The following is a 110,483-nucleotide window of genomic DNA, read 5'->3' as shown; positions in this document are numbered from 1 at the left end:
ACAGAAAATCAGTTGGCCAGTTCCGGCCACACCGGCCGGGTGCCCTTCTTCTGCGCCTGCAGGATGGCCTTGCACAGCGGGCACAGGCGCCGATCGCGGAATATCGACGGGGCCACCCCGGACCAACGCGGCTGGGCCGGCAACAGGGTGCCGCACAACGTGCGGTCGGCCGAGCCCCCCAGCTCCAGCTGGCGGGCGATCAGGTGCACACGAATTTCCTGGCACGCGAACAGATCGAGCTGCTCATCGGGCTCGATAAGTTGGTACGCAAACAGGGACCAGGCAGGACGCGGCATTGGGGGCTCCAGATCGGGGGGCGCCACATTAGCCGAAACGCGGTTGCTAGAAAAGCGTCAAAGCAGCGGTTTTAGCTGCGGCCAGACATTTTCCAGCAACTTGCCCTGGGCATTCACCGCCGGATGGATGCCATCGGCCTGCATCAGCGCCGGCACCCCACCCACCCCTTCGAGGAAAAACGGCACCAACGCCACCTGCTTCTGCGTGGCCAGGTCGCCATACACCCGGGCGAAGGCAGTGGTGTAGCGCACGCCGTAATTGGGCGGCAGTTGCATGCCCAGCAACAGCACCTTGGCACCGGCGGCGCGGGCGCCATCGATCATTGCTGACAGGTTTTGTTGCAATTGCGCCGGCGGGTGCCCCTGCAGGCCATCGTTGCCGCCCAATTCCAGAATCACCACCTGTGGCTTGTGCGCCGCCAGCAGCGCCGGCAGTCGCGCCTGGCCGCCCGCCGAGGTGTCGCCAGAGATGGAGGCGTTCACCACCTCATCCTTGAAACCCTCGTGCTCAAGCCGTTGTCGCAACAAGGACACCCACCCTTTGCTGGTATCCAGGCCCAAACCGGCGCTGATACTATCGCCCACGACCAGCACGGTACCCGCCGCTGCGTTCTGCGCCAGCACCATCAGCGCCAGGCCAGCACTCAACCACAACATTCGCATCGGATTCTCCATGGGCATCAGCATCCTCAAAGCTCAGAACCTTAGCAAAGTGGTTCCCAGCGCGGAAGGCGACCTGACCATCCTGCACGAACTGTCACTGGATTTGCACAAGGGCGACAGCCTGGCCATCGTCGGCGCCTCGGGCTCGGGCAAGTCGACGCTGCTGGGCCTGCTGGCCGGCCTCGACCTGCCCAGCGGCGGCAACGTTACCCTGGCCGGCCGCGACCTCAGCCAGTTGGACGAAGACCAGCGCGCGCGGGTGCGCGCCGAGCACGTGGGCTTCGTGTTCCAGTCGTTCCAACTGCTGGACAGCCTCAACGCCCTGGAAAACGTGATGCTGCCGCTGGAACTCGATGGCCGCCACGACGCCCGCGACACCGCCCGCGGCCTGCTGGAGCGGGTGGGCCTGGGCCAGCGCCTGAGCCATTCGCCGCGGCAGTTGTCCGGCGGCGAGCAGCAACGCGTGGCCATCGCCCGCGCGTTTGCCGCCGAGCCCGACGTGCTGTTCGCCGACGAACCCACCGGCAACCTCGACAGCCACACCGGCGAGCGCATCAGCGACCTGCTGTTCGAACTGAACAAGGAACGCGGCACCACCCTGGTGCTGGTCACCCACGACGAACGCCTGGCGCACCGCTGCCGGCGCCTGATCCGTCTTGATGCCGGCCGCCTGGTCGGCCCCCTGGAGCCTTGACCCGATGGCTGGATTGCCACTCACGCGCCTGCTCACCCTGTCCGTTCGCCAACTGCTGCGCGATGCCCGCGCCGGTGAACTGCGGGTGCTGTTCTTCGCCCTGCTGGTGGCCGTGGCCGCCAGCACCGCCATCGGCTATTTCGGCGCACGCCTGAACGCGGCCATGCTGCTGCGCGCCACAGAGTTCCTCGGCGCCGACCTGGTGCTGCAAGGCACCACGCCGCCACGCCCCGAGCAGCTTCGGCTGGGCCGCGAGCAGGGGCTGGAGCATGCGCGGGTGGTGGAGTTCGCCAGCGTGGTGGCCACCGACAACGGCATCCAGCTGTCGAGCATCAAGGCGGTGGACGACAACTACCCGCTGCGCGGTGAGCTGAAAAGCGCCGCCCAGCCCTACGGCGAGGAAAGCGCGGGCGGCCGGCCGGGCCCGGGCGAGGCCTGGGTGGAATCACGGCTGCTGGCGGCGCTGAACCTGAAGATCGGCGACAGCATCGACGTCGGCAACAAGACCCTGCGCCTGGCGCGGGTGCTGACCTACGAGCCCGATCGCGCCGGCAACTTCTACAGCCTGACCCCACGGGTGATGATCAACGAGGCTGACCTGGCCGCCACCGGGGTGATCCAACCCGGCAGCCGGGTGACCTTCCGTGACCTTTGGCGCGGCAAGCCCATCGCCCTGGCCGCCTACGCGCAGACCGTGCACGCGGGCCTGGCGCCCAACCAGCGCATCCAGGATGCCCGCGACGGCAACCAGCAGATCGGCAGTGCCCTGAGCAAGGCCGAGCGCTACCTGAACATGGCCAGCCTGGTGGCGGTGCTGCTCTCCGGGGTGGCCGTGGCGCTGTCGGCCAGCCGCTTCGCCAGCCGCCGCTTCGACGCCAGCGCCCTGCTGCGCTGCCTGGGCCTGTCGCGGCGCGAAGTGCTGCTGTCGTTCTGCATTCAACTCACTGTGCTGGGCCTGCTGGCCTGCGTCAGCGGCGCGCTGGTGGGCTGGTTGGCCCAGCTGGGCCTGTTCAAGCTGCTGCAGGGCCTGCTGCCCAGCGCCATCCCCAGTGGCGGCGCCCTGCCCGCCCTGGCCGGCATCGGCACCGGGCTGGTAGCGCTGGCCGGTTTCGCCCTGCCGCCACTGGCGGCGCTGGGCCGCGTGCCGCCGCTGCGGGTGTTGCGCCGCGACCTGCTGCCGGTGCCCGCCAGCACCTGGCTGGTGTACGGCCTGGCCATCCTGGCGCTGGGTCTGATCATGTGGCGCCTGAGCCTGGACCTGCTGCTGACGTTCGCCCTGCTCGCCGGTGGCTTGCTGGCGGCGCTGGTGCTGGGCGGCGTGCTGCTGCTGGCGCTGCAAAGCCTGCGGCGCCTGCTGGCAGGCGCGCCGCTGCCGTGGCGCTTGGGGCTGGGCCAGCTGCTGCGCCACCCACTGGCCGCTGCCGGGCAGTCCCTGGCCTTCGGCCTGATCTTGCTGTCCATGGCGCTGATCGCCCTGCTACGCGGCGAACTGCTGGACACCTGGCAGAACCAGCTGCCGAAAAACGCGCCCAACTTTTTCGCCCTGAACATCCTGCCCAGCGACAAGGACAACTTCGCCCAGCGCCTGGCCAGCTACTCGGCCAGGTCGGCGCCGCTGTTCCCGGTCATCCCCGGGCGCCTGACCGCGGTCAACGGCGAGCCGGTGCGCCAGTTGGTGACCCGCGATTCGCGCGGCGACCAGGCCACCGAGCGCGACCTGAGCCTGACCTGGTCGGCGGAGGTGCCCACCGGCAACAGCCTCACCGCCGGCCAGTGGTGGGGCCCCGTGCCCGACACCGAGCACCCCGGCGTCTCGGTGGAAGCCAAGCTGGCCGACAGCCTCAAGCTGAAGCTGGGCGACACCCTGACCTTCAACATCGGCGGCAGCGAGCGCCAGGCCCGGGTCACCAGCCTGCGCGAGGTGCACTGGGACAGTTTCCAGCCCAACTTCTACATGATCTTCCAGCCCGGCACCCTCACGGACCTGCCCACCACCTACCTCACCAGCTTCTACCTGGCCCCCGGCCACGACCAGCAGGTGGTGGAGCTGGCGCGGGCATTCCCGGCGGTGACCTTGCTGCAGGTGGAAGCGCTGCTGGAGCAGCTGCGCAGCATCCTCGCCCAGGTGACCCTGGCGGTGGAGTACGTGCTGCTGTTCGTGCTGGCGGCGGGCATGGCGGTGCTGTTCTCCGGCCTGCAGGCCACGCTGGACGAACGCATCCGTCAAGGCGCCCTGCTTCGCGCCCTGGGCGCCGAACGCCGGCTGCTGGTCAAGGCGCGGCGCATCGAGTTCGGCCTGCTCGGCGCTGCCAGCGGCCTGCTGGCCGCCCTGGGCACCGAGCTGATCAGCCTGGCGCTGTACCGCCTGGCATTCAACCTGGAGTGGCACCTGCACCCCTGGCTGCTGGTGCTGCCGTTGGTGGGCGCCCTGTTGATCGGCGGCGCCGGCGTGTTCGGCACCCGCCGCGCCTTGAACGCCAGCCCGCTGGCGGTGCTGCGCGACAGCTGATTGCGTGTGCACGGTTGCACGGTTGCACGGATGGTTTTTTGGAACTAGATTCCAGAAACCATCCTGCAGCCAAAAACAACAATCAGGAACACACGCATGCCAACTCCCCTCCGGGTCGCCCTCATCGGCGCCGGCGCCATGGGCCGTCAACACGCCCACTACCTGCAGCAATTGCCCGAGACCCAACTGGTGGCCGTCGCCGACCCGTTCACCCGCCAGCTGGCCGATGACTTCGACGTGCCCAGCTACCCCCACCACCAGGTGCTGCTCGACAGCGTCCGGCCCGATGCGGTGATCATCGCCAACCCCAACGACCTGCACGTGCCCACGGCCATCGACTGCCTGGACGCCGGCGTCGCCACGCTGCTGGAGAAGCCGGTGGCCTGTTCCCTGGAGCAGGCGCGGCTGCTGGTCGCCGCCGAGCGGCGCACCGGCGTGCCGCTGCTGATCGGCCATCACCGCCGTCACAACCCGATTATCAGCCGTGCCCGGCAGATCATCGAATCTGGCGCGCTGGGGCGGCTGACCACGGTGACCGGGCTGTGGCAGACGCGCAAGGACGACGCCTACTTCGACGTCGGCTGGCGCCGCGAGCCCGGCGCCGGGGTGCTGCTGATCAACCTGATCCACGACCTCGACCTGATGCGCTACCTGTGCGGCGAGGTCAGCGAGGTGCAGGCCATCACCAGCCACCTGGCCCGCGACCTGCCGGTGGAAGACAGCGCGGCGCTGCTGCTGCAGTTCGCCAACGGCGCGCTGGGCACCCTCACCGGCTCCGACGCCACCGCCGCGCCCTGGGGCTGGGACCAGAACGCCGGCGAGAACCCGGCGGTGTTCGCCCAGCAACCCGAGCAGCCCTGCCTGCTGCTGGCCGGCACCGAAGGCTCGCTGAACCTGCCGCAACTCAAGCTGTGGCAGTACGGCGACGCCCGGGGCTGGCACTCACCGCTGCTGTGCCGGCAAGAGCAGGCCGACAACAGCCTGGCCATGCACAACCAGCTGCGCCACCTGGTACAGGTAGCCCGCCGCGCCTGTGCGCCACTGGTCACGGCCGCCGACGCCGCGCGCACCCTGGCCCTGGTGCAAGCCGCGCAACGGGCCGCCACTGAGGGCCGAACCATGGCGCCGGCGACGCTGTAGCGATAACCCCGGCAAGCAGGCAGAATGGCATTCCAACCCTCAATGCCATTCCCGGGATACCTCATGAGCAACGCACTGGAGCGCGGCCTCTGCGCGCTGGAACTGCTGGCCGGCAAGGCCGCCGGCCTGCCCCTGCAACAGATCTCCGAAGGCCTGGGCATCGCCCCCAGCGCCACGCACCGCATGCTCACCTGCCTGGTGGAGCAAGGCTATGTGCGCCAGGACCCGCAGCACGGCAACTACATTCTGGCGCTGAAGGTCATCTCCCTGGCCCTCAAGCACCTGGCCCATGCCAGCGTGGTGGACCTTGCACGGCCGATCCTCGAGCGGCTGGCCGGCGAATCCGGCGAGCTGGTGCGCCTGGGCATCGTCGACGGCGAACACCTGGTGTGGGTGGCCAAGGCCCAGGGCACCCGCAGCGGCCTGCGCTACGACCCGGACGCCGGCGCCGAAGCCAAGCTGGGCTGCACCGCTTCGGGGCTGGCATGGCTGAGCTGCCTGAGCGACGAGCAAGCGCTGGAACTGGTGTACCGCCAAGGCCTGCCGAAGCCGGGCGAATACGGCCCCAACGCACCGACCACCGTCGAGGCCCTGCTGAACAACCTGCACCAGGCCCGCGCCGACGGCTACGCCTGCGTCAACGAGAGCTTCGAAGCCGGCGCCGCCGCCATTGCCACCGCCCTGTACCACCCCGGCCAGAGCACGCCTTCAGGCGTGATCAGCATCGCCGGCCCCAGCGTGCGCCTGAGCGCCGAGCGCATGCAGGCGCTGGTGCCAGCGCTGCTGGCGGCGGCCAAGGACCTGGCGCAGACCGAGCTGGGCAGCGTGCCGAAGTTTTCCACCATGACCGCGACATGAAGAACAGATAAATGACATCTAATTAATATTTGGAATTACATTCCACTACTGCTATTTTCACTCCCGAGCCTCACCCAACAATAAAAAAATCGGGAGTATCGTCATGCCTCATTCCGCTCGCGTGGATGTCAGCACCTTCCTCGACGCCCGCCCCATGGGCGCGCGTCAGTGGCTGGTGGTGTTGCTGGGTTTCATCGTGCTGGCCTTCGATGGCTTCGACACCACCGCCATCGGCTTCGTCGCCCCGGCGCTGGTGGATGACTGGGGCATCGCCCGCCACGACCTGGGCCCGGTGATGATGAGCAGCCTGCTGGGCCTGGCCATCGGCGCCATGGTTGCCGGGCCCATGGCCGACCGCCTGGGGCGGCGCAAGGTCATCATCGGGTCGGTGTTCTTCTTCGGCGTGTGGAGCCTGGCTTCGGCGTTCGCCACCGACATCACCAGCCTCACCCTGCTGCGCTTCCTCACCGGCCTGGGCCTGGGCGCCTCCATGCCCAACACCGCCACCCTGGTGGCCGAGTACGGGCCCAAGCGCAGCCGCTCGCACATGGTCACCGGCATCTACTGCGGCTTCACCATCGGCGCCACCCTGGGTGGCATCGGCAGCGAGGCGCTGATCGAACACTTCGGCTGGCCCTCGGTGATGGTCGCCGGTGGCGTGCTGCCCATCGCCTTCGCCCTGCTGTTGCTGGCCTGCCTGCCTGAGTCGATCAACTTCCTGGTGCACCGCCCCGAGCTCAAGCAGCGCCTGCTGCAGGCCGTGGCCAAGGTGGCGCCAGGCCTGGCCAACGCTGACACGCTGTTCTACAGCTCGGAAGAAAAGGTCCAGGACAAGGGTTCGGTGGGCGCACTGTTCGCACCGCGCTACCGGCTGGGCACCTGCATGATCTGGGTGACGCTGTTCATGGGCCTGCTGACCATGTACCTGCTGTCCAGCTGGCTGCCGCTGATCAGCCGCGACGCCGGCCTGAGCCTGTCCCAGGCGGCGCTGATCGGCTCGCTGCTGCAAGCCGGTGGCGTGCTGGGCAACTTCACCATTGGCATGAAAATGGACCGCTTCGACCACCACAAGGTGGTGGGCCTGACCCTGCTGGGCGGCGGTATCAGCGCGGTGCTGATTGCCCTGCAGCAGCCGACCATTCAGGTGCTGTGCCCGCTGATCGTGCTGCTGGGCTACTTCATCAACGGCGTCAACACCGGCAGCTACGCCCTCGCCACCCAGTTCTACCCCACGCAGATTCGCGCCACCGGCGTCAGCTGGGCCACTGGCATGGGCCGTTTCGGCGCCATCAGCGGCGCTGGCGTGGGCGCGCTGATGCTGGCGGCCGACTGGCACTTCAACCAGGTGTTCCTGTTCCTCACCCTGCCCGCTGCCCTGGGCATCGTGGCGCTGACCATCAAATACCGTCACCAGCGACGCCAGCCCACCCTGGCGGCGTCGGCCTGATACCTACCTTGCGCACCTTCGGGTGCGCTTTTTTCTTCGTCTACAGGAGAACGCCATGCGCCCTGCCTTTGCCCTTGCCCAACTGACCGCCCTGCACTGCAACCCGCCGCAGATGATCGACCTCGCCGCCAGCGCCGGCTATGACCACGCCGGCTTGCGCCTGCTGCCGGTAGCGCCGGGGGCCGTGGCCTACGCGTTGATGGATGACCCTGCGCTGTTGCGTGAAACCCTGGCGCGCATGGCCGATACCGGCGTCAGCGTGTTTGACCTGGAGCTGATCCGCCTGAACGCCGACTTTGACCCGGCCACCTTCGAGGCGTTTTTCGAGGTGGGCGCGCGGCTGGGCGCCAAGGCGGTGCTGGTGGCGGGGGACGACCCGGAGCCGGCGCGACTGGTGGCCAACTACGCGCGGCTGTGCGACGCCATGCAGCCCTACGGCCTGACCGCAGACCTGGAGTTCATGCCCTGGACCGCGGTGCCCGACCTGGACACCGCGTTGCAGATCGTCAACCAGGCCGACCGCGCCAACGCCGGCATCCTGGTGGACAGCCTGCACTTCGACCGCTCCGCCAGCCGCCTCGATCAGCTGGCCAGCATCCCCGCTCAATGGCTGCACTACGCGCAACTCTGCGACGGCCCGGCCGAGCGCCCCAGCACCACCGAGGCGCTGATCCACGCCGCGCGCTGCGAGCGGCTGCTGCCTGGAGAAGGCGGTATCGACTTGAAGGCCATCTGGCAACAGCTGCCGGCGCAGTTGCCGGTCAGCGTTGAAATCCCCAATGACCGGCGCGTCGCACAGATGGGCGTACACGCGTGGGCAAAGGCCGCCTTGCAGGCGGCCCAGGCAACCTTGATTACGCCCCCGTAGCAGCAACTGTCTTGAATCTGCGTTGCCTGCATCGCGACTAAAGTCGGCTCCTACGCCATCTGTGGTAGGAGCCGGCCTTGGCCGCGATGCAGGCGACGCGATAGACGAGGTACACGGGGCCCCGTAGCAGCGGCCGTAGGCCGCGTCCGCAGGCGCCGCGCATTGGCGGTCAGACCGCGCAGAGACCGGACGCAGCCTGGCGGCAGCTGCTACGGCGCAAGCCTACTGTGTCTGCCATTGCGTCCCATAGCGCAGCATGGCATTGAGCCGAACAAGCAGTACCCTCATGCAAGCCACGAGCGCCGCTTTGCCGCACTTGCCCTTCGCTCGCAACCCTTCGTAGCGCGCCTTGAAGGACGCGTCATAACGCAGCACGATCCAGCACGCCATGTACAAGACCCGTCTGAAGGCAAGCGAGAAATCTACGGAGGGCGCGGCGCAACTGAGCCAGAACATGGGCATCGATAGGGTCGGTCTTGGCATGCTTGCCAATCGCCTCGGCGAACGCCCTGGCCCGACGTGGATTGACCCGAACGACGCTAAAATCAACCAGCGCCGTCAGGACCCCGCGCTCATAACCACCGGTCGCCTCGAGCAAAACCTTGCGCACCTCATAACCGCCCAACTTTTCGATAAGTCGGGCGTCACCATTTGAGTCATTGGGAACACTGAAACTGATGTCTTGCAGATGAATCCAAACTGCCAGAGACGCTTTGCTGACATCGATACCGATCCAGGAAATCATGGCAAAAACCTCTTACACTCAAGGATGAGTGCGCTCTGGCGGAGCCCACGCTTGTGATGTTCGAGGTCTGCTCGTTCAACTGTTCGGGCTTAAAGCCAGAGTGGGGAGGTGAATGGCGTTTCTGCTGCTACCCGTGCTTGGGAGCACTCCGGCCGAACAACCTGCCATTCACCGCTCTCATTCGATTCTATTCCTTCTGAAAGACACAAGCGGCCGTAGGCCGCGTCCCAGGCACCGCGCGGGGCAGGACGCGGCCTGCGGCCGCTGCTACGGGGCAGCGGCAGGCTCTGTCGCGCGGCGCTGTTGGCTGGCCTGCCCCTTGGCCCGCACGGCCGCATGCTCGGCCGCCAGCAAGGCAAACGTCAGCCCCGGCCCCAGGGTAATACCCGGCCCGGGGTACGTGCCGCCCATCACCGAATGCATGTCATTGCCCACCGCGTACAGGCCTCCGATGGCCTGGTCATGGCTGTCCAGCACGCACGCCTGGGCATCGGTGGCAAACCCGGTGGCGGCGCCGATGTCGCCTGGGTACAGGCGCACGGCGTAGAACGGCGCGGTGCCGATGCGCCCCAGGTTCGGGTTCGGTGCATTGCTCGCATCGCCATTGGCGCGCTGGTAGTCCGTGGTACCACGCTGGTAGTCCAGGTCCACGCCCGTCACCGCATACTCGTTCATGCGCTTGACGCTGTCCTGCAGGCCTTGGGCATCGATGTCCAGTTGCCGCGCCAGCTCCGCCAGGCTGGCACCCTGGGTCAGGTAGCCGTCATCCAGGAACGGCTGCAGGCCCTTGCCACCGGGCCGCACCATGCCCAGGCCGTACTTGCGCAGCCCCTCGGCGTCGGTGATCAGGTAACCCGGCGCCACCCCGGCGTCCTGCAGGCCGATGCCAAACAGGTGATAGGACGTCGACTCGTTGAGGAAACGCCGCCCCTGCTGGTTGACCGTGAGCATGCCCGGCTTGCCGCGGTCGAGGATGAAGTGCGGGAACACCGCCTGGCTGCCATCGGCGCGCTGGCGGATCGACACCGGTGCCCAGAAGGCATGGCTCAGCCCCGGCTCGCCGTAACGGCCGCCCGCCTCCTGCACCACGTCATGGGCCTGGCCGGTGTGCCCCGGCGCGCCCGGGCACCAGCGGGCGTCGATGCCCGGCAGCAGCGCCTTGCGCCGCTCCGGGTGGCGATTGAAGCCGCCCGTGGCCAGTATCACCCCACCGCGCACCTGCACCCGGCGCTTCACCCCGCGCTGGGACAGTTCAATGGCCTCGACGCCATCGGCGCCCTTGACGATGCGGTCCATCTGGCAGTCGGTGAGCACCGGCACGCCCTTCTCGTCCAGGGAATACAACAGGCTGGCCACCAGCGCGTTGCCCATCACCAGGCGCGTGCCGCGCGGATGCTTGAGGCGGTCCATGGCCTGGCGTAGCAGCAGCCTGGCGCTATGCTTGAACGAGGCCAGCGAGCGGCTCAGGTTGAGCAGGTGGCCCACGTCGTCACGGTCCACCATCATGCCGCCCAGCACGGTGAACTCGGGGATCGGCGGGCGCACCAGGCGGAAGCGTTCGCCCAATTTGCGCCCGTCGAACGCCAGGGGTTCCAGCGCCCGGCCCTTCAACGTAGAGCCGGCGAGGTCGGAAATGTAGTCAGGGTGGAACGGCCGGGCGCGATAGCGCACCGCCGAACCAGCTTCGATTTTCGCCACCGCGCGCGGGCCGTTGGCCAGGAACGCCCGGCGCAACGCCGGGTTGGAACGCGCGCCCACCGCCAGGTCCAGGTAGCCGCTGGCTTTCTCCAGGCTGTCGTCGTGCACGCCCACCGAGGCGGCGTGGTGGCTGTTGGGAACCCAGGTGGTGCCGGCGGAAAACGCCGTGGTACCGCCCACGTACTCGCTGCGTTCCACCAGCAGCACCTTGGCCCCCTCGATGGCGCCAAACAACGCCGCCGACATGCCGGCGCCACCCGCCCCCACCACGACGATGTCGAAGCTCTCGCCTTCCTCAATGTCCACCAGGTGCTTTCTCATTGTTATGTCCTCGCGCAGCAAATCTATTTATTGGAATTACATTCCATAAATTAATTTAATTACCACAAAGCCGCAAGCACAAGCCCCGCACGCCGTGCTGGTAGACTGCCCGCCGGCCAGTCAAGGAGCTTTAAATGAGTCGCTATCGCCCACCCCGCAGCCACGGCACCGCGCTGATCACCCCCGAGGGCGAGGCACGCATGCGGGCGGAATTGCATGAGTTGTGGCACGTGCGCCGGCCCCAGGTGACCCAGTCGGTGAGCGAGGCGGCGGCCCAGGGTGACCGCTCCGAGAACGCCGAATACACCTATGGCAAGAAGATGCTGCGCGAGATCGACAGCCGCGTGCGCTTCCTGACCAAGCGCCTGGAAAACCTCAAGGTGGTGAGCGAGCGCCCCAGCGACCCGAACAAGGTGTACTTCGGCGCCTGGGTCACCGTGGAAAACGAACAGGGCGACACGTCGCGCTACCGCATCGTCGGCCCCGACGAGCTGGACCTCAAGCTCAACCTGATCAGCATCGACTCGCCCCTGGCCCGTGCCCTGCTGGGCAAGGCGCTGGACGCCGAGGTGCGGGTGCACACCCCCACCGGCGAGCAGCTGGTGTATATCGTCGAGATTGATTACCCCTGAGCCAGGGCGACTTTTCCTGCGCGGCACGCGTCTTCGCCTGATCGGCAAGGGTGCGCCCGGCGCCTAGGATGGTGGGCTCCCCCCCTCGCCAAGGAAGGCCCACCATGAAAGTCAAGAACCAGGACAACCTGCACGCCTGGATGAGCAACAACGCGGTTATCGGCAACCTGCGCATCGACCAGTTGATATTGCCCGGCAGCCACGATTCGGGCAGCCATAAACGGCAACGGCCACAGTTGCAGTTACCCCACGAGATCACCCAGGACCTGCCACCCATCGAACAGGTCCGCAACGGTATCCGCTCGCTGGACCTGCGCGTGCGCTTTTGCAGACAGTTCGCCGCTGGCGACCCGCGCCGCTTCCAGCTGACGCACATGAACTCGGTAGGACGAAGCCTGGAGGAGGATTTGATCACGCCTCTCCTGGCTTATTACGACGAAGCCGATACCCAGCGCGAAATCATCATTCTCGACCTCCACCAACTCAAGGACTTCACCCCTGCGGCGCACGAAGAGCTTCAGCAGGTACTGGCAGCTCGCCTGGGCCATCGCTGCCTGCCCTATGACGCCATCGGCAAGAAACTGGTGTACCTGTGGCTGGAAAATCCCGGCAAGACGCTGGTACTGGCCTACCGGGGCCCGGCGTGGAACGCCCTGATCTGGAAACCGGTGAACCAGCGCTGGAGCGAGAGCAACACCCTGCCCACCCACCAACTGAAGAACTTCATGGACAAAGTGGCCAGGGAGCACAAGCCCGACGAGGAACTGCGCTCGATCCAGTGCGCCAGGTACGCCCTGCCACTGTTCCTGCCCGACGACTTCAGCGACAAGATCGACCTGTGGTTCCACTCCGAAGACGAGCAGAGCTACATCCAGCAGTTCTACATCATCAACACCGATTGGAGCCTGCGCAGCCGCATCGTCGCCAACTGCATCCACGCCAGTGTAGTGAAGGCCCTGAGCCGTTGACGCTCAGCGCAGGGTAACCAGCCCCTGGCGCGCCACGCGGGTCAGGTGGCCGATGACTTCGGCGGCGTGCTCGGCGGCCGGTGACTGCACCACGGCCAGGTCGAAGCGGTTGTTGGCGAGGTTGGCCAGGGACTGGCTGGGGTCGATGAACTGGATCAGGAAGGCGCTGGCCTTGCCCGCACGGCGTGGCCAACCATCGAGGTAGCGCAGCAGGGTCGGCTGGTGCTGGCCGACCAGCAGGATTCGGGGGTTGCGCGGCGCGCTGCTGGCTGGCAGTGGCGTCAGGCAGACGATAGGACGGGGGCAACTCATGGTGGTGTCTTCCAAGCCTCGCAGGTCCCGCTGGGCTGCGGTGGGAGGCGACACCGAACCAGCGTTTTAGCGGTATTTCGGAAACTCCCGTGATGGAAGTATTCCTGCGCCCCGCAAGTAGCTGTGTTAAATCGGCGCTTGAATGCCATCGTAGTAAAACGATGGCACCGGTGTCAACGAGACGAAGGCAGATCAACGCCCCGGCGGGTTCTCGCCCAGTGGCACCACCGCCACGGTGAGCCGCGAGATGCAGTTGAGCTTGCCGCGCTCGTCGCTCAGGCGAATGTCCCACACGTGGGTGGTGCGGCCGATGTGCACCGCCCGCGCCACGCCGGTCACGCGGCCACTGCGCACGCCGCGCACGTGGTTGGCGTTCACCTCCAGCCCCACACAGTAATGGGTGCTGGGGTCGATGCACAGGTAGCTGGCCATGGAACCCAGGGTTTCCGCCAGCACCACCGAGGCGCCGCCGTGCAGCAGGCCGTAGGGCTGGTGGGTGCGATGGTCGACCGCCATGCTGGCGGTCAGGGAGTCGTCATCCACGGCTTCGAAGCGGATGTCGAGCACCTCGCCGATGGTGTTCTTCTGCGCCTCGTTGAACTGCTCGAGGTTGGGTTGCGTGCGCCATAGGCTCATGGGATTCGTCCTTTTCCGGAATATTCAAGGCCGGCGCGCGTCGCTGGAACAGCGAGGCGGCCGCAATCGACCGCCCCACTATCTGGCAGCCCCGGCGCGGCGTGCAAGCGCCAGCGCCGTTGCAGGCTGGCATTTGGCCGTTCCGCCGCCGGCTCAGGCGTGGTGCACGGCCTGCACGCTCATCAGCCCGGCCAGCGGCCAGTCGCCTTCGAGCACCGCCAGGCTGGCGGTGTTCATGCCGCGTGGCTGCTGCAGGTGGCCGTTTTCCAGCAGGCCCACCAGGGCGCCCACCAGCGGCTGGTGGCTGACCAGCAGCACGCTGTCCAGGCCCAGGCGGTCCAGCTGGCCGATGACCTCCTGGGGGTCGCTTTCAGGGGTCAGCCAAGGCACGGTGACGATGGGCTGCTCCAGCGCCAGCGCCTCGTGGACGATGGTGGCGGTCTGCTGGGCACGCACGTAAGGGCTGGCGTACACCGCGGCCAGCGGCTGGCCCAGCAGGTGCGCAGCGCTGCGCAGCACTTCTTCGCGGCCGTAGTCGGTGAGTTCGCGCAGGCTGTCGCGGGCGGCCTGGCCCTGGGCCTCGCCGTGGCGCAGGATCCACAGCTTCACAGCTTGGGCTCTTCGTCGCGGGCCGGGTGCGGCGCAGGCGGCACGCTGTGCGGGGCCTCGCCTTCGGGTGCGCGTGGCGCCGGCCAATCAGCGAACGGCCAGGGCTTCTGTTCGGTGTGGAAGCTGCCGAACCGGCCGATCTGCGCCATGAACTGGCTGAGGCTGTCGCCGAAGTTCATCAGGCTCAGGTTCGGCGAGCCGTACACCAGCCGATAGACCAGCTGGATCAGCACCACGGCGCCCAGCAGCAGCTGGGCCACCTGCCACACCAGCACGTACAGCACCATCCACAGCACCCGCAGCAGGATCGATTCCTGACTGGGCTTGAGAGGCGAATCACTCATGTCCTTGCTCCTGCAAAATCAGTTGAAACCACTGGTGGAAATGAAGTCGACGTCGGTCTTGGGCTCGGCGCGCATCAACAGTTCGATGACCTGGGCCAGGGTACGCCCTTCGAACAGAATGGCGTGCAGCCCGGCTACCAGCGGCATGTACACCTTCAGCTCCTGGGCCTTGGCCTTGAGCACCTTGAGGGTGTTGACGCCCTCTGCCACCTCGCCCAGGCGGTTGACCGCCTCGTCCAGGCTCAGGCCCTGGCCCAGGGCGAAGCCCACCTGGTAGTTGCGGCTCTTGGGCGAGGAGCAGGTGACGATCAGGTCGCCCACCCCGGCCAGGCCCAGGAAGGTCATGGGGTTGGCGCCCTGGCTCACGGCGAAGCGGGTCATCTCCGCCAGGGCGCGGGTAATCAGCATGCTCTTGGTGTTCTCGCCCATGCCCAGCGCCACCGCCATGCCGGCGATGATGGCGTAGACGTTCTTCAGCGCCCCGCCCAGCTCCACGCCGAAGCGGTCGGCACTGGCGTAGACCCTGAACGTGGGCCCGTGCAGCGCGGCCTGCACCTGTTCGCAGAGGTTCTCGTCCTCGCTGGCCACCACGGTGGCGGTCAGGGCGTGCTCGGCCACCTCGCGCGCAAGGTTGGGGCCCGACAGCACGCCGATGCGGGCGTCTGGGGCGATGTCGCCAAGGATCTCGCTCATCAGCTTGAACGTCTGGGCCTCGATACCCTTGGTCAGGCTGACCAGCATGCGCCCGGCCAGCAGCTGCGCATGGGGCGCCAGCACGCTGCGCAGGGCGCTGGACGGCAGGGCCACGAAGATCAGGTCGCTGCCACCCAGGGTGGCGAGCAGGTCGGTGACCGGCTCGACGCCGGCGTGGATCTTGATGCCCTTGAGGTAGCGCGGATTCTCGCGCTGGGTGCGGATCGCCTCGGCTTGCTCGGGATCGCGCATCCACTGGCGTACCGCGTGGCCGTTCTCGGCCAGCAGGTTCGCCACGGCGGTCCCGAAGCTTCCGCCCCCCAGCACTGCAACAGGCTGCTGTTCAGTCATATCCAATCCATCAAAACCATAAAAAGTGGCGACGCCCGCATTATACGGAGCGCACGCGCCGCGGCCAGCCCCGCAGGCCAAAGCCTTGCGCGAAAGCGTAGCCGCACGTGTCGATGCCGTACACATGACTGGAAATGTCGCCCAAGGCGGTTAAAATGCGCGGCTGTTCGACTTTGCCAAGGCCGCACCGTGCGAGATTGCACCCGATGAAATGGCGTCCCAGCTGGGACATCCACAGCCGCACCCAGGTGATCTGCCTGGGCCCCGCCCTGGTGCTGACCCTGCTGCTCACCGGTTTCTTCACCTTCGTGCGCATCCAGGACCTGCGCGAGGAAATGACCCGCACCGGCCAACTGATCGCCAACCAGCTGGCGCCGGCCGCCGAGTTCGGCGTGATCAGCCACAACACCACGGTGCTCGACAGCCTGCTGCGCGCCACCCTGGAGATCCCCCACGTGCGCTTCCTGGAGGTACAGGACAGCAACGACCATGTGCTGCTGTACGTCGAGCAGCCCGACGGCGTGCTGGCGCACAGCGCCAAGGTGCAGGTGTTCCAGGCCAGCATCCGCCTGCAGCGCGCCGCCCTGGCCGGCGACCTGCACCACGGCAACCTGCTGCGCGTGGGCCAGCCCGACTGCGTGGGCCGGGTGATCGTCGGCATGTCCAACGACGCCTTCAACCAGCGCCAGCAGGAGATCCTGCTCAAGGCCGCGGTGCTGGCGCTGGTGGCCCTGCTGTTCAGTTTCCTGCTGGCCCGGCGCCTGGCCCTGAGCCTGGCCCGGCCGATCAGCGAGATGGGCCTGGCGGTGAAGGCCATCCAGGAAGGCGACTTCAAGGCGCCGCTGCCCATTGTCGACGACACCGAGTTGGGCAACCTGGCCCAGCACATCAACAACCTTGCCAAGGGCCTGGACCAGGCCGGGCGCGAACAGCAGCAGGCCATCGAGCAACTGATCAGCACCCGCGAACAGGCCGAGCGCGCCAACAGCGCCAAGTCCGACTTCCTGGCCATGATGAGCCATGAACTGCGCACGCCCATGAACGGTGTGCTGGGCATGCTGCAGCTGCTGGAAACCACGGTGATGACCGACGAGCAGATCGAGTACGCGGCCCTGGCCACCCAGTCCACCGAACACCTGCTGAAGGTGATCAACGACATTCTCGACTTCTCGCGCATCGAACGCGCCGCGCTGGAACTGGAGCACATCCCCTTCAACCTCGGCGAGCTGGTGGCCAGCTGCGCCCACACCTTCCAGCACACCGCGCAGAAAAGCGGCCTGGCGCTGCACCTGAGCCTGGCCCAGGGCTTCGACGCCCTGCAGGTGGAGGGCGACCCCACGCGCATCCGCCAGATCCTGGTGAACCTGATTGGCAATGCCATCAAGTTCACCGACGTCGGCAGCGTGCACATCGACGCCCAGTGGCAGGTGCTCGACCACCAGTTGATCTGGCTGACCTGCACCGTGCGCGACACCGGCATCGGCATCAGCGCCGAGCGCCTGGAAAGTATGTTCGTGGCCTTCCAGCAGGCCGACAGCAGCATCTCGCGCCGCTACGGCGGCACCGGCCTGGGCCTGCCCATCGCGCGTACCCTGGCCGAGCGCATGGGTGGCACCCTGCTGGCCGAAAGCGAGGAAGGCCGCGGCTCGCTGTTCACCCTGGAAATCCCCCTGGCGCTGAGCCAGCGCGCCGCCACGCCACTGCGCGAAGCGCGGCTGGGCGACGAGGCGCAGAACCTGGGCAAGCGCGTGCTGCTGGTGGAAGACAACCCGGTCAACCAGACCGTGATCGAGGCCATGCTGCGCAGCCTGGGCTTCGTGGTGAGCGTGGTCGGCGACGGCGCCCAGGCCATCCACGAGGTCACCCACCAGCCGTTCGATGCGGTGCTGATGGACTGCCGCCTGCCCATCGTCGATGGCTACGAAGCCACCCGGCGCATCCGCCAACTGCCCGAGCACGCGCACTTGCCCATCATCGCCCTGACCGCCAACGCCCTGCTGGGCGACCGCGAGGCCTGCCTGACCGCCGGCATGAATGACTATCTGGCAAAACCTTTCAAACGTACCGATCTGGAGCAGGTACTGAGGCGCTGGCTGGCAGCTTAAATGCGCCCCCAGGGCAGCCGGGGCTGGCGCTAAATGCTAAAGTGCGGCAGTCTTAGACGTTATGTCAGGCAAAATGAACCGCCTGGATAAAAAATTTCAGTGCACAGGTGTACTTCTTTGTCCCTGGCGCTGTGACTTTCACTACAACGCAATAGTCTATGTGTAGGCTGCCCTGCCAAAGGCGCATTCGCTTTGGCACGGCCGGGAGAATTTGCCCCACTGCCACACGGGACTATTGAGGAGCTCGCATGACCAAACAACACGCCTTTACTCGGGAAGAACTACTGAGCTGCAGCCGCGGCGAGATGTTCGGCCCAGGTAACGCGCAACTGCCCGCCGGTAACATGCTGATGGTGGATCGCATTACCCATATCAGCAGCGAAGGTGGCAAGTACGGCAAAGGTGAATTGGTCGCCGAGCTGGATATCAACCCGGACCTGTGGTTCTTCGCCTGCCACTTCGAAGGTGACCCGGTGATGCCGGGCTGCCTGGGCCTCGACGCCATGTGGCAGCTGGTCGGTTTCTTCCTGGGCTGGCAAGGCCTGCCGGGCCGCGGCCGTGCGCTGGGCTCGGGCGAAGTGAAGTTCTTCGGCCAGGTACTGCCGACCGCCAAGAAGGTCACCTACAACATCCAGATCAAGCGCGTCCTCAAGGGCAAGCTGAACCTGGCCATCGCCGACGGTTCCGTCAGCGTTGACGGCAAAGAGATCTACACCGCCGAAGGCCTTCGGGTCGGCGTGTTCACATCCACCGAAAATTTCTAAGGGTTATCCGCATGCGCCGCGTCGTTATCACTGGTCTGGGCATTGTTTCCTGCTTGGGCAATGACAAAGACACCGTCACCGCAAACCTGCGTGCAAACCGCCCTGGCATCCGCTTCAACCCGGAATATGCCGAAATGGGTCTGCGCAGCCAGGTTTCCGGCTCCATCGACCTCAACCTCGAAGAACTGATCGACCGCAAGGTGTTCCGTTTCGTGGGTCACGCCGCTGCCTACGCCTACCTGGCCATGGCCGACGCGATCAAGGATTCGGGCCTGACCGAAGAGATGGTCTCCAACCCGCGTACCGGCCTGATCGCAGGTTCGGGCGGCGCGTCGACCCTCAACCAGATGGAAGCGCTGGACATCCTGCGCGAGAAAGGCGTGAAGCGCGTTGGTCCATACCGCGTGACCCGCACCATGAGCAGCACGGTCTCCGCTTGCCTGGCCACGCCATTCAAGATCAAGGGCCTGAACTACTCCATCGCTTCTGCCTGCGCCACCAGTGCCCACTGCATCGGTACCGCCATGGAACAGATCCAGATGGGCAAGCAGGACATCGTCTTCGCCGGTGGCGGTGAAGAAGAACACTGGAGCCAGTCGTTCCTGTTCGACGCCATGGGCGCCCTGTCCAGCAAGCGCAACGACACCCCGGAAAAGGCTTCGCGCGCCTACGACAACGACCGTGATGGCTTCGTCATCGCCGGCGGTGGCGGCATGGTAGTGGTCGAGGAGCTGGAACACGCCCTGGCCCGTGGCGCCAAGATCTACGCGGAAATCGTCGGCTACGGCGCTACTTCCGACGGCTACGACATGGTGGCCCCGAGCGGCGAAGGCGCGATCCGCTGCATGCAGCAGGCGCTGTCCACCGTCGACACCCCGATCGACTACCTGAACACCCACGGCACCTCGACCCCGGTCGGCGACGTCGCGGAAATGAAAGGTGTGCGCGAAGTGTTCGGCGACAAGGCCCCGGCCATCAGCTCCACCAAGAGCCTGTCGGGTCACTCCCTGGGCGCCGCCGGCGTTCACGAAGCGATCTACTGCATGCTGATGATGGAAGGCAACTTCATTGCCGGTTCCGCCAACATCGACGAGCTGGACCCAGCCGTTGCCGACATGCCGATCCTGCGCGAGACTCAAGAAAACGCCAAGATCGACACCGTCATGAGCAACAGCTTCGGCTTCGGTGGCACCAACGCCACGCTGGTGCTCAAGCGCTGGCAGGGCAAGTAAGGGCTCACCCCCTTGCTGAAAAAGAACGGCACCTTCGGGTGCCGTTTTTTTTATGCCCTGAATTGTCTTGTGGGAGCTGGCTTGCCAGCGAGCTTTTCGGGCCTCAACAGCTCGCTGGCAAGCCAGCTCCCACAGCCATTCCCTTAATTACAGGAGCGCCGCCAGAGCACAAACGTACCAGCACTTCCAGGCCACACGGTCTACAGTAGGGCGATCATGCCCAAGGACCGCCCCATGCCCATCACCCTCAACACCGAGTCCGTCGACAGCTTCCGCCACAGCCTGCAGATCGACGACCACGCCCTGTTCACCGACCTGCCCAAGGCCCTGGGCGGCGACGATTCGGCGCCCTCCCCCCACGACTATTTCGACGCTGCCCTGGGCGCCTGCAAGGCGCTGACGCTGAAGTACTACGCGCAGAAAAAAGGCATCCCACTGACCGGCGTGTCGGTGGACGTGCAGCGCGATGACAGCCATGAGTTGAAGGGCCACTATGCAATCAACGTCGTGCTGACCCTCAAGGGCGTGCTCACCGCCGAGCAGCGCGCCGAACTGCACCGCGTGGCCGACCGCTGCCCCGTGCACAAGCTGATGACCAGCACCGAGATCGCCATCACCACCACCCTGGCCGAAGGCGCCTTCAGCCAGTAACGGAGCCCGTCATGCCGCACCTGGTGATTCGCCCACCCGCCGAAGACGTCGAAGGCCAGCCCATCCTGCGCCCGCTGCCCTCGCGGCAGTGCCGCGCGGTGGGCCCCTTCGTGTTTTTCGACCACATGCTCGCCACCACCTATGCTCCCGGCGCTGGCGTGAACATCCGCCAGCACCCGCACATCGGCCTGTCCACCCTGACCTACCTGCTCGAAGGCGAGCTGCTGCACAAGGACAGCCTGGGCAGCGACCAGCGGGTGAAGCCCGGCGAGGTCAGCTGGATGACCGCCGGCAAGGCCATCGCCCACGTGGAGCGCACGCCGGACGACCTGCGCGCCCGCGGTTCGCGCCTGCATGGCCTGCAGGTGTGGCTGGCGTCGCCTGTGAGCGCCGAACAGGGTGAAAGCCACTACAGCCATCACCCCGCGGGCGAACTGCCCGTGAGCGACGCCCTGGGCGCTCGCATCAGGATGATTGCCGGCGAAGGCTTCTGCCTGGTCGCACCGGTGCCGGTGCTTTCTCCTACGCTGTACGCTGAAGTGCACATGGTGGCAGGCAGCACGCTGCTGCTGCCTGACGAACATCAGGAGCGGGCGCTGTATGTGCTGGAGGGTGAGGTAGAACTGGAGGACGAGGCGGTGCAGCCGCTGACACTGCTGGTGCTGGAAGCCGGCGAGCAGCCGACGCTGGTGGCACAGACCGATTGCCACCTGGTGCTGATCGGTGGCGCCCCGCTGGACGGGCCGCGGCGCATGAACTGGAACTTCGTCGCCAGCGACGTGGCGCTGATTGACCAGGCGCGGGCGAAATGGGCAGCCGGCGATTGGCCGACGGTGCCGGGCGAAACCGAACGGATCGAATTACCGCGATAATCAGTGTGGGAGCTGGCTTGCCAGCGAGCTTTTGAGGCCCAAAAGCTCGCTGGCAAGCCAGCTCCCACAAATGCATCAGCGATGCATTCGAATCAGACCGCTGGCTTGAAAACTTCTTCCAGCAGGTTGTGCATGGCCTTGAAGGCACGGTCAGCCACAACCTTGTTGTACATCTGCACGCCCGGGTTGTTGGCTTCCACGTCGGTGAACGAGTGGTAGGCGCCACCGTAGCTGGTCAGCTGCCAATCCACGCCCGCGGCGTTCATTTCTTCTTCGAAGGCAGGCAGCTGCTCTTTCGGTACCAGCGGGTCGCTGGCGCCGTGCAGCACCAGCACCTTGCCCAGGATGTTCTTGCCATCGGCCGGGTTCGGCGTGTCCAGGGTACCGTGGAACGACACCGCAGCCTTCAGCGGCGCGCCGGTGCGGGCCAGCTCCAGGGAGCAGCAGCCACCGAAGCAGAAGCCGAAGGTGGCCAGCTGGTCCTTGTCCACGGCAGCAACGGCCTGGCCCTGCAGCTGCTCGAAGGCCACCTGCATGCGCTTGCGCAGTTCGGCGCGGTCGGTCTTGAGCGGCATCATCGCCGCCAGGCATTCCTCGTTGCCTTTCGGGCGCACGGCCTGGCCGTACAGGTCAGCCAGCAGTACCACATAACCCTGGGCCGCGACGGATTGCGCGATGCGCTCGGCGCCTTCGCTGATGCCTACCCAGTTCGGCGCCATCAACAGGCCCGGACGCGGGGATACCACCGCATCGTCATACACCAGGCGGCTTTCATATGGCTTGCCATCGATCTGATAGACAACGGATTGAACGGTAACAGTCATGAGATTTCCCCGATACAAAGAGAGTGGGACTTAAACGCAAAAACCCGCCGAAGCGGGTTTTTGCTGCAACAGTTTAAACGGACAGTTCGACCAGCAGCTTGTTCAGGCGGCGCACGTAGGCGGCCGGGTCCTTGAGGCTGTCGCCGGCGGCCAGGGCCGCCTGGTCGAAGAGGATGTGCGAGAAGTCGGCGAAACGGTCTTCGCTCTGCTCGTGATCCAGCTTCTCGATCAGCGGGTGGCTTGGGTTGAACTCGAAGATCGGCTTCGACTCAGGCACCTTCTGGCCGCTGGCTTCCAGGATCTGGCGCATCTGCAGGCCCAGGTCCTGCTCACCGATGGCCAGGATGGCTGGCGAATCGGTCAGGCGGTGCGACACGCGCACTTCGCTGACGCTGTCACCCAGGGCGGCTTTCAGGCGCTCGATCAGGCCTTCCTTGTCCTTGGCCACTTCTTCCTGGGCTTTCTTGTCTTCTTCCGAATCCAGCTTGCCCAGGTCCAGGTCGCCACGGGCCACGTCGACGAAGCCCTTGCCGTCGAAGTCGGTCAGGTAGCTCATCAGCCACTCGTCGATACGGTCGGTCAGCAGCAGCACTTCGATGCCTTTCTTGCGGAAGACTTCCAGGTGCGGGCTGTTCTTGACCTGCGCGTAGCTCTCGCCGGTGAGGAAGTAGATCTTGTCCTGGCCTTCCTTGGCGCGCGCCAGGTAGTCGGCCAGGGACACGGTCTGCTCGCCGCTGTCGTCGTGGGTGGACGCGAAGCGCAGCAGGCCGGCGATCTTTTCCTTGTTGGCGAAGTCTTCGGCCGGGCCTTCCTTGATGACCTGGCCGAAGTTCTTCCAGAAGCCCTTGTACTGCTCAGGCTCGTTCTTGGCCAGCTTCTCCAGCATGTCCAGCACGCGCTTGGTCAGCGCGGTCTTCATGGAGTCGATGATCGGGTCTTTCTGCAGGATTTCCCGCGACACGTTCAGCGACAGGTCGTTGGAGTCGACCACGCCCTTGATGAAGCGCAGGTACAGCGGCAGGAACGACTCGGCCTGGTCCATCACGAACACGCGCTGCACGTACAGCTTCAGGCCGCGTGGGGCTTCGCGCTGGTACAGGTCGAACGGCGCGCGGGCCGGCACGTACAGCAGCGAGTTGTATTCCAGCTTGCCTTCGACCTTGTTATGGCTCCAGCTCAGCGGGTTCTCGTGGTCGTGGGCGATGTGCTTGTAGAACTCCTGGTATTCCTCGTCCTTCACCTCGGTGCGCGGACGGGTCCACAGGGCGCTGGCGCGGTTGACGGTTTCCCATTCGGCGGCAGGCTGTTCCTCACCTTCGGCAGCGGCCTGTTCTTTCGGCAGCTCGATCGGCAGGGCGATGTGGTCGGAGTACTTCTTGATGATGTTGCGCAGGCGCCAGCCATCGGCGAACTCGGACTCGGCTGGCTTGAGGTGCAGGACGATGCGGGTGCCGCGGTCGGCCTTGTCGATGGTCGCGACCTCGAACTCGCCTTCGCCCTTGGACGACCAGTGCACGCCTTCGCTGGCGGCAGTACCGGCGCGACGGCTGTACACGTCGACCTGGTCGGCAACGATGAACGCGGAGTAGAAGCCCACGCCGAATTGGCCGATCAGGTGCGAATCTTTCTTCTGGTCGCCGGTGAGGTTCTTCATGAAGTCGGCGGTGCCGGACTTGGCGATGGTACCCAGGTGGGTGATCACGTCGTCACGGTTCATGCCGATGCCGTTGTCTTCGAGGGTGACGGTGTTGGCCGCCTTGTCGAAGCTCACGCGGATTTTCAGCTCGGCGCCGCCTTCCAGCAGGTCGGGCTTGGACAGCGCTTCGAAGCGCAGTTTGTCGACAGCGTCGGATGCGTTGGAGATCAATTCGCGAAGGAAAATTTCCTTGTTGGAATACAGCGAATGGATCATGAGGTGCAGCAGCTGCTTCACCTCGGTCTGGAAGCCCAGGGTTTCTTTTTGAGTTTCCACACTCATGGTCATCAAACTCCAATCAGATGGCACAGGCCGCGGGCTCAAGCGCATTTGCGGCGGGATGACAATCAGATGGGGGCAGCCCCGGTGATTTCAAGGGGCAGGACTTTCATCAATCTTGAAATGCGCCCGCGCGGTGGCGATGGGCTCGGCCGGGTCGGCCTGCCAGGCAGTGATGGCCACGTTGGTAACGCGCCGCCCCTGGCGCCACAACTGGCAGCGCGCGAAGGTGTCGCGGAACAGCCCGGCGCGCAGGTAATCAATGGAAAAGTCGATGATCTTCGGCACCTGCCCGGTCTCGGTGAACAGGATCAGCTGCAGCGCCGCCGCCAGTTCCATGAAGCCGGCGATCACGCCGCCGTGAATCGCCGGCAACAACGGGTTACCAATATTGCCGCGGTTGGCCGGCAAGATGAACAGCACGCCCTCCTCCTCGCGCCGGCACTGGATGCCGATCAGCGTCGCGTAGGGAATCAACGCCAGCAGCGGCGCGTAGTCATTGTCGGCGTGGGCCACGCGCAGCCGTTCGCGCAGGGCATGGTCGATCATGGCTGGCCTCCCAGGGCACCGGCGAAGGCGGCGCTGCCCTTCACGCCCTTGCCCAGGCGCATGAAGGTGCCCACCACCTGGGCGATCGGTTCATCGGCGCTGTCCTGGTAGGCAAAGCCCCTGGTGAAGATCACATCGCGCGTCACCCGGTAGCACTGGGCATGGCCGTAGATGGCCTTGTGCGCCTGGGCGGGGTGAATGTAGTCGATGCGCAGGTCCAAGGTCGGGCACACCTCGAACTGCGGCAGCACGCACAGGGTGGCAATGCCGCACGTGGTGTCCATCAGGGTTGTCACCGCACCGCCATGGATAACCCCCGTCTGCGGGTTGCCGACAATGGCCGGCGAATAAGGCAGCACCAAGGTGACGCCCTGCTGATCAATGGCACTGATACTCAGGCCAATGATCTGGCAATGCGGCAACGCACTGATGAACCGCCGGGCTTGCTGTAACAACGGTGAATCGGTCATGGCTGAGGCCTTGGTTATTGTTTTTCGAAACAGCACACCGTGAACAAAAAGTCTATATGGATCCAACACTTATATATCGTGCACTGCCACGGAACTTAAGTTGCCGGGCCGCGTTCGAAGGGAAAGTAGATATCTTCAATAAGGAGAAACACCCCATGCGTAAAACTTTAGCTTATGCCCTGATGCTGGCCGCTTCCCTGGGCCTGGCTGCTTGCGATAAAAAATCCGAGGACAAAGCCCAGGATGCGCAGCAACACGCCGAACAAGCACAACAGAAGATGGACGACGCTCAGGATAAAATGAACGACGCCGCTAAAGAAAACGCCGAAGCTGCCAAATCCAACGACGAAGCCAACCAGGAACGCGCCAAGGAGAACTCCGACGGTGCTTCCAACGTGCAGACTCCAGCGCCTCAGGCCACTACCCCGAGCGAACCTGCCAAGAACTGATTGGCGGTTGACGCATACAATAAAGCCCGGCCGATTGCCGGGCTTTTTTGTTTCCGGACATTGAACTTTATTGCAGCGTGGATAACACCCAATAACGATAAACCGGCGTCAGCATCAACAACAATGAACACACCACCCCCACCATCCATACCAGCGAACGCAACGACGCCCTGTCGTTGAGGTACAGGTACAGGTAAATAACCCGCGTAATGATGAAGACGATGGCCAGCAGGTCGACGAACCAGCCCTGCGTCTGGGTGGTGTGCGCCATCAGCACGCCTACCGCAAACAGAATGAAGGCTTCGAAGCTGTTCTGGTGCGCCGCCACCGCCCGCGCGCCCAGGCCGGTGAGGCGCGCCTGCTGGGCGCGGGGGTTGTGGTTGTCGTAGCCGCCCTGCTCTTTCATGGCCTTGGCCACGGGGATACGGGCGATGTAGATCAACAGCGCGGCAATGAAAATGCACCAGAACGGGATGCTCATGGGGGTGTTCCTCGTTGGGGTTCGCCCAAGGGGTATAGCACGCCCCCCGTATCCGCGTAGCCGCACTGTCTTGTGGGAGCTGGCTTGCCAGCGAGCTTTTATGGCCCCAACAGCTCGCTGGCAAGCCAGCTCCCACAGGATGTAGCTGCCGAAGGCTGCGTCCGCGACCACCACCGTTTCCTCGTCGATCGCGTCGCCTGCATCGCGGCCAAGGCCGGCTCCTACCACGTACGGCGTAGGAGCCGACTTTAGTCGCGATGCAGACGACGCCGCTTCAAGACAGTTGCTGCTACGGGTGTTTTTCGGCCAGGCATAAAAAATGCCCTGCATCCGTCGATGCAGGGCATTTCGATATTGCCTTGGCGGCTTGTGGCCGCCGGCAAAGGTTTGCTACCGGGTGTCAGGCAACCGCTTCGCGGGCTTTGCCCATCACGCGGTCGTAGGCCACGGCAGCCACCAGGGTGACCACCGAAGGTACCAGCCACGCCAGGCCCTGGTCGCTCAGCGGCAGGTTGGCCAGGGAGGCCGGCAGCCATTCGGTGAAACCGGCGCCCTTGAGGGCATCAACCAGGCCGAACAGCAGCGACACACCCATCACCGGCGCGAACACGCGAGTCGGCGAGCTGAAGAACTCCTTGCAGAAGCTCAACGCCACCAGCGCGATGCACGGCGGGTAGATGGCGGTCAGCACCGGGATCGAGAAGGCAATCAGCTTGGTCAGGCCCAGGTTCGACACCAGCAGCGAGAAGCCGGCCAGCAGCACCACCAGGGTCTTGTACGACAGCGGCAGGCACTTGCTGAAGTACTCGGCACAGGCGCAGGTCAGGCCCACGGCAGTCACCAGGCACGCCAGGGAGATCAGCACGGCAAGGAAACCGCTGCCCAGGGAGCCGAAGGTGTGCTGCACGTAGGCGTGCAGGACCATGGCGCCGTTGGTGGCGTCGGCCGCGATGATGTGGCTGCCTTCACCCAGGCGGAACAGGCTGACGTACACCAGCGCCAGGCCGACACCGGCGATCAGGCCGGCGATGATGGCGTAGCGGGTGATCAGCTTCGGCGACTCGACGCCGCGCGAGCGGATGGCGTTGACGATGACGATGCCGAAGACCAGGGCACCCAGGGTGTCCATGGTCAGGTAGCCGTTGATGAAGCCATTGGAGAACGGCGCGGCCTGGTAGGCCGGTTGCGCGTCACCCACGGGGCCGGCAGGCAGCATGAACGCGGCAATGCCGAGCGCGGCCAGGGCGATGATTTTCAGCGGTGCCAGGAAGCGGCCCACGGTATCGAGCAGCTTGCCAGGGTACATCGACACCGCCAGCACCACGATGAAGTACACCAGGCTGTAGCAGAACAGCGCGGTCGGGCTGTCGCCGGTCAGGGGCGCCAGGCCCACTTCGAACGACACGGTGGCCGTACGTGGGGTGGCGAACAGCGGGCCCACGGCCAGGTACGCGACAGCCGCCAGCAGGCCGCCGGCGACCTTGCCGATGGGGCTGCTGAGCGCGTCCATGCCGCCGCCGACTTTCGCCAGGGCGACCACGGTCACCACGGGCAGGCCCACGGCGGTGATCAGGAAGCCAAAGGCCGCCATCCACGCGTGAGGGCCGGCCTGCAGGCCGACGATCGGTGGGAAGATGATGTTGCCAGCACCTACGAACAACGCGAACGTCATGAAACCAAGTGCCAGGATGTCCTGGCCTTTCAACACTTTCATTAAGGAATCCACACTACTGAATCGGAATTTAGAGAGGGATCTCCCATGGGTCAGGGAAATGCGGCCAGGCTGGATAAGCCAAGGCCCTTACAGCGTGCGGCTACCCCTTTTGGGGGCAAATCGCAGAGATGGCGGCTAGCGTATCGGATTCGGGCGATAAACGCACTGTTATTGCACGTACTGTCCGATGAACGCGCGGTAATGTCGCACGGGGGACATTTTTTGCCGATTTCGTCAGGCGAAACGTTTCACCTTTCCACCTCCGAAAACGACAAAGGCCACCCGTAGGTGGCCTTTGTTGGCTCAGCTAATCAACGAAGGCTCAGGCCTTCTTGATTTCCCAGCCAGTCAGCTCGGCCAGGGCCTTGCCGATGTCAGCCAGCGAACGCACGGTTTTCACGCCGGCGTCTTGCAGGGCAGCGAACTTCTCGTCTGCAGTGCCCTTGCCGCCGGAGATGATTGCGCCTGCGTGGCCCATGCGCTTGCCTGGAGGGGCAGTCACACCAGCGATGTAGGACACGACCGGCTTGGTCACGTTGGCCTTGATGTAGGCAGCCGCTTCTTCTTCAGCCGAACCGCCGATCTCGCCGATCATCACGATCGCCTCGGTCTTCGGGTCTTCCTGGAACAGCTTCAGGATGTCGATGAAGTTGGAGCCCGGGATCGGGTCACCGCCGATGCCGACGCAGGTCGACTGGCCGAAGCCGGCGTCGGTGGTCTGCTTCACGGCTTCGTAGGTCAGGGTGCCGGAACGCGACACGATGCCTACCTTGCCTGGCAAGTGGATGTGACCTGGCATGATGCCGATCTTGCACTCGCCCGGAGTGATGACGCCTGGGCAGTTCGGGCCGATCAGGGTAACACCCAGCTCGTCGCACTTGACCTTGGCATCCAGCATGTCCAGGGTAGGAATGCCTTCGGTGATGCAGATGATCAGCTTGATGCCGCCGAACGCCGCTTCAAGGATGGAGTCCTTGCAGAACGGAGCCGGTACGTAGATCACGCTGGCGGTGGCGCCGGTGGCTTTTACAGCCTCGGCAACGGTGTTGAACACTGGCAGGTTCAGGTGGGTGGTACCACCCTTGCCTGGGGTCACGCCGCCAACCATCTTGGTGCCGTAGGCGATGGCTTGTTCGGAGTGGAAAGTACCCTGCGAGCCGGTGAAGCCCTGGCAGATGACTTTGGTATCTTTATTGATCAGGACGCTCATTACTTGCCCTCCGCAGCTTTAACGACTTGTTGAGCAGCGTCGGTCAGGCTGGTGGCAGCGATGATGTTCAGACCGCTTTCTGCCAGTACTTTGGCGCCCAGGTCAGCGTTGTTGCCTTCAAGGCGCACAACGACCGGGATTTTCACGCCGACTTCTTTCACGGCGCCGATGATGCCTTCGGCAATCATGTCGCAGCGAACGATGCCGCCGAAGATGTTGACCAGTACTGCGGCGACGTTGGAGTCGGACAGAATGATCTTGAACGCTTCGGTCACGCGCTCTTTGGTAGCGCCGCCGCCCACGTCCAGGAAGTTGGCAGGCTTGCCGCCGTGCAGGTTGACGATGTCCATGGTACCCATGGCCAGGCCGGCACCGTTGACCATGCAGCCGATGTTGCCTTCCAGTGCCACGTAGTTCAGTTCGAACTTGGCAGCGTGGGCTTCACGGGCGTCGTCTTGCGACGGGTCATGGAACGTCTTCAGCTTGGGCTGACGGTACATGGCGTTGGCGTCGATGTTGATCTTGGCATCGAGGCAGTGCAGGTCGCCGTCGGCCTTGATCACCAGCGGGTTGACTTCCAGCAGGGCCAGGTCGTGGTCCTGGAACAGCTTGGCCAGGCCAACGAAGATCTTGGCGAACTGGGCAACCTGCTTGCCTTCCAGACCCAGCTGGAACGCCAGGTCGCGACCCTGGAACGGCTGTGCGCCGACCAGTGGGTCGATGGTAGCTTTCAGAATCTTTTCAGGAGTGTCGTGAGCGATCTTCTCGATGTCCACGCCACCTTCGGTGGAAGCCATGAACACGATACGACGGCTGGAGCGGTCGACTACTGCGCCCAGATACAGCTCTTTGGCGATATCGGTGCAGGATTCAACCAGGATCTTGGTAACAGGCTGGCCATTGGCGTCAGTCTGGTAAGTCACCAGGCGCTTGCCCAGCCACTGCTGTGCGAAGGCCTTGGCGTCTTCTTTGCTGCGAACCAGCTTTACGCCGCCCGCTTTACCGCGACCACCCGCGTGGACCTGAGCCTTGACGACCCATTCAGTCCCGCCGATTTTTTCGCAAGCTGCTGCAGCTTCTTCCGGGGTGTCTACCGCGTAACCCTTGGATACTGGCAGGCCGTATTCAGCGAACAGCTGCTTACCCTGATACTCGTGAAGATTCATGCTTATTACCGTCTTCGTTAGGTACTGCGCTTCGGCGCTGCGCTCTCTGTGGAGTGCCGCGCCACCTGTGACTGCTGCTCGCAGGCTTTCAAGGATGCGTGGTCCCTGTTGGCCTGCGGGGTGAGTCCGACGAACTTTCCGCGGTGAGTCGTGCACGCAAGACTCACGACGGGCGGCCCGTCGTGGTTTCTTATTGTTTCACTTAACGCTTTTTACGGTTGGCAACGTGGATGGCACCGCCATTCACGGCCAGCGCTGCTTCATGCAGTGCTTCGGACAGGGTCGGGTGGGAGAAAACCATCATCCCGAGGTCTTCGGCGCTAGTGCCGAATTCCATGCCGATCGCGCCCTGCTGAACCAGTTCTGCGGCGCTTGGGCCAATTACATGGACACCCAGCACGCGGTCAGTCTTGGCATCAGCGATAACTTTTACAAAACCGCCGGTATCGTTTGCTGCCATGGCACGGCCACTGGCGGCGAACGGGAAGGTGCCCACGTTAACTTCAACGCCTTCAGCCTTCAAGGCCTGTTCGGTTTTACCGACCCATGCAATTTCCGGGTGGGTGTAGATAACCGATGGGATCAGGTCGTAGTTCATCTGGGTCTTGTGGCCCTTGATGCGCTCGACGACCATGATGCCCTCTTCCGAGGCCTTGTGGGCCAGCATCATGCCACGCACCACGTCACCGATGGCGTAGACGCCAGGCACGCTGGTGGTGCAGTGATCGTCGACGAAGATGAAGCCGCGCTCGTCGATGTTCACGCCGCTGTCGGCGGCCAGCAGGTCGGTGGTCACTGGGCGACGGCCCACGGCAACGATCAGCTTGTCGAAGGTGATGTTCTGTTCGCCGTTGGCGTCGGTGTAGGTGACCACGACTTCTTCGCCGTTGACCTTGGAGCCGGTGACGCGCGCGCCCAGCTTGATGTCCAGGCCTTGCTTGGTCAGCGTCTTGTAGGCTTCTTTCGAGACGGCGGTGTCAGCGGCCATCAGGAAGGTGTCCAGGGCTTCCAGCACGGTCACCTGGGCGCCGAGGCGCGACCATACCGAACCCAGCTCCAGGCCGATGACGCCAGCGCCGATCACGCCCAGGCGTTTTGGCACGGCCTGGAATTCCAGGGCGCCGGTGGAGTCGACGATGACCTTGTTGTCGACCGGAGCCGGCGGAATGTCGATCGGACGCGAACCGGAGGCCAGGATGACGTTCTCGGCTTCGATGACTTCGGTGGTGCCGTCAGGCTTGGTGACTTCGACTTTCTTGCCAGCCAGCAGCTTGCCGTGGCCCTGGATCGAAGTGACGCCGTTGGCCTTGAACAGGGTGGCAACGCCGGAGGTCAGGCCCTTGACGATGTTGGCCTTGCGGCCGACCATCGCTGGCACGTCCATGGTCACGCCGCTGTGGCTGATACCGTGGATGGCGAAACCGTCCTGGGCTTCGTGGAATTTCCAGGAGCTGTCCAGCAGCGCCTTGGAAGGAATGCAGCCGACGTTCAGGCAGGTACCGCCCAGGGCCAGTTTGCCTTCCTTGTCGGTGTACTTCTCGATGCAGGCAGTCGAAAGACCGAGCTGTGCTGCCTTGATGGCGGCCACGTAGCCGCCAGGGCCCGCACCAATCACTACCACGTCGAATTTCTGAGTCATAAATAGCTTCCTATTAGCTTCAAGCTTCAAGCCGCAAGCTGCAGGCCAGAGCCCCGCCGCGGACGGCTTGAGGCTCGTAGCTTACAGCTTTCGGCTGCTTTGTCAGATGTCCAGCAGCAGACGAGCCGGATCTTCGAGCAGGTTCTTGATGGTCACCAGGAAGGTAACGGCTTCTTTACCGTCGATCAGGCGGTGATCGTAGGACAGCGCCAGGTACATCATCGGACGGATCACGACCTGACCGTTGACGGCCATCGGGCGCTGGATGATGTTGTGCATGCCCAGGATAGCGGCCTGTGGCGGGTTGACGATCGGGGTCGACATCATCGAACCGAAGGTACCGCCGTTGGTGATGGTGAAGGTACCACCAGTCATTTCTTCCATCGACAGCTTGCCGTCGCGCGCCTTCTTGCCGAAGGTGGCGATGCCGCCTTCGATTTCGGCCAGGCTCATCAGCTCGGCGTTGCGCAGTACTGGCACGACCAGGCCGCGGTCGCTGGACACGGCAACGCCGACGTCAGCGTAGCCGTGGTAGACGATGTCGGCGCCGTCGATCGAGGCGTTGACCGCAGGGAAGCGCTTCAGCGCTTCGGTGGCAGCCTTGACGAAGAACGACATGAAGCCCAGGCGCACGCCGTTGTGGGACTTCTCGAACAGGTCCTTGTACTTCGAACGCAGGGCCATGACCTCAGTCATGTCGACTTCGTTGAAAGTGGTCAGCATGGCCATGTTCGACTGGGCTTCGACCAGGCGCTCGGCAACCTTGGCGCGCAGGCGGGTCATCGGCACGCGTTTTTCAACGCGGTCACCGGCGGCCAGCACAGGGGCGGCAGCAGCGGCAGCGGCAGGCTTGGCAGCCGGGGCGGCAGCAGGTGCGGACTTCTTGGCTTCGATGGCAGCAACCACGTCTTCCTTGGTCACGCGGCCGTCCTTGCCAGTGCCCTTGATGCTGCTCAGGGCAATGCCGTTTTCTTCGGCCAGCTTGCGCGCAGCCGGCGCGCCGATGGCGTCTTCGTCGCCAGCGGCGGCAGCAGCAGGTGCAGCAGCGGCAGCAGCGGCAGCGGCAGGCGCGGCAGCTGGAGCGGCGGCAGCGGCGCCGCCTTCAACGATGGAGCCCAGGACTTCGTCGGACAGGACGGTTTCGCCCTCGCCCTTGACGATGGCGCCCAGGACGCCGTCAGCGGTGGCGAGTACTTCCAGCACTACTTTGTCGGTCTCGATGTCGACAATCAGCTCGTCGCGCTTGACGGCTTCGCCCGGTTGCTTGTGCCAGGTGGCAACGGTGCCATCGGCAACCGATTCCGGGAAAGTAGGGGCTTTGATCTCGATAGCCATTATCAGTGGTTCCTTAAATTCGGTTTCTTGTGCGCGATGGCATCAAACGGTGAATGCGTCTTGCAGCAGTTTTTCCTGCTGCTCGGCGTGCATCGAAGCGTAACCACAGGCTGGCGCGGCCGAAGCATCGCGACCGGCGTATTCCAGGACCAGGCCCTTCTTGTGGTTGCTGAAGCTGCGACGCATGTGGTGCTGGCTGCTGTACCAGGCGCCCTGGTTCATCGGCTCTTCCTGGCACCACACCACGTTCTCGAGGTTGGTGTACGGGGCGAGCGTCTCCATCAGGTCGTCTTCAGGGAACGGGTACAGTTGCTCCAGACGCACGATCGCGATGTCATCACGGCCTTCGGCACGACGTTTTTCCAGCAGGTCGTAGTAGACCTTGCCGCTGCACAGCACCAGGCGCTTGACCTTGGCCGGCTCGATGGCGTCGACTTCCGGGATAACGGTCTGGAAGGAGCCTTCGGCCAGGTCTTCCAGGGTCGAGACCGCCAGCTTGTGACGCAGCAGCGACTTCGGCGTCAGGACCACCAGCGGCTTGCGCAGCGGACGGATGACCTGGCGACGCAGCAGGTGGTAGATCTGTGCAGGGGTCGTCGGCACGCACACCTGGATGTTGTGCTCGGCGCACAGCTGCAGGTAACGCTCCAGACGCGCGGAGGAGTGCTCCGGGCCCTGCCCTTCATAACCGTGTGGCAGCAGCATGGTCAGACCGCACAGGCGACCCCACTTGTGCTCGCCGCTGGTGATGAACTGGTCGATCACTACCTGGGCACCGTTGGCGAAGTCACCGAACTGGGCTTCCCAGATCACCAGCGCGTTAGGCATGGTGGTGGAGTAGCCGTATTCGAACGCCAGTACCGCTTCTTCGGACAGGAACGAATCGTACAGGTCGAAACGTGGCTGGCCGGCGTACAGGTTCTGCAGAGGGATATAGGTGGAAGCATCCTTCTGGTTGTGCAGGACCGCGTGACGGTGCGAGAACGTGCCGCGACCGATGTCCTGGCCGGTCATGCGCACCGGGTGGCCTTCGAAGGCCAGGGTGGCGTAGGCCATGGTTTCGGCGTAGCCCCAGTTGATCGGCAAGCCACCGGCCTGCATCTTCTGGCGGTCTTCGTAGATCTTCGCGACCTGGCGCTGCACCACGAAGCCTTCCGGAATTTCCAGCAGCTTGGCGGACAGTTCCTGCAGGGTCTTGAGGTCGAAGCGGGTGTCGTGGCGCGCAGTCCAGGCGTGGCCCAGGTACGGGCGCCAGTCCACGAACAGTTCCTTGTTCGGTTCCTTGACCAGGCTTTTCACCACGTGCAGGCCGTTGTCCAGCGCGTTGCGGTACTCGTCCACCTGGGCCTGCACGGCGTCGGCGTTGAGGCTGCCGCCCTGGATCAGGCGCTCGGCGTACAGTTCGCGAGTGGTGCGCTGCTTGGCGATCTGCTGGTACATCAGCGGCTGGGTGCCGCTTGGCTCGTCGGCCTCGTTGTGGCCGCGACGGCGGTAGCACACCAGGTCGATGACGATGTCGCGCTTGAACTGCATGCGGTAGTCGACGGCAAGCTGGGTGACGAACAGCACCGCTTCCGGGTCATCGCCGTTCACGTGCAGGATCGGCGCCTGGATCATCTTGGCAACGTCGGTGGCGTACTCGGTGGAACGCGAGTCGCGCGGGTTGCTGATGGTGAAGCCGACCTGGTTGTTGATCACGATGTGCACGGTGCCGCCGGTCTTGAAACCGCGGGTCTGCGACATCTGGAAGGTTTCCATGACCACGCCCTGGCCTGCGAACGCAGCGTCACCGTGGATGGAAATCGGCAGCACCTTGTCGCCGACCGCGTCGTTGCGGCGGTCCTGGCGGGCGCGCACGGAACCCTCGACCACTGGCGATACGATCTCCAGGTGGGACGGGTTGAACGCCATGGCCAGGTGCACTTCGCCGCCCGGGGTCATCACGTTGGACGAGAAGCCCTGGTGGTACTTCACGTCACCGGAGCCCAGCTCGACCTTCTTCTTGCCTTCGAACTCGTCGAACAGCTCGCGCGGGTTCTTGCCGAAGGTGTTCACCAGCACGTTCAGGCGGCCACGGTGGGCCATGCCGATGACCACTTCCTTGGTGCCGTAGGAACCGGAACGCTGGATCATCTCGTCGAGCATCGGAATCAGGCTCTCGCCGCCTTCCAGACCGAAGCGCTTGGTGCCCGGGTACTTGGTGCCCAGGTACTTCTCCAGGCCCTCTGCCGCGGTAACGCGCTCGAGCACGTGGCCCTTCACGTCAGCGGAGAACACCGGACGGCCGCGCACGCTTTCCAGACGCTGCTGGAACCACTGGCGTTGCTCGGAATCGACGATGTGAGTGAACTCCGAACCGATGGTGCGACAATATGTCTGCTGCAACGCTTCGAGAATTTCACGTAGGCTCGCTTCCTCCTTGCCGATGAACAGGTCGCCGGCACGGAAGGTTGTATCGAGATCGGCATTGGTCATGCCGTAATGATTGATTGACAGGTCTGCCGGTGCAGGTCGCTGCCACAGCCCCAGCGGGTCCAGCTGGGCCGCCTGATGGCCGCGCATGCGGTAGGCCTGGATCAATCGCAGCACTTCAACTTGCTTCTTCTCGTGCTCGCTGCTCACGCTTCCGGCGGAAACCGGTTGGGCGCGGCGCTGGTTTTTGGCCAGCAGCACGAAATGATCGCGAATTGTCGAGTGCGAAACATCGGTAGCTGCGCCGCCATCGGCAGGCAGCTTCTGGAAGTAGGTGCGCCACTCTTCTGGCACAGCGTTAGGGTCGTGCAGGTAGAGTTCGTAGAGCTCTTCCACATAGGCAGCGTTACCACCGGAAAGGTAGGCACTGCTCCACATGCGCTGCATCACGCTTTCTTGCATGCTTGGTCACCCTCGTTTGGGGACTCCACCGGCGTTGACGCCACAGCAAGCTTGAATAAGTCCGAGTGCAGCGACTACAACAAGCCACCGAGAAATCACGCAAGTAGTCCGGGTACCAGCCCGGATGCCCCTGCTGGTCTCATTGCTTCAAAATTAAAAGCGAAGGCCTTGTGGGCCACGCTCTGGTTGTTACCAGGGTACGGGCTGAAGAAGACCCGCACCCTGGCGCTTTACGTTACAGCAGGTGTATCAGTATCAAACGCCGCTTTGCAGCAGCATGTTACGTACGTGGCCGATCGCCTTGGTAGGGTTCAGACCCTTGGGGCAAACGTTCACGCAGTTCATGATGCCCCGGCAGCGGAACACGCTGAACGGGTCATCCAGGGACGCCAGACGCTCATTGGTCTTGGTGTCACGGCTGTCAGCCAGGAAACGGTAGGCTTGCAGCAGCGCAGCAGGGCCCAGGAACTTGTCCGGGTTCCACCAGAAGGACGGGCAGGAAGTCGAGCAGCAAGCGCACAGGATGCACTCGTACAGACCGTCCAGCTTCTCGCGCTCTTCCGGCGACTGCAGACGCTCGATGGCCGGGGCCGGCGTGTCGTTCTGCAGGAAAGGCTTCACCTTCTCGTACTGCTTGTAGAAGATGCTCATATCGACGACCAGGTCACGGATTACCGGCAGACCTGGCAGTGGACGGATGACCAACTTGTTACCTTTTACGACAGCGGACAGCGGCGTGATGCACGCCAGGCCGTTCTTGCCGTTGATGTTCATGCCGTCGGAGCCGCAAACACCCTCACGGCAGGAGCGACGGTACGAGAAACCCTCGTCCTGCTCCTTGATCAACGCCAGCACGTCCAGGACCATCAGGTCCTTGCCGCCGGTGTCGACCTGGAAGGTCTGCATGGACGGCGCGGTATCCACGTCGGGGTTGTAGCGGTAAACACTGACTTGCAACATGGCGGCCACCCTTAGTAAGTCCGGACTTTAGGTTCGAAAGTCGGAACGGTTTTCGGCGAGAAGTTGACAGCACGCTTGGCAACGCGCTTCTCACCCGGGAAGTACAGGGTGTGGCACAGCCAGTTTTCATCGTCGCGGTCTTCGTAGTCTTCACGGGCGTGGGCGCCGCGGGACTCTTTGCGATGCTCTGCGGCGATCGCGGTGGCTTCGGCCACTTCCAGCAGGTTCTGCAGCTCAAGGGCTTCGATTCGAGCGGTGTTGAAGCCTTGGCTCTTGTCGTTGATCTTGACGTTGGCGATACGCTCGCGCAGGGTCGCCAGCTGGGCGATGCCCTTCTGCATGTATTCGCCGGTACGGAACACGCCGAAGTAGTTCTGCATGCACTGCTGCAGTTCTTTGCGCAGGGTAGCGACGTCTTCGCCGGTGGTACGGGTGTTCAGGCCGTTCAGGCGAGCCAGGGCCACTTCGATGTCGGTGTCGCTGGCGCGGCTGTATTCCACGCCTTCGCTCAGGGCCTGCTCCAGGTGCAGGCCGGCGGCGCGACCGAACACCACCAGGTCGAGCAGCGAGTTGCCGCCCAGGCGGTTGGCACCGTGCACCGATACGCACGCCACTTCACCCACTGCGAACAGGCCAGGGATGATGGTGTCGTTGCCTTCGGCGTCCTGGGTGATGGCCTGGCCATGAATGTTGGTGGCGATGCCGCCCATCATGTAGTGGCAGGTTGGAACCACAGGAACTGGCGCGACGACCGGGTCAACGTGGGCGAAGGTCTTCGACAGTTCGCAGATGCCAGGCAGGCGGCTGTGCAGCACTTCCTCGCCCAGGTGGTCGAGCTTCAGCATCACGTGGTCGCCGTCAGGACCGCAACCGTTGCCGGCGATGATTTCTTTAACCATCGAGCGGGCAACCACGTCACGACCAGCCAGGTCCTTCGCGTTCGGCGCATAACGCTCCATGAAACGCTCGCCGTGCTTGTTGATCAGGTAACCACCTTCACCACGGCAACCTTCGGTAACCAGTACACCGGCGCCGGCGATGCCGGTCGGGTGGAACTGCCACATCTCGATGTCCTGTACCGGCACGCCGGCACGCAGGGCCATGCCCACGCCGTCGCCGGTGTTGATCAGGGCGTTGGTGGTGGACGAGTAGATACGGCCCGCACCGCCGGTAGCCAGTACGGTCGCATCAGCGCGGATGTACGAGGTTTCACCGGTTTCGATGCAGATGGCGATCACGCCGACGAACTGGCCGTCGGAGTTCTTCACCAGATCAACGGCGTAGTATTCGTTCAGGAATACGGTACCGGCCTTCAGGTTGGCCTGGTACAGGGTGTGCAGCAGCGCGTGACCAGTACGGTCGGCAGCGGCGCAGGTACGGGCGGCCTGGCCACCTTTACCGAAGTCCTTGGACTGGCCACCGAACGGACGCTGGTAGATGCGGCCCTGCTCGGTACGGGAGAACGGCAGACCCATGTGTTCCAGTTCGAACACGGCTTCCGGACCTACGGAACACATGTATTCGATAGCGTCCTGGTCACCGATGTAGTCGGAACCCTTGACGGTATCGTACATGTGCCAGCGCCAGTCATCGTTCGGGTCGGCCGAGGCGATGGCGCAGGTGATGCCACCCTGGGCCGATACAGTGTGCGAACGGGTCGGGAACACCTTGGTGACCACGGCAGTCTTGTGACCGCCCTGTGCCAGTTGCAGCGCAGCGCGCATGCCGGCGCCACCACCACCGATGATGATGGCGTCGAAAGTCATTGAATTGATGCTAGCCATGAATCAGATACCCCAAAGAATCTGCACACCCCAGACGAAGTACGCGAACATTGCTACGCCGCATACTGCCTGGAACAGGAAACGCACTGCCGTCGCCGCCTTGCCCAGCGCCATTGGCGTCAGGTAGTCGGTGGCGATGGTCCACATGCCGACCCAGGCGTGAGCACTGAGGGCCACCAGCGCCAACAGGCTGAAGATGCGCATGGCGTTGTGGGAGAACAGCGCATGCCATTGGTCGAAACCAATGCCCGGATGCGCAACGAGGTATCCGATCAGGAAAATGAAATAAGCCGCGAGGACAACCGCCGACACACGCTGTGCCATCCAGTCGTAGAGGCCCGAACGCGAAAGATTCGTAACGCTGGTTACCATATCCAAACTCCTGCCAGAACGATCAGCACCACGGAAACGGCGATGATGATTTTGGAGCCACGGCGACCGCCTTCCAGCGTCTCACCAATACCGGCATCCATGATCAGATGGCGCACACCGGCCACCAGGTGATACAGCAGGGAGGACAAAAGACCCCATGCAACGAACTTGGCCAGGGGGCTGGTCAAGGTGTCCTTCACGGACGCGAAGCCTTCTTCCGAACCCAGGGATTTGCCCAATGCATAAAGCATGAAGCCGATACCCAGGAACAGGATGATGCCCGATACGCGATGAAGGAACGACGTTACGCCGGTTATGGGGAGTTTGATGGTCCTTAGGTCTAGGTTTACAGGTCGTTGGCTATTCACGGCTTTTTTTCACACTGAAGAGCCCCTAGCAAGCAGGGCAAGTTGTCGGGAAGTGTACTGGTCAGGTACCCACCACCCAGGGAGTGACGACGCCAGCGGAAACGGGCTGAAAAGCCCCTGACGGTCGGCTGCCGAGTATAGACAGTTAGGATACTAATGACAACGCGCCGACCTACCCGAAAGGGCGGATTGCGCTATATGAAAAAAAGGCGTAAATGGCAGGGATCAGCAATGAAAAAACGCGCTAAAAGCCTTGTACAGCCTGACTTTAAGCAAATTGACATTCGGATTTATCTCACTATAGTGGTGCGGGCCCTGCGTGGGGGGTCTGTCTGATGATTTCAAGCATTAATAGGAGGCCACATGGCTGACAAAAAAGCGCAGTTGATCATCGAGGGCGCAGCCCCCGTCGAGCTGCCCATTTTAACCGGCACCGTTGGTCCCGATGTTATCGACGTGCGAAGCCTGACTTCCACGGGCCGCTTCACTTTCGACCCTGGTTTCATGTCGACCGCCTCGTGCGAATCGAAGATCACCTACATCGATGGTGACAACGGCATCCTGCTGCACCGGGGCTACCCGATCGAGCAGCTGGCCGAGAAATCCGACTACCTGGAAACCTGCTACCTGCTGCTCAACGGCGAACTGCCGACGGCAGAGCAGAAGGCCCAGTTCGTCAGCACCGTGAAGAACCACACCATGGTGCACGAGCAGTTGAAGACCTTCTTCAACGGCTTCCGCCGCGACGCCCACCCGATGGCCGTGATGTGCGGCGTGGTTGGCGCCCTGTCGGCGTTCTACCATGACTCGCTGGACATCAATAACCCGCAGCACCGCGAAATTTCCGCCGTGCGCCTGGTCGCCAAGATGCCGACCCTGGCAGCGATGGTGTACAAGTACTCCATGGGCCAACCCATGATGTACCCGCGCAACGACCTGACGTACGCGGAAAACTTCCTGCACATGATGTTCAACACCCCGTGCGAGATCAAACCGATCAGTCCAATCCTGGCCAAGGCCATGGACCGCATCTTCATCCTGCACGCCGACCACGAACAGAACGCCTCGACGTCCACCGTGCGCCTGGCAGGCTCGTCGGGTGCCAACCCGTTCGCCTGTATCGCCGCCGGCATCGCCGCACTGTGGGGCCCTGCCCACGGCGGTGCGAACGAAGCCGTGCTGACCATGCTCGATGAAATCGGCGATGTGTCCAACATCGACAAGTTCATCGCCAAGGCCAAGGACAAGAACGATCCGTTCAAGCTCATGGGCTTCGGTCACCGCGTCTACAAGAACCGCGACCCGCGCGCCACCGTGATGAAGCAGACCTGCGACGAAGTCTTGAAAGAGCTGGGCATCAAGAACGACCCGCAGCTGGAACTGGCCATGCGCCTGGAAGAGATCGCCCTTACCGATCCTTACTTCATCGAGCGCTCGCTGTACCCGAACGTCGACTTCTACTCGGGGATCATCCTCAAGGCGATCGGCATTCCAACCAGCATGTTCACCGTGATCTTCGCCCTGGCACGTACCGTGGGCTGGATCTCGCACTGGAAGGAAATGCTCTCCAGCCCGTACAAGATCGGCCGCCCGCGCCAGCTGTACACCGGCTACGATTCGCGCGACGTGAGCAAGCTGGAAGACCGCAAGTAAGTTTTCCAGCTGCAAAAAAAGGCTGCCCTCGGGCAGCCTTTTTTATTTCCATCCACCAATGATCCAGATCCAGCCTGCAACCTGGACCTGGCTGCTGATCTTGATCTGGCTTGTGATCTGCTTGTGATCTTGATCTTGATCTTGATCTGGCTTTTGATCTTGATTGTATGCCCCGTAAAGCGCCAGGGCCGACTGGAGGCGTCGATCAACGGGCTGCCCGAAGGGCCGAGGCCGCAGGCCGAAGAGACGGTAACCCGCAGGCTTCTATAGCGGGTGCCGTCTGATCTGGTCAACCAATCCCGGACATTTGTTTAGGAGCTACGCCGCCAGCCTTTCATGCTCCACCGGCGTGCGGTACTCGTTATGGCTGTGAAGCCGGACCTGGTTGTAATGATGGATCACGTATCGAAGCACATCCGGCCTGGCCTTCGCCTCGTCCTGGTAGCCTTTCTTGGGTATCCATTCTGACTTCAGGCTGCTGAAAAAACGCTCCATCGGTGCATTATCCCAGCAGTTTCCACGCCGGCTCATGCTTTGCCTCATCCCGAATCCTTCAAGCTTGTCGCGAAACAGCTCACTGCTGTACTGACAGCCTTGATCCGAATGAAACATGACCTTGTCGGGCATTCCGCGGGCCTGATAAGCCAGCTCCAATGCCTTGCACGCCAATGCCGAATCGGGGCTTTTGGAGATGGCCCAACCCACGATCCGCCGGGCATACAGATCGAGGACAGCCGCCAGATAGAGCCAATGCGTCCCCGCCCAGATATAGGTGATATCACCACACCAAACCCGATTGGGCGCCGACACTTCGAACTGGCGCTCCAATAGATTGGGTGCAAATTTTGCCTCCACCGTGGCCAGGCGATAAGGGTTTGGCCGACGTTGAATGCTCCGCAAATCAGCCTCGGCCATTAACCGCCCGGCCAAAAAACGCCCCACCTGTTCGCCCTGGGCCTTGAGCGCCGCAGACAATACTCGTGCGCCCATGGAGCCTCGACTTTCGGCGTGCAGCCCTGTGGCCAACGTTTTCAGCCGTTCCCGGTCTGGATCGGGGCAATTGCGGCGCTTGAGATGCTCGTAATAACCGCTGCGGCTTATCCCAAAAACACGACACAAATCAGTCACCGAGAAACGCTCACTTAACGCATCGATCAAAGCCTTCGATCGAGGGAATCGTTCATCAAGAGAGCGGTAGCCTTTTTTAAGATTTCCTTCTCCAGCTCGAGCTTGCGGATTTTTACCTGCAGCGCCTGGATTTGCTGTTGTTCAGGCGTCATGGCAGAGGCCGTTTCAGGGGTGATGCCAAAACGCTCTTGGCGGAGTTGTTCCACCCACCGACGCAGTGCGGTCGGGCCCACGCCCATGGCTTTGCAGGCTTCTGGAGTGGTGTAGCCACTATCAAGAACAAGGGCTGCTGCCTCTTGCCTGAACTCTGTCGAAAAATTACGTCGGGACATCGAACACCTCTTGGTTGAGCGGTAGATTACCGCTCCTTTGGGCGTGTCCGGGATAATTAGGCCACATCAGTCTGCCCGTTGAGCGACGCCGGAAGGAGGGGACCCGTAGCGCAGCGGAGGGCCCAAGCAGGGGCAAGCGTTTTTTGCTTACTTTTTTTGGCGTCTGAAAAAAAGTGAGTCGGCGTAAGGCCGAAACAGTCGGTGGTCGCACCACGAAAATGGATATGTCCGAATCCCTCAGAAGGGGAGTGTCAGAAATTTTGTGTTCGGGCATAACATGAGTAAGAGGTGCATGCATGCCAACCAAAAAGAAAACCCCGCTCCGCGAGCTACCAAAAATCCCGAAAGAGCTGCTGGAGCAGTTCGTTGACGGGCCAATGACGGCCGAAGCTATCGAGGATGCCTCTGCGGCGTTCAAGAAGGCCCTGATTGAACGAGCTTTGAGTGCCGAACTCGGCCATCACTTGGGCTATCCGCCGGGCGCGCAGCGCCCAGAGGATGAAACCAATCACCGTAACGGCAAAACCGGCAAGACGGTCTTGACCGGTGATGGGCCCATCCGACTGGAAATCCCGCGCGACCGGGACGGCACTTTCGCCCCCATTCTGATTCCCAAGCACGAGCGCCGTTACACCGGTTTCGACGACAAGATCATCGCCATGTATGCCCGTGGCATGACGGTCAGGGAAATCCGTGCGTTTCTCTCCGAGCAATACGGCACGGACGTTTCGCCTGACTTCATCAGCTCGGTAACCGACGAGGTGATGGCTGAGATCGGTGCGTGGCAACAGCGGCCCCTGGAGCCTATGTACCCGGTTATTTTCTTCGATGCGCTGCGGGTCAAAATCCGCGAAGAAGGACTGGTTCGCAACAAGGCGGTCTACCTTGCGCTGGGTGTTTTGCCTGACGGAACCCGCGATATCCTGGGTATCTGGATCGAGACGACCGAGGGCGCCAAGTTCTGGATGAAGGTCTTCAACGACCTCAAGACGCGGGGCGTGGAAGATGTGCTGATCGCCGTCACCGACGGGCTCAAGGGCATGCCAGAAGCGCTGGCGGCGGTTTATCCGCAGACGACGCTGCAGACCTGCATCGTCCACTTGATCCGCAACAGCCTGGATTACGTGGCCTGGGACAAGCGACGCGAGTTGACCAAGGCGCTCAAACCCATCTACCAGGCGCTGAACGCCGAGGTAGCTGAGCAGGCGCTGAACGACTTTGAAGCCGGCCCTTGGGGCAAGCAACACCCCACCGTGGTTGCAGCCTGGCGGCGGGCGTGGGACCGGGTCATCCCGTTCTTCGTGTTCCCACCAGCCATACGGAAGGTGATCTACACCACCAACGCCATCGAGAGCATAAACTCCCAGCTGCGCAAGATTATCAAGACACGAAGCCACTTCCCTACGGACGAGGCGGCGACGAAGCTTATCTGGCTGGGATTGCGAAATATCACGGCAAACTGGGGCAATGCGGCTCAGGATTGGAAGAGTGCGATGAATCAATTCGCGATTCTGTACGGTGATCGGTTTATCAGGCCGACCTGGTAAGAGCACGGCCTGCCTGACGGCAGGCCGTTACCGGCTCGTACACAAAATATCTGACAGTCCCGTCAGAAGCGAGATTCGAAAGCCATGCACATATCCAATATCAAGGGTGATGCACAATCACCTTTCCGCCCTTACGGCGGCTCACTTTTTGTCAAACGCCACAAAAAGTAAGCAAAAAAGGCTTGCCCCTGCTTGGTCCCTACGCTTCGCTGCGGGTCCCCTCCCTCCGGCGCCGATCAAGCGGACGACGGCCCGGAATAGAAGCGTCTCCGGTTCCGTCTTCCTCGGCTCCGCCTCGGACCGCTTGCTCGCCGCCTCCAGTCGGCCCTGGCGCTTTATGGGGCACACAATCAAGATCAAAGGCCTCACGGGATCAAGATCAAGAGCGGTTTGCAGTGATGCCGATGCAGCTGCAACCTTACTGCTCAGCCTTGGTACGCAGCTCTTTCAGCGTATTGAACGGTGCCTCGACCACAAACTTGTTCGCCACGAACGACGGCACGCTACCACCCGGCTCGGTGTGCACCTGGTAGGTCACTTCGGTACTGTCCGCACCCTTGGGCACCAGTTTCCAGAAGCCCTGCACCTGGGCCACGCGCACGAAGCCTTTCTCGGGCGGCAGGTAGGTCGGCACCTCTTCCAGGTTGCGGGTCAGGCTGCCATCGGCGCCCTGCACCGTGGTGATCTCCAGCACCGAGTCACGCGGGGTCACCGGCCACGGCGTGTTGAACTGGGTGTAGGTCCAGGCCTTGTCACCCTCGTGCTTGAGCAGCTTCTGCAGCTTGCACTCGTGGGTCCAGGTACACGCGCCGGCCACGTCTTCCTGCAGGGCGCGAATCTTGGCGATCGACGCCTTGATGGTGGTCACGCCACGGTAAGCCTTGTAATCGGAGCCCGGCACCACGGCCAGCGACACCTTGATACCGTCTTCGTCCTTGGCCGTCTGCCAGTCCTCGGCATGCACCGCGGTGGCGACCAGCGCCGTCAATCCACATACAACAGCCAAACGATGCAGCGAACCCATAATTATTTTTCCTTATAGTCCAGAAGGTACACCGCCCTCACCGCCCGTCAGGCTACAGATGTCATCTGCTCCCACCACCCCAGCAACTGTATCGCCTGGGCGTCCGTCTCGCCGCACACTTCCGGGTCCGCCTGGAACCCGCCACACACCGCGGGGCGCTCCGGGCGGCCGAACAGCTGGCACAGGTTGCGCGCATCGAGCTGCACGCAGCGCTCGCCGGCAGGCTTGCCGTTGGGCATGCCCGGAATGGGAGAAGAGATGGAAGGGGCTATGCAGCAGGCGCCACAGCCTTCACGGCACATCATGACGACACGAACCTCACGTCAGGCAATGAATCGGGTGTAGGGGGATAGTAACCGCTTAAACAGGCGTTTGAAATTGGCCCGGAAGGATTTTCGACAGGGCGATGCTGCCAACCGCCCGTCCGATTACTGCTTGAATTGGAAATCCAGCGCCGCGCCTTCCACTTCGCGGGTGTTTTCGTTGCGCCGCTGCAGCTGCAGTTCGTTGCTGAGCAAGCGACCGTTGAGCTGGAAGTCCTCGGTTTTCTTTTCGTCGAAATAGGACGGCAGCAGCGCCTGATCCCTGGCTGGGGCCTGGGCCTCGGTTTTCTTCGCAGGCTCCAGCGTGTTGACCATGGCCTTGGGCAAGGACAGGTCCAGCTTCGCCTTGGGCAGGTCGGCCGCCACGGCATCGGCGTCCTTGCGTGCCTTGGTCTTGCTGGCGACCGGCTTCTTCACCGGCTTGGCCTTGGCCACCGGCTTCTTGACCACGGGCGCAGCCTTCTTCACCGGCGCCTTCTTCACGGCCGCGTGCGCGCCGTCCGCCTGGGCCAGCAACGGAAAAGGTTCGGTGGAGGGTAACGATTGCGCACACGCCATGCCCGATCCCAGGCACAGCACAAGCAGTCCGATACAACGCAAGGCATTCATAGACACAGGCAGAAATGGCAGCACAAGGCTATATGCTCCCCGCTAGAGGGCTCGCTGGCAAGTCCCCGAGCGGTAACAGAACGTAAATCCTTAGTAAAACTGGCCGCTCGCCACCTCCTGGCACAGTTGCCCTGCCAGCAGGCCCAGGGTCATCAGCGCCCGCTCCGCCTCCTTGTTCCACGGCATGCCGCAGTTCAGGCGGATGCAGTGGTTGAATTGCTCGGTGTTGCTGAAGATCAGGCCGGGAGCAATGCTGATACCCTGCTCCAGCGCCCGCACGTGCAATTCCTGGGTATTGACCCGCCCCGGCAGGCTCACCCAGAGGATGAAGCCACCCAGCGGCCGGGTGATCTGCGTGCCATCGGGGAAGTACTGCTGCACGGCCAGCTGATAAGCGCTGAGGTTCTTGCGGTATTCATGGCGGATGTAGCGCAGGTGGCGGTCGTAACCGCCGTTTTCCAGGTAGCTGGCGATGCCCATCTGCGTCACGCTGCACGCCGAATGGGTGGTGAAGGTCTGCAGCCGCTGGATTTCCGCCTGGTACTTGCCGGCGATCATCCAGCCGATGCGCACGCCAGGCGACAAGGTCTTGGAGAAACTGGAACAGTAGATCACGTGGCCCAGGCGGTCGTAGGCCTTGAGCGCCTTGGTCTTGCCCTGCTCGAACATCAGCTCGCCATAGATATCATCCTCGACGATCTGGATATCGAAGTCCGAGGCCAGGCGCAACAGCTGCTTCATGCGCTCTTCGGGCATGGTGCCGCCCAGCGGGTTGCTCAGCCGCGGGGTCAGCACCAGGGACTTGATCGACCACTGGTTGGCCGCCAGCTGCAAGGCTTCCAGGCTGATACCCGTGGAGGGGTCGCTGGGAATCTCGATGACCTTCAGGCCCAGCAGGTCAGCCAGTTGTAACAGGCCATAATAGGTAGGCGATTCGGCGGCGATCAGGTCGCCGGGGCGGGTCAGCACGCGCAGGGACATCTGCAGCGCATCCACGCAGCCATGGGTGATCACCACCTCGGAAGGGTCGACCACCACGCCGGCGTCGCGCATACGAATCGCCACCTGCCGGCGCAGCGGCTCGAAACCGGGGCTGAACATGTAGCTGAACGCCCGCGGACTATGGAAACGCGTGACCTTGGCGATCTGCTGGTGCAGGGCGCGCACCGGCAAATAGTCCACGTGGGGCACGGCAGCCCCCAGCGGGAACACCCCTTCGCGGCGCGACTCCACCAGCACCTGCTGGATGATGCTGGCCCGGGTCACCAGGCCCGGCCGCTCCACGCGGGCGATGTCCGGGGTCGGCGCGGTCAGCGCCGGGGTCTGGTGCACGTAGTAGCCCGACTGCGGCCGGGCGCGGATCAGCCCCTGATCCTCGAGGTTGGCGTAGGCCTGCAGCACCGTGGCATGGCTCACGTTGAGCTGCGAACTCATCTTGCGCACCGACGGCACCCGCTCCCCCGGCTGGTAGACGCCACGGCGTATATCCTCGGCCAGTTGCTGAGCGATGCGCTGGTAGAGCAGAAGACTGGTCATGCGGGGCTTCTCGACTGATCAGGCGGTTTTTTGATTTTAGTACCGGAACAGTTGAAAAGTGTACGGGGACAGTTGCGCGATTGCGAGGGGATTATGCCCCCGTAGCAGCGGCCACAGGCCGCGTCCAGCCTCACCGCGCACGCCTTACCTGGCGCGGCGCGGCCGGACGCGGCCTGTGGCCGCTGCTACGGGTGGTTCAGCGGGCGGCGCCGAGCACGCCCTTCTCGTCGGAGAACACGATCTCGACACGGCGGTTCATCGCCCTGCCCCGCTCCGACGCGTTGGCTTCCACGGGGTACTGGTCGCCATAACCCTGCACCTGGATGCGCTTGTCGTCGATGCCCAGGTCTACCAGGGTGTCGGCCACGGTCTGCGCGCGGTCCTTGGACAGCCCCAGGTTGAAGTCGCTGTCGCCAGTGTTGTCGGTGTAGCCCTCGATGCGCACCACGCGCTTGGGGTTGAGTTGCAGGAACTGCACCAGCTTGAGAATCATGCGGTTGGCCGACGGCTTCAGGTCCGCCTCGCCGCTGTCGAACAGCACGTCGCCCAGGGTCAGCACCAGGCCGCGGTCGGTCTCGGTGGTGGCCATGCTGACGAACTGCTCTTCAAGCGCCTTGCCCTGCTGCTGCACGCTGTTGAGCTTGGACTCACGCAGGGCCAGCTGCAGGCGCTGGCGCTCCAGGTCCTGCTTGGCGAGTTTTTCCTTGTTCAGCACCAGTTGGGTGTGCTCGCGGGCGATCTCGCTGTAGCGCTGGCTGAGGTAGGCGTACTGCGCCACGTCGTCGCCACTGCCCCAGTAGTTGGCCAGGCGCTCGGCACGCGACAGCGACTCGCCGGCGCGGATCACGTCGCGCGGCGCGGCACGCAGCACGTCGGCATCGTCCTTGACCGTCTGGAAGCTGGCGCTGGCCTGCTGCAAAGTCACCGCTGGCGCACCGGCATGGCTGGCACAACCGAACAGGCCCAGGCAACCCAGGGCAATCAGGCCACCGCCCACGCGTGTAGACAGGCTCATTGCACTTCCCCCAGCTGCTTGTGCAGGCGCACGATACGGGTGTTGACCTGGGTCAGCTGCTCCTGGCTCTTCTCGGTGAGCACCCGGGCCTCGGCCAGGCGTGCGTCCAGTTCGGCCTGCTCGGCCAGCAGGCGGGCCTGGCGGTACGATTGGCTGCCGTTGGCGGCCAGGGCGCTGGCGAGCTTGTCGCTGGCCAGTTTCATCTCATCCACCTCATCGGTGGCACCCACGGCACGCGCCTGGTCCACGGCCTGCTCGGTCAGGCGCAGTTGCTCGACGGGGGCCGGGTCGCTGGCACACCCGGCCAGGGCCAGCACCGCCACGACGGCGGTCAAAGCTTGAATTCTCACACGGATTCCCTACTGGTTTGGGGCACTGGCCGGTTGCGGCACGCGCGGTTGCTGCAAGCTCGCCTTCCACCGTTCGACATTACGCTGCAGCACCGCCTCGGCTTGGCCGGACGCGGGCAATTCTGTCATCTTTTTCGCCAACTGTCCGCGCAGCCAGGGGTCATTGCAGGCCGAATTGTGCGACAGCGCCAGGTACAGCCCCGGGCGGTCCAACGGTGTCTCGTGGGCGACCACGTCATTACCCAGCCCCAGGGTCTGGGACACGGCCTGGCCGGCGTAGCGCCCCGCTACCACGTACTCGACCTTGCCCAGCATCAATTGCTGGAAGGCCGCGGTCAGCGACTCGGCGGCGGTCAGGCTCAGGTTCTCGTCGGCGAAGCGCTTGAACGAGGCACCCAGGCGCGCCCGCGCCGACACCGCGCCGGCATGGCCGTGCAGGTCGCCCACGGTGTGGTAGACCATTGCCGAGCCCTTGCGGGTCCACACCAGGTAATCGTTGAGCGCCATGCGCGGGTGGATGTAGTCCAGGGTTTCCAACTGGTCGAAGGCCATCGGGGCGTCCACCAGCAGGTCCATGCGCCCGCTGCGCACCTCTTCCAGGGCCTGGGAGCGGCGGCCGCTGTACAGCACGTCGATCTTGATGCCCAGCTCGTCGCCAATGCGCTTGAGCTGGTCGACGTTGGCGCCGATCAGGTGGGTGGGGTCATCCGGGTCGCGCCACGAAAAGGGCTGCGCATCCGGGCTGCCGGTGGCCACCAGGCGCTCGCAGGTGCCGGCGGCGCTGGCCAGGGTGGGCAGCAACATGGCGATTGCCCAGGCGCCCATTCTCAAGGCTCGCTTCATCGTTAATCCTTCCAACTTCCACACATAAAAAAGCCCGGTCATCGGACCGGGCTCTTTTATAAGTGAAGCAGCTGGATCAGACCAGCTTTTCCAACTCGGGCACCGCTTCGAACAGGTCAGCCACCAGGCCGTAGTCGGCCACCTGGAAGATCGGCGCCTCTTCGTCCTTGTTGATCGCAACGATCACCTTGGAGTCCTTCATTCCCGCCAGGTGCTGGATCGCGCCGGAGATACCGACGGCGATGTACAGCTGTGGCGCAACGATCTTGCCGGTCTGGCCGACCTGCATGTCGTTGGGCACGAAGCCTGCGTCCACGGCGGCGCGCGAGGCACCGACGGCGGCGCCCAGCTTGTCGGCCAGGGCGTACAGGTGCTTGAAGTTGTCGCCGTTCTGCATGCCGCGGCCGCCGGAAACGACGATCTTGGCAGCGGTCAGCTCAGGGCGGTCGGATTTGGCCAGCTCTTCGCCAACGAACGCCGATTTGCCGGCATCATGGGCAGCGCCCACGGCTTCGATGGCAGCCGAGCCACCTTCGGCGGCAACGGCGTCGAAGCCGGTGGCGCGCACGGTGATGACCTTGATGGCAGCGTTCGATTGCACGGTGGCAATGGCGTTGCCGGCGTAGATCGGACGCTTGAAGGTGTCAGCCGATTCCACCGAGATGATCTCGGAGATCTGGTCGACGTCCAGCTGGGCAGCGACGCGCGGCAGCACGTTCTTGCCGTTCGAGGTAGCCGGGGCCAGCACGTGGCTGTAGGCCTTGGCCAACTCGACCACCAGCGGCGCGACGTTTTCCGGCAGGAAGTGCGCGTAGGCGGCGTTGTCGGCCACCAGCACTTTTGCCACGCCGGCAATCTTGGCGGCAGCTTCAGCCACGGCGCCAACGCCTTGGCCAGCCACCAGCACATGCACATCACCACCGATTTTCGCGGCAGCTGCGACGGTGTTCAGGGTAGCCGGGGCTACGGCACCATTCTCGTGTTCAGCGATAACCAGGATAGTCATTTAGATTACCTTCGCTTCGTTTTTCAGTTTCTCGACCAGTTCTGCAACCGACTTGACCTTGATGCCAGCGCTGCGGGCAGCCGGGGCTTCAACCTTGATGGTCTTGTTGGTGGAAGCCACGGAAACACCCAGGGCGTCCGGGGTCACGGTTTCCAGCGGCTTCTTCTTGGCCTTCATGATGTTAGGCAGCGAAGCGTAGCGAGGCTCGTTCAGACGCAGGTCGGTGGTGACGATGGCGGGCAGGTTCAGCGCAACGGTCTGCAGGCCGCCGTCGATTTCACGGGTGACATTGACCTTGTCGCCAGCCACGTCCACCTTGGAGGCGAAGGTGCCCTGGCCGAAGCCGGTCAGCGCCGCCAGCATCTGGCCGGTCTGGTTGTTGTCGCTGTCGATGGCCTGTTTGCCCAGGATCACCAGCTGAGGCTGTTCCTTGTCGACAACGGCCTTGAGCAGCTTGGCCACGGCCAGGGAGTTCAGTTCTTCGGCGGCTTCCACCAGGATGGCGCGGTCGGCGCCCAGGGCCAGGGCGGTACGCAGTTGTTCCTGCGCAGTGGCCGGGCCAATGGTGACGACGACGATTTCAGACGCGACGCCCTTCTCTTTCAGACGCACGGCCTCTTCCACGGCGATTTCGCAGAAGGGGTTCATGGACATCTTGACGTTGGCGAGATCGACGCCGGAGTTGTCCGCTTTGACACGGACCTTGACGTTGTAGTCGACCACTCGTTTGACAGCTACAAGAACCTTCATGGATTCCTCGTTACTCTCCGGTGAAAAGAATGTCGCCCGGCAGGCCAGGCGATGCTCAGTGGGCACAAGGGCACCTTTAAAAACGACGGCGAGCCCGCTTAATTTAGCATTGCTCCCTGAATTCAATGACTTAGCGGCAAAACCGGGCAGTCACGGGCGGTGGCGACGTGTAAACTCCACTACAACAGGGGCAAGGCGTGCCTGCGCGGCTCTGGCCTGGCTTTTAGAGATGCTCTTGCAGCCTCAGGACAACCTGCGGCAAATGCAAAACCGCCCGTATCTTGACCGCTACGCCCGGACCGGTCAACAACCGGAACCCGTCGGTCATGCCCCCGCCCCCAGCGAATTTACTGGCCTGGGACAAATTCAAACAAACGTTTGTATTGGACCCTGCCGGTGGTGTAGATATAATGCGCGGCCAAAGAGATTGCCCTGTAGTGCGTCCACGGGTGTGCTACACCGCACCCCACGCCAGAAAGCGCAACGCCATTAGAAAAAACTGTGAGCCTTGAGTAGGAGAGAACCTGTGGAACGCGAATACATGGAATTCGACGTGGTCATCGTCGGGGCCGGCCCCGCTGGCCTGTCCGCCGCCTGCCGCCTGAAGCAGAAAGCTGCTGCAGCGGGCCAGGAAATCAGCGTCTGCGTGGTGGAAAAAGGCTCCGAGGTAGGCGCCCACATTCTCTCCGGCGCGGTGTTCGAACCCCGCGCGCTGAACGAGCTGTTCCCGGATTGGAAAGAGCTGGGCGCGCCGCTGAACACCCCGGTCAAGCGCGATGACATCTACGTGCTGAAAAACGCCGAGAGCGCCAGCAAGGTGCCCGGCGCGTTCGTGCCCAAGACCATGCACAACGAAGGCAACTACATCATCTCCCTGGGCAACCTGTGCCGCTGGCTGGCCCAGCAGGCCGAGAACCTGGGCGTGGAAGTGTACCCAGGCTTCGCTGCCCAGGAAGCGCTGATCGACGAAAACGGCACCGTGCGCGGCATCCTCACCGGCGACATGGGCGTGGACCGCGAAGGCCACCCGAAAGACGGCATGTACACCCCCGGCATGGAACTGCGTGGCAAGTACACACTGTTCGCCGAAGGCTGCCGCGGGCACATCGGCAAGCAACTGATCAAGCGTTTCAACCTGGACAGCGACGCCGACGCCCAGCACTACGGCATCGGCCTGAAGGAAATCTGGGAAGTCGACCCGGCCAAGCACGAGCAGGGCCTGGTGGTGCACACCGCCGGCTGGCCGATGGACATCATGGGCACCGAGAACACCGGTGGCTCGTTCCTCTACCACCTGGAAAACAACCAGGTCGTTGTCGGCCTGATCGTCGACCTGTCCTACGGCAACCCGTACCTGTCGCCGTTCGACGAGTTCCAGCGCCTCAAGCACCACCCGGTCATCAGCCAGTACCTGGAAGGCGGCAAGCGCATCAGCTACGGCGCCCGTGCCATCTGCAAGGGCGGCCTGAACTCGCTGCCGAAGATGGTCTTCAACGGCGGCGCGCTGATCGGCTGCGACCTGGGCACCCTGAACTTCGCCAAGATCAAGGGCAGCCACACCGCCATGAAGTCCGGCATGCTGGCCGCCGACGCGGTGGCCGAAAAGCTGCTGGCCGGCGCCGAGGGCGGCGACCTGCTGACCGGCTACGTCGACGGTTTCAAGGCCAGCTGGCTGTATGAAGAGCTGTTCGCCAGCCGCAACTTCGGCCCCGCCATCCACAAGTGGGGCGCGGTGCTGGGCGGTGCGTTCAACTACATCGACCAGAACATCTTCGGCGGCAAGATCCCCTTCACCCTGCACGACACCAAGCCCGACTACGCGTGCATGAAGCTGGCGAAGGACTCGAAGAAAATCGACTATCCCAAGCCCGACGGCAAGCTGAGCTTCGACAAGCTGAGCTCGGTATTCCTCTCCAGCACCAACCATGAAGAGGAACAACCCTGCCACCTGAAGCTGAAGGACCCGAGCATCCCGATCAGCACCAACCTGCCGCTCTACGATGAACCGGCGCAGCGCTACTGCCCGGCGGGCGTGTACGAAGTCATCACCCAGGAAGACGGCGAGAAGCGCTTCCAGATCAACGCCCAGAACTGCGTGCACTGCAAGACCTGCGACATCAAGGACCCTTCGCAGAACATCACCTGGGTGACCCCGGAAGGCGGCGGCGGCCCCACCTACCCGAACATGTAATCCGGCCCATGCATGGCGCCATGACATCATTCGTGTCAGGCGCCATACACCGCCGAAATGCTTCCGATACCCGAATTTACTGGAGTTCGCCCCGCCCCTGCCGATAGAAAAGGCATCAGGGCAGTGAGTGAATCACGGCCTTCAGTATCGGAGTCATTACCATGCACATCGAACGCCTGGGCACCATCCAGGACGACCTGGAACACACCGCCGCCCACCTGGAAGCGCTGTCACGCATGCTGCAAGGCCACGCGCTGTTCCTGCGCCACTCCACCTACGCCGACAACTCCGCCGACATCGATTACATTGAGCGCCACCTCAGCGGCCTGGCCGCCTCGGTAACCGATTTGCGTGGCGTGGCCCGCAACATCGCCAAGGTCGCCTGACCCGCCACACCGCTACTCCACCTGCAACGCCCACAACACTTCCAGCACATGCCGGGTCGCCCTTTCGACTTCACCGGCACGATGAACGATGCCCAATTGCCGGGACAATTCGGGCTGCAACGGCCGCATCAGCATGCGCGCGTCCGGCAGCGGCGTGGACGCCTCGTGGGGCAGCAGCGTGGCGCCGTAGCCCGCCGCCACCAGGCTCTTGATCGCATCGTTGTAGTTGAGCTGAATACGCGGCGTGGGTTGCTGGCTGTCACTGGCGAACCATTCGGCGGTGAGCCGCGACAGCCGCGTGGTGCTGTCGTTGAGGATCAGCGGCTGCGCGGCCAGCCAGGCTGGCGTGACGACGTCGGGCACCTGCCAGGCCGCCGGCAGGAACGCCATCACCGGGTCGCGGCGCCAAGGCTGGATCTGCACGCCCTTGACCGGCAACTGCGGCAAGGCAATCAGGCCGATGTCCAACGTACCGGCGGTCAGCTGCCGCAGGGTTTCCTGGGACGTCAGCACCGCCACCTGCACGTCGATGCCGGGGTGGCGCTGGCCCAAGGTTTCCAGGGCCTGGGGCAGCAGCTGCGCAATCGCCCCGGTGGACGCGCCCAGGCGCACCCGGCCCGCCAGCCCCTGCACCTGGCGCTGCACATCCTCCAGCGCCTGCTGCGCATCCAGCAACAGCCGCCGGGCACGCTCCACCAGCGTCTCGCCGATGGCCGTGGGCAGCACCCGCCCGCGCGCCCGTGACAACAACGCCCCGCCCACCCGCGCCTCCAGGTCGGCAATGTGCAGGCTGACCGTGGGCGGCGCCAGGTTCAGCGCCCTCGCCGCTTCCGCGAACGACCCCAGGTCGGCGATCACCACCAGGGTACGCAGGCGGTCCAGGCTGATTTCACGCATGCTTTGTTAACCTTCAGTAAAACTGAACGTGGCCGTTGCCAAATTCAACTTTCCCTATACTACCGATGAATCGAAGATAGCGGCAGTTACTTCTTGCGAGCAGCGAAACATGAGCACCCCACTGATTTTCATCGACGGCGACCAGGGCACCACCGGCCTGCAGATTCACCAGCGGCTGCGGCACCGCACCGACCTGCAACTGCTGCGCCTGGACCCACGCTTTCGCAAGGACCCGCACCACCGCGCCGAAGCCATCAACGCCTGCGACCTGGCCATCCTGTGCCTGCCCGACGACGCCGCTCGCGAAGCCGTGGCCAGCATCCACAACCCGTCGGTGCGGGTGATCGACGCCAGCTCCGCCCACCGCACCCAGGCCGGCTGGACCTACGGCTTCGCGGAAATGGGCAGCGCCCAGGCCCAGGCCATCCGCACCGCCACCCGCGTCAGCAACCCGGGTTGCTACCCCACCGGCGCCATCGGCCTACTGCGCCCGCTGCTGCAGGCCGGCCTGCTGCCGGTGGACTACCCGATCAGCATCAACGCGGTCTCGGGCTACTCGGGCAAGGGCCGCGCCGGGGTGGATGAGTACGAAGGCGAGAACGCCACCCAGGCGCCGCCGTTCCAGGTCTACGGCCTGGGCCTGGCCCACAAGCACGTGCCGGAGATCGCCCAGCACAGCGGCCTGCTGCACCGCCCGGTGTTCGTGCCGGCATACGGCGCGTTCCGCCAGGGCATCGTGCTGACCATCCCACTGCAACTGCACCTGCTCAAGGCCTCTGCCCAGCAGCTGCACCAGTGCCTGGCCGACCACTACGCCGGCCAACGCCACGTCAGCGTCATGCCCCTGGCCGACAGCAAGGCCCTCGCCCTGCTCGACCCGCAGGTGCTCAACGGCACCGACGACCTGCGCCTGATGGTCTTCGAACACGGCCAGCACGTGCTGCTGGCGGCGGTCTTCGACAACCTCGGCAAGGGCGCCGCCGGCGCGGCCGTGCAAAACCTCAACCTGATGATCAACCAAACCCCGTAGCAGCTGCCGCAGGCGGCGTCTTGCTCCTGCTAGCACCAGGCACACCACGGCGTGCAAGACGCGGCCTCGCGGCCGCTGCTACAGGCGCGGCGCACTCGAGTTTGGTAACACGTCTCGGAAATTTCTCCATACCACTTAATCGTTCTCCTACAACGTCGCGCTAAAGGCTGGTCCATAGTTGCGGTTGCAGCGCACTTTTTGCCCTGGCAATCACGATAGGGAACGACCATGTCCGTGCATGAGCAACAAGCCCGGTATCGACGACTTTTTTCCGAACACGCCGCCTGGCGATTGCTGCACGCGGATCATGCCCCCATCATCCTGGCGTTCATCAATGACCTGTTCCACGAAGACCGCGAAGTGCCGTTCGGCAAGGCACGGGTGGCGCTGGAAACAGAGCTGCCCCTGTGGCAGGAACTGTACGGCCTGCAGGACAATGCCGGCATTCATCTGCGCAACTGGATTCACGCCGGCTGGCTGCGCGAACACGATGACCAGCTGACCCGCACCGACGCTTTCGAACTGGCCATGCGCTTCGCGCAAAGCCTCGAACACCGCGACAGCAGCGCCACCGCCTCGCACCTGCGGATCGTCCAGGACGCGGTGCGTGACCTGGCCACTGCGCTGAGCCCGGACCCCAAGGAACGCATCACCCTGCTGCAGGCCCGCCGCGACGAGCTGGACCTGCAGATAGAGCAACTGCGCCGGGGCGAGCTGACTCAACTCAACGACGCCGAGCAACGCGAACGCATCCGTGGCCTGTATCACCTGGCCGCCGTGCTCACCGGCGATTTCCGTCGTCTCGAAGACGAGATCCGCCAACTCGACCAGACCCTGCGCGTGCGCATGATCGAATCCGAGTCAGGCCGCGGCGAGGTGGTGGAAGCCTTGCTCAAGCATGAAGACCAGCTGCTGCAGACCGATGCGGGCCGGGCCTTCGATGGCTTCTACCGGCTGTTGTGCGACCAGAACCGCATCGTCGAATTTCGCGAACAGATCCGCTCGATCCTGGCGCGGCCGGCCGCGCACCACCTTGAGCGCGACGAAGTCCGGTACCTCGGCCATCTGGTACGGGAGCTGAGCAAGGAAAGCGAACGAATATTCCTGGTACGACGCCGCACCGAGGAAAGCCTGCGGGCCTTCGTTGAAAGCGGCGCACAACAGGAGCGCCGCGCGGTGGAACGCACCTTGCGGCAACTTGAACGCCTGGCGGTGGGGTTCAAGGAACTGGACCTCAACTTCCGCCAGCCCATCGCCCTGCCCATTCCCACGGGTAGTTTCAAGGTGCATTCCCCTTCCAGCCTCCACCTGCGCTTGCCGGAGGAGCGCGTCGACACCCGCGACGTGGCCGTCACCCGCAACGCCACCGCAGCGAGCCAAGGCATGCTCGACCATCTCGACAGCGTGAAGGTGCTGGAACTGGCAGAAGCGCTACGGGCCCTGCTGGCCCGCCACGGCCCCCTGTCAGTGGCCCAGGTGGCCGCGCACCGCCCGGTCACCAGCGGCCTGGAGGAGCTGGTGGCCTACGTGCGAATCGCCAAGGCCACCAAGGCCGTGGAGCTCGATAGCTGCGAAAGCGTCGGCGTAACCGATCGGACAGGCCAGCGCATCAACGTACGGGTGCCTTACTTGTTGATGGCCGCCGACAACTTTCCCGACAAGCCGGAGGACCTGGGTTTATGAGCCAGGAAGAAAAAAACCTGCAGGGCTCGTCGCTGTTCGACCGCTTTCGCCCCGCCGAAGCAGAAGATGAATCGCCCCTTGAAGCCGCGGATGAGCCCGCTGCAACGCAGCAGGCGCAGGGCCACGCCGATAGCGAGATGCCAGTGGAAGCCCGCCGGGCGATGGTCCTGCTGTTGCGCCAGGGCGTGGTCATGGCCAGCCAGAAGCGCCTGGCCTACGACGCACTGTGCCTGCATGAAACAGCCATCACCCAGCACCTGGCGCGGATGTTCCTGCACCTGATCCTCGACCGCCGCGCGGGCATCGCCATCCTCCTGCAGCAGGACGACGACCTCGACGACACGGACTCCGACGAACAGTATTCGATGGTCAACAAACGCACCCTGACCCTGTACGACACCTTGCTGTTGCTGGTGCTGCGCAAGTACTACCAGGAGCGCGAAACCGCCGGCGAGCAACGCATCATCATCGCTACCGAGCAGATCGAGGCTTTGATGACACCCTTCCTGCCCTTGACTCAAAGTACGCGCGGCGAGCGCCGCTCGTTGAGTGGCGCGACCAAGTTCCTGCTCGAAAAACGCCTGATCAGCACGGTACGCGGTGACAACGACCGTTTCGAAGTGACCCCGGTTATTCGCTACGTGGTGAATGCCGACTTCCTGGACCGCCTGCTGGTCGAATACCAGCGCCTGGCGGGGCCCGATGCCGCAGCACCTGCCGAGGAGAATAACGATGAATGAGCATGATGCCGTGCAGCCTGGTGATTTGTTTGGCACCGGGCAGATCCGTCTGGCCGAGCTTTCGGTCTACAACTGGGGCTCGTTCCACGGCCTGCACACCGCGCTGATCAACCCTGACGGCACCCTGATCACCGGCGACAACGGTGCCGGGAAATCTACCCTGATCGACGGCCTGATGGCATTGCTGCTGCCGCCCAGCAAAGCTTCGTTCAACATCGCCGCCGCCCAGGGCGACCGCACCGACCGCACGCTGATGTCGTACATTCGCGGCAACTACGGCAAGGTGCATGACGGCAATGACACCGCCTCACTGCTCAAGCGCCCCGGCGCCACCGCCAGTGCGCTGCGGGCCTGCTACAAGGGCGACGACGGCTCCGAGATAGTGCTGGCCACGCTGTTCTGGACCACCCAGGCAAGCAATGCGGCGGACAGCCTGAAACGCCTGTTCATCATCGGCAAACGCCCTGTCACACTGGAAGAAATACTGCATCAATTTGGCGAGGGCGATGTTCGGGCACTCAAGCAACATCTGGGCGAGACGCCAGGGCTTGAGTGGTTCGCCACGTTTACCGAGTACCAGGAAGCCTTCACCCGCCTGCTGCGCATGGAAAACCGCAACGCCCCGGCCCTGCTTTCACGGGCCTTGGGGTTGAAGAAAATCGATGACCTGACCGGGCTGATCCGCGACCTGGTGCTGGAGCCCAGCAGCGTCAAGGAGCATGCCGGGCTGGCGGTGCGCGAGTTTGACGACCTGGTAAGCATCCACCGTGAGTTGACTGAAGCCCGCAGGCAGCGCGATACCCTGGCGCGCCTGCCGCAGGTCAGCAATGACCTTGCCGAGGCGAGGCTGCAACTGGTCGCCCTGACCAGAGAAGCGGTGGCGCTGCCCATCTATTTTGCAGAGCAATGCCATCGTTTGTGGAGCATTCGCCTGGCTGACCTGGAGGCACAATTGGCCCGGTTGTTGGCGCAGCAAAACCAGTTGGACAGCCAATTGGTAGACGCCGACGAGCGCGTGCAGATGCTCTATCACGCCTACCAATCCCAGGGCGGCGAGCGGCTGGAGGGGCTCAAGCGCGACGTGCAGCAAGCCCGCCAGCGCTTCGGGGACACCCAGCGCAACGCCGTGCACTACCAGGAAACCTTGCGCGCGCTGGGCCAGGCCGACGCCCTGGGCGCGGACAGCTTCCAGCAGCATCAGGCCAGGGCGCAAGCTTTCGTCAGCGACTACCCGGCGCAGCGCGAAGCCAGCCAGGACAGCTTCGCAGACTCCGCCAGCCAAATGACCACCGCGCGCGCGCAGGCCAAGTCGCTGGCCACGCACATCGCCGAACTCAAGGCTCGGCCCAACTCCAACATTGATCCTGCGTACCAGAAGCTCCGCGACGAACTGGCGGGCAGCCTGCAGCTGGAGGCCACCCGCCTGCCCTTTGTCGGCGAGTTGCTGGACGTGCGTGAAGAACATGCGCCCTGGCGCGGCGCCATCGAGCGGGCGCTGGGCGGCCTGCGTACTACCCTGCTGGTGGACGGCGAGCATTTTCGCCTGGTAACCCGTTGGCTCAACAGCCGGCACACCGGCCTGCACGTCCGCGTTCAGGTAGTGGGCCAGGCCGGGGCCGCCGCGCAGTTCAAGCCCGACGGCTACCTGCGCAAGCTGGAATGGAGCGCCCACGCCTACCGGGACTGGCTGAAACACCACCTGGCACGCTTCGACCTGCACTGCGTGGACAGCACGCAACAGCTGGACGACACCCCTTTTTCCATGACCATCAAGGGCCTGGTCCACCTGGACAAGGGCAGGTTCGAGAAAAAAGACCAGCAGGCCATCGACAATCCTCGAAACTGGTGCCTGGGCTTCAACAACCACGCGCGCCTGCAGGCGCTGGAAGCGGATGAAGCAGCCCTGCAGGCGCAGCAGCAGGTGCTGAACCAACAGGTGGCCGACGCACGTGCCGCCATGGACGCCTTGGCTGAAACCAATACTCGGTGGGAAACGATTGCCACCACCCCATGGGCGTCCGTTGACGTGCTGTCGGTCCAGCAGCGCATGGAGACGCTGGCCGCCGACCTGCAGGCCCTGGAAGACCCACGCAGCGAGCTGGGGTTGGCCAAGGCGCAGTGGCAAACGTCCGTTGACGCGCGCGAGGCCCTTCGCGCCGACAAAGCGTCTACCGGCACGAGCATCGGCAGCGCCACCAGCCAATGCAACGAGGCCAGGCGCCAGCTGCTGACCCTGTCCGGCATTGTCCAGGCAGGCATCACCGATGATGTCCGCGACATCCTCACGCAACGCATCGGCTCGTTGCCGATGGCTTCCCTGGACGATGCCTCCCGCCTTGAGCGAGAGCAGCGTACAGCCCTCGACAAGGCCAGGGAAAAGACCGCAGCCAGCGAACTGACCGCGTCGAATGAAGCCAGCAGCATCGTCGCCACGTTCAAGAGCCAATGGCCGCTCATCGCCAACGATTGGGTCAGCGGCACCGAGGGGCTGGGCGAGTACCTGGACTACCTCGGGCAGCTGGAAAACGAAGGCCTGCCCGAACTGGTGGAGCGCTTCCGCGAACGCCTCAACCGCAACGCCACACAATCGCTGGCGCAGATACGCCAGGCCATCGACGCTGAACGCGAGGACATTCGCGATCGCATCGACACGATCAACAGCGTGCTCGAACGTACCGAGTTCAGGCAGGGTAGCCACCTGCGCCTGGGCAGCAGAAGCGAGATTTTCGAGCATGTGAAGGCGTTCAACCAGCAACTCACCAGCGTGCTGGCACGCGCCGGCAGCGATGACCACGATGCTCGCTTCCAGCAACTGCAGGCGCTGGTCACGACGTTGCAGAAAGCCACCCAACCCGCCACGTCAGGCACTATGGAGAGCCTGCGCCTGCTCGATTCACGCTACCAGCTATCGTTCTTTGCCGAAGAAATCGACAAGGCCGATGGGTCGATTCGCGATGTCCTGGATTCGTCCAGCGGCAAGTCCGGGGGCGAGAAAGAATCGTTCGCCGGCACCATTGTGGCGGCCAGCCTGGCCTACGTGCTGACGCCGGACGGCTGCCAGCAGCCTATCTATTGCACGGTGTTCCTCGACGAGGCCTTTTCCAATACCGCCGAGGCCGTGAGCCGCAGGGTGTTGAAGGTGTTCAAGGCGCTGCAGATCCACGTCAACCTGATCACACCCTATAAAAACCTCAACCTTGCCCGCGAGTCGGCGCGTTCGCTGTTGATTGCCGAGCGCGACCCGCTCAGCCATGAAAGCCGGCTGTGCGAGATGACCTGGGAAGAAATCGACCAGCAACAGGCGCAGCACCGTGCGGCAAAGGCAGAAGCCGACGCCGCGGCGCTAGGCATCGAGCCGGAGTTGACTGAATGACGACGTGGGGAAAGATGCCCGAGCAGGTCATCGAACATTTATCCCGGGTGGAGTGGCAGCATCCCACCAGGCTACGCGAGCGCCTGGAAGGCAAGCGCAAATTCCCGATCGTGTGCAGGCTCAACCCACCTTCCGGCTCCCTCGCCCTGGCGGACATCAGGCAGTTTCATGCCTACATCAACGCCTGGCGCAGTTGGCCCTGGCCAGACCTTGTCACCTGGGTGAACCGCAGCTTCCGCCAGTTGGGCGAATGTGAAGTCCCCGTGGTGGTGCGCATCGGCTCGGTGCAACAACTGATCACGGTGCTTGGCGATGACGCCATCGCCCGCAGCAAGGCGTGGGAGGTGCGCCTTGAACCACTGCTGGCGCTGGATGAAAGCCTTTACCCTGCGCTGATCAGGCAGCTGGTTGCCCTGGAGCGGCTGACGGTCGAAGACGTGCGGTTGCTGGCAGCGGTCATTCCCCAGCTGCAGCGCGGGCTTGGCCAGGGGCGTTACCTGCGCGCCATACCCCTGGTGGGCGTCGACACCAAGTTCGTGGAGCTCAACCAGGCGCTGATCGTTGCCTTGCTGGACCAACGTCATGGGCAGCAGGTGTCTGCGCAGGGCGGCCTGGAAGCATGGCTGGGGTGCCGGCCCACCCCGTCGAACTGGCTCACGGTAAAACCATTGTGCACAACCGCCAGGGTGAGGCTGGCGGGGCTGGGCCTGTTGAAGTTGCCCTTGGAGCAGTTGCTTGAATACCCGCTGCCTGCCAGCAACATCCTCGTTGTGGAAAACCTGCAGGCAGGGTACGAACTGCCCGAGCTGCCTGACACCATTGCGGTCTGTGGCGGCGGCGCCAATACCGCGTGGCTGCGGGCGCCCTGGCTGGAGGGCAAACGCATCGGCTATTGGGGCGACCTGGACACCTGGGGTTTCAAGCTACTGGCCGATGCCCGGCGCCATCAACCTCACGTGCAGGCGCTGTTGATGGACAGCGAAACGCTCGCGCGCCATCGCCAGCGCGGCTGCGCGGAACCCGCCCCGGCACAAATGCCCACTACCGGCCTGTGCGCCGCCGAGCGTGCAACGTTCGACAGCCTGCGCAACGGCCAGCTGGGCATTGGCAGGCTGGAGCAGGAGCGCCTGTCGCAAGATTGGGTACACCACGCCCTGAAGCAGTGGGCAGCATCGGCTGGGGACTGATGTGCACTCAGTGCGCGTTGGCCTGCCGGGCACGGCGCAGGCCCCAGCCCTGCTGCATGCCCGCGGCGGCCAGCAGAATGGCCGCCACACCCACCCATTGCAGGGCATCCAGGCGGTGCCCGAACGCAAACCAATCGACGAAAATGGCCACGATCGGGTAGATGAAACTCAAGGCCCCGGTCAACGCCGTCGGCAGCTTTTGAATAGCGCCATACAGCAGCACGTACATCAGGCCGGTGTGCACCATGCCCAGCGTCAGCAGCGCGCCCCAACCGTGCAGCGCATGGGGAAACGCCGACAGATCCGCCAGCGGCGCCAGCAGCACCGCGCCGGTGCTGACCTGCACCAGTGCGATCAAATGCGGCGGCACGCCCTTCAGGCGCTTGATGATCAGCGCCGCGATGGCATACAGCGCCGCCGCCCCCAGCGCCATGACGATGCCCATCAGGTAATCGCCACCGCCCTGCCCGCCATGGGCGCTGACGATGGCCAGCATGCCGGCGAAGGACACCGTCAGCCAGAACAGCTTCTGCGCGGTGATCTTCTCGCCGAGGAACAGCGCCCCCAGCCCGACCAGCATGAACGGCTGCACGTTATACACCGCCGTGCCAATGGCGATGGACGCCCGCGAGTACGAGCCGAACAGCAGCAGCCAGTTGCCGACAATGGCCACGCCGCTGAGCACCGCCAGCAGCAACGTGGTGCGGGTCAGCAGACCAGGCCGCAAAAAGCCCATGGCCGCGCACACCACCAGCAGCGTCAGCGCGCCGAACACGCAGCGCCAGAACACCACGTCCAGCACCGGCTGCCCCGAGAGCATCACCAGCCAGCCAATGGTGCCGGAAATCAACATGGCCGCGACCATTTCCAGGGTGCCGCGCCGTAGTGAATTGTCCATCTACATTCTCCTTTGCAATGGGCAATATTATGCTCGGCGCCCGCGCGCGGATTCCATGAAAAAAGCAAGGTGAAATGGGCGATACGGCTTTACTATCAAGGCATTCGGCAGCTTTTGCCTAAGGAGCGAAACATGACTGATGACATCGACCAGCGCCTAATTGCCGCCCTGATGGAAGACTCGCGCCGCTCGCTCAAGGCCCTGGCGCAACTCACCGGCCTGTCCGCCCCCAGCGTTGCCGAGCGCCTGCGCAAGCTGGAAGAACGCGGCGTGCTCAAGGGCTACACCGTCGAAGTCGACCCCAAGGCCTTCGGCTACCAGCTGCAAGCCATCGTCCGCATCCGCCCGCTGCCGGGGCAACTGCAGGTGGTGGAACGGCAGATCCAGCAGATCGCGCAGTTCACCGAATGCGACAAGGTCACCGGCGACGACTGTTTCATCGCCCGGTTGCATGTGCGCAGCATCGAGGAACTGGACACGGTATTGGATGGCCTGAACGCCTACGCCGAAACCAATACCGCGATCATCAAGAAGAGCCCGGTGAAGCGGCGATTGCCGCCGATGGGGTAAGGCAGGCGTCGACCTCGATCCAGACTTTTCGAAAAGCATGGGTGGCGAGCCGCAAGGTGTTCGAAGTCGGACCCTTCAGTCAAAACGGAACCCAACGGACCCGCACTGTACGGCCCGCCATAAAGCGCAGGCCGGCGCGAGATTACCATCATCTGCACCTGGATAAATGTAGGATTTTTCGCCAGCTAAGCGTCGAAATAGCGCCAAACTCCACCGAAACAAATAGACACCATGCAAAGGCACAAACGCTTCGCCAAGCAGAACCCCAGGATGGGAAACTCCATGTCCAGGAGGGACTACCAATGCCGATAACAACGCTACTGAAATTTTTCGGAATACTCGATGAGAAAGACGCCTACATGAGAGCAAAAGGCGGTTCCCATAGCCTACGCCTGGTAGGTCGCAGCATGCTCAAGGTCAATGTGGAGGAAATTTACGCGTCGGCAAGCTATCAGCAAACCCAGGCAATGGCCGACCGCATTATCAAAAACAGCAACTGAAATGGGATTGCTATTGATACTGCCGATCCTGGTCAGCGGGTACCTGGTATGTATAACCATCCCTACTACTTCACTCGACTTCATCGCTATGACGGTCAATTGCTCTATCTTCTGGTCGCCAAACTGGGCCTGACCTGCATACTGCTGGCGTTGGTGTCATGTGGACTGGCGTCGAACTTCTACCCCAAAGGATGGAGTGTATTCTCCACGGCCATCCTGAGCTTGCTGAAAGCGTTCAACGTCAGCCCTTCAGACATTCCGTTCTACGGGTTCCTCCTGCAACTCACCTGCCTATCTCTCCTGGTTCCAGCGCCATGGATTACCTGGAGTACGTTCGCGGGTTACCTGAAAGGCCGATATAGCGGGTTCGCAACGGCGTCGGCGTACTACCGTGCACGGTTGCTACTGGATACTCCGCTGGGCGAGTTGCTGTTCAACTCCATCTCGGAACCTCACCAGGCGCTTATCATTACCATGGTGGACCGCAAGGTCTATGTCGGTCATGTCGATGCGATTGGCGAGGCTAGCGAAAATGAATCGCCACATAGCACCTTCAGTTTCACCCCAGTGCTCAGCGGCTACCGGGATAAAGACTCTCTATACGTGACGCTTTCCACCGCCTATCCCGCTCAAGATGGAATCAGAGTCATCTTGAGGGAAGAGAACATAGCAACGGCGAGCCGATGGAGCGCTGTTCACTGGGAAAGCGGCTCGAAACGCAGTAGGCGTCACACCGAAAACGCAAATCGCAGAAGCTTGAGACGAAAGCAGCAAGCCTGACGCTGTCCTGTCTCCAACGACTTAACCGCCCCCCACCTCAGCCGATATCCCCGCCGCTGCCTTCTGCACCACCGCCACCAACCCTTCCATCTTCTCCAGCGACATGTACGGCACCGTGCTGGCCACGCTGATCGCCGCCACGATGCGTTTGCTCGCATCGCGAATCGGCGCTGCCACGCAGCGGATGGAGGGCTCGTTGTCTTCCAGGTCGAAGGCGTAGCCGCCCCGGGCGTAGGCCTGCATGCGCGCGTGCACCTGTTCCCAGGTCTGCTCCGGGTGGTTGGGCCACAGGGCGTTGTGGCCAGCGGCGGGCAGGCTGATTTCGTACAGGTGGTGCCACTCGGCGGGCGAGGCATCCAGCAGCAGCGCCTTGCCGATGCCGGTGCGCGCCAGCGGCATGCGGTGGCCGACCCGCGAGCGCATTTCCGGGCCGTTGCGGCCGGGGGTCTTGTGCAGGTAGAGCACGTCGTCGCCGTCGCGCACCGCCAGGTGGATGGTGTCGCCGGTCAGGCGCGAAAGCTCATCCAGGTACGGGCCGGCAAGCATCACCAGGGGCACTTCCTCGCGGGCCTGGAAGCCCAGTTCGATCAGCTTGGGGCCCAGCAGGTAACCCACCTGGGGCAGCACGCGCAGGTAGCGTTCATCCACCAGGGCGCTGGCCAGGCGGTGGGTGGTGCTGCGGGTGGTGCCGACGTGCCGGGCGATTTCCTTGAGGTCGCGGGCGCCGTCGGCCACTGCCTGAATCACGGCCAGGCCGCGCATCAGGGTTTGCGTGCCGGCGGGGGCGGCCTCCTTGGCCTGCGGGGTGACGTCGTCCTGCATGGGCAAATCCTGTAGTGAGTACGTGAGCAGGCGCATTATGTGCGCCCGCCCCCGCCTGTGCCAGTCACAGCTGGATGCGTTCGACCTTGCCGACCAGCACGATGTACGACAGCGCGCCCAGCAACGCCATCACCGCGATGTAGGTGATGGCCGGCGCGAACGAATCGCCGCTGGCCAGGAAGCCGATGGCGATGGGCGTGGTGATCGCCGACAGGTTGCCGATGAAGTTGAACACCCCGCCGGTCAGGCCCAGCAGGCGCGCCGGGGCCAGGGTGGAGACCAGCGACCAGGTGATCGACGCCAGGCCGTTGCCGAAGAACGCCACCGCCAGGCAGGCGATCACCACCGCCGTGGACTCGGCGTAGTTGGCGCCGATGATGCAGGTGCTGATCAGCAGCCCGCCGATGATCGGCAGCTTGCGCGCCAGGCCGATGCTGGCGCCCCGGCGAATCAGCCAGTCAGAGAAGAACCCCGAGCACAGCACGCCGACGAACGCCGCCAGGAATGGCAACGACGCGAGCATGCCGGACTTGATGAAGTCCATGCCGCGGTATTTAACCAGGTAGGTGGGGAACCAGGTCAGGAAGAACCACAAGGTCGAGTTGAGGCAGTACTGGCCCAGGTAGATGCCCCACAGTTTGCGTTTGCTGAGCACGATGCCCAGGTCAGCCCAGCTGAAACCAGGCTTGGCTGCGCGCGCCGAAGCCTGCATGTCCACCAGGCCGCCGCCTTCGCTGATCAGCCCGATTTCGGCGTCGTTGGCGCCCTTGAAGTCACGCGGCTCGCGGTACACGGCGAACCATACCAGCGCCCAGGCAATGCCCAGCACGCCGGTGGCGACGAACACCATGTGCCAGCCGAAGGCGTGCTGCAGCCAGGCCAGCACCGGCGTCAGGAACGCCAGGCCGACGAATTGCCCCGAGGTGTAGAAACCGATGGCGGTGGCGCGCTCGCGCTCCGGGAACCAGGTGGTGACCACGCGGCTGTTGATGGGATAGGCCGGTGCTTCCAGGGCGCCCACCGCCATGCGCAGCACGAACAGGGCGATGAAGCTGCCGGCGAAACCGAGCATTACCGTGGCCACCGACCACAGCGCCAGGGCAACGCTGTAGAGGATGCGCGGCGGCACCCGGTCCACCAGCCAGCCGCCCGGGATCTGCATGGCCGCGTAGGTCCAGCCGAAGGCGGAGAACACCAGGCCCACGTGCACCGGGTCGATGCCCAGGTCGCTGGTCAGCGCCGGGGCGGCGATGGACAGGTTGCTGCGGTCCAGGTAGTTGATCACCACCGTGATGAACAGCAGCACCATGATGAAGAAGCGCTTGCGGCTTGGCGTAGCCAACGCCGCCTGCGCGGGGAGAGTCTGGGTGTGCATGGGCAACATGCCTCATTCTTATTGTTTGGCCTGTGGGAGCTGGCTTGCCAGCGAGCTGTTGAGGCCCAAAAACTCGCTGGCAAGCCAGCTCCCACAGTAAATCGCAGCTACAGGTGGCGGATCACCACTCGGCGAAGCTGCCGTCGGCGTGGCGCCAGATCGGGTTGCGCCAGCGGTGGCCCACGGCGGCGCGCTCCTTGACGTACTCTTCGTTGATCTCGATGCCCAGGCCCGGGCCGTTGGGGATCTTCACGAAGCCATTGTCGTAGTCGAACACCTCGGGGCGCTTGACGTAGTCCAGCAGGTCGTTGCTCTCGTTGTAGTGGATGCCCAGGCTCTGCTCCTGGATGAACGCGTTGTAGCAGGCGGCGTCCAACTGCAGGCACGCTGCCAGGGCAATCGGGCCCAGCGGGCAGTGCAGCGCCAGGGCCACGTCGTAGGCCTCGGCCATGTTGGCAATCTTGCGCGTCTCGGTGATGCCGCCGGCGTGGGACGCATCGGGCTGGATGATGTCGACGTAGCCCTCGCTGAGCACGCGCTTGAAGTCCCAGCGCGAGAACAGCCGCTCGCCCAGGGCGATGGGCGTACTGGTCAGCGGCGCCAGCTCCTTGAGTGCCTCATAGTTTTCGCTGAGCACCGGCTCCTCGATGAACATCAGCTTGTACGGGTCCAGCTCCTTCATCAGCACCTTGGCCATGGGCTTGTGCACACGGCCGTGGAAGTCCACGCCGATGCCGACGTTGGGGCCCACGGCGTCACGCACGGCGGCGACGTTGGCCAGGCACAGGTCGACCTTGTCGAAGGTGTCGATGAACTGCAGCTCTTCGGTGCCGTTCATTTTCACCGCGGTGAAGCCACGGTCCACGGCCTCGCGCGCGGCCTTGGCGGTGTCGGCCGGGCGGTCGCCGCCGATCCACGAATACACGCGAATGCGGTCGCGCACCTGGCCGCCCAGCAGGTCGCTGACCGACACGCCCAGGGCCTTGCCCTTGATGTCCCACAGCGCCTGGTCGATACCGGCCAGCGCGCTCATGTGGATAGCGCCGCCCCGGTAGAAGCCGCCGCGGTAGAGCACGGTCCAGATGTCCTCGATGTTGCGTGGGTCCTTGCCGATCAGGTAGTCGGACAATTCCTCGACGGCAGCGGCCACGGTGTGGGCGCGGCCTTCCACCACGGGCTCGCCCCAACCGGTCACGCCCTCATCGGTTTCGACTTTCAGGAAGCACCAGCGCGGCGGCACGATAAAGGTGGTCAATTTGGTGATTTTCATCGCTTGTCTCTCTTGTCGATGTTTTGTAGTCGCAACGAATCAGTGCAGGCGCTTCCAGGCGGCCACGTAGGCCTTGGCCCGGGCGCCGACGTCGGCGGCGCTCATGCCCGGCTTGAACAGCCCCGAACCCAGGCCGAAACCCTGGACCCCGGCCTCGACGAACGGCGCCATGTTGTCCGGGCTGATGCCGCCCACCGGAATCAACGCGGTGCCCTTGGGCAGCACCGCCAGCAGCGCCTTGACCACGCCTGGGTTGAGCGCTTCGGCAGGGAACAGTTTCAGCGCGTCCGCGCCCTCCTCCAGCGCCGCGAACGCCTCGGTGGGCGTGACCACGCCGGGCGACAGGTACAGGCCGGCGGCCTTGGCTGCGCGCAACACCTTGGCGTCGCTGTGGGGCATGACGATCAACTGGCCACCGGCGGCCTTGACCTGCTGCACCTGCTCGGCGGTCAGCACCGTGCCGGCGCCAATCACGCAATCGGCCGGCAGGCTGTCACGCAGGATGCGGATGCTGTCGTAGGGGCTGGGGGAATTGAGCGGCACCTCGATGATGCGAAAACCTTCGGCGTACAGCACCTGGCCGATGGCCTGGGCTTCGTCGGGGCGAAGGCCGCGCAGGATGGCGATCAGGCCGTTGGCGGCGAGCGCTTGCTTGAGCATGTCAAACCTCTTCTGGCTGTGGGGCGAGCAGCCCGGCCGCCACGGCCAGGCTCCATAATCCGCGTTCGGTGGCCTGCTCGGCCACGCTGGCCTGGGCAAAGCCGCACAGACGCAGGGCAATGCGATAGCGCTGGCACAGCGGTGCGCTGCCGATCAGCACCACCTCCGGCAGCGCAGCCTCGGCCTGCCGGGCGCGCGACACCTCGGCCAGGGCGCGTAGCTCGTGGCCGATCATCAGGCCGGACAGGTAGTCAGGTTGCTGGGCACCGCTCAGCTGGCCGGTGAGCCCCAGGGTGCGAGCGCTGAACAGGGTCGACAGCAGGCCGATGTCGGCATCGGCCGACAACGCCACCTGCACGCCACGCACGAAGGCGGCTTCGTCGAACTGGCCGGTGGGCTGCTGGGTGCGGCCGAGGATGGTGTGGGCACAGACGGCGGCGTACAGCTCGCCGGTCATGAAGGTGTCGAACCGCTGGATGCAACCATCCACCACGCTCACCCACTTGCTGTGGCTGCCGGGCAGGCCGATCAGCAGGGCGTCCTGGCGGGCATGGCTGGGCAGGTCCTGCAACAGGCCCAGCACCTGGGTTTCCTCGCCGCGCATCACGTTGGGCAGCCGCGAATGCTGGATAACCCCCGGCACGATGTGCAGCACCTTGCCGCGCAAGGTTTGCACCGTCTGCAGGCTGGCGCCCAGGTCGGCGACCCGCGCCGGCGTCGGGCAGTAGGCCGCCTCGCGCCAGCCCTGGGCGCTGCCGACCATGCCGCAGGCAATCACCGGCAGCTGCGGTTGCGCCTGCAGCCAGTCGCCGCAGGCGTCATCGAAGGCCAGTTCAAAACCATTGTCACAGTGCTGCCCGGCGATAGTCCGGGCGGTGGTAGGCAATTGCATGATGCCCGAGGCCAGCGAACGCTGCTCCAGCACCTGGCCATCACGGCCGAGTTTATAAGCCCGAAGGGAGGTAGTCCCCCAATCGAGCGCGATCAAATGCGCCTGCATCGCTTCACCTGAGTTGTTTTTTGACAGTGAGGGCGTAGAGCTGATGAGGAGAATATAGACCGTGTCGTGGGAAAATCTCAATATATAATTTTGCATCCCATATTTAGGGATTAAGTAATGAGCGTACTGTAATGTCTTGCCTTACAGTTTGCCTTGAGTGGGTGTAAGCTATGGCCTTACAGTCGCGTCATGATCAAGAGCATTCGACACAAAGGCTTGAAGGCCTTGTACATGACAGGGACGACCAAAGGCGTAAGGCCCGACCACGTTGCCCGACTGCGTCGGCTGCTCTCGGCCTTGGATAGAGCCGCAGCACCCGAGGACATGAACCGGCCGGGTAACCGCCTGCACGCCTTGAAGGGCGACCGTCTGGGATTCTGGGCGGTAACGGTATCGGGCAACTGGCGCATGATCTATCGCTTCGACGGCACCGATATCGAACTGGTCGACTACCTCGACTACCACTGACTGGAGGGACGGCAATAATGCCCATGTTCAACCCACCCCACCCTGGTGAAGCGCTGCGCGAGGATGTATTGCCGGCGATCGGCATGACGGTCACCGCCCTGGCGCATCACCTGGGCTATTCCCGTGGGCAGTTGTCCACGGTGCTCAACGGCCGCGCGGCACTGTCGGCTGACCTGGCGTTGCGTCTGGAAATGGCGGGGCTGGGCAGCGCGCGCATGTATCTGGCCGAGCAGGCCGCGTACGACCTGTGGCAGGCGCAGCGCAAAAAGCTGCCGGTGATCACCCGCCTGGCCGTCGCCTGATCAACACCTGCGAGCTTAACTGCAGACTCGAGCCCGGTCCCCCTCCTGCAACACCCCCCGCCCGGCAAACACCAGCGCGGTCAGCAGCCCCACCAGGCCCATCACCGCGCTGAAGCCCACGCACACCCACGGGCTCCAGGGCATGGCGGCGATCAACGCCAGGGGCGTGACGCTGGCCCACAGGGCGTAGGCGATGTTGTAGGTAAAGGAGATGCCTGACACGCGGATATTCGCCGGGAACAGGCCGACCATCACCGACGGCACCACGCCCACCACCCCGCAGGCCAGCCCGGCCAGGGCATAGCCCAGCCCCGGCAGGCCCCAGCCGCCGATCAGGTTGGCGTACAGGGCGGCGATGCCCAGGGGCATCAGCAGGCTGTACACAAGCAGCGCCCGCCAGGCGCCGATGCGGTCCACCAGCAGGCCGGCCAGCACGCAACCGATGTTGAGGAACACGATGCCCAGGCTGCTCAAGGCGAAGGTGTGGCTGGCCGTGAGGCCGAAACGCTGCTGCATCACCGTGGGGGTAATGACCACCAGCACGACGACCGCGGACGTCAGCACGCAGGTGAGGATCACCGCCGGCAGCAGCGCGTGGCGGTAATCGCGCAGCACGGTCTTGAGCGGCAGTTCCACCAGGCCTTCGCGACGCTCGCGCAGGGCCAGGAACACCGGGGTCTCGCTCAGCCAGCGGCGCAGCCACACGCCGATGACACCGAACACGCCGCCCAGCAGGAACGGCAGGCGCCAGGCGTAATCAAGGATCTCCTGGGGCGTGAACAGCTGCGCCAGGGCCGTGGCGGTCAGCGCGCCAATCAGGTAGCCGAAGGTCAGCCCCGCCTGCAGAAAGCCCAGGGCGTAACCGCGGCGATGCAGCGGCGCATGTTCGGCGACGAACACCCAGGCGCTGGGCACCTCGCCCCCCACCGCCGCGCCCTGCAGGATGCGCAGGGCCAGCAGGATCAGCGGCGCGGCGTAGCCGATGTGGGCGTAGGTGGGCATGACCCCGATCAGCAGGCACGGTAGCGCCATCATCAGAATGCTCAGGCTGAAGACCTTCTTGCGCCCCAGGTGGTCGGCGAAGTGGGCCATGAGAATGCCGCCCAGCGGCCGGGCCAGGTAACCGGTGACAAAGATGCCGAAGCTTTGCAGCAGGCGCAGCCATTCGGGCATCTGCGGCGGGAAGAACAGCTGGCTGAGGGTGAGCGCGAAGAACACGAAAATGATGAAATCGTAGATTTCCAGGGCGCCGCCCAGGGCCGCCAGGCCCAGGGTCTTGTGGTCGGCGCGCGACAGCAGCAGCGGGCCGGGGGTGGGGTTGGCAGTCATGTGGTATCCACGTATTGGGGACGGCGACGCCTATGCTGGCGCCTGCCAAAGGCGCAGAGGATAGCAAACTGGGGCGCGCCGTAGCAGCGGCCGCAGGCCGCGTCCGCGATTTGCCTGATATACCAGGGTGGTACGGACGCAGCCTTCGGCAGCTGCTACGGGGTTGATTTATATTATGCATATAATATTATCGAGTTATCGCTCACTGCTCAGGAAGCCGCCATGCAGCCCGTCGACACTCAAGACCTCATTGCCTTGTGGCAAGCCCAGGAACAGGCCATGCGCGGCCGCCTCGCAGGGCCGGGCACACTGACCTTTGCCCAGGTGAGTGCGCTTTCGCCCAAGGAATTTTTCGATGGCATTGGCAACGGCGAGCTGCCGTCGCCGCCCATCGGCACGCTGATGGACTTCGTGCCGATCGAGTGGGGGCCGGGGCTGTTCATCTTCCAGGGCACGCCCGATGAACGTCACTACAACCCGCTGGGCAGCGTGCACGGCGGCTATGCCGCCACTTTGCTGGACTCATGCATGGGCTGCGCCATCCACACGCGGCTGCAGCAGGGCCAGGGCTACACCACGCTGGACCTGCGCATCAGCTACGTACGGGCATTGAGCGCCAGCACCGGGCCGGTGCGGGCGGAAGGCAAGGCCATTCACGTGGGGCGGTCCACGGCGCTGGCCGAAGGGCGCATCTATGATGCCGAGGGCAGGCTGTATGCCACCGCCAGCACTACCTGCATGATCCTGGGCAGCCCGGCGCACCGCTAGGAGTGCCGCGCCAGCGCTGGCTCCTTGTGAGCCGGGCGCTTGCGGCGACGCTGGCTGACGACCGCGACAGGCTGCTCGACTAGCTCGGTGCCCATGTCGACGATGTCCATCAGGGTCTTCAGCGCATCGCTGTCCGGCAGGCGTGACAGGCACACGTTGACCGACTCGCGCTGCTGGGCGGCGATGGTCGGCACGGGCACGCTTTCGCTCTCATACAGCAATGCGTGGTGCACCTGCTTGCTGCCCTTGCACAGGCGCGGCAGGTCAACGCCGGCACGCTCGGCCATCTCGGTATTGGCAATCAGCAGGTCGAAGGGTTCCACGGCGCTCTGTACCAGCGCCAGCAGGGCCTCGAAGGAACGCACCGGGGCAATGCGGTAATAGCCCATGGTGTTGAGCATGCGCTCGACGTGCATCAGTTGGCTGGGATGCTCGTCGGCAATCAGGATTCGCAACGCTTTGTTGATCATGGTCGGTGACCTGCGCCGTAGCGCCAAGGGCATCCTTGACCCGTGAGCCGCCACACATCAAGCGGCATCCCTCGGAAGTCTGGCTCGATATTCTTCCCGATGGGCGGCGAAATCAAGGGCGACGCAGCAAATTCGGGGCCAAACCGATGATCGGCGAGCCGAGGCGCTGGCTACAGGCTTTCCCACTCGCGCATGCGCACCCGACAGTGCTTCATGGCGTTGACGATGTGCTTTTCCACCAAGGCCCGGGACAGGTTCAGGCGCGTGGCGATCTCGGGGTGCGACAGGCCTTCGAGCTTGCGCAGCAGGAAACAGTCGCGGCAGGCCGCCGGCAGTTCATCCAGCGCGCGGCGCATCAGTTCCAGGCGCTGGCCCTGGTCCACCGCCTGCTGCAACGCCGGGTCCTGGTAGCGCTCATCGTTGTCCAGCACTTCCAGCGGCTCGGCCTGGCGCAGCACGCTGCGGCGGTGGCCGTCGATCACCAGGTTCAGCGCGGTGCGGTACAGGAACGCGCGCGGGTGGGCGATCTCGGTGTCGCCACTGCGCTCCAGCACCCGCACGTAGGCGTCGTGGGCCACGTCCTCGGCGACCTGGCGGTTGCCCAGGCGCGCGCTGAGAAAGCCGACCAGCTCCCGGTAGTAGGTTTCCAGTACAGCACCGGGCCGCGTCATCAGCAGTGACTTCCCTGGTTACGGTGAAGAATCGGATAGTGGCATATTGCGATGTCGCAAATTATAATAATTCTCAGCCACGTTTTACCAGCCCATTGCCACGGCCCATGTTGAAATCCTCCAACACCTTGTCCATGGGCACCAGCAACAGCCCGCTCAAACGCAGCGGCCGGCCCGTCTGTCGGTAACCCAGGCGCTGGTGAAAGCCGCTGGCGGCGCCGGTGCTGTAGAGCATCGCGCGGCGGTGGCCCTGGCGGCGCAGAAACCCTTCCATGGCCAGCATCAGCGCCCGGCCCACACCTTGCCGGAAGCACTCGGGCTGCACATAGCACAGGCAGATCTCGCCGCTGGTCAAGGCCAGCGCCACCCCGGCCGGCTTGCCGTGCAGCCAGCCCAGGCGCAGGTACAGCGCGTCGTCCAGCAGCCAGCGATCAACGTCCTTGCAGCCTTTGTGACGCAACCAGGCCTCCACCAGGCAAGGGTTATTGCGGTGGTCCAGGGCGCCGCCAGTGCGGATCGAGCGCTCCAGGATACGGCTGATGATGCCGGCATCGCCGGGGCCAGGCGGCTGGATGGCAATGGCTGATTCGGTGAGCGGGTCCATGCTCGTGTTCCTCTCCTGAGGCAAGCCGCTACCCTACCCGCACTGCCCGCCCCTGGCGACCGCGGCGCCGTTACAACGCATGTAGCGGCAGCGCCAGGCGCACCCGCAAGCCGTCGTCACGGCTGTCGAAGCCCAGGCCGCCGCCGCAGCGCAGGACGATGGCATGCACGATCGCCAGGCCCAGGCCGCAGCCGACGCTGTGGCGGCTGCGCCAGAAGCGCTGGGTAAGGTTGGGCAGGTCGGCGGCGGCGATGCCCGGGCCATGGTCGCGCACCAGGAAGCTCGCCTGCCCCGCCACCACGCTCACGCTCAGCTGCACCTGGGCAGTGGCCGGGCTGTGGCGCAGGGCGTTGTCGAGCAGGTTGCGCACGGCGGCCACCGCCAGCGCCGACGGCACCTGCAGGCGCGCCTCGGCCGCGGCCGGCGGCAGCTCCAGGACGATGCGCTGGCGGTCGCCGGCGCTGGCATCCTGCACCGCTGTCTGTGCCACCTGCCCTGCCGTGCAGGCACAACCGTCGTCGAACGACAGGCTGCCTTCCACTCGCGCCAGCAGCAACAACTGCTCAAGGGTGCGGTGCAGGCGGTCGGCGCCTGCCTCGGCGTGGGCCAGGGCAGTTTCGCGGGCACCGCCATCGGTCATGCGCGCCACCTGCAGGTGGGTCTTGATGGCAGTCAGCGGGCTGCGCAGTTCATGGGCGGCGTCGCCGGTCAGGCGACGCTCGCGCTCCAGGGTCTGGCCGATGCGCTGGAACAGCTGGTTCTGGCTGTCCAGCAACGGCTGCAGCTCGCGAGGCAGCGCCTGCACCTGCAGCGGCTCCACCGAGTCGGCGCTGCGCCGCGCCAAGGCGTCGCGGATGCGGTTGAGCGGCGCCAGGCCCACCCCCACGCACAGCCACAGCACCGCCAGGCTGCCCAGCAGCGCCACCAGCACCGGCACCGAGGCGGCCAGCAGGATCGAATAGTTGAGCGACTCGCGTTCTTCGTGGCGGTCGGCGGTGGTGATGCGCACGCCGTCGTGCATCAGGGTGAAGCTGCGCCAGCGGCCGCCATCGATCAGCTGGTCATGGAAACCGCTGCTCTGGTCGTCCAGCTGGTCAGTGGCGCCGTGGCTGCGCGCCAGGATCTCGCCGCGCAGCGAGCTGACCTGGCAGGCCATGCCGTCGGGAATGCTCAGCTGGTCGGCGCTGAAACGCCGTGCCTCGCCCTGGCTGGCCAGCGGCGGCAGCTGGTCCACCAGCCCGGCGACCATGCGCGCCGAGGCGACCAGGCGCTGGTCCAGGGAGAACATCATCTGGTGGCGCAGGTCGCGGAACATCCAGGCCGCCGCCAGGCACCAGACCAGCAGGAAGGCCAGCCCCAGAATCAGGCTCAAGCGCAGGCGCAGGCTCATGCCGGCTGGCCCAGGCGGTAGCCCAGCCCGCGCACGGTCTGGACGATGTCGTTGCCCAGTTTGCGCCGCAGGTGGTGAATGTGTACGTTGAGGGCGTTGCTTTCCACCTCATCGCCGAAGCCGTAGACGCTGTCCTTGAGCTGCTCGCTGGACAGCACCCGGCCGCGGCTGTGCAGCAACGCCTGCAGCAGGGCCTGCTCGCGGCGCGACAGGTCCACCGGCTGGCCGGCCAGCCAGGCCTGGCGGCTGCTGGGGTCATAGCGCAGCGGGCCGTGTTCGATGGCATTTACCGCGCGGCCGGCCACCCGCCGCGTCAGGGTGTGCAGGCGCGCGCACAGTTCGCGCAGGTCGAAGGGTTTGAGCAGGTAGTCATCGGCACCGGCCTCCAGGCCCGCCACGCGGTCGGTGACGGTGTCGCGCGCGGTCAGCACCAGCACTGGCAGCAACTCGCCCTGTTGGCGCAAGGCAGCCAGCATGGCCAGGCCGTCCTCGTCGGGCAGGCCCAGGTCGAGCACCATCACGTCGAAATGCGCCGCCTGCAACAGGGCGCGCGCCGCGCTGGCAGTGCCCACGCGGTCCACGGTCAGGCCCTGGGCCTGCAGGCCGGCGACGATGCCACAGGCAATCAGCTCGTCGTCTTCGCAAAGCAATACGTGCATCAAAGGTACCCATGCGCAAAACCGGCAGTATCGCCGGCGTTGATTAACCGGCGATTATGCCGGGTTCGCCGGGCGGCGGCGCGCCGTTAATCGCCCCTTAACGGCCGGCGGCCAGACTGGTTGCATCTGCCCCCCCACACAGGAAGTCCCCATGTTGAGTCTCGGCGTCGGCCCCTTTGCCCTGGCCGTCAACCACCTGCTGCTGTTGGCCGCCCTGGCGCTGGCCTTGCTGGCCGGCTGGTGGGTGGCCCGCCGGCGCGGCGCGGCCAACCCCGAAGCCAGCATTTTCGGGGTGTTCGTGGTGGCGCTGCTGGTGGCGCGGCTGGCCTTCGTCGCCTTGTACGCCGGCCAGTATCGCGACCAGCCCTGGCAGGTGATTGACCTGCGCGACGGCGGCTTTGTAGGGTGGGCAGGCCTGCTGGCGCTGGTCATCGGCGCCGCGTGGCGCGGCTGGCGCCAGCCTGCCGTGCGCGTGCCCCTGGCCGCGGCCCTGGCCGTGGGCCTGCTGGGCTGGGCCAGTGCCGGCCTGCTGCTGCGCCAGCACCAGCAAGCCATGGCCATGCCCACCGCTGCCCTGCATGACAGCCTGGGCCGGCCAGTGGCACTGCCGGGCAGCGACCCGCGTCCCCTGGTGGTCAACCTGTGGGCCAGCTGGTGCCCGCCCTGCCGCCGCGAGGTGCCCGTGCTGCTGCAGGCCCAGGCGCAGCGGCCGGACCTGCGCTTCGTGTTCATCAACCAGGGCGAGACGCCCGGGGTGGTCAGCAACTTCATCGCCGCCGCCGGCTTCGACCGCCAGCACATCCTCTACGACCCGGGCAGCCAGTGGGGCCGCCAGCTGGGCTCGGCGGCGCTGCCCACCACGCTGTTCTACAGCCCCCGCGGCGAACTGCTGGGCAGCCACCTGGGCGAGCTGTCGGCGGCTAGCCTGGCCGATGCCCTGAAAGTGTTCGAGGGCGCGGCTTATGCCTCGAAACAGGGCATTTAGACTTTATTCTCATTTGACAACGATTATCATTACGGATAGCTTGATGCCCGTCTCGCAGGCGCCAGCCCCTGCGATAACCCACTGGCACCCAGGTGAATTCCATGATGGAACAACAGCCCACAAGCACGTGCGACACACCCCTGCTGCAAGCCTTCGTCGACAACCGCACCCTGCTGGTGAAGATCGCCGCGCGCATCACCGGGTGTCGCTCACGGGCCGAGGACGTGGTGCAGGACGCCTTCTTCCGCCTGCAGTCAGCGCCGTCCATCACCTCGTCGTTCAAGGCGCAGCTGAGCTACCTGTTCCAGATCGTGCGCAACCTGGCCATCGACCACTACCGCAAGCAGGCGCTGGAGCAGCGCTACTGCACCCACGAGGACGAAGGCCTCAATGTGGTAGTGGCCGGCGCCACGCCCGAGGCCACCCACCAGCACCAGGCCACCCTGGAAGTGGTGGAACGGGCGCTGGGCCAACTGCCCCAGCGCACCCGCTACGCCTTTGAGGCCTACCGCCTGCACGGCGTGCCGCAGAAGGACATCGCCCGCGAGCTGGGCGTGTCGCCGACCCTGGTCAACTTCATGATCCGCGACGCGCTGGTGCACTGCCGCAAGGCCTCGGGCGAGCGCGAGGCGGCCTGATGCAGGCCGCGTCCGGGCCCACCCTGGGGCCGTGTCGTATGCGGACGCCGCCTTCGGCAGCTGCTACAGGGGGGCACCGCGCGGCCAAGGCCGGCTCCTACCCCGAACGCAACACGGTGTGGGTAGCAGCGGCCGCAGGCCGCGTCCAAGGCGCCGCGCTGTTCCCGGCAAACCGCGGTGAACCTGGACGCCGCCTTCGGCAGCTGCTACGGGTGGTTCAAAGGGGCAGGTCGTGGCGGGCGAAGAAGCCTTCGCGGGTGGTGACCATCAGCGCCGCGCGCTTGTGCGGGAAGTCGAATTCCTTCTCGCGGTAGAAGCCCTGGCCCTGCAGGTAGCCGATCATCTTGCCGTTGTCGGCACGCGGCTCGGCGACCACGCGCTGGGTGCGCGGGTCGTCCAGGAACAAGTAATGGGTCAGCGCCGACAGCCAGCTGGCCACCTTGTGCGGGCCGCGATGGTTTTCCTCGCCCACCAGCATGTGGATGCCACGGTCGTAGTCGGTGGCATCGAGGAACGGCGCGATACGATCTTCTCGCGCCCAGTACGCCTCGAAATAGGCGAACGGCTGGTCGTCGAAGCAACCGATCAGGGTCAGGGTGTGCGGGTCGGCCGCCAGCTTTTGCAGATAGGCGCGGTGCTGGCCAAGGTCGCCCTGCTCCTGCCAGAAATTCGCCACCCGCGGGTTGTTCTGCCAGCGGTTGAAACGCTCCAGATCCTGCTCCACGTCCAACGCGCGCAACGACACCCAGGCTTGCACCCGTGGGTCGAAACGCCGATACAGCTCACCCGCAGGCTTGGGCGCGCGGCGCGGGTGGCGCTTGCCGTCGGTGATCTGCAACTGCTGGGCATAAGGTGCGCCGGGTTGCACCAGCCACGGCTGCGGCAACTGCCAGAACAGCTCGCGCTCGCACAGGTATTCGCCCGCAGCGGCCACCAGCAAGCCGCTGGCCAGCGCCTGGGCCGGCGCGTCCGCCAGGCGCCAGTGCAAGCGGCGCACCTGTGGGTTGGCGCTCAGCAGCCAGTAGCTGGCAGCCCACACCCCCCGGAAGTCGGCGGCGCCCACGGGGCTGACGTTCAACTGTGGCGTGCGTTGCACCTGCAATTCGATCAGGCGCTCACCCGCCAGGCTCAGCACCAGGCGGTCATCGGTCTCGTCGGCGACCAGGTCGCACCAGTGGGGCAAGGGCGGGATTTGCGGCATAGGGGCAGCTCACGAAAGGAGGGAAGATTCCTGAATGACGTGAGCGCCTTGCAGAAATTTACCCCGGCCGCTGGCTACGGCACCGCATGGGCTACCACCGGTTGCTCGGGCAACGGCCGCACCGCGATCTTGTAGGGGTCGAACACCTTGAACATCTCGCCGTTGGTGCGCAGGACCTGCAGCAACTGGTGGAACTGCTCACCGCTGATGGGCGCCTGGGGGCGCAGCAGCGCGTAGTGGTGATACAGCTGGTCGATGCGGTCGGAGATCAGCAATTCCTTGGCCACCCCGGGGTTGCGCGCCAGGTAGTCATAGAGGTAGGAGCGGGTCACCAGGGCGATGTCGGCGCGGTCGCGCAGGATCATCATCAGGTTGCTGTCATGGGAATAGGTCAGCGTGGCGTTGTAGGTCTTGGCCAGGAACGCGGGGTCGGCGTTGAAGTCGGCGAAGGCGTAGTGGTAGCCGCTGAACAGCGCCAGGCGCTTGCCGGACAGGTCGGCGAAATAGGTCTGGTCGCGGTGCTCACCGCGCTTGGCCACGAAAATCTCGGCGTCTTCCAGGCCCATGTCGACGCTGGTGTGCTCGATCTGCTGCCAGCCCCACTCGGGGTTTTCGAAGATCGCCATGTCGATGCGCCCGTCCTGGAAGTCGCGGTAGCGACGCGGGATCGAGGTGGGCACCAGCACAAAGTGGAACTGGCTCTGTGAGGCATTGAGGTCCTCCACCAACTGCGGCAGCAGGCCGGTGTCGGCGCCGCTTTCGGGGCGCACCGTGTAGGGCGGGAAATGCGCCGCGCCCACCCGTACTTCCTGGGCCGCCAGGCTCGACAGCGCCACCAGGCTCATGCCCGCCCCCATGAGTAACCGCGCCATGCAGCGCCGGCGAATCCCAGTCAACGTGTCGTACCTCGGGGCAAAGGGCATTGGATCCCCATAAATTAGGCGTTTGCAGGCCGTTCGACAACTGCAAACATGGCGTCAATCTTCTTTCAACAGCAACTTCAGTGCCTGGTCCGCCAATTGCTCCAGGCTCAGGCTGCCCTGGGGCTTGAACCAGGTGCTGGTCCACGACAGCGCGCCGGTCAGGAACCGCCGGGTAATGGCCAGGTCGCCGCCCAGCAGGCCCGCGTCCCGGGCCTCGCCCAGCACCTGCAGCCACAATTGCTCGTAGCGCTCGCGCACCGCCAGCACCTGGGCCTGGCCTTGCGCCGACAACGAACGCCACTCATATACGGCCACCGCCATGGCCTCGCCGGTGCCGCCCATGATCGACTGCAGCTCGCAGCGGATCAGCGCCAGCAAGCGCTCGCGCACGCCGGTCACGTCGGCCAGCTCGGCTTGCATCAGCGCGGTGTTGTAGAGGATGGTCTGCTCCATCACCGCACGCAGGATCTCGTCCTTGCTCTTGAAGTGATGGAAGATGCTGCCCGACTGGATACCCACGGCGCTGGCCAGGTCACGCACCGTGGTGCGGTCGAAGCCCTGGCTGCGAAACAGGTGGGCGGCCGTCTGCAGCAGCACGCCGCGGGGGCTGTCGGGGTCGGTCAGTTGACCGCTGGCCACCAGCTGCTGCATGACTTCACGTGCCTTCAGTTCATCCACGACCCTGCCTCCACTACCGTCCGTCGAGCAATGTATGCCGTGGCCCCCTCCCTAGCAAGCGCTTGGGGGATATCGGAACTCTTTGTACTTGGCTACGCTCTAGCCAGAATGAGCACAGCGCACTGGAGCCTGGTATGCCGCATTGGCTGGTGATTGACCTGGAAGCCACCACGGATGAGGGGGGTTGGCCGGTCGCGGAAATGGAAATCATCGAGATCGGTGCCAGCCTGGTGACCCGCGACGGCCGCGAGGTGGACCACTTCCAGCGCTTCGTGCGCCCGCAACGGCGGCCGTGCCTCACGCCCTTCTGCCGCGAGCTGACGCGCATCACCCAGGCCAATATCGACGCTGCCGCGCCGCTGACCGAGGTGTGGCCGCAGTTCGAGCGCTGGCTGGGCCACCACCAGGCCAACCTGCAGGGCTGGGTCAGCTGGGGCGACTATGACCGCCAGCAGCTGTTGCTCAGCTGGCAGCAGCACCAGTTGCAGAGCCTGCTGGCCGAGCTGCCGCACACCAACCTCAAGCAGCGCTTTGCCAAGGCGCGCAAACTGCAGCGCCCGCTGGGGCTCAACGGTGCCCTGCAACTGGCTGGCCTGAGCTTCAGCGGCCAGCAGCACCGGGCCCTGGAAGATGCGCGCAACACGGCGCGGCTGCTGCCGCTGTCACTGCCTAACTAGACGGTTAAAAGCGCGTGCACCGCCTTACGGCGTTGGGCATACTGGCGACCCTTTTGACCCTATCCTGAGGATTCGCCCATGTTTAAAGTCAACGAATACTTCGACGGCACCGTGAAGTCGATTGCTTTCGAAATGAAGGAAGGCCCTGCCACCATCGGCGTCATGGCCCCGGGCGAATACGAATTCGGCACCGCACAGAAAGAAATCATGCACGTGGTCACCGGCAAGCTGATCGTCAAGCTGCCTGACAGCCTGGAATGGGAAACCTTCGAAGGCGGCAGCCGCTTCAACGTGCCGGCCAACAGCAAGTTCCAGCTGAAAGTGGAAGTGGAAACCGCTTACCTCTGCGAATACCGCTAAGCCCCACAACCCCGTGGCCGCTGCCGCCAGGCAGCGGCCACGGGGTCATGTAGGCGCCGCATCTGCGGTATTGAACTGCAACGCCGCCAGCCGCGCGTACAGCGCATTGCCGGCAATCAACTGCCGGTGCGTCCCCACCGCCACCACCCTGCCCTGGTCGATCACCGCGATGCGGTCGGCGTGCTGCACCGTCGCCAGGCGGTGGGCGATGACCAGCGTGGTACGGCCCTGCATCAGGGTTGGCAAGGCTTCCTGAATCAAGTGTTCACTCTGGGCATCCAGGGCACTGGTGGCTTCGTCCAGCAGCAGGATCGGTGCATCCACCAGCAACGCGCGGGCAATGGCCAGGCGCTGGCGCTGGCCGCCGGACAGCCCTAGCCCGGCCTCGCCCAAGTGGGTCTGGTAGCCCTGGGGCAAGGCTTCGATGAAGTCGTGGGCGTGGGCGATGCGGGCGGCCTGTTGCACCTGCTCGAACGGGGCGTCGGCCTGGCCGTAGCGCAGGTTGTCTTCCACGGTGCCGAAGAACAGCGCCGGGGTCTGCGACACCAGGGCGAAATGCCGGCGCAGGTCCTGGGGGTCGAGCTGGCGCAGGTCCACGCCGTCAATGAGGATGCGCCCCTGCTGCGGGTCGTAGAAGCGCAGCAGCAGGTCGAACAGCGTGGATTTTCCCGCCCCGGAAGGCCCCACCAGGGCCAGGGTCTCACCCGCGTGGATCACCAGGTCCAGGCCGTTGATGGCCGGTTGCAGCGGCCGCGACGGGTAGGCGAACAGCAGCTGCTCCAGGGCCAGGCGGCCACTGACGCGCTCGGGCAGGCGCTGCAGGCCGCTGGCCGGTGCGCGGATCTCGCTGCTGGCCTGCAGCAACTCACCGATGCGCTCGGCGGCGCCGGCGGCCCGTTGCAGCTCGCCCATCACCTCGCTCAGGGTGCCAAAGGCACTGCCGACGATCAGGCTGTAGAACACGAACGCGGCCAGCTCGCCGCCGGAAATGCGCCCGGCGATCACGTCCATGCCGCCCACCCACAGCATCACCCCCACCGCGCCCAGCACCAGGATGATCACCAGGGTAATCAGCCAGGCCCGCTGCACGATGCGCTTGCGCGCGGTCTCGAAGGCCTGCTCCACGGTCACGCCGAACCGCCTCTGGTCTTCAGCCTGGTGGTTGTAGGCCTGCACGGTCTTGATCTGGTTGAGGGTTTCGGCCACGTAGCTGCCGACGTCGGCGATGCGGTCCTGGCTCTGCCGCGACAGCCCGCGCACGCGCCGGCCGAACACCAGGATCGGCGCCAGCACCAGCGGCAGGGCGATGACCACGATGCTGGTGAGCTTGGGGTTGGTGACGAACAGCAGCACGATGCCGCCAATCACCATCAGGCCGTTGCGCAGGAACAGCGACAGCGACGAACCGATCACCGACTGCAGCAAGGTGGTGTCGGCGGTCAGCCGCGACTGGATCTCGGAGCTGCGGTTGTTTTCATAGAAGCCGGGGTGCAGGTACACCAGGTGGTCGAACACCTGCTGGCGGATATCGGCCACGCAGCGCTCGCCAATCCACGACACCAAATAGAAGCGCACAAACGTGCCCACCGCCAGCGCCACCACCAGCAGCATGAACACGGCGATGGAGCGGTTAAGCAGCACCGGCGACTGGGTCAGGAAGCCCTGGTCCACCAGCAGGCGTATGCCCTGGCCCATGGACAAGGTGATGCCAGCAGTGACCACCAGGGCCACCAGGGCAGCCAGCGCGCGCCAGCGGTAAGGGGAGAGAAAATGCAGGGCCAGGCGCAGGGCGCGACGCTGGCGGGCGGAGAGCAGCGAAATCATGGGCAGGCCTGGCAAGGAAGGTTCGCCAAGCCTACACCCTGGCGGACCGTTTGCACCCGGGGGGAACTCCGCTTTTCAGGCCAGGTCAGCTTAAACAGGACCTGCCGGGCCTTTACCTAGACGCTTTTGGTCTAAGCACAGGCTGGCGGTTTGCAGCGCTTTCTGGTGGACTGAAAGCGTCGCCAGGCTGCACAGGGATGTAATCAGGCAGTCATCTGGCGACCCTACTCTGAGCACTAAACCTGATGAGGAGACGGGCCATGGGCTTGCACAGCAGCAGTAACCAAACCGTGGAAGTACGCCGAATCCAGCCGCACCAGCCGGCCGGCGGCTCCATTATCGATGCCAAGGGACGCGAGATCCCTATCACCGAAGACATGATCCAGGACGCGTGCCAGGAACTGGAAAAACGTCTGGTCAAACCTGCCCCTGCCAAACAAGACTGACGACCCGCGCCACCCCGTGAACCCGGCCCTGCGCCGGGTTTTTCTTGTTTAGCCCACACCCACCCGGTAGGAGCCGGCCTTGGCCGCGATAGCGCCGTGCCTGCCACTACGCGCCGAGCCCATCGCGACCAAGGTCGGCTCCTACGGTAGTCAGTCAGACCAGTTCGCCGCCCAGGGCTTCGACAATCTTGCGCAGGTCCGGCGAATAGCCGTCCAGGCGCACGCGCAACCCTTCGATTTCCCGGCGCGAGGTGGGGTAGCCCTTGCGCAGGGCGTCGAAGGCGCTGCGTTGCTGGGCATCGTTGTCGGTCAGGCTGCGGCGGAAATCGGCGTCGTCCCGGCGCGGGTCATACACCGCGCGGCACAGCATGGCCATGGCCTGCGCCGGGTCGGCCAGGCCGTTGAGGGCCACTTCCGCCAGCCAGGGCGGCGGCAGCAGGTCGGCCAGTTGCACGCTGGCCGGTTCGCCCCGGAACGCGCAGTAGGCCTGGTAGATCTGCGCGGTACCGCGCTGGCGGCCGTCCAGGCTGTAGCCGGCGATGTGCGGCGTGGCCAGCACGCACAGGTCGGCCAGTTCACCGTCCACGCTGGGTTCGTGCTCCCACACGTCCAGCACCGCCTGCACGTCGTCCCGCTCGATCAGCAGGTCCTTGAGCGCCAGGTTGTCGACAATGGGCCCGCGGGCGGCGTTGATCAGCCAGGCGCCCGGCTTCAGCCGCGCCAGGCGCCCGGCGTCCAGCAGGTGCCAGGTGGGGTGGCTGCCGCCCTTGTTCAGCGGCGTGTGCAGGCTGATCACGTCGCACTGTTCGAGGATCTCGTCCAGGCTCACGTAGTCCCCGCCCTCGGCCGCCTGGCGCACCGGGTCGCAGACCTTGACCTCCCAGCCCAGCCCGCGCAGCACGCGGATCAGCCGCGAGCCGACCTGGCCGGCGCCGACCACGCCGTAGGTGCGCGTGGGCAGTTCCACGCCTTCCAGCTCGGCCAGGGTCACCAGCGCGCCCAGCACGTAGTCCACCACGCCGCGGGCGTTGCAGCCCGGCGCGCTGGACCAGCGGATGCCGGCCTCGGCGAAGTAGTCCAGGTCCAGGTGGTCGGTGCCGATGGTGCAGGTGCCGACAAAGCGCACGTTGCTGCCTTCCAGCAGGGCGCGGTTGACCTTGGTGATGGACCGCACCAGCAGCACGTCGGCGTCACGCACCGCCTCGGCGTCGACGCTGCGGCCGTGCACCCGGCAAATTTCACCGAAATCGGCAAAGAAGTCTTCAAGCAGTGGAATGTTTTCGTCAGCGACAATCAGCATGGCAAGCTCCCCAGTATGGGCGGCAGTTTAGGCGCAGCGGGGCGCGCCGTCACGAAGCACGTGGCAAGTGTTTCCTGACCGCCGCGTCAGGGCGTAGAATGGGCGGTTTTCCGCGCCCACCAGTGGACTACGCCCCGTGACTGCAGCTGCAACCGACATGCCCACCCCCCTCACCCGCCCTGCCCGGGTGCGCCTGGAACTGCGCACGCTGCTGGCCCTGGCGGGGCCGATCATGATCGCGCAGCTGGCGCACACCGCCATGGGCTTCGTCGATGCGGTGATGGCCGGCCGCGTCGGCCCCCGCGACCTGGCGGCCGTGGCCCTGGGCAACTCGATCTGGGTGCCGGTGTTCCTGCTGATGACCGGCATCCTGTTGGCCACCACGCCCAAAGTCGCCCAGCGCCACGGCGCCGGCACCCCGGCCGAGATCGGCCCGCTGGTGCGCCAGGCGCTGTGGCTGGCCCTGGCCGCCGGCCTGGGCGCCAGCCTGCTGCTGTTCAACGCCGAACCGGTGCTGCACCTGATGAAGGTGGACCCGGAGCTGATCGCGCCGTGCATGGGCTATTTGCGCGGCATTGGCACCGGCCTGCCGTCGGTGGCGCTGTACCACGTGCTGCGCTGCTGCAGCGACGGCATGGGCCGTACCCGGCCGAGCATGGTCCTGGGCCTGTGCGGCCTGGCGCTGAACATCCCGCTCAACTACGTGTTCATCTATGGCCACCTGGGCGTGCCGGCCATGGGCGGCGTGGGTTGTGGCTGGGCCACGGCCAGCGTGATGTGGATGATGCTGCTGGGCATGGCCGCGTGGGTGCGCTGGGCGCCGGCCTACCGCGCGGCCAACGTCTTCGGCCAGTTCCAGTGGCCGCAGTGGCCGGTGATCAAGCGCCTGCTGGGCATTGGCCTGCCGATCGGCATCGCGGTGTTCGCCGAGTCGAGCATCTTTGCCGTCATCGCCCTGCTGATCGGCAGCCTGGGCTCCACGGTGGTGGCCGGGCACCAGATTGCCCTGAGCATCAGCTCCATGGTGTTCATGATTCCGTTTTCGCTGGGCATGGCCGTGACCATCCGCGTCGGCCAGGCCCTGGGCCGCGGCCTGCCACGCGAGGCACGCTTCGCCGCCGGCATCGGCATGGCCTCGGCACTGGGTTATGCGTGCTTCTCGGCGACGTTGATGTACCTGGGCCGCGAGCACATCGCCCGTATCTACACGGCTGACCCGGCGGTGCTGCACATTGCCGCCATGTTGATCGTGTACGCGGCGCTGTTCCAGTTCTCCGACGCCATCCAGGTCACGGCGGCCGGTGCCTTGCGCGGCTACCAGGACACGCGGGTGACCATGCTGCTGACGCTGTTTGCCTACTGGGGCATCGGCCTGCCGGTGGGTTACCTGCTGGGGCTGACCGACTGGCTGGGCGCGCCGGCCGGGCCGAGCGGGCTGTGGCAGGGGCTGATCGTGGGCCTGACCTGTGCGGCGGCGATGCTGCTGGTGCGCCTGATGCGCAGTGCGCGCAAGCGTATTCGCAGCGCCTGAACCGCGGACGCGGCCTGCGGCCGCTGCTACGGGAATCGATGACGCGCCGGGAGTCGATGAATGCCACGACGAAACCTCGCGTAGCAGCGGCCGCAGGCCGCGTCAGGGATTGGCCAGAAGCCGATACCCCACCCCCGGCTCGGTAATGATGTAGCGCGGCGCCGTCGGATCGTCATCGAGCTTCTGGCGAATATGCCCCACCACAATGCGCAGGTAGTGGCTGTCGTCGGCATGGGTCGGGCCCCAGATGTCCTTGAGCAGCTGCTGCTGGGTAATCACCCGCCCCGGGTAGCGCGCCAGCTGCGCCACCACCGCGTACTCCTTGCGGGTCAACGCCACCTCGGCGCCGTCCAGGGTCACCCGGCGCAGGCCCAGGTCAATCAGCAGCCCGCCGATGCTCACCGGCGCCGGCGGCGCATCGCCGCTGGGCACCTGGCGCAGCAAGGCGCGGATGCGCGCCAAAAACTCCTGAATGCCGAACGGCTTGGTCACGTAGTCGTTGGCGCCATTGTCCAGGGCTTCCACCTTCTGGATCTCGCTGGCGCGCACCGACAGCACCAGCACCGGCACCGCGCTCCATTCACGCAGCTCGCGCAGCACCTGCTGGCCGTCCATGTCCGGCAGGCCCAGGTCCAGCACCACCAGGTCGGGGCGGCCCAGCGCGGCCTGGCTCAGGCCCTCGGCACCGGTGCCGGCTTCCAGCACCTTGTAGCCCTGGGAGGCCAGGCTGATGCGCAGGAACTTGCGGATCTGCGGTTCGTCGTCGATCACCAGCAGGGTCGCGGTTTGACTCATGTTCAGGCTTCACTTTCCAGGCCGGGTTGCGGTTGCACCGGCAAGCATAGAGTGATGCAGGTGCCGTGGCCATCCAGGCCGTCAGTCACCAGGATGCGCCCGCCGTGGGCGCCGATCATGCCCTGGCAGATCGCCAGGCCCAGGCCGGTGCCCTGGCCACCGCGGTCACCCCGGGCGGCGGTGTAGAACATGTCGAAGATTTTCGCCCGCTCCTCCTCGGGAATGCCCGGGCCCTGGTCGCTGACCGCGAAGCTCAGTTCCTCGCCGCTGACGGCGGCGCGTATAAGCAGGCGGCCGTGGACCGGCGAGAAGCGCGCGGCGTTTTCCAGCACGTTGATCAGCGCCTGCTCGATCAGCGCCGCGTGCACGTACAGCAACGGCAGCTGCGCCGGCACCTCGACGTCCACCACAAGCGGTGCCAACACCGCGCGCAGGCGGTTCAGGGCGCTGCCGACAATGTCCGCCGGCGCCACCCAGTCGCGCGCCAGCTTCAGCGCGCCGTGGCCCAGGCGGGTCATGTCGAGCAGGTTCTGGATGTAGCGGTCGAGGCGCTCGGCCTCGTCGCGGGTGCCTTCCAGCAGCTCCTGGCGGTCGGCACGGGGAATGGCCTCGCCCAGGGCCAGCAGGCTGTCGATGCTGCCGCGCATGGCCGTCAGCGGCGTGCGCAGGTCGTGGGACACCGAGGCCAGCAGCGCGCTGCGCAGCTGTTCGGTTTCACCGTGCAGGCGCGCCGCCTCCAGGTCCTGGGCCAGTTGCGCGCGGGCCAGGCCCTGGGCCAGCGGCTGGCTGAGGGCACCGAGCAGGCGCCGGCGCTGGGCGCTCAAGGCGCGGCCCTCGCGGTCGCGCACGCCCAGCAGCACCAGCGGGCCGTCCTGCAGCGACACCGGCGTCCACCACCAGCGCCCCGAAGGCAAGGTGCCGGTGCCCAGGCCGGCGGGCTGGTCATGCTGCCAGGCCCAGTCGGCGGCGGCGCGCTCGGTATCACTGAGGGGAATGGGGTGGCCGCCGGGGTCTTTCCAGCCCTGGTGGCCGTCGCGCTCGGCCACCCACACCTGCAGCTCGCGCCAACCCTGCAGGTGCTGGGCGGCGGCGCTGAGCACGGCCTGGCGGTCGGTGGCGGCAGTGAGCTTGCGCGACAGGTCGAGCAGCTCGCCGGTCTCTTCCTGGGTGTCGCGCAGGGCCTGCAACTGGCGGCGCTGGCGCGCGGCGAGGTTGCCGGTGAGTGCCGCCATCAGCAGGAAAAACAGCAGGGTCAACACGTCCTCTTCGCGGTAGATGGTCAGCGAGAAGGTCGGCGGAATGAACAGAAAGTCATACGCCAGGAACGACAGCGCCGCGCACACCAGCGCCGGCCCCAGGCTGCTGCGCACCGCCACCAGCAGCACGGCGGCAAGGAACACCAGGGAGATGTTCGGCAGCGCCAGCACGCTGGCCACCGCCGAGGCCAGGCCGCTGGCGGCGATGGTGGCGAACAGCGCCAGCAGGTAGTCGAACCACACCCACTGCCCGGCCTCGTGGCCACGGGGCACGGGGCGCGCCGCGTCGCGGTCGAGCACGTTGATCTCCAGGCCATGGGTGTCGCGCAACAAACGCGGGCCCAGGCCGCCACCCAGCCAGCGGCGGTACCACAGCGGCCGCGACTGGCCCACCAGCACCAGGCTGGCGCGGCGCTCGGCGGCGTGCTGGATCAGGGTCCTGGCCACCTCGCCGGCGCGCAGCACCACCACTTCGCCGCCCAGGCGTTCGGTCAGCTGCTGGGCGTGCTGCAGGTGCTGGCGGCTGAGTTCGTCGCGGGCCTTGCCGGTGTCCACGTGCACCACGCTCCAGGGCAGGTGCCGGCGCTGGGCCACGCGGCTGGCGTGGCGCACCAGGCGCTCGGCCTGGGCATCGCCATCGATGCCCACCAGCAGCCGCCCGCGCAACGCCGGGGCGGCCTGGCCCATGCGCCGGTAGCCCTGGGCCAGGTCGGCGTCGACCTGGGCGGCGGCGGTCTGCATGGCCAGCTCGCGCAACGCGGTGAGGTTGGTCTGGGTGAAGAAAGCCTCGATCGCCGCCCGCGCCTGTTCGGGCACGTACACCTTGCCGTCGCGCAGGCGCTCCAGCAGTTCGCGCGGCGGCAGGTCGATCAGCACCAGCTCGTCGGCCTCCTGCAGCACCCAGTCGGGCAGGGTCTCGCGCACCTGCACGCCGGTGATGTCCAGCACCTGGTCGTTGAGGCTTTCCAGGTGCTGGACGTTGACCGTGGTGTAGACGTGGATGCCCGCGGCCAGCAGTTCCTGAATGTCCTGCCAGCGCTTGGCGTGGCGGCTGCCGGGGGCGTTGCTGTGGGCCAGTTCGTCCACCAGCACCAGCTGCGGCGCGGCCTGCAGCAGGCCGTCGAGGTCCATCTCCTCCAGGGTCACGCCGCGGTACTGGGAGCGCACCAGCGGCAACTGGGCCAGGCCGCCCAGCAGCGCCTCGGTCTCGGCCCGGCCATGGGTTTCCACCACCCCGGCCACCACCCGCAGGCCCTGGCGCAGCTGGCCGTGGGCGGCCTGCAGCATGGCGTAGGTCTTGCCCACGCCGGGGGCGGCGCCAAGGAACACCTTGAGGCGGCCGCGGCCGTCGCGGGGCAATTGGGCCAGCAACGCGTCGGCGCGCAGGGCATCACTCATGACAGGTACTCGGGTAAGGTTCAGGACCGCAGCGTCTGTATCGCGGCCAAGGCCGGCTCCTACGCGGACGGTGTAGGAGCCGGCCTTGGCCGCGATGCAGGCGACACGGCGTAGGAGCCGGCCTTGGCCGCGATGCAGGCGATACGGTAGCAATCAACGCGATGAAGGTAGCCGATCCAGCGCCAGGTTCAAAGCCAGCACATTGACCACCGGCGGCCCGAACAGCGAGTGCTCGGTGTGCTCGGCCACAAGCTGCTGCAGCGTGGCAGCGGGCAACTGCCGTGCCTGGGCCACGCGGGCCACCTGGTAGCTGGCGGCGGCCGGCGGCAGGTGCGGGTCCAGGCCGCTGCCCGAAGTGGTCAGCAGCGCCAGCGGCACCGGCCCCTGCCCATCCACATACAGCTTGGCGGCATCGTCCTTGATGCGGCTGGCCAGCGCCGGGTTGCTGGGGGCCAGGTTGCTGGCGCTGCTGGACACGGTGGCAAAATCCCCGGCCGACGGCCGCGGGTGGAACCAGGCATCGCCGCTGAACCCCTGGGCGATCAGGCTGGAGCCGCGCACCTTGCCCGCCTCGTCGTGTACCAGGCTGCCATTGGCCTGTTCCGGGAAGGCCACCTGGGCCACCGCCGTCACGGCCAGCGGGTAGGCCACGCCGGTGATCAGGGTCATCAACACAAGCAGGCTCAAGGCCGGACGCAGATAAGTCGACATCATCAATTCCTCATACCAGGTGGACGGCGGTCAGCAGCAGGTCGATCAGCTTGATGCCCACGAACGGCACCACGATCCCGCCCAGGCCGTAGATCAACAGGTTGCGCCGCAGCAGGTGCGCGGCGCTCGCGGCCTGCACCCGCACGCCGCGCAGGGCCAGCGGGATCAGCACCACGATGATCAGCGCGTTGAAGACGATGGCCGACAGGATCGCGCTCTGCGGGCTGGCCAGGTGCATCACGTTCAACACCCCCAGCTGCGGGTAGATGGCGGCGAACAACGCCGGCAGGATGGCGAAGTACTTGGCCACGTCGTTGGCGATGGAGAACGTGGTCAGGGCACCCCGGGTCACCAGCAGCTCCTTGCCGATCTGCACCACGTCCAGCAGCTTGGTGGGGTCGCTGTCGAGGTCGACCATGTTGGCCGCCTCGCGCGCCGCCTGGGTGCCGTCGTTCATGGCCATGCCCACGTCCGCCTGGGCCAGGGCCGGGGCGTCGTTGGCGCCGTCGCCGCACATGGCTACCAGGCGGCCGTCGTCCTGTTCCTGGCGGATGCGCGCCAGCTTTTTCTCCGGGGTGGCTTCGGCCAGCACATCGTCAACACCCGCCTCGGCAGCGATGGCAGCGGCGGTCAGCGGGTTGTCGCCGGTGACCATCACGGTGCGGATGCCCAGCTTGCGCAGTTCGTCGAAGCGCTCGCGGATGCCCGGCTTGACCACGTCCTTGAGGTGAATGGCACCCAGCAGGCGCTTGTCGCGGCACACCAGCAGCGGAGTGCCGCCGCTCTGGGCGATCTTGTCCACTTCCCGGGCCAGGGCGGCGGGCATTTCCAGGCGCGCCATGCCGACGAAGGCCAGCAGCGAGTCCACCGCACCCTTGCGGTAGATGCGCCCGGCGTGGTCGACGCCGCTCAGGCGCGTCTCGGCGCTGAAGGGCACCGCCACCAACTCGGTGGCGGCCGGCTCCGGCAGGCTGTGCAACTGGCGCAGGAACTCGACGATGGACTTGCCCTCGGCGGTGTCGTCGGCCAACGAGGCCAGCAACGCGCCTTCGGCCAGCTCCTTGGCGGTCACGCCGGGGGCGGCGTACAGCGCGGTGCAGCGGCGGTTGCCGAAGGTAATGGTGCCGGTCTTGTCCAGCAGCAGCACGTGCACGTCCCCCGCCGCTTCCACGGCACGGCCGGACTTGGCGATCACGTTCAGGCGCACCAGGCGGTCCATGCCGGCGATGCCGATGGCCGACAGCAGGCCGCCGATGGTGGTGGGAATCAGGGTCACCAGCAGCGCCACCAGGAACACCAGCGGCAGGCTGCCGTTGGCGAAGTGGGCGAACGGCTGCAGGGTCACCACCACCAGCAGGAAGATCAGCGTCAGGCCGATCAGCAGGATGTCGAGGGCAATCTCGTTGGGGGTCTTCTGCCGTTTGGCGCCTTCCACCAGGGCGATCATGCGGTCCAGGGTCGACTCGCCGGGGTTGGCGGTGATCTTCACCAGCAGCCAGTCCGACACCAGGCGGGTGTTGCCGGTGACGGCCGAGCGGTCGCCACCGGACTCACGGATCACCGGCGCCGATTCGCCGGTAATGGCCGCCTCGTTGACCGCGGCGATGCCTTCGATGACCTCGCCGTCGCCGGGGATCATTTCCCCGGCCTCGACGCGCACCACGTCACCCTTGCGCAGGCTGGCGGCGGCAACGTGCTGGAACTGCCCGGCACCGTCCCGGCGGCGCGCGGTGAGGCCCTGGCTACCGGCCTTGAGGCTGTCGGCGCGGGCCTTGCCACGGCCCTCGGCCAGGGCTTCGGCGAAGTTGGCGAACAGCACGGTGAACCACAGCCACAGGGCGATCTGCACCGCCACCCCAGTGTTCACCCCGGCCTCGGGCAGCACGCACAGCACCGTGGTGAGGATGGCCGTGAGTTCCACCACCAGCATCACCGGCGCCCGCTGCAGCTGGCGTGGGTCGAGCTTGACGAAGGCCTGCACCAGCGCCGGCCGCCACAGGGCGGCGAACGCGGTTTTCTGCGCGGCGCCGGCGGCATCGGCGGCGGCCGGCTTGGCAACACGGATCGGCATATTCATGGTCATGGTCCTTAGAAGCCCAGGCTCAGTTGTTCAGCGATCGGCCCCAGTGCCAGGGTCGGCAGGAAGGTCAGGCCACCCACCAGCAGGATGGTCACCGTCAGCAGGGTGACGAACAGCGGGCCGTGGGTGGGGAAGCTGTTGTTGCCCAGCGGCGCGGTCTTCTTCAGCGCCAGGCTGCCGGCCAGGGCCATGATCGGCAGGATGTAGCCGAAGCGGCCGATCAACATGCCCAGGCCCAGCATCAGGTTGTGGAACACGGTGTTGGCGCTGAAGCCGCCGAACGCCGAGCCGTTGTTGGCGCTGGCCGAGGTGTAGGCGTACAGCAACTGGCTGAAGCCGTGGGGGCCGGGGTTGCTCACCGCCGACGCCGGGCCTGCCAGGCTGGCGGCGATGGCACCCAGCACCAGCACACCGACAGGCATCACCAGCAGGGTCACCACCAGCAGTTTTACTTCCGCGGCCTGGATCTTCTTGCCCAGGTATTCGGGCGTGCGGCCAATCATCAGCCCGGCCAGGAACACCGCCGTCAGCACATTCAGCAGCATGCCGTAGAGCCCGGCACCGACGCCGCCGAAGATCACCTCGCCGACCATCATGTTCACCAGCGCGACCATGCCGGTGAGCGGGTTGAGGCTGTCATGCATGGCGTTGACCGAACCGTTGGACGCCGCCGTGGTGGTCACTGCCCATAGCGCCGAGGCCGTGGTGCCGAAGCGCGCCTCCTTGCCTTCCAGCGGCGGCGCCTGTTCCACCTGGGCGCTTTGCAGCGTCGGGTTGGGCTGGTACTCGCCGTACAGCGCCACGCCGCCACCGATCAGGAACAGCGCGAACATGCAGGCGATGATCGCCCGGCTCTGACGCATGTCCTTCACGTAGTGGCCGAAGGTAAACACCAGCGCCACCGGAATCAGGATGATCGACACCACCTCCAGCAGGTTGCTCAGGGCCGTGGGGTTCTCGAAGGGGTGAGCCGAGTTGACGCCGAAGAAGCCGCCGCCGTTGGTGCCCAGCTGCTTGATGGCGATCTGGCTGGCTGCCGGGCCCAGCGGGATGAGCTGGTCGGCGCCCTGCACGGTCACGGCGCTGACGTAATGCATGAAGGTCTGCGGCACGCCCTGCCACACCAGGATCAGCGCCAGCACCAGGCACAACGGCAGCAGGCCATAGAGGGTGGCGCGGGTCATGTCGGCCCAGAAGTTGCCGAGGGTTTTCGCCGAGCGCCGGCCAATGCCACGGCACAGCGCCACCAGCACCGCCAGGCCCGTGGCGGCGCTGACGAAATTCTGCACGGTGAGGCCGACCATCTGGCTGAAGTAGCTCAGGGACGCCTCGCCGCTGTAGGATTGCCAGTTGGTGTTGGTGACGAAACTCACCGCGGTGTTGAAGGCCAGCGACCACTCCATGCCCGGCAGGTGCTGCGGGTTGGCGGGCAGGTACTGCTGGAACAGCAGCACGCCCATCAACAGCACGAACCCGGCCAGGTTGAAGGCCAGCATGGCCAGGGTGTAGCGCTGCCAGCTTTGCTCTTGCGCCGGGTCCACCCCGGCCAGGCGGTAGCAGCCGCGCTCCACCGGGCCAAGCACAGGCGTGAGCCAGGTGCGCTGGCCTTCCATGACGTTGTAGTAAAAGCGGCCCAAGAAGGGCGCCGGGACCAGCACCAGGGCCAGGAAGGCCAGGAGCAGCCCATAGTCATAGCTGTGCATGGTCGCTCCTAGTGCCGGTCGGCGCGCAACAGCGCCACCGTCAGATACACAAACAGCCCTGCTGCCAGCAGCAGTGCCACCCCATCCAGCACGTTCATGGCCTTTCTCCTCGTTGGAATCGCCAGCCCCTCACGGGGCCATTGGTCGGTATTGTCGGAAACCAGGCCGTAAAGGAACGAGACTGAAGGGGAAAGACCGGCATAAAGTTTTCGTAAAGAATGCCGATGTAGAGCGATTGCCGGAACGAAACGGGAAAAATGTAGCCAAATGTATCGAGCTTGATACATACAGGACATTCCAGCGACACGCCTGCGAGTGACCCTCGCTGGCCGCTCCCAATCCGAACATGACTACCAGCCCGCCGGGCGAACGCTTACCCTCCGGGTAACTGACGCGGCCCCGTCGTCGCGGCTGGCAGCAATACCAGGCAGATGAACGCAAGCATGCAGAACACCCCGCTCCCTCTCAGCGATGCCAGCAAGAACCTCGTCGGCGACGATGACAAACGCTGGAACACCCGTGCCCTGATCGTGGATGACGACGTGCCGATTCGCGAACTGCTGATCGACTACCTGGCCCGCTTCGGCATCCTGGCCCTGGGCGTCAGCGACGGGGAAGGCATGCGCCAGGCGCTGCTGGAAGAAAACTTCGACGTGGTGGTGCTGGACCTGATGCTGCCGGGCGAAGACGGCCTGTCGCTGTGCCGCTGGCTGCGCGCCGAATCCGACATCCCGATCCTGATGCTGACCGCCCGCTGCGAGCCGACCGACCGCATCATCGGCCTGGAACTGGGCGCCGACGACTACATGGCCAAGCCGTTCGAGCCACGTGAACTGGTAGCGCGCATCCAGACCATCCTGCGCCGCGTGCGCGACGACCGCACCGAGCAGCGTGCCAATGTGCGCTTCGACAACTGGCGCCTGAACAGCGTGCTGCGCCAGCTGATCTCCTCCGATGGCCTGGTGGTGCCGCTGTCCAACGCCGAATTCCGCCTGCTGTGGGTGTTCCTGGAGCGTCCACGCCGCGTGCTCAGCCGCGAACAACTGCTGGACGCCGCCCGCGGCCGTTCCATCGAAGCGTTCGACCGCAGCATCGACCTGCTGGTATCGCGCCTGCGCCAGAAGCTGGGCGACGACCCCAAGGCACCCCAGCTGATCAAGACCGTGCGCGGTGAAGGCTACCTCTTCGATGCGAGAGACATTGGTTGATGCGCAGCCCTGATACGCTGTTCGCCCGCCTGTTCGGCGTGTCACTGATTGCCATCATCTTCGCCCACCTGCTGGCCTTCCTCTGGTTCCAGCAGTACGGCTTCCCGCCACCGCCCCACCGCGAGCACCTGCGTGAGTTGCGCGCGGAGCTGGGCCCCAATCCTTCGCCCGAAGCGCTGGCCGATTTCGGCGCCAAGGAGCTGCGCGAGGAAGAACACCGGCCACCGCCGCCGCTGTTCGGCGGGCCTGTCGTGCCGCTGCTGTTCCAGCTGATCACCCTGGTGGTGGCCGCCTGGTTCGGCGCCAAGGCCCTGTCGCGGCCCATCCGCCGCTTCAGCGAAGCGGCCGAGCGGCTGAGTGAAAACCTCGACGCCCCGCCCCTGGAAGAGACCGGCCCGCTGGAAGCTCGCCAGGTGGCGCACACCTTTAACCGCATGCAGCAACGCATCCGCGAGCAGGTGCAGCAACGGGCGCGCATGCTCGGCGCCGTGTCCCATGACCTGCGCACGCCGCTGTCGCGGCTCAAGCTGCGCCTGGAGCAGATCGACAACGAGAAGCTGCAGGGCCAGATGCGCCAGGACCTGGACGACATGATCGGCATGCTCGACGCCACCCTGACCTACCTGCACGAGCAGCGCACCAGCGAGGCGCTGCAATGGTATGACCTGCAGGCGCTGGTGGAGTCGCTGGTGGAGAACGCCCAGGACCATGGCGCGGCCGTGCAGGCCCGGGGCACCTGTGCGCCGCTGCAAGTACAGCCCATGGCCCTGCGCTCGTGCATCAGCAACCTGATGGACAACGCCCTGCGCTACGGCGGCGCCACCCTGGTGGACATCGACGACACCCGCGACGCCGTGACCATCCGCGTCATCGACCACGGCCCCGGCATCAGCGCCGACAAGCGCGAAGCGGTGTTCGAGCCGTTCTTCCGCCTGGAAGGCTCGCGCAACCGCAACTCCGGCGGCGTCGGTTTGGGCATGACCATCGCCCGCGAGGCGTGCCAGCGCCTGGGCGGGCAGTTGAGCCTGGAAGAAACACCGGGCGGCGGCCTCACTGCCGTCATTCGCCTCCCCCGCTGAGTCCCTCCCCGTCGCGGCCATTTTTTGTGGGAGCTGGCTTGCCAGCGAGCTTTAGGGCGCCAACAGCTCGCTGGCAAGCCAGCTCCCACAATAGATGTGGGGTTGGCGATTATGTCGGATGGCCAATCTACGCTTTCGCTATAAACCCCCGCCCCCATGTCCCGCCCCTTACAAACCCCACACACTCTCGACATTCCCCCGATAGATTCTTTACACGCCGGCGGTTTGTAACCGGCATACAACAGGGGAGCACACCCAATGTCATCCATAAGCGGCGTAAGCAGCAGTAGCTATTCCAACTACACAAGCACCAGCAGCACCAGCGCCAGCGCGCAACTGAAGAAGTTCCAGGAAGAGCTGTTCGCCAGCCTCGACACCGACGGCAACGGCGAGGTCAGCAGCGACGAGCTGAACACGGCGATTTCCAAAAGTTCGAGCAGTGGCACCAGCAACGACGGCGGTATCCTGGTCACGCTGAGCAAGAATTTCAGCAGCCTGGACAGCGACTCGGACGATGGCCTGACCCTGGACGAGATGGCGGCCCTGCAGCCACCGGCACCGCCCACCCAGGACAGCGCGCCGAACACCGACGCGGTCGACGACCTGATGAGCGCCATCGACAGCGACGGCAGCGGTTCCATCAGCAGCGACGAGCTGAGCTCGGCCCTGAGCGCCGCCGGCGACACCACCGATGACAGCAGCCAGCTGTTCTCGGCGCTGGACAGCAACGGCGATGGCACCGTGAGCAAGGACGAACTGGCCGCAGCCATGCAGCCCCCACCTCCGCCGCCACCGACCAGCGTCTCCAGCGATGACCTGTTCAGCGCGCTGGACAGCAACGACGATGGCAGCATCACCGAGACCGAACTGAGCAGCGCCTTGAGCGCCACCAGCTCGTCGTCCAGCAGTTCGTCCAGCAGCTCCACCTCGTCGTCCAGCAGCCTGGCCAGCGAAGTCTTCAGTGACCTGGACACCAACAAGGACGGCACCGTCAGCGCCTCGGAACTGGCCGCCGCCCTGCAGTCCTCGGGTGACCAGAGCAGCAGTGGCAGCAGCAGTTCGGACACCGCCAGCAGCGATACCGCGGCGGCGCTGAACAAGATGATCGCCGCCCTGACCAAGCAGTACGCCACCGACGCGCAACAAACCGTGGGCAGTCAGCTGACCACAGCCGCCTGACCTTTACGCCGCGGGCAGCCTTCGGGCTGCCCGTCTCAGGGCTTGTGCGCGGCGCCGTGGCCGCTGCGGGTCCAGTCCAGCAGCAGGCTGTAGCCGATGGCGAGCAGCGTCGGGCCGATGAACAGGCCGATGAAGCCGAACGCCAGCAGGCCGCCGAACACCCCCAGCAACACGATCACCAGCGGCAGGTCACCGCCGCGGCTGATCAGGTAGGGCTTGAGTACGTTGTCCACGCCACTGATGATGAACGTGCCCCACACCCCCAGAAACACCGCCATGCCGTACTCGCCCTTCCACGCCAGCCAGGCCGTCGCCGGTATCCATGCCAGCGGCGGCCCCATGGGGATCAGGCTGAGCAGGAACGTCACGATGCCCAGCACCAGCGCCCCTGGAATACCCGCGATCAGGAAGCCGATCAGCGCCAGCACTGCCTGCGCCGCCGCCGTGCCGATCACGCCGTTGACCACCCGCTGCACGGTGCCCGCCACCAAGTCCAGGTAATATTCGGCGCGCTCGCCTACCAGGCGTTCCAGCAGGCGCAGCACGAACGCCGCCAGCCGCGGCCCGTCGCGATAAAAGAAGAACACGAACACCAGGCTCAGGGTCAGCTCCAGGATGCCGCCGCCGATCTGCGCGCTACGCGCCAGCAGCCAGTTGCCCACCTGGCCCAGGTACGGCTTGACGCTGAGCATCAGCGCGGCGCCCTGCTGGTCGAGGGTGTCCCACCAGGTGGCCAGGCGCGGGCCCACCAGCGGCAGGGCCTGCAGCCAGTCCGGCGCTGCCGGCAGGCCGTCCACCTGCACGTCACGCACGAAGGTGATGGCGTCGCGGATGTGGTCGGCCAGGTTGAAGCCCAGCCACACCAGCGGCAGTATCACCAGCAGGATCCAGCCCAGGGTGAGGATGCTGGCCGCCAGGGTCTCGCGGCCGCCCAACCAGCGGGTCAGCAGGCGCATCAGCGGCCAGCTGGCGTAGGCGAGGATGGCGCCCCACAGCAGCGCCGAGATGAACGGCGCCATCACCCACAGGCAGGCGCCCAGCAGCACCAGCAGGATGATCTGCACCAGCAGGCGGTCGTTGTTGAGCGTCATGGCAGGCGCTACTCCTCAGCGAATCAGGTCGATGTGCAGGCCGCTTTTCGCCGGGTCGCCCAGTTCCAGGCGCGCGGCGCGCACGCCCTGGGCCACCAGCGCCTGGCGCCAGGGTTCGGCGGCGGGCCCGGCCAGGGTCACGCGCAAGGTGCTGTCCTGGTTCAGGCTGCGCGCCAGCAGCGCCACCCAGGCCGGCGGGGGCGGCGTCACGCCCAAGTCAGGGTAGTCCAGGCGGCCGGTGCCGCGCAGCTCGCGCAGCAGCGTGGCCGGGGTCGGCAGCAGCGTGCCCAGGGGGCTGGCGGCGACGAACTGCTCCACGTGCAGGTAGGCGCGACGGCCGCCGCGGTTGATGGCGTAGAGCGCCACCAGGGTGTCCTGGCCGGAGTCGGCGTGGCGCAGCAGGATCACGCTTTGCTGCTCGTCGGCGCCCACCAGCTTGGCGTTGGCGAAGATCTCGTTGGCCCACAGGCTGGACTCACCGCAGTCGCGCGCCTCGCACCAGAACAGCACCTGGCTGCCCTGGTCCTGCAGGCCCTGGCGCGCGGCGTTGAGGGCGTCGGTGGCCAGTGCGCCGCTGGCCAGTTCGTAGGTCACCGAGCTGACCTGGCCACGGGCGGTGACCTGGGCGTCCATGCGCAGCTGGTTGCTGATCTTGCGCACCGAACCCAGAGGGTAGGTGCGCTCGGCTTCGGCGGCGGGCTTCTGGTCCACCACCTGGGCGTCGGCGGGCGGCGGCACGTTGGCCAGGTCCGCGGCGGTGGCACTCACGGCTGCGGCAAGGGTGAAGGCGAACAGGCATGCCCTCATCGCGGGGCTGCCGCGGCGGTATGGCGGTGGTTCATGGAGGTCTCCCTGTCGATGCTCGGCTTCCCATTAAGCACGCCAAGCCTCGGCACTTGGCCACCGCAAGTCAAGGCATGGCGAAGAAGCGATTGAAACAGCTTGCTACAAGAGCAGCGCCGGCCTCGTCGTTCAGGTGCAGGTGATGGCCGCCGGGCAGGCGCTCGTGACTGAAGGGTAGCCGCGCCAGTAGCCCCGCGTGCTTGGCCAGCATGCCCTCCTCGGCCACCACCAGGTGCGCCGGGCAGGCGATGCGCTGCACGAACGACCAGCCCTGCTCTTCGCTCATGCGCAGTGGCGTGGGCAGGGTCAGGCGGCTGTCGCTGCGCCAGCTGTAGCCGCCGGGCACCGGCATCAGGCCGCGCTGGGCCAGCAGCTCGGCGGCCTCGCGGCTCACCGCCACCATGCCTTGCATGCGCACTTCCACGCCGCGGTCGAAGTCCGGGTACACCGACTTGCGCTTGCCCGGCAGGGCCACCTGCTCCAGCAAGGCCTGGCCGAAGCGCTCGGCGGTGCCAGGCCCCGGCGAGCCCGGCGGCAGCACCGCATCGATCAGCGCCAGCCGCTCCACGCGTTCGGGCAGCGCCCCGGCCAGCACCACCGAGACAATCGCCCCCAGGGAATGGCCCAGCAGTGAAAAGCGCTGCCAGCCCAGCTGTTCGGCCACCTGCAGCACGTCGTGGGCGTAGTCGTACAGCGAATAGCCGGCGCCGGCCGGGCGGTGCTGGGACAGGCCGTGCCCGGCCATGTCCAGGGCCAGGATGCGCAGGCCTTCGAGCCGGGGCGCCAGGCGCGCGAAGCTGTTGGCGTTGTCGAGCCAGCCGTGCAGGGCGATCACCGGGCGGCCGTTGGCCGGGCCAAATACGTGCGCCGCCAGTTCGATGTGCGGCAGGCTCAGGCGAATTTCCTCCACGCCACTGCTCATGCGCACGCCGCCTGGCCTTGCTGCCAGCGGCCGACAATGCCCTTGAGCAGGTCGGCGGTCGCCAGCGGGTGTTCCAACGGGAACATGTGCCCGCCGGCCACCCGGTGGGTTTCGCCCTGGGCCAGCCCACGCACCATGCGCGCGTGGTGGTTCAGTACCACGCGGCTCTCTGCGCCGTGCACCAGCGCCAGCGGCACGCGCAGGCGCCGGGTGCTAGCCGGGCGCACGTGGGGCACGCTGCGGTAGATGTCGATTTCGGTGGCGGGGTCGAAACGCAGGCGCAGGCCGTCGGCGTCGGCGCGCAAGCCATGCTGCAGGTACGCCTCGAAGCACTCGGGGTCGAAATCACGGAACAGCGACTTGCGGGAAAAATACGCCCGCGCCGCCTCGAGGTCGGCGAACGTCTCGCGGCGGCCCAGGGTGCGCCCGGCCGGGGTCAGGCGGTCGATGAAGCCGAAGCGCTTGGCCGCGCGAATCACCCACTGGTCGGCCAGGGTCAAGGCCGGCGAGTCGAGCATCACCACGCCGCGGTACAGCTCGGGGTATTGCAGCGCGGCATACAGGTGCAGCAGGCCACCGAACGAATGCCCCACGCCCCACACCGGCCCCGGCTGCTGGCGCAGGTGGTGCACCAGTTCGGCAATCAGCGCCGGCCAGTTGTCGGTGACCGGGAAGCGCGGGTCATGGGCATGCTGCGGCAGGTGCGCGACGCTGAAGTCGGGGGCCAGGTGGGCGAACAGCTTGCCGTAGGTACCCGAAGGAAAACCGTTGGCGTGGGCGAAGAAGATAGTCTGCGGCATGGGGGTGGCTCGTGGGCGAATCCTGGGGAGGATTGTCCGCAAGCTGGGCGGCGGGGGCAATGCGGGGAATGGTCAATAACGAGGGTATTCAGGCCATTGATTGACGGGTATGGCGTGTAGCCGCTGCCTTGCGGCAGCGGCTACCGGTATCAGGCGCGGCTGATCAGGCGGTCAAAGGACAGTTTGCCTGCGCCTTCCACCAGGGTGGCGATGGTGCCGGCCAGCAGGGCCAGGGCGAATTCGTAGCCGTTGTTGGCCATGAACAGACCGTTGTGGATGTGGACGCTGAGGATGGCCACTACCAGGGTCACGATCAGCACCAGCGACGCCGGGCGCACCAGCAGGCCGAGGACCAGGGCCAGGCCGCCGAAGAACTCGCCGCTACCGGCCAGCAGGGCCATCCAGTAGCCAGGGTGGATGCCGATGCTTTCCATCCACTGGCCAGTGCCTTCCAGGCCGTAGCCGCCGAACAGGCCGAAGAGTTTCTGGCCGCCGTGGGCGACGAAGATGATCCCGACCAGGATACGCAGCACGGTGAAGCCCAGGCCGGCGTTGGTGGTGAAGAGGCGTTTGATCGAAGCGTTCATGGCGTATTCCCTTGCGAAAGTGGTGTAGGAGTTGATGGGGGCCATATTAATCGATCGATCGAATAAGAAAATCGCAAATAAACGACAATATAAATCGAACAATTCGATATCTTTTGGGGTCACGTAGCCGCTGCCGCAGGCTGCGCTGGCCCTCTACCCCACTGAAGATCTCCAGCGTGGGTAAGGGCCAGCGCAGCCTGCGGCAGCGGCTACGGGTTTTTGGGTCAGGCGAAGGGTCAGCGGTTGAAGGCGATGCGACGGCCTTTCATGGCGCCGGGGTCGAGGGTGTCGCGCTCGCGGTCGTAGGCCAGATAGTACTTGTTGACGCTGTTGACGTAGCTCACCGCCGGCATGCCGGCCTGTTCCATGGCCACGCGTTCCACCTGGAAGAACCACTGGTTGGGGTTCAGGCCGCGCCGGCGGGCCTCGGCGCGCATGGCCTGCACACGCTCTGGGCCCATGTTGTAGGCAGCCAGCACGAAGGCCATGCGCTCACGCTCATTGAGCTGGCTGCTGGCGAAGAACTTTTTGCGGATCATGGCCAGGTAGCGGGCGGCGGCCTGCACGTTGTTGTCCACGTTCTGCACGTTGCCCACGCCCACCCGGCGGGCGGCCGACGGGGTGATCTGCAACAGCCCGGTGGCGCCGCCCCCGCCCCGCACCGACGGGTCCAGCTGGGATTCCTTGTAGGCCAGGGCCGCCAGGTTCAGCCAGTCCATGTTCTGCTCGCGGGCGTAGCGCTGCAGCACCGGCCGCAGTTTCTCCAGGCGCTGGCGGTCGCTGGCGGCCAGCGGGTTATGTACCCGGTACAGGCCTTTGTAGGCACGGGTCAGGGTCGCGTCCTGGTCGGTCGGCGCCCGGTAGCCCTGCAGGAAACGGTCGACGCTGGCGTGCAACATGGAAGCGTCGTTGCGCACGTACCAGGTGATCTGCCGCGGCGCCCCCAGGTGCACGCCCGGCTCCAGCATCAGCTTGGGCATCACCTTGGCCCAGCGCTGGGCGATGGGCCGCTCGACGATGGTCATCGGCAGGATGCCGGCCTGCACCATCTCCAGCACATCTTCCACGGCCAGGCTGGGGTCGGCCCACTCCACCTTGATCGGCGCCAGCTTGTGCAGTGCCAGCTTCTGATTGACGGCCAGCAGGGCATCCCCGGCGGCGCTGCCGGCGGGCAGAGACACGGTCTTGCCGGCCAGTTGTTCCACACGCCCGTAGCGGCGCGCGCCCTTGGCGCCCACCAGCACCAGCGGCACGTCGTTGACCACCGGGGCGCTGGCGCTGACCAGCTGGGTATCGGGCATGTCCACCAGTTCGCCCGGCGCCACCAGGTCGCCCTCGCCGCGTTGCAGGGCGCTGATCAGCTGTTCCTTGGGCCGGGGAATGATCTTCAAATGGATGGCCTGGCCGGTGTTGGCGTGACCATTGAGGTATTGCTCGAAGGCGCGCAGGCGATGCAATTCCATGCCCACGCACTCGCCCTGCACTTCGCCGGAGCTGTTGCGGCTCTGGTTCACCAGCACGCGCAGCACGCGGCTCTGGCGGATGTCGGCCAGGTCGCGAACCTTGACCGGGTGCACCACTTCGGGCGGCCCGGCCAGGCGCGCCATCGCCGGCAAAGGCGCCAGCAACGCAAGCAACAGCACGGTCAACAATGAGGGACGGGGCATCGGGTCTCCAGCCTGATATCTCAATCGACCTCAAGAGACCACGATAACGTCTTGAAGTTCTTGGCTTTAATGTTCTTGCACGCGCTCTGTTATGCTGTCGGGCCTGCGGCCTGAGGTAGCACACCATGCAACTCATCGACATCGGCGTCAACCTGACCAACCCAAGCTTCGACGAACAGCACGCGGCAGTGCTGGAACGCGCCTACGCCGCCGGCGTGGCGCAGCTGGTGCTGACCGGCACTGAAATCGCCGGCAGCGAGCAGGCCCTGGCCCTGTGCGAGCGCCTCGACGACAGCGCCACCCGGCTGTTCAGCACCGCCGGCATCCACCCCCACCACGCCAGCGACTGGACCGCCGACACCGAGCGCCAGCTGCGCGACCTGCTGGCCCAGCCACGGGTGCGCGCGGTGGGCGAATGCGGGCTGGACTTCAACCGCGACTTCTCCCCGCGCCCGCAGCAGGAGAAGGTGCTGGAGCAGCACCTGGCCCTGGCCGTGGAGCTGCAGCGCCCGGTGTTCCTCCACGAACGCGACGCCAGCTTGCGCCTGCTGGACATCCTCAAGGACTTCCGCGACCGCCTGCCCGCCGCCGTGGTGCACTGCTTCACCGGTGAGCAGAAAGCACTGTTCAGCTACCTGGACCTGGACCTGCACATCGGCATCACCGGCTGGATCTGCGACGAGCGCCGCGGCACGCACCTGCACCCGCTGGTGGGCAACATCCCCCGCGGCCGCCTGATGCTGGAAAGCGATGCACCGTACCTGCTGCCGCGCACCCTGCGGCCCAAGCCGAAGAACGGCCGCAACGAGCCGGCGTACCTGACCGAGGTGCTCAACGAGGTGGCTCGCCATCGCCAGGAAAGCGCTGACGACCTGGCCGCCCACACCACCGCGTGCGCGCGCGCGTTCTTCGGTTTGCCGACGCTGCCTTGACCCATATCAACATTTGCGTAATGGTCTTCTGGAACAATGATGGCACCTTGCCTTTAATGCTCCGCGATTTCAGAGAAGACCTCCATGGGTACCTGGCTTAGCAACATCTCGCTCAAATACAAATTCTGGGCCGTGAACGCGGTCGCCTTCATCACCACCCTGTTGCTGGTGCTGTACGCCATCCACCTGGAGCAACAGGGCCGCGTGGCCGACCTGCAGGCGCTGTCACCCGGTGCCGTGGGCCCGGACTTCGCTCAGGTGTTCGCAGAGCGTTTCGCCCAGTACGCCGGCGCCGTGCTGGTGTTGATGCTGGCCATGCTCGGCGCCTCGCAGCTGCTGATCCGCTTCCTGCTCAGCCAGCTCAACACCCTCAAGGACGTGATTCTGCACGTGGAGAAAACCGGCGACCTGTCCGCCCGGGTGCCGGTGGCCGGCGCCGACGAGGTGGGCCAGATGGCCGTGGCCTTCAACGCCATGCAGGCCGGCTACCAGCGCGTGGTCGGCACCGTGGCGCGCACCGCTGCGCAGCTGGACGAGGGCGCCGCGCGCCTGGCCAGCAGCATGGGCCAGGTGCGCCACGGCATGCTCGGCCAGCAGAGCGAGACCGACCAGGCCGCCACCGCCATCAACGAAATGACCGCTACCGTCCACCACATCGCCCAGCACGCCGGCGCCACCCGCGACCTTTCGCAAAGCGCCGACACCCTGGCCGGCAGCGGCCAGCAGGTGGTGGACCGGGTGCAGGTGTCCATTGCCGGCCTGTCCAGCGGCGTGCAGCAGACCGCCGAGATGATCCAGCGCCTGGCCGAGGACAGCCAGAAAATCAACGGCGTGGTGGGCGTGATCCACAGCATCGCCGAGCAGACCAACCTGCTGGCCCTGAACGCCGCCATCGAAGCCGCCCGCGCCGGCGAGATGGGCCGCGGTTTCGCCGTGGTCGCCGATGAAGTGCGCAGCCTGGCCAAGCGCGTGCAAACCTCCACCGACGAGATCACCACCATGGTCACCGCCCTGCAGGCCGGTACCCGTGATGCCGTGGACTTCATGCAGGAAAGCTCGTTCAAGGCCGACGACTGCGTGCAGCAGGCCCGCGAAGCTGGCCAGGCCCTGGCGCAGATCACCGGCGCGGTGGCGCAGATGCGCGAAAGCAACACCCAGATCGCCGTGGCCGCCGAACAGCAGAGCCAAGTGGCCGAAGAAATGAACCGCGCGGTGGTGAGCATCCGCGACGTGACCGAAAACACCGTGCAGCAGACCGTGGATTCGGCCAGCACCAGCACCGACCTGGCCAGCCTGGCGACAGAGCTGAACCGAGCGATCGGCCAACTTAAACTTTAAAGACACCACCTTTTTTCGCCGAGCGCCAAGGGCCGGCAACGCCTCTCCATCAGGCCATGGCACGGTGCAACACATGTAGCACCGGCCGTTAGGCCGGGTCGCGCCGTGCGGACGGCGCTCGATCTCAAGAGCGCCACACCTCTCCCGACATGCACCCGCCCGCCGTGACGCAATCTCCCGACGAACCCACCGAATCCAACCCGCAACCCGCGTAGCCGCTGCCGCCAGGCTGCGCTGGCCCGAACGTCCGCTGAAGATCTTCGGCGTGCATGCCTTGAGCCTTGCAGCGCTTGCGAAATCCAGCGCCGCCCGCGCGGCGCATCGCGAGCAAGCTCGGCTCCTACGGCTTGTTGCACCGTGCCATGGCCTGATAGATAGGCGTTGCCAGCCTTGTAGGTGTGGCGAGGCATCGGCGGCGCGGCCAAAGGCGCGTGCTATCACCCCCATAGCCAACCCTCATTCGCCCCCGGCCCTGCCCCGCACTACGCTTACCTCAAGCAGCAACGTAGCGCATCGAGGAGAGCATCATGAGCAAGTACCTGCCCCACTTTCATTGGCACAACAGCGTCGACCACACCGCCGAACTGATCGGCCTGCCGCTGATCGGCCTGGGCGGGCTGCTGGTGGCTTCAGGCGCGGTGGACGGCAGTTTCCCTGCCGTGGCGGTGGGCGTCATCGGCGTGATTGCCGGGCTGGGCCTGCGCAAGGCGTGAGGGTCTCGTCAGCCGAACACCGTCACGGTTTGGCGGCTCATGGCAAGCAACGCCCCCTCAGCCGTCCACAGCATCGCCGAGGTGTGCCCATAGCCATCCTGGGCATGCTCGATGGTCGCGCAGTAACGGCACCAGTCCTGGGTGCCCAGCGGCACCAGCGGTTGGACGAATTCGATGGTCCAGCTCAGGGTGCTGCCCGGCGCCGGCTTGCTCAGGTGCGGTAGCACCGCGGGCGGCCAGGCGTCGACCAGGGCCAGCAGGTGGGCGACGCCCACGGGCTCTGCCACCGGCTCGTCGCGCAGGCGCACCCAGCCGCCCATCTGCCGCCCCGGGCTGTTGGTGAACGGCAGCCCGCCAATAGCCCAGCGCAGGTCCAGGTGACGGATGTATTCCGGGGTGACGCCCTGGATATAGGGCAGCGCCGTGCTCTGCTCCAGCGGCTTGAGCGCCACCGCAGGCTCCGCCGCAACGCTGATGGCCGATTCGCGCGGGGCGCCGAAGCTGGCCTGCATCAGGGTCACGGTGCCGCCTTCGGCCACGGCCCGGCCCAGTAGCGTGACCACCGACTTGCCCTCGCGCAGCACCTCCACCTCAAAGCTGATCGGCGCCTGCAACGGCGCCGGCGCCACGAAGGTGATGGCCAGCGAGCGCACCGGCTGGCCCGGGCCGACCTTGGCCTGCAGCGCTTCGAACAGCAACGCCGCCATCAGCCCGCCATAGCCGGCACGGCCCTGGGCCCATTCGGCAGGCAGGGTCACGGCCTGTGGGTGCTGGCGCACGGCGGCCAGCAGTTCGGCAAATTTCATCGGCACCTCGATACGGGACGCAAAGGTTCCATGGTAACCAGCACGCGCCGGGGCAACAGGCGCCATTTCGGCCATTTGTCCGGCTTAATGGCCCATGGCGCCGAGCAGCTTGTCCAGCGCCAGGTCGCTGCGCTGCTCGCCCTTGAGCAAGCCGGCCTGCCATTCATGCAGGCACGGCAGCAGGTCGGGCTGCTGCTCCACCTGCAACAGCCACTGCCAGTTGTCATGCCAATCACCCAGCGTGGCCTGGGCCTGCTTCAGGCGCTTGACCAGCCTGGCGTCGGCCTTGTCCAGCGCCGGGTACGCCTCGGCGCCGTAACGCGCGCGCTTGATCAGCAGGCGCAGGCGATGGCGGTCGTGGCCTGGGTCTTTCAAGGCATGCTCAAGCTGGCGCCATTGCTTGGCCAGGCGCTTCTCGATGCGCCCGCGCAGGTTGCCGATCAGCTTCTGGCGCTGGGCGGCGCGGGCAAAGCGCGGGAAGCCGTCGAGGATGCGAATCAGGCGCCCCAGCTCGGCACTGGCCGCCACGGCGGGGAACACCCCGCGCATCTGCGCCACGCGCACCTGGGCCAGGTCATGGTGGCCGCGCTTGTGCAGGTGCGCGGCCAGCACTTCGCGGTCGCGGTGGGGCGTGGTCAACTGGCCCACGGCCTTGGCAGCCTCTTCCAGTTGGTCTACCCCCGGCAGGCCACGCAATGGCCGGATCAGGCTGCGCAAGCGGCGCACGGTGGTGCGCAGGTCGTGCAGCGCCTCCGCGTCGGTCTCGGCCTGCAACCGCGCCTGGCAGGCCAGCAGGCGCACCTCGATACCCAACAGGTGGGCGATGACTTCATCGAGCATTTTCGACATTACAACGACTCCCGAACCGCCGCAGGGTGCAGGCCCTCAAGGCTGGCACGCACTGCTTTGAATTGTTGACGCAACACCGCAACGTCCAGCGGTTGGCCACCATACCGCTGGCCGATGAAAGTTTGACTGAAGGCCTCGATGGCTGCCGCCTGGGCGCCCAGTTGGCGCGCGGCGCGGCGGGCGAACGCCTCGGCGCCCTCCCCCGTGGCCCGCACCAGGCCATGACGGGCCAGCAGCACCTCGAAC

The 110,483-nt window shown here is 65.2% G+C and carries 108 protein-coding genes (1 of these 108 running past the window's edge); 41 read left to right on the top strand and 67 right to left on the bottom strand.

Features of this window, described 5'->3' with window-relative positions:
• Positions 1-8: 8 nt before the first annotated feature.
• Complete coding sequence (locus RAM80_RS26250; protein WP_416423304.1) at positions 9-296, bottom strand: hypothetical protein; 288 nt, start codon at positions 294-296, stop codon at positions 9-11.
• A 57-nt stretch (positions 297-353) separates the two neighbouring features.
• A complete protein-coding gene (locus tag RAM80_RS26245; protein ID WP_416423303.1) occupies positions 354-959 on the bottom strand; it encodes an arylesterase in 606 nt (201 codons plus the stop codon).
• A 10-nt stretch (positions 960-969) separates the two neighbouring features.
• Between RAM80_RS26245 and RAM80_RS26240 the strand changes: the two genes are divergently transcribed.
• From RAM80_RS26240 to RAM80_RS26215, 6 genes are all read left to right on the top strand, one after another.
• Entirely contained in the window at positions 970-1,653 is a 684-nt protein-coding gene (locus RAM80_RS26240; RefSeq protein ID WP_416423302.1) for an ABC transporter ATP-binding protein, read from the top strand.
• 4 nt (positions 1,654-1,657) lie between these two features.
• Positions 1,658-4,162, top strand: coding sequence for an ABC transporter permease (locus RAM80_RS26235; protein ID WP_416423301.1), 2,505 nt, complete (start codon positions 1,658-1,660; stop codon positions 4,160-4,162).
• A 96-nt stretch (positions 4,163-4,258) separates the two neighbouring features.
• Positions 4,259-5,302 carry a Gfo/Idh/MocA family protein gene (locus tag RAM80_RS26230; RefSeq protein WP_416423300.1) on the top strand — a complete coding sequence of 348 codons (1,044 nt, stop codon included), beginning with the start codon at positions 4,259-4,261 and terminating at the stop codon, positions 5,300-5,302.
• Between the two features lie 63 nt (positions 5,303-5,365).
• The gene (locus tag RAM80_RS26225) at positions 5,366-6,160 is read left to right on the top strand and encodes an IclR family transcriptional regulator (RefSeq protein ID WP_416423299.1); all 795 of its coding nucleotides are present in this window, start codon (positions 5,366-5,368) and stop codon (positions 6,158-6,160) included.
• 103 nt (positions 6,161-6,263) lie between these two features.
• Positions 6,264-7,607, top strand: a complete 1,344-nt coding sequence (locus tag RAM80_RS26220) for an MFS transporter (RefSeq protein ID WP_416423298.1) — start codon at positions 6,264-6,266, stop codon at positions 7,605-7,607.
• A 55-nt stretch (positions 7,608-7,662) separates the two neighbouring features.
• Positions 7,663-8,475 (top strand): sugar phosphate isomerase/epimerase family protein, encoded by an 813-nt coding sequence (locus RAM80_RS26215; protein ID WP_416423297.1) that lies wholly within the window; start codon positions 7,663-7,665, stop codon positions 8,473-8,475.
• Positions 8,476-8,836: 361 nt separating this feature from the next.
• Here RAM80_RS26215 and RAM80_RS26210 read toward each other — a convergent pair whose 3' ends face one another.
• Both RAM80_RS26210 and RAM80_RS26205 read right to left on the bottom strand, forming a co-directional pair.
• The gene (locus RAM80_RS26210) at positions 8,837-9,220 is read right to left on the bottom strand and encodes an IS110 family transposase (RefSeq protein ID WP_416423296.1); all 384 of its coding nucleotides are present in this window, start codon (positions 9,218-9,220) and stop codon (positions 8,837-8,839) included.
• Between the two features lie 267 nt (positions 9,221-9,487).
• Entirely contained in the window at positions 9,488-11,239 is a 1,752-nt protein-coding gene (locus RAM80_RS26205) for an FAD-dependent oxidoreductase (RefSeq protein WP_416423295.1), read from the bottom strand.
• Positions 11,240-11,373: 134 nt separating this feature from the next.
• On the opposite strand from RAM80_RS26205, the gene greB reads away from it, so the two are divergent.
• Together greB and RAM80_RS26195 are read left to right on the top strand one after the other, a co-directional pair.
• Positions 11,374-11,871 (top strand): transcription elongation factor GreB, encoded by a 498-nt coding sequence (gene greB, locus RAM80_RS26200; protein WP_416423294.1) that lies wholly within the window; start codon positions 11,374-11,376, stop codon positions 11,869-11,871.
• Positions 11,872-11,975: 104 nt separating this feature from the next.
• Positions 11,976-12,839, top strand: a complete 864-nt coding sequence (locus RAM80_RS26195) for a hypothetical protein (RefSeq protein WP_416423293.1) — start codon at positions 11,976-11,978, stop codon at positions 12,837-12,839.
• 3 nt (positions 12,840-12,842) lie between these two features.
• Here the strand turns inward: RAM80_RS26195 and RAM80_RS26190 are convergent, their stop codons facing one another.
• The 5 genes from RAM80_RS26190 to RAM80_RS26170 form a co-directional block, all read right to left on the bottom strand.
• A complete protein-coding gene (locus RAM80_RS26190; protein WP_416423292.1) occupies positions 12,843-13,151 on the bottom strand; it encodes a hypothetical protein in 309 nt (102 codons plus the stop codon).
• A gap of 192 nt (positions 13,152-13,343) precedes the next feature.
• Positions 13,344-13,787, bottom strand: a complete 444-nt coding sequence (locus RAM80_RS26185; RefSeq protein WP_416423291.1) for a hotdog fold thioesterase — start codon at positions 13,785-13,787, stop codon at positions 13,344-13,346.
• A gap of 153 nt (positions 13,788-13,940) precedes the next feature.
• Positions 13,941-14,396, bottom strand: a complete 456-nt coding sequence (gene sixA, locus RAM80_RS26180) for a phosphohistidine phosphatase SixA (RefSeq protein WP_416423290.1) — start codon at positions 14,394-14,396, stop codon at positions 13,941-13,943.
• Positions 14,393-14,740, bottom strand: coding sequence for a DUF4389 domain-containing protein (locus RAM80_RS26175; RefSeq protein ID WP_416423289.1), 348 nt, complete (start codon positions 14,738-14,740; stop codon positions 14,393-14,395). The genes sixA and RAM80_RS26175 overlap by 4 nt, the downstream gene beginning before the upstream one ends.
• An 18-nt stretch (positions 14,741-14,758) precedes the next feature.
• Complete coding sequence (locus tag RAM80_RS26170) at positions 14,759-15,784, bottom strand: NAD(P)H-dependent glycerol-3-phosphate dehydrogenase (protein WP_416423288.1); 1,026 nt, start codon at positions 15,782-15,784, stop codon at positions 14,759-14,761.
• Positions 15,785-15,990: 206 nt separating this feature from the next.
• Between RAM80_RS26170 and RAM80_RS26165 the strand changes: the two genes are divergently transcribed.
• The 5 genes from RAM80_RS26165 (at position 15,991) to RAM80_RS26145 (ending at position 21,408) form a co-directional block, all read left to right on the top strand.
• Positions 15,991-17,889 (top strand): response regulator, encoded by a 1,899-nt coding sequence (locus RAM80_RS26165; protein WP_416423287.1) that lies wholly within the window; start codon positions 15,991-15,993, stop codon positions 17,887-17,889.
• 248 nt (positions 17,890-18,137) lie between these two features.
• Positions 18,138-18,653, top strand: coding sequence for a 3-hydroxyacyl-[acyl-carrier-protein] dehydratase FabA (fabA, locus tag RAM80_RS26160; protein ID WP_416423286.1), 516 nt, complete (start codon positions 18,138-18,140; stop codon positions 18,651-18,653).
• Between the two features lie 11 nt (positions 18,654-18,664).
• On the top strand, positions 18,665-19,885 hold the full coding sequence (gene fabB / locus RAM80_RS26155; RefSeq protein WP_416423285.1) for a beta-ketoacyl-ACP synthase I: 1,221 nt from the start codon (positions 18,665-18,667) through the stop codon (positions 19,883-19,885).
• 234 nt (positions 19,886-20,119) lie between these two features.
• Complete coding sequence (locus RAM80_RS26150; RefSeq protein ID WP_416423284.1) at positions 20,120-20,536, top strand: OsmC family protein; 417 nt, start codon at positions 20,120-20,122, stop codon at positions 20,534-20,536.
• Between the two features lie 11 nt (positions 20,537-20,547).
• Positions 20,548-21,408, top strand: a complete 861-nt coding sequence (locus RAM80_RS26145; RefSeq protein ID WP_416423283.1) for a pirin family protein — start codon at positions 20,548-20,550, stop codon at positions 21,406-21,408.
• A 92-nt stretch (positions 21,409-21,500) separates the two neighbouring features.
• Here the strand turns inward: RAM80_RS26145 and RAM80_RS26140 are convergent, their stop codons facing one another.
• The 4 genes from RAM80_RS26140 to RAM80_RS26125 form a co-directional block, all read right to left on the bottom strand.
• Positions 21,501-22,232: a dienelactone hydrolase family protein gene (locus RAM80_RS26140; protein ID WP_416423282.1), complete on the bottom strand. Its 732-nt coding sequence runs from the start codon at positions 22,230-22,232 to the stop codon at positions 21,501-21,503.
• Positions 22,233-22,305: 73 nt separating this feature from the next.
• Positions 22,306-24,210: a molecular chaperone HtpG gene (gene htpG / locus RAM80_RS26135; protein ID WP_416423281.1), complete on the bottom strand. Its 1,905-nt coding sequence runs from the start codon at positions 24,208-24,210 to the stop codon at positions 22,306-22,308.
• A 90-nt stretch (positions 24,211-24,300) separates the two neighbouring features.
• Positions 24,301-24,756 (bottom strand): PaaI family thioesterase, encoded by a 456-nt coding sequence (locus RAM80_RS26130; RefSeq protein ID WP_416423280.1) that lies wholly within the window; start codon positions 24,754-24,756, stop codon positions 24,301-24,303.
• Positions 24,753-25,226: a PaaI family thioesterase gene (locus RAM80_RS26125; protein ID WP_416423279.1), complete on the bottom strand. Its 474-nt coding sequence runs from the start codon at positions 25,224-25,226 to the stop codon at positions 24,753-24,755. The genes RAM80_RS26130 and RAM80_RS26125 overlap by 4 nt, the downstream gene beginning before the upstream one ends.
• A 155-nt stretch (positions 25,227-25,381) precedes the next feature.
• On the opposite strand from RAM80_RS26125, the gene RAM80_RS26120 reads away from it, so the two are divergent.
• A complete protein-coding gene (locus tag RAM80_RS26120; protein ID WP_008372097.1) occupies positions 25,382-25,675 on the top strand; it encodes a hypothetical protein in 294 nt (97 codons plus the stop codon).
• Positions 25,676-25,742: 67 nt separating this feature from the next.
• Here the strand turns inward: RAM80_RS26120 and RAM80_RS26115 are convergent, their stop codons facing one another.
• From RAM80_RS26115 to sdhC, 11 genes are all read right to left on the bottom strand, one after another.
• A complete protein-coding gene (locus RAM80_RS26115; RefSeq protein ID WP_416423278.1) occupies positions 25,743-26,156 on the bottom strand; it encodes an MAPEG family protein in 414 nt (137 codons plus the stop codon).
• Positions 26,157-26,556: 400 nt separating this feature from the next.
• Complete coding sequence (gene brnQ / locus RAM80_RS26110; RefSeq protein WP_416423277.1) at positions 26,557-27,870, bottom strand: branched-chain amino acid transport system II carrier protein; 1,314 nt, start codon at positions 27,868-27,870, stop codon at positions 26,557-26,559.
• 322 nt (positions 27,871-28,192) lie between these two features.
• On the bottom strand, positions 28,193-29,080 hold the full coding sequence (gene sucD / locus RAM80_RS26105; protein ID WP_158155878.1) for a succinate--CoA ligase subunit alpha: 888 nt from the start codon (positions 29,078-29,080) through the stop codon (positions 28,193-28,195).
• Complete coding sequence (sucC, locus tag RAM80_RS26100; protein ID WP_416427566.1) at positions 29,080-30,246, bottom strand: ADP-forming succinate--CoA ligase subunit beta; 1,167 nt, start codon at positions 30,244-30,246, stop codon at positions 29,080-29,082. Before sucC ends, sucD begins: the two co-directional genes overlap by 1 nt.
• Before the next feature lie 202 nt (positions 30,247-30,448).
• Positions 30,449-31,885, bottom strand: coding sequence for a dihydrolipoyl dehydrogenase (lpdA, locus tag RAM80_RS26095; RefSeq protein ID WP_416423276.1), 1,437 nt, complete (start codon positions 31,883-31,885; stop codon positions 30,449-30,451).
• A gap of 102 nt (positions 31,886-31,987) precedes the next feature.
• On the bottom strand, positions 31,988-33,220 hold the full coding sequence (gene odhB / locus RAM80_RS26090) for a 2-oxoglutarate dehydrogenase complex dihydrolipoyllysine-residue succinyltransferase (RefSeq protein ID WP_416423275.1): 1,233 nt from the start codon (positions 33,218-33,220) through the stop codon (positions 31,988-31,990).
• A 42-nt stretch (positions 33,221-33,262) separates the two neighbouring features.
• Positions 33,263-36,094: a 2-oxoglutarate dehydrogenase E1 component gene (locus tag RAM80_RS26085; protein WP_416423274.1), complete on the bottom strand. Its 2,832-nt coding sequence runs from the start codon at positions 36,092-36,094 to the stop codon at positions 33,263-33,265.
• 255 nt (positions 36,095-36,349) lie between these two features.
• Positions 36,350-37,054 (bottom strand): succinate dehydrogenase iron-sulfur subunit, encoded by a 705-nt coding sequence (locus tag RAM80_RS26080; protein ID WP_416423273.1) that lies wholly within the window; start codon positions 37,052-37,054, stop codon positions 36,350-36,352.
• An 11-nt stretch (positions 37,055-37,065) separates the two neighbouring features.
• Positions 37,066-38,838, bottom strand: coding sequence for a succinate dehydrogenase flavoprotein subunit (gene sdhA, locus RAM80_RS26075; protein WP_416423272.1), 1,773 nt, complete (start codon positions 38,836-38,838; stop codon positions 37,066-37,068).
• 3 nt (positions 38,839-38,841) lie between these two features.
• Positions 38,842-39,210 carry a succinate dehydrogenase, hydrophobic membrane anchor protein gene (gene sdhD / locus RAM80_RS26070; RefSeq protein WP_416423271.1) on the bottom strand — a complete coding sequence of 123 codons (369 nt, stop codon included), beginning with the start codon at positions 39,208-39,210 and terminating at the stop codon, positions 38,842-38,844.
• Entirely contained in the window at positions 39,204-39,578 is a 375-nt protein-coding gene (gene sdhC / locus RAM80_RS26065; RefSeq protein WP_008372071.1) for a succinate dehydrogenase, cytochrome b556 subunit, read from the bottom strand. Before sdhC ends, sdhD begins: the two co-directional genes overlap by 7 nt.
• A 363-nt stretch (positions 39,579-39,941) precedes the next feature.
• Between sdhC and gltA the strand changes: the two genes are divergently transcribed.
• Positions 39,942-41,231, top strand: a complete 1,290-nt coding sequence (gene gltA, locus RAM80_RS26060; RefSeq protein WP_416423270.1) for a citrate synthase — start codon at positions 39,942-39,944, stop codon at positions 41,229-41,231.
• Between the two features lie 318 nt (positions 41,232-41,549).
• Here the strand turns inward: gltA and RAM80_RS26055 are convergent.
• Positions 41,550-42,691 (bottom strand): IS3 family transposase gene (locus RAM80_RS26055; protein ID WP_416422999.1). Its coding sequence is split into 2 segments (ribosomal slippage): positions 41,550-42,442 and positions 42,442-42,691, totalling 1,143 coding nucleotides; the frame shifts between segments, so codons are not numbered across the junction.
• Positions 42,692-42,987: 296 nt separating this feature from the next.
• Here RAM80_RS26055 and RAM80_RS26050 point away from each other — a divergent pair.
• Positions 42,988-44,238, top strand: a complete 1,251-nt coding sequence (locus RAM80_RS26050; RefSeq protein WP_416423269.1) for an IS256 family transposase — start codon at positions 42,988-42,990, stop codon at positions 44,236-44,238.
• 418 nt (positions 44,239-44,656) lie between these two features.
• On the opposite strand, the gene RAM80_RS26045 is transcribed toward RAM80_RS26050, so the two are convergent.
• The 9 genes from RAM80_RS26045 to RAM80_RS26005 form a co-directional block, all read right to left on the bottom strand.
• Entirely contained in the window at positions 44,657-45,262 is a 606-nt protein-coding gene (locus tag RAM80_RS26045; RefSeq protein ID WP_416423268.1) for an START domain-containing protein, read from the bottom strand.
• A 47-nt stretch (positions 45,263-45,309) separates the two neighbouring features.
• Positions 45,310-45,567: a YkgJ family cysteine cluster protein gene (locus RAM80_RS26040; RefSeq protein WP_416423267.1), complete on the bottom strand. Its 258-nt coding sequence runs from the start codon at positions 45,565-45,567 to the stop codon at positions 45,310-45,312.
• Positions 45,568-45,690: 123 nt separating this feature from the next.
• A complete protein-coding gene (locus tag RAM80_RS26035; RefSeq protein ID WP_416423266.1) occupies positions 45,691-46,143 on the bottom strand; it encodes a translation initiation factor 2 in 453 nt (150 codons plus the stop codon).
• Between the two features lie 141 nt (positions 46,144-46,284).
• A complete protein-coding gene (locus RAM80_RS26030) occupies positions 46,285-47,730 on the bottom strand; it encodes a PLP-dependent aminotransferase family protein (RefSeq protein ID WP_416423265.1) in 1,446 nt (481 codons plus the stop codon).
• A 196-nt stretch (positions 47,731-47,926) separates the two neighbouring features.
• On the bottom strand, positions 47,927-48,745 hold the full coding sequence (locus RAM80_RS26025; protein ID WP_416423264.1) for an OmpA family protein: 819 nt from the start codon (positions 48,743-48,745) through the stop codon (positions 47,927-47,929).
• Positions 48,742-49,095, bottom strand: coding sequence for a DUF4398 domain-containing protein (locus tag RAM80_RS26020; RefSeq protein WP_416423263.1), 354 nt, complete (start codon positions 49,093-49,095; stop codon positions 48,742-48,744). The genes RAM80_RS26025 and RAM80_RS26020 overlap by 4 nt, the downstream gene beginning before the upstream one ends.
• Before the next feature lie 9 nt (positions 49,096-49,104).
• Positions 49,105-49,920, bottom strand: coding sequence for a substrate-binding periplasmic protein (locus RAM80_RS26015; protein ID WP_416423262.1), 816 nt, complete (start codon positions 49,918-49,920; stop codon positions 49,105-49,107).
• A 94-nt stretch (positions 49,921-50,014) separates the two neighbouring features.
• On the bottom strand, positions 50,015-50,944 hold the full coding sequence (locus RAM80_RS26010) for an electron transfer flavoprotein subunit alpha/FixB family protein (protein ID WP_416423261.1): 930 nt from the start codon (positions 50,942-50,944) through the stop codon (positions 50,015-50,017).
• A complete protein-coding gene (locus tag RAM80_RS26005; RefSeq protein WP_416423260.1) occupies positions 50,945-51,694 on the bottom strand; it encodes an electron transfer flavoprotein subunit beta/FixA family protein in 750 nt (249 codons plus the stop codon).
• 526 nt (positions 51,695-52,220) lie between these two features.
• Here RAM80_RS26005 and RAM80_RS26000 point away from each other — a divergent pair.
• Both RAM80_RS26000 and RAM80_RS25995 read left to right on the top strand, forming a co-directional pair.
• Positions 52,221-53,885 (top strand): electron transfer flavoprotein-ubiquinone oxidoreductase, encoded by a 1,665-nt coding sequence (locus RAM80_RS26000; RefSeq protein WP_416423259.1) that lies wholly within the window; start codon positions 52,221-52,223, stop codon positions 53,883-53,885.
• A gap of 161 nt (positions 53,886-54,046) precedes the next feature.
• Positions 54,047-54,271 carry a hypothetical protein gene (locus RAM80_RS25995; RefSeq protein WP_416423258.1) on the top strand — a complete coding sequence of 75 codons (225 nt, stop codon included), beginning with the start codon at positions 54,047-54,049 and terminating at the stop codon, positions 54,269-54,271.
• Between the two features lie 12 nt (positions 54,272-54,283).
• Here the strand turns inward: RAM80_RS25995 and RAM80_RS25990 are convergent, their stop codons facing one another.
• Entirely contained in the window at positions 54,284-55,168 is an 885-nt protein-coding gene (locus RAM80_RS25990; protein WP_416423257.1) for a LysR family transcriptional regulator, read from the bottom strand.
• A 109-nt stretch (positions 55,169-55,277) separates the two neighbouring features.
• Here RAM80_RS25990 and argC point away from each other — a divergent pair, with 109 nt between their 5' ends.
• The 5 genes from argC (at position 55,278) to RAM80_RS25965 (ending at position 63,181) form a co-directional block, all read left to right on the top strand.
• Entirely contained in the window at positions 55,278-56,198 is a 921-nt protein-coding gene (argC, locus tag RAM80_RS25985; protein ID WP_416423256.1) for an N-acetyl-gamma-glutamyl-phosphate reductase, read from the top strand.
• 228 nt (positions 56,199-56,426) lie between these two features.
• Complete coding sequence (locus tag RAM80_RS25980) at positions 56,427-57,881, top strand: DUF3375 domain-containing protein (RefSeq protein ID WP_416423255.1); 1,455 nt, start codon at positions 56,427-56,429, stop codon at positions 57,879-57,881.
• Positions 57,878-58,621 (top strand): DUF4194 domain-containing protein, encoded by a 744-nt coding sequence (locus RAM80_RS25975; protein ID WP_416423254.1) that lies wholly within the window; start codon positions 57,878-57,880, stop codon positions 58,619-58,621. The genes RAM80_RS25980 and RAM80_RS25975 overlap by 4 nt, the downstream gene beginning before the upstream one ends.
• Positions 58,614-61,994 carry an ATP-binding protein gene (locus RAM80_RS25970; RefSeq protein ID WP_416423253.1) on the top strand — a complete coding sequence of 1,127 codons (3,381 nt, stop codon included), beginning with the start codon at positions 58,614-58,616 and terminating at the stop codon, positions 61,992-61,994. The genes RAM80_RS25975 and RAM80_RS25970 overlap by 8 nt, the downstream gene beginning before the upstream one ends.
• Positions 61,991-63,181: a Wadjet anti-phage system protein JetD domain-containing protein gene (locus RAM80_RS25965; protein WP_416423252.1), complete on the top strand. Its 1,191-nt coding sequence runs from the start codon at positions 61,991-61,993 to the stop codon at positions 63,179-63,181. Before RAM80_RS25970 ends, RAM80_RS25965 begins: the two co-directional genes overlap by 4 nt.
• Before the next feature lie 7 nt (positions 63,182-63,188).
• Here RAM80_RS25965 and RAM80_RS25960 read toward each other — a convergent pair whose 3' ends face one another.
• Positions 63,189-64,079 carry a DMT family transporter gene (locus RAM80_RS25960; protein ID WP_416423251.1) on the bottom strand — a complete coding sequence of 297 codons (891 nt, stop codon included), beginning with the start codon at positions 64,077-64,079 and terminating at the stop codon, positions 63,189-63,191.
• 132 nt (positions 64,080-64,211) lie between these two features.
• Here RAM80_RS25960 and RAM80_RS25955 point away from each other — a divergent pair, with 132 nt between their 5' ends.
• The 3 genes from RAM80_RS25955 to RAM80_RS25945 all read left to right on the top strand — a co-directional run bounded on the left by RAM80_RS25955 (position 64,212) and on the right by RAM80_RS25945 (position 65,929).
• Positions 64,212-64,649, top strand: coding sequence for an Lrp/AsnC family transcriptional regulator (locus RAM80_RS25955; RefSeq protein WP_416423250.1), 438 nt, complete (start codon positions 64,212-64,214; stop codon positions 64,647-64,649).
• Positions 64,650-64,951: 302 nt separating this feature from the next.
• The gene (locus tag RAM80_RS25950) at positions 64,952-65,149 is read left to right on the top strand and encodes a hypothetical protein (RefSeq protein ID WP_416423249.1); all 198 of its coding nucleotides are present in this window, start codon (positions 64,952-64,954) and stop codon (positions 65,147-65,149) included.
• A 48-nt stretch (positions 65,150-65,197) separates the two neighbouring features.
• Positions 65,198-65,929 (top strand): hypothetical protein, encoded by a 732-nt coding sequence (locus tag RAM80_RS25945; protein ID WP_416423248.1) that lies wholly within the window; start codon positions 65,198-65,200, stop codon positions 65,927-65,929.
• 21 nt (positions 65,930-65,950) lie between these two features.
• Here the strand turns inward: RAM80_RS25945 and RAM80_RS25940 are convergent, their stop codons facing one another.
• The 5 genes from RAM80_RS25940 to RAM80_RS25920 all read right to left on the bottom strand — a co-directional run bounded on the left by RAM80_RS25940 (position 65,951) and on the right by RAM80_RS25920 (position 71,056).
• A complete protein-coding gene (locus RAM80_RS25940; RefSeq protein ID WP_416423247.1) occupies positions 65,951-66,751 on the bottom strand; it encodes an IclR family transcriptional regulator in 801 nt (266 codons plus the stop codon).
• Between the two features lie 64 nt (positions 66,752-66,815).
• Positions 66,816-68,126, bottom strand: a complete 1,311-nt coding sequence (locus RAM80_RS25935; protein ID WP_416423246.1) for an MFS transporter — start codon at positions 68,124-68,126, stop codon at positions 66,816-66,818.
• A 121-nt stretch (positions 68,127-68,247) separates the two neighbouring features.
• Positions 68,248-69,396 carry a galactonate dehydratase gene (dgoD, locus tag RAM80_RS25930; RefSeq protein WP_416423245.1) on the bottom strand — a complete coding sequence of 383 codons (1,149 nt, stop codon included), beginning with the start codon at positions 69,394-69,396 and terminating at the stop codon, positions 68,248-68,250.
• A gap of 39 nt (positions 69,397-69,435) precedes the next feature.
• On the bottom strand, positions 69,436-70,056 hold the full coding sequence (locus RAM80_RS25925) for a 2-dehydro-3-deoxy-6-phosphogalactonate aldolase (protein WP_416423244.1): 621 nt from the start codon (positions 70,054-70,056) through the stop codon (positions 69,436-69,438).
• A 1-nt stretch (position 70,057) separates the two neighbouring features.
• On the bottom strand, positions 70,058-71,056 hold the full coding sequence (locus RAM80_RS25920) for a 2-dehydro-3-deoxygalactonokinase (protein ID WP_416423243.1): 999 nt from the start codon (positions 71,054-71,056) through the stop codon (positions 70,058-70,060).
• 189 nt (positions 71,057-71,245) lie between these two features.
• Here RAM80_RS25920 and RAM80_RS25915 point away from each other — a divergent pair, with 189 nt between their 5' ends.
• Positions 71,246-71,524: a type II toxin-antitoxin system RelE/ParE family toxin gene (locus RAM80_RS25915; protein ID WP_416423242.1), complete on the top strand. Its 279-nt coding sequence runs from the start codon at positions 71,246-71,248 to the stop codon at positions 71,522-71,524.
• A 17-nt stretch (positions 71,525-71,541) separates the two neighbouring features.
• Positions 71,542-71,826, top strand: a complete 285-nt coding sequence (locus RAM80_RS25910; protein ID WP_416423241.1) for a HigA family addiction module antitoxin — start codon at positions 71,542-71,544, stop codon at positions 71,824-71,826.
• A 15-nt stretch (positions 71,827-71,841) separates the two neighbouring features.
• Here RAM80_RS25910 and RAM80_RS25905 read toward each other — a convergent pair whose 3' ends face one another.
• Entirely contained in the window at positions 71,842-73,155 is a 1,314-nt protein-coding gene (locus RAM80_RS25905) for an MFS transporter (protein ID WP_416423240.1), read from the bottom strand.
• Between the two features lie 222 nt (positions 73,156-73,377).
• Here RAM80_RS25905 and RAM80_RS25900 point away from each other — a divergent pair, with 222 nt between their 5' ends.
• Positions 73,378-73,923, top strand: a complete 546-nt coding sequence (locus tag RAM80_RS25900) for a PaaI family thioesterase (RefSeq protein WP_416423239.1) — start codon at positions 73,378-73,380, stop codon at positions 73,921-73,923.
• Here RAM80_RS25900 and RAM80_RS25895 read toward each other — a convergent pair.
• The 5 genes from RAM80_RS25895 to RAM80_RS25875 all read right to left on the bottom strand — a co-directional run bounded on the left by RAM80_RS25895 (position 73,920) and on the right by RAM80_RS25875 (position 77,717).
• The gene (locus RAM80_RS25895) at positions 73,920-74,393 is read right to left on the bottom strand and encodes a histidine kinase (RefSeq protein WP_416423238.1); all 474 of its coding nucleotides are present in this window, start codon (positions 74,391-74,393) and stop codon (positions 73,920-73,922) included. The genes RAM80_RS25900 and RAM80_RS25895 overlap by 4 nt on opposite strands.
• Before the next feature lie 170 nt (positions 74,394-74,563).
• Positions 74,564-75,043: a sigma-70 family RNA polymerase sigma factor gene (locus RAM80_RS25890; protein ID WP_416427564.1), complete on the bottom strand. Its 480-nt coding sequence runs from the start codon at positions 75,041-75,043 to the stop codon at positions 74,564-74,566.
• 94 nt (positions 75,044-75,137) lie between these two features.
• Positions 75,138-75,668, bottom strand: coding sequence for a GNAT family N-acetyltransferase (locus tag RAM80_RS25885; RefSeq protein WP_416423237.1), 531 nt, complete (start codon positions 75,666-75,668; stop codon positions 75,138-75,140).
• A gap of 70 nt (positions 75,669-75,738) precedes the next feature.
• Positions 75,739-77,058 carry an ATP-binding protein gene (locus RAM80_RS25880; protein ID WP_416423236.1) on the bottom strand — a complete coding sequence of 440 codons (1,320 nt, stop codon included), beginning with the start codon at positions 77,056-77,058 and terminating at the stop codon, positions 75,739-75,741.
• The gene (locus RAM80_RS25875; RefSeq protein WP_416423235.1) at positions 77,055-77,717 is read right to left on the bottom strand and encodes a response regulator; all 663 of its coding nucleotides are present in this window, start codon (positions 77,715-77,717) and stop codon (positions 77,055-77,057) included. The genes RAM80_RS25880 and RAM80_RS25875 overlap by 4 nt, the downstream gene beginning before the upstream one ends.
• Positions 77,718-77,868: 151 nt before the next feature.
• Between RAM80_RS25875 and RAM80_RS25870 the strand changes: the two genes are divergently transcribed.
• Positions 77,869-78,702, top strand: coding sequence for a prolipoprotein diacylglyceryl transferase family protein (locus tag RAM80_RS25870; RefSeq protein ID WP_416423234.1), 834 nt, complete (start codon positions 77,869-77,871; stop codon positions 78,700-78,702).
• Between the two features lie 101 nt (positions 78,703-78,803).
• Positions 78,804-79,340, top strand: coding sequence for an RNA polymerase factor sigma-70 (locus RAM80_RS25865; protein WP_416423233.1), 537 nt, complete (start codon positions 78,804-78,806; stop codon positions 79,338-79,340).
• A gap of 217 nt (positions 79,341-79,557) precedes the next feature.
• On the opposite strand, the gene RAM80_RS25860 is transcribed toward RAM80_RS25865, so the two are convergent.
• From RAM80_RS25860 to RAM80_RS25850, 3 genes are all read right to left on the bottom strand, one after another.
• A complete protein-coding gene (locus RAM80_RS25860) occupies positions 79,558-80,541 on the bottom strand; it encodes a GNAT family N-acetyltransferase (RefSeq protein ID WP_416423232.1) in 984 nt (327 codons plus the stop codon).
• Positions 80,542-80,615: 74 nt separating this feature from the next.
• Entirely contained in the window at positions 80,616-81,413 is a 798-nt protein-coding gene (locus RAM80_RS25855; RefSeq protein ID WP_416423231.1) for a substrate-binding periplasmic protein, read from the bottom strand.
• Between the two features lie 105 nt (positions 81,414-81,518).
• On the bottom strand, positions 81,519-82,142 hold the full coding sequence (locus tag RAM80_RS25850; protein ID WP_416423230.1) for a TetR/AcrR family transcriptional regulator: 624 nt from the start codon (positions 82,140-82,142) through the stop codon (positions 81,519-81,521).
• A gap of 134 nt (positions 82,143-82,276) precedes the next feature.
• Here RAM80_RS25850 and RAM80_RS25845 point away from each other — a divergent pair, with 134 nt between their 5' ends.
• The gene (locus RAM80_RS25845; protein WP_416423229.1) at positions 82,277-82,819 is read left to right on the top strand and encodes an exonuclease domain-containing protein; all 543 of its coding nucleotides are present in this window, start codon (positions 82,277-82,279) and stop codon (positions 82,817-82,819) included.
• Positions 82,820-82,897: 78 nt separating this feature from the next.
• Positions 82,898-83,179: a pyrimidine/purine nucleoside phosphorylase gene (locus RAM80_RS25840; RefSeq protein WP_416423228.1), complete on the top strand. Its 282-nt coding sequence runs from the start codon at positions 82,898-82,900 to the stop codon at positions 83,177-83,179.
• A gap of 45 nt (positions 83,180-83,224) precedes the next feature.
• Here RAM80_RS25840 and RAM80_RS25835 read toward each other — a convergent pair whose 3' ends face one another.
• Positions 83,225-85,003, bottom strand: coding sequence for an ABC transporter transmembrane domain-containing protein (locus RAM80_RS25835; RefSeq protein WP_416423227.1), 1,779 nt, complete (start codon positions 85,001-85,003; stop codon positions 83,225-83,227).
• A 260-nt stretch (positions 85,004-85,263) separates the two neighbouring features.
• On the opposite strand from RAM80_RS25835, the gene RAM80_RS25830 reads away from it, so the two are divergent.
• Positions 85,264-85,449, top strand: a complete 186-nt coding sequence (locus tag RAM80_RS25830; protein WP_416423226.1) for a PA1571 family protein — start codon at positions 85,264-85,266, stop codon at positions 85,447-85,449.
• 154 nt (positions 85,450-85,603) lie between these two features.
• Here the strand turns inward: RAM80_RS25830 and pdxB are convergent, their stop codons facing one another.
• Complete coding sequence (gene pdxB / locus RAM80_RS25825; RefSeq protein ID WP_416423225.1) at positions 85,604-86,749, bottom strand: 4-phosphoerythronate dehydrogenase PdxB; 1,146 nt, start codon at positions 86,747-86,749, stop codon at positions 85,604-85,606.
• Positions 86,750-86,906: 157 nt separating this feature from the next.
• Between pdxB and RAM80_RS25820 the strand changes: the two genes are divergently transcribed.
• A complete protein-coding gene (locus tag RAM80_RS25820; RefSeq protein WP_416427563.1) occupies positions 86,907-88,280 on the top strand; it encodes an MATE family efflux transporter in 1,374 nt (457 codons plus the stop codon).
• A gap of 102 nt (positions 88,281-88,382) precedes the next feature.
• Here the strand turns inward: RAM80_RS25820 and RAM80_RS25815 are convergent, their stop codons facing one another.
• The 6 genes from RAM80_RS25815 to kdpF form a co-directional block, all read right to left on the bottom strand.
• The gene (locus RAM80_RS25815; RefSeq protein WP_416423224.1) at positions 88,383-89,075 is read right to left on the bottom strand and encodes a response regulator; all 693 of its coding nucleotides are present in this window, start codon (positions 89,073-89,075) and stop codon (positions 88,383-88,385) included.
• A 2-nt stretch (positions 89,076-89,077) separates the two neighbouring features.
• Entirely contained in the window at positions 89,078-91,729 is a 2,652-nt protein-coding gene (locus RAM80_RS25810; RefSeq protein WP_416423223.1) for a DUF4118 domain-containing protein, read from the bottom strand.
• 153 nt (positions 91,730-91,882) lie between these two features.
• Positions 91,883-92,440 (bottom strand): potassium-transporting ATPase subunit KdpC, encoded by a 558-nt coding sequence (kdpC, locus tag RAM80_RS25805; protein ID WP_416423222.1) that lies wholly within the window; start codon positions 92,438-92,440, stop codon positions 91,883-91,885.
• Between the two features lie 10 nt (positions 92,441-92,450).
• On the bottom strand, positions 92,451-94,511 hold the full coding sequence (kdpB, locus tag RAM80_RS25800) for a potassium-transporting ATPase subunit KdpB (protein WP_416427562.1): 2,061 nt from the start codon (positions 94,509-94,511) through the stop codon (positions 92,451-92,453).
• Positions 94,512-94,528: 17 nt separating this feature from the next.
• Positions 94,529-96,223: a potassium-transporting ATPase subunit KdpA gene (gene kdpA, locus RAM80_RS25795; protein WP_416423221.1), complete on the bottom strand. Its 1,695-nt coding sequence runs from the start codon at positions 96,221-96,223 to the stop codon at positions 94,529-94,531.
• An 8-nt stretch (positions 96,224-96,231) separates the two neighbouring features.
• Positions 96,232-96,321, bottom strand: a complete 90-nt coding sequence (gene kdpF / locus RAM80_RS25790; RefSeq protein ID WP_416423220.1) for a K(+)-transporting ATPase subunit F — start codon at positions 96,319-96,321, stop codon at positions 96,232-96,234.
• Positions 96,322-96,666: 345 nt separating this feature from the next.
• Between kdpF and RAM80_RS25785 the strand changes: the two genes are divergently transcribed.
• The 3 genes from RAM80_RS25785 (at position 96,667) to xopAW (ending at position 99,689) form a co-directional block, all read left to right on the top strand.
• Positions 96,667-97,431 (top strand): response regulator, encoded by a 765-nt coding sequence (locus tag RAM80_RS25785; RefSeq protein WP_008371971.1) that lies wholly within the window; start codon positions 96,667-96,669, stop codon positions 97,429-97,431.
• Positions 97,431-98,510 carry a sensor histidine kinase gene (locus tag RAM80_RS25780; protein ID WP_416423219.1) on the top strand — a complete coding sequence of 360 codons (1,080 nt, stop codon included), beginning with the start codon at positions 97,431-97,433 and terminating at the stop codon, positions 98,508-98,510. Before RAM80_RS25785 ends, RAM80_RS25780 begins: the two co-directional genes overlap by 1 nt.
• Positions 98,511-98,768: 258 nt before the next feature.
• Complete coding sequence (gene xopAW / locus RAM80_RS25775; protein ID WP_416423218.1) at positions 98,769-99,689, top strand: XopAW family type III secretion system calcium-binding effector; 921 nt, start codon at positions 98,769-98,771, stop codon at positions 99,687-99,689.
• Positions 99,690-99,724: 35 nt separating this feature from the next.
• On the opposite strand, the gene RAM80_RS25770 is transcribed toward xopAW, so the two are convergent.
• From RAM80_RS25770 to RAM80_RS25745, 6 genes are all read right to left on the bottom strand, one after another.
• Positions 99,725-100,780: an AI-2E family transporter gene (locus RAM80_RS25770; protein WP_416423217.1), complete on the bottom strand. Its 1,056-nt coding sequence runs from the start codon at positions 100,778-100,780 to the stop codon at positions 99,725-99,727.
• A gap of 15 nt (positions 100,781-100,795) precedes the next feature.
• Positions 100,796-101,587: a DUF4892 domain-containing protein gene (locus tag RAM80_RS25765; RefSeq protein WP_416423216.1), complete on the bottom strand. Its 792-nt coding sequence runs from the start codon at positions 101,585-101,587 to the stop codon at positions 100,796-100,798.
• Positions 101,588-101,690: 103 nt separating this feature from the next.
• Positions 101,691-102,545, bottom strand: coding sequence for an alpha/beta hydrolase (locus RAM80_RS25760; RefSeq protein ID WP_416423215.1), 855 nt, complete (start codon positions 102,543-102,545; stop codon positions 101,691-101,693).
• Positions 102,542-103,345, bottom strand: a complete 804-nt coding sequence (locus RAM80_RS25755; protein WP_416423214.1) for an alpha/beta fold hydrolase — start codon at positions 103,343-103,345, stop codon at positions 102,542-102,544. Before RAM80_RS25755 ends, RAM80_RS25760 begins: the two co-directional genes overlap by 4 nt.
• A 149-nt stretch (positions 103,346-103,494) precedes the next feature.
• On the bottom strand, positions 103,495-103,932 hold the full coding sequence (locus RAM80_RS25750) for a DoxX family protein (protein ID WP_416423213.1): 438 nt from the start codon (positions 103,930-103,932) through the stop codon (positions 103,495-103,497).
• A 236-nt stretch (positions 103,933-104,168) separates the two neighbouring features.
• Positions 104,169-105,599, bottom strand: a complete 1,431-nt coding sequence (locus RAM80_RS25745) for a transglycosylase SLT domain-containing protein (protein ID WP_416423212.1) — start codon at positions 105,597-105,599, stop codon at positions 104,169-104,171.
• A gap of 125 nt (positions 105,600-105,724) precedes the next feature.
• Between RAM80_RS25745 and RAM80_RS25740 the strand changes: the two genes are divergently transcribed.
• From RAM80_RS25740 to RAM80_RS25730, 3 genes are all read left to right on the top strand, one after another.
• Positions 105,725-106,531, top strand: coding sequence for a TatD family hydrolase (locus RAM80_RS25740; protein ID WP_416423211.1), 807 nt, complete (start codon positions 105,725-105,727; stop codon positions 106,529-106,531).
• Between the two features lie 84 nt (positions 106,532-106,615).
• Entirely contained in the window at positions 106,616-107,869 is a 1,254-nt protein-coding gene (locus tag RAM80_RS25735) for a methyl-accepting chemotaxis protein (RefSeq protein ID WP_416423210.1), read from the top strand.
• A 527-nt stretch (positions 107,870-108,396) separates the two neighbouring features.
• Positions 108,397-108,582 (top strand): hypothetical protein, encoded by a 186-nt coding sequence (locus RAM80_RS25730; RefSeq protein WP_416423209.1) that lies wholly within the window; start codon positions 108,397-108,399, stop codon positions 108,580-108,582.
• Between the two features lie 8 nt (positions 108,583-108,590).
• Here RAM80_RS25730 and RAM80_RS25725 read toward each other — a convergent pair whose 3' ends face one another.
• From RAM80_RS25725 to RAM80_RS25715, 3 genes are all read right to left on the bottom strand, one after another.
• Positions 108,591-109,388 carry an acyl-CoA thioesterase gene (locus RAM80_RS25725; RefSeq protein ID WP_416423208.1) on the bottom strand — a complete coding sequence of 266 codons (798 nt, stop codon included), beginning with the start codon at positions 109,386-109,388 and terminating at the stop codon, positions 108,591-108,593.
• A gap of 84 nt (positions 109,389-109,472) precedes the next feature.
• Positions 109,473-110,237, bottom strand: coding sequence for a CHAD domain-containing protein (locus RAM80_RS25720; protein ID WP_416423207.1), 765 nt, complete (start codon positions 110,235-110,237; stop codon positions 109,473-109,475).
• Positions 110,237-110,483: the final stretch of a transglutaminase TgpA family protein gene (locus RAM80_RS25715; protein ID WP_416423206.1), read on the bottom strand. The gene runs 1,745 nt beyond the window's last position; only the last 247 of its 1,992 coding nucleotides appear in the window; its start codon lies beyond the right edge, outside the window; the stop codon is at positions 110,237-110,239. The genes RAM80_RS25720 and RAM80_RS25715 overlap by 1 nt, the downstream gene beginning before the upstream one ends.

The sequence above is a fragment of the Pseudomonas sp. App30 genome, from assembly GCF_047947025.1.
Taxonomy (GTDB): Bacteria; Pseudomonadota; Gammaproteobacteria; order Pseudomonadales; family Pseudomonadaceae; genus Aquipseudomonas.
The sequence above is the reverse complement of the archived record's forward strand: the minus strand, read 5'-3'. Positions and strand labels throughout refer to the sequence as shown.

Excerpts from the sequence above, each read along its gene's own strand:
- RAM80_RS26250 (WP_416423304.1), bottom strand. The coding sequence starts at position 296 with ATGCCGCGTCCTGCCTGGTCCCTGTTTGCGTACCAACTTATCGAGCCC.
- RAM80_RS26245 (WP_416423303.1), bottom strand. The coding sequence starts at position 959 with ATGCGAATGTTGTGGTTGAGTGCTGGCCTGGCGCTGATGGTGCTGGCG.
- RAM80_RS26240 (WP_416423302.1), top strand. The coding sequence starts at position 970 with ATGGGCATCAGCATCCTCAAAGCTCAGAACCTTAGCAAAGTGGTTCCC.
- RAM80_RS26235 (WP_416423301.1), top strand. The coding sequence starts at position 1,658 with ATGGCTGGATTGCCACTCACGCGCCTGCTCACCCTGTCCGTTCGCCAA.
- RAM80_RS26230 (WP_416423300.1), top strand. The coding sequence starts at position 4,259 with ATGCCAACTCCCCTCCGGGTCGCCCTCATCGGCGCCGGCGCCATGGGC.
- RAM80_RS26225 (WP_416423299.1), top strand. The coding sequence starts at position 5,366 with ATGAGCAACGCACTGGAGCGCGGCCTCTGCGCGCTGGAACTGCTGGCC.
- RAM80_RS26220 (WP_416423298.1), top strand. The coding sequence starts at position 6,264 with ATGCCTCATTCCGCTCGCGTGGATGTCAGCACCTTCCTCGACGCCCGC.
- RAM80_RS26215 (WP_416423297.1), top strand. The coding sequence starts at position 7,663 with ATGCGCCCTGCCTTTGCCCTTGCCCAACTGACCGCCCTGCACTGCAAC.
- RAM80_RS26210 (WP_416423296.1), bottom strand. The coding sequence starts at position 9,220 with ATGATTTCCTGGATCGGTATCGATGTCAGCAAAGCGTCTCTGGCAGTT.
- RAM80_RS26205 (WP_416423295.1), bottom strand. The coding sequence starts at position 11,239 with ATGAGAAAGCACCTGGTGGACATTGAGGAAGGCGAGAGCTTCGACATC.
- greB (WP_416423294.1), top strand. The coding sequence starts at position 11,374 with ATGAGTCGCTATCGCCCACCCCGCAGCCACGGCACCGCGCTGATCACC.
- RAM80_RS26195 (WP_416423293.1), top strand. The coding sequence starts at position 11,976 with ATGAAAGTCAAGAACCAGGACAACCTGCACGCCTGGATGAGCAACAAC.
- RAM80_RS26190 (WP_416423292.1), bottom strand. The coding sequence starts at position 13,151 with ATGAGTTGCCCCCGTCCTATCGTCTGCCTGACGCCACTGCCAGCCAGC.
- RAM80_RS26185 (WP_416423291.1), bottom strand. The coding sequence starts at position 13,787 with ATGAGCCTATGGCGCACGCAACCCAACCTCGAGCAGTTCAACGAGGCG.
- RAM80_RS26175 (WP_416423289.1), bottom strand. The coding sequence starts at position 14,740 with ATGAGTGATTCGCCTCTCAAGCCCAGTCAGGAATCGATCCTGCTGCGG.
- RAM80_RS26170 (WP_416423288.1), bottom strand. The coding sequence starts at position 15,784 with ATGACTGAACAGCAGCCTGTTGCAGTGCTGGGGGGCGGAAGCTTCGGG.
- RAM80_RS26165 (WP_416423287.1), top strand. The coding sequence starts at position 15,991 with ATGAAATGGCGTCCCAGCTGGGACATCCACAGCCGCACCCAGGTGATC.
- fabA (WP_416423286.1), top strand. The coding sequence starts at position 18,138 with ATGACCAAACAACACGCCTTTACTCGGGAAGAACTACTGAGCTGCAGC.
- fabB (WP_416423285.1), top strand. The coding sequence starts at position 18,665 with ATGCGCCGCGTCGTTATCACTGGTCTGGGCATTGTTTCCTGCTTGGGC.
- RAM80_RS26150 (WP_416423284.1), top strand. The coding sequence starts at position 20,120 with ATGCCCATCACCCTCAACACCGAGTCCGTCGACAGCTTCCGCCACAGC.
- RAM80_RS26145 (WP_416423283.1), top strand. The coding sequence starts at position 20,548 with ATGCCGCACCTGGTGATTCGCCCACCCGCCGAAGACGTCGAAGGCCAG.
- RAM80_RS26140 (WP_416423282.1), bottom strand. The coding sequence starts at position 22,232 with ATGACTGTTACCGTTCAATCCGTTGTCTATCAGATCGATGGCAAGCCA.
- htpG (WP_416423281.1), bottom strand. The coding sequence starts at position 24,210 with ATGAGTGTGGAAACTCAAAAAGAAACCCTGGGCTTCCAGACCGAGGTG.
- RAM80_RS26130 (WP_416423280.1), bottom strand. The coding sequence starts at position 24,756 with ATGATCGACCATGCCCTGCGCGAACGGCTGCGCGTGGCCCACGCCGAC.
- RAM80_RS26125 (WP_416423279.1), bottom strand. The coding sequence starts at position 25,226 with ATGACCGATTCACCGTTGTTACAGCAAGCCCGGCGGTTCATCAGTGCG.
- RAM80_RS26120 (WP_008372097.1), top strand. The coding sequence starts at position 25,382 with ATGCGTAAAACTTTAGCTTATGCCCTGATGCTGGCCGCTTCCCTGGGC.
- RAM80_RS26115 (WP_416423278.1), bottom strand. The coding sequence starts at position 26,156 with ATGAGCATCCCGTTCTGGTGCATTTTCATTGCCGCGCTGTTGATCTAC.
- brnQ (WP_416423277.1), bottom strand. The coding sequence starts at position 27,870 with ATGAAAGTGTTGAAAGGCCAGGACATCCTGGCACTTGGTTTCATGACG.
- sucD (WP_158155878.1), bottom strand. The coding sequence starts at position 29,080 with ATGAGCGTCCTGATCAATAAAGATACCAAAGTCATCTGCCAGGGCTTC.
- sucC (WP_416427566.1), bottom strand. The coding sequence starts at position 30,246 with ATGAATCTTCACGAGTATCAGGGTAAGCAGCTGTTCGCTGAATACGGC.
- lpdA (WP_416423276.1), bottom strand. The coding sequence starts at position 31,885 with ATGACTCAGAAATTCGACGTGGTAGTGATTGGTGCGGGCCCTGGCGGC.
- odhB (WP_416423275.1), bottom strand. The coding sequence starts at position 33,220 with ATGGCTATCGAGATCAAAGCCCCTACTTTCCCGGAATCGGTTGCCGAT.
- RAM80_RS26085 (WP_416423274.1), bottom strand. The coding sequence starts at position 36,094 with ATGCAAGAAAGCGTGATGCAGCGCATGTGGAGCAGTGCCTACCTTTCC.
- RAM80_RS26080 (WP_416423273.1), bottom strand. The coding sequence starts at position 37,054 with ATGTTGCAAGTCAGTGTTTACCGCTACAACCCCGACGTGGATACCGCG.
- sdhA (WP_416423272.1), bottom strand. The coding sequence starts at position 38,838 with ATGGCTAGCATCAATTCAATGACTTTCGACGCCATCATCATCGGTGGT.
- sdhD (WP_416423271.1), bottom strand. The coding sequence starts at position 39,210 with ATGGTAACCAGCGTTACGAATCTTTCGCGTTCGGGCCTCTACGACTGG.
- gltA (WP_416423270.1), top strand. The coding sequence starts at position 39,942 with ATGGCTGACAAAAAAGCGCAGTTGATCATCGAGGGCGCAGCCCCCGTC.
- RAM80_RS26050 (WP_416423269.1), top strand. The coding sequence starts at position 42,988 with ATGCCAACCAAAAAGAAAACCCCGCTCCGCGAGCTACCAAAAATCCCG.
- RAM80_RS26045 (WP_416423268.1), bottom strand. The coding sequence starts at position 45,262 with ATGGGTTCGCTGCATCGTTTGGCTGTTGTATGTGGATTGACGGCGCTG.
- RAM80_RS26040 (WP_416423267.1), bottom strand. The coding sequence starts at position 45,567 with ATGATGTGCCGTGAAGGCTGTGGCGCCTGCTGCATAGCCCCTTCCATC.
- RAM80_RS26035 (WP_416423266.1), bottom strand. The coding sequence starts at position 46,143 with ATGGCGTGTGCGCAATCGTTACCCTCCACCGAACCTTTTCCGTTGCTG.
- RAM80_RS26030 (WP_416423265.1), bottom strand. The coding sequence starts at position 47,730 with ATGACCAGTCTTCTGCTCTACCAGCGCATCGCTCAGCAACTGGCCGAG.
- RAM80_RS26025 (WP_416423264.1), bottom strand. The coding sequence starts at position 48,745 with ATGAGCCTGTCTACACGCGTGGGCGGTGGCCTGATTGCCCTGGGTTGC.
- RAM80_RS26015 (WP_416423262.1), bottom strand. The coding sequence starts at position 49,920 with ATGGGCGCCTGGGCAATCGCCATGTTGCTGCCCACCCTGGCCAGCGCC.
- RAM80_RS26010 (WP_416423261.1), bottom strand. The coding sequence starts at position 50,944 with ATGACTATCCTGGTTATCGCTGAACACGAGAATGGTGCCGTAGCCCCG.
- RAM80_RS26005 (WP_416423260.1), bottom strand. The coding sequence starts at position 51,694 with ATGAAGGTTCTTGTAGCTGTCAAACGAGTGGTCGACTACAACGTCAAG.
- RAM80_RS25995 (WP_416423258.1), top strand. The coding sequence starts at position 54,047 with ATGCACATCGAACGCCTGGGCACCATCCAGGACGACCTGGAACACACC.
- RAM80_RS25990 (WP_416423257.1), bottom strand. The coding sequence starts at position 55,168 with ATGCGTGAAATCAGCCTGGACCGCCTGCGTACCCTGGTGGTGATCGCC.
- argC (WP_416423256.1), top strand. The coding sequence starts at position 55,278 with ATGAGCACCCCACTGATTTTCATCGACGGCGACCAGGGCACCACCGGC.
- RAM80_RS25980 (WP_416423255.1), top strand. The coding sequence starts at position 56,427 with ATGTCCGTGCATGAGCAACAAGCCCGGTATCGACGACTTTTTTCCGAA.
- RAM80_RS25975 (WP_416423254.1), top strand. The coding sequence starts at position 57,878 with ATGAGCCAGGAAGAAAAAAACCTGCAGGGCTCGTCGCTGTTCGACCGC.
- RAM80_RS25970 (WP_416423253.1), top strand. The coding sequence starts at position 58,614 with ATGAATGAGCATGATGCCGTGCAGCCTGGTGATTTGTTTGGCACCGGG.
- RAM80_RS25965 (WP_416423252.1), top strand. The coding sequence starts at position 61,991 with ATGACGACGTGGGGAAAGATGCCCGAGCAGGTCATCGAACATTTATCC.
- RAM80_RS25960 (WP_416423251.1), bottom strand. The coding sequence starts at position 64,079 with ATGGACAATTCACTACGGCGCGGCACCCTGGAAATGGTCGCGGCCATG.
- RAM80_RS25955 (WP_416423250.1), top strand. The coding sequence starts at position 64,212 with ATGACTGATGACATCGACCAGCGCCTAATTGCCGCCCTGATGGAAGAC.
- RAM80_RS25950 (WP_416423249.1), top strand. The coding sequence starts at position 64,952 with ATGCCGATAACAACGCTACTGAAATTTTTCGGAATACTCGATGAGAAA.
- RAM80_RS25945 (WP_416423248.1), top strand. The coding sequence starts at position 65,198 with ATGTATAACCATCCCTACTACTTCACTCGACTTCATCGCTATGACGGT.
- RAM80_RS25940 (WP_416423247.1), bottom strand. The coding sequence starts at position 66,751 with ATGCAGGACGACGTCACCCCGCAGGCCAAGGAGGCCGCCCCCGCCGGC.
- RAM80_RS25935 (WP_416423246.1), bottom strand. The coding sequence starts at position 68,126 with ATGCACACCCAGACTCTCCCCGCGCAGGCGGCGTTGGCTACGCCAAGC.
- dgoD (WP_416423245.1), bottom strand. The coding sequence starts at position 69,396 with ATGAAAATCACCAAATTGACCACCTTTATCGTGCCGCCGCGCTGGTGC.
- RAM80_RS25925 (WP_416423244.1), bottom strand. The coding sequence starts at position 70,056 with ATGCTCAAGCAAGCGCTCGCCGCCAACGGCCTGATCGCCATCCTGCGC.
- RAM80_RS25920 (WP_416423243.1), bottom strand. The coding sequence starts at position 71,056 with ATGCAGGCGCATTTGATCGCGCTCGATTGGGGGACTACCTCCCTTCGG.
- RAM80_RS25915 (WP_416423242.1), top strand. The coding sequence starts at position 71,246 with ATGATCAAGAGCATTCGACACAAAGGCTTGAAGGCCTTGTACATGACA.
- RAM80_RS25910 (WP_416423241.1), top strand. The coding sequence starts at position 71,542 with ATGCCCATGTTCAACCCACCCCACCCTGGTGAAGCGCTGCGCGAGGAT.
- RAM80_RS25905 (WP_416423240.1), bottom strand. The coding sequence starts at position 73,155 with ATGACTGCCAACCCCACCCCCGGCCCGCTGCTGCTGTCGCGCGCCGAC.
- RAM80_RS25900 (WP_416423239.1), top strand. The coding sequence starts at position 73,378 with ATGCAGCCCGTCGACACTCAAGACCTCATTGCCTTGTGGCAAGCCCAG.
- RAM80_RS25895 (WP_416423238.1), bottom strand. The coding sequence starts at position 74,393 with ATGATCAACAAAGCGTTGCGAATCCTGATTGCCGACGAGCATCCCAGC.
- RAM80_RS25885 (WP_416423237.1), bottom strand. The coding sequence starts at position 75,668 with ATGGACCCGCTCACCGAATCAGCCATTGCCATCCAGCCGCCTGGCCCC.
- RAM80_RS25880 (WP_416423236.1), bottom strand. The coding sequence starts at position 77,058 with ATGAGCCTGCGCCTGCGCTTGAGCCTGATTCTGGGGCTGGCCTTCCTG.
- RAM80_RS25875 (WP_416423235.1), bottom strand. The coding sequence starts at position 77,717 with ATGCACGTATTGCTTTGCGAAGACGACGAGCTGATTGCCTGTGGCATC.
- RAM80_RS25870 (WP_416423234.1), top strand. The coding sequence starts at position 77,869 with ATGTTGAGTCTCGGCGTCGGCCCCTTTGCCCTGGCCGTCAACCACCTG.
- RAM80_RS25865 (WP_416423233.1), top strand. The coding sequence starts at position 78,804 with ATGATGGAACAACAGCCCACAAGCACGTGCGACACACCCCTGCTGCAA.
- RAM80_RS25860 (WP_416423232.1), bottom strand. The coding sequence starts at position 80,541 with ATGCCGCAAATCCCGCCCTTGCCCCACTGGTGCGACCTGGTCGCCGAC.
- RAM80_RS25855 (WP_416423231.1), bottom strand. The coding sequence starts at position 81,413 with ATGGCGCGGTTACTCATGGGGGCGGGCATGAGCCTGGTGGCGCTGTCG.
- RAM80_RS25845 (WP_416423229.1), top strand. The coding sequence starts at position 82,277 with ATGCCGCATTGGCTGGTGATTGACCTGGAAGCCACCACGGATGAGGGG.
- RAM80_RS25840 (WP_416423228.1), top strand. The coding sequence starts at position 82,898 with ATGTTTAAAGTCAACGAATACTTCGACGGCACCGTGAAGTCGATTGCT.
- RAM80_RS25835 (WP_416423227.1), bottom strand. The coding sequence starts at position 85,003 with ATGATTTCGCTGCTCTCCGCCCGCCAGCGTCGCGCCCTGCGCCTGGCC.
- RAM80_RS25830 (WP_416423226.1), top strand. The coding sequence starts at position 85,264 with ATGGGCTTGCACAGCAGCAGTAACCAAACCGTGGAAGTACGCCGAATC.
- pdxB (WP_416423225.1), bottom strand. The coding sequence starts at position 86,749 with ATGCTGATTGTCGCTGACGAAAACATTCCACTGCTTGAAGACTTCTTT.
- RAM80_RS25820 (WP_416427563.1), top strand. The coding sequence starts at position 86,907 with ATGCCCACCCCCCTCACCCGCCCTGCCCGGGTGCGCCTGGAACTGCGC.
- RAM80_RS25815 (WP_416423224.1), bottom strand. The coding sequence starts at position 89,075 with ATGAGTCAAACCGCGACCCTGCTGGTGATCGACGACGAACCGCAGATC.
- RAM80_RS25810 (WP_416423223.1), bottom strand. The coding sequence starts at position 91,729 with ATGAGTGATGCCCTGCGCGCCGACGCGTTGCTGGCCCAATTGCCCCGC.
- kdpC (WP_416423222.1), bottom strand. The coding sequence starts at position 92,440 with ATGTCGACTTATCTGCGTCCGGCCTTGAGCCTGCTTGTGTTGATGACC.
- kdpB (WP_416427562.1), bottom strand. The coding sequence starts at position 94,511 with ATGCCGATCCGTGTTGCCAAGCCGGCCGCCGCCGATGCCGCCGGCGCC.
- kdpA (WP_416423221.1), bottom strand. The coding sequence starts at position 96,223 with ATGCACAGCTATGACTATGGGCTGCTCCTGGCCTTCCTGGCCCTGGTG.
- kdpF (WP_416423220.1), bottom strand. The coding sequence starts at position 96,321 with ATGAACGTGCTGGATGGGGTGGCACTGCTGCTGGCAGCAGGGCTGTTT.
- RAM80_RS25785 (WP_008371971.1), top strand. The coding sequence starts at position 96,667 with ATGCAGAACACCCCGCTCCCTCTCAGCGATGCCAGCAAGAACCTCGTC.
- RAM80_RS25780 (WP_416423219.1), top strand. The coding sequence starts at position 97,431 with ATGCGCAGCCCTGATACGCTGTTCGCCCGCCTGTTCGGCGTGTCACTG.
- xopAW (WP_416423218.1), top strand. The coding sequence starts at position 98,769 with ATGTCATCCATAAGCGGCGTAAGCAGCAGTAGCTATTCCAACTACACA.
- RAM80_RS25770 (WP_416423217.1), bottom strand. The coding sequence starts at position 100,780 with ATGACGCTCAACAACGACCGCCTGCTGGTGCAGATCATCCTGCTGGTG.
- RAM80_RS25765 (WP_416423216.1), bottom strand. The coding sequence starts at position 101,587 with ATGAGGGCATGCCTGTTCGCCTTCACCCTTGCCGCAGCCGTGAGTGCC.
- RAM80_RS25760 (WP_416423215.1), bottom strand. The coding sequence starts at position 102,545 with ATGAGCAGTGGCGTGGAGGAAATTCGCCTGAGCCTGCCGCACATCGAA.
- RAM80_RS25755 (WP_416423214.1), bottom strand. The coding sequence starts at position 103,345 with ATGCCGCAGACTATCTTCTTCGCCCACGCCAACGGTTTTCCTTCGGGT.
- RAM80_RS25750 (WP_416423213.1), bottom strand. The coding sequence starts at position 103,932 with ATGAACGCTTCGATCAAACGCCTCTTCACCACCAACGCCGGCCTGGGC.
- RAM80_RS25745 (WP_416423212.1), bottom strand. The coding sequence starts at position 105,599 with ATGCCCCGTCCCTCATTGTTGACCGTGCTGTTGCTTGCGTTGCTGGCG.
- RAM80_RS25740 (WP_416423211.1), top strand. The coding sequence starts at position 105,725 with ATGCAACTCATCGACATCGGCGTCAACCTGACCAACCCAAGCTTCGAC.
- RAM80_RS25735 (WP_416423210.1), top strand. The coding sequence starts at position 106,616 with ATGGGTACCTGGCTTAGCAACATCTCGCTCAAATACAAATTCTGGGCC.
- RAM80_RS25730 (WP_416423209.1), top strand. The coding sequence starts at position 108,397 with ATGAGCAAGTACCTGCCCCACTTTCATTGGCACAACAGCGTCGACCAC.
- RAM80_RS25725 (WP_416423208.1), bottom strand. The coding sequence starts at position 109,388 with ATGAAATTTGCCGAACTGCTGGCCGCCGTGCGCCAGCACCCACAGGCC.
- RAM80_RS25720 (WP_416423207.1), bottom strand. The coding sequence starts at position 110,237 with ATGTCGAAAATGCTCGATGAAGTCATCGCCCACCTGTTGGGTATCGAG.